At 39.8% G+C, this 115,343-nt stretch carries 101 protein-coding genes, 20 tRNA genes, 1 rRNA gene, 2 riboswitches and 2 other annotated features (1 of these 126 cut by a window edge); of the genes, 89 read left to right on the forward strand and 33 right to left on the reverse strand.

Features of this window, described 5'->3' with window-relative positions:
• The 3 genes in view from nadA to nadB are tightly spaced (each overlapping or abutting the next) and all read right to left on the reverse strand, a layout consistent with a single transcriptional unit that may run on beyond the window.
• On the reverse strand, positions 1 to 910 hold the 5' portion of the coding sequence (gene nadA / locus R6U77_RS11280; protein ID WP_406601039.1) for a quinolinate synthase NadA. Its footprint begins 194 nt before the window's first position; the window shows 910 of its 1,104 coding nt (coding positions 1–910); its start codon is at positions 908 to 910; its stop codon lies beyond the left edge, outside the window.
• Complete coding sequence (gene nadC / locus R6U77_RS11285) at positions 897 to 1,757, reverse strand: carboxylating nicotinate-nucleotide diphosphorylase (protein ID WP_319835717.1); 861 nt, start codon at positions 1,755 to 1,757, stop codon at positions 897 to 899. Before nadC ends, nadA begins: the two co-directional genes overlap by 14 nt.
• Positions 1,711 to 3,282 (reverse strand): L-aspartate oxidase, encoded by a 1,572-nt coding sequence (nadB, locus tag R6U77_RS11290; protein WP_319835718.1) that lies wholly within the window; start codon positions 3,280 to 3,282, stop codon positions 1,711 to 1,713. Before nadB ends, nadC begins: the two co-directional genes overlap by 47 nt.
• A gap of 89 nt (positions 3,283 to 3,371) precedes the next feature.
• Between nadB and R6U77_RS11295 the strand changes: the two genes are divergently transcribed.
• The 23 genes from R6U77_RS11295 to R6U77_RS11405 all read left to right on the forward strand — a co-directional run bounded on the left by R6U77_RS11295 (position 3,372) and on the right by R6U77_RS11405 (position 7,092).
• Positions 3,372 to 4,454, forward strand: coding sequence for a cysteine desulfurase family protein (locus tag R6U77_RS11295; protein WP_319835719.1), 1,083 nt, complete (start codon positions 3,372 to 3,374; stop codon positions 4,452 to 4,454).
• A 68-nt stretch (positions 4,455 to 4,522) separates the two neighbouring features.
• Positions 4,523 to 4,960, forward strand: coding sequence for a hypothetical protein (locus R6U77_RS11300; RefSeq protein ID WP_319835720.1), 438 nt, complete (start codon positions 4,523 to 4,525; stop codon positions 4,958 to 4,960).
• Positions 4,961 to 5,148: 188 nt separating this feature from the next.
• Positions 5,149 to 5,263: ribosomal RNA gene (rrf, locus tag R6U77_RS11305) — 5S ribosomal RNA — on the forward strand.
• Positions 5,264 to 5,272: 9 nt separating this feature from the next.
• Positions 5,273 to 5,348 (forward strand) — tRNA-Val (locus R6U77_RS11310).
• An 8-nt stretch (positions 5,349 to 5,356) separates the two neighbouring features.
• Positions 5,357 to 5,432, forward strand: a tRNA-Thr gene (locus R6U77_RS11315).
• Between the two features lie 4 nt (positions 5,433 to 5,436).
• Positions 5,437 to 5,512, forward strand: a tRNA-Lys gene (locus R6U77_RS11320).
• 18 nt (positions 5,513 to 5,530) lie between these two features.
• A tRNA-Leu gene (locus R6U77_RS11325) sits at positions 5,531 to 5,615 on the forward strand.
• A gap of 42 nt (positions 5,616 to 5,657) precedes the next feature.
• A tRNA-Gly gene (locus tag R6U77_RS11330) sits at positions 5,658 to 5,732 on the forward strand.
• A 6-nt stretch (positions 5,733 to 5,738) separates the two neighbouring features.
• Positions 5,739 to 5,827 (forward strand) — tRNA-Leu (locus tag R6U77_RS11335).
• 9 nt (positions 5,828 to 5,836) lie between these two features.
• Positions 5,837 to 5,913 (forward strand) — tRNA-Arg (locus tag R6U77_RS11340).
• A gap of 9 nt (positions 5,914 to 5,922) precedes the next feature.
• Positions 5,923 to 5,999, forward strand: a tRNA-Pro gene (locus tag R6U77_RS11345).
• 26 nt (positions 6,000 to 6,025) lie between these two features.
• Positions 6,026 to 6,101, forward strand: a tRNA-Ala gene (locus R6U77_RS11350).
• Between the two features lie 18 nt (positions 6,102 to 6,119).
• Positions 6,120 to 6,193: transfer RNA gene (locus R6U77_RS11355), tRNA-Met, on the forward strand.
• 7 nt (positions 6,194 to 6,200) lie between these two features.
• Positions 6,201 to 6,277 (forward strand) — tRNA-Ile (locus R6U77_RS11360).
• A 17-nt stretch (positions 6,278 to 6,294) separates the two neighbouring features.
• A tRNA-Ser gene (locus R6U77_RS11365) sits at positions 6,295 to 6,387 on the forward strand.
• A 39-nt stretch (positions 6,388 to 6,426) separates the two neighbouring features.
• Positions 6,427 to 6,503 (forward strand) — tRNA-Met (locus R6U77_RS11370).
• 3 nt (positions 6,504 to 6,506) lie between these two features.
• Positions 6,507 to 6,582, forward strand: a tRNA-Asp gene (locus tag R6U77_RS11375).
• Between the two features lie 14 nt (positions 6,583 to 6,596).
• A tRNA-Phe gene (locus R6U77_RS11380) sits at positions 6,597 to 6,672 on the forward strand.
• A gap of 7 nt (positions 6,673 to 6,679) precedes the next feature.
• Positions 6,680 to 6,753: transfer RNA gene (locus tag R6U77_RS11385), tRNA-Gly, on the forward strand.
• Positions 6,754 to 6,757: 4 nt separating this feature from the next.
• Positions 6,758 to 6,834, forward strand: a tRNA-Ile gene (locus R6U77_RS11390).
• Positions 6,835 to 6,843: 9 nt separating this feature from the next.
• A tRNA-Asn gene (locus R6U77_RS11395) sits at positions 6,844 to 6,918 on the forward strand.
• Between the two features lie 3 nt (positions 6,919 to 6,921).
• Positions 6,922 to 7,012, forward strand: a tRNA-Ser gene (locus tag R6U77_RS11400).
• Between the two features lie 8 nt (positions 7,013 to 7,020).
• A tRNA-Glu gene (locus tag R6U77_RS11405) sits at positions 7,021 to 7,092 on the forward strand.
• A gap of 137 nt (positions 7,093 to 7,229) precedes the next feature.
• Here R6U77_RS11405 and R6U77_RS11410 read toward each other — a convergent pair.
• Both R6U77_RS11410 and R6U77_RS11415 read right to left on the reverse strand, forming a co-directional pair.
• Positions 7,230 to 8,147, reverse strand: a complete 918-nt coding sequence (locus R6U77_RS11410; protein WP_319835721.1) for a nuclease-related domain-containing protein — start codon at positions 8,145 to 8,147, stop codon at positions 7,230 to 7,232.
• 82 nt (positions 8,148 to 8,229) lie between these two features.
• Positions 8,230 to 8,709, reverse strand: a complete 480-nt coding sequence (locus R6U77_RS11415) for a tetratricopeptide repeat protein (protein ID WP_319835722.1) — start codon at positions 8,707 to 8,709, stop codon at positions 8,230 to 8,232.
• A gap of 90 nt (positions 8,710 to 8,799) precedes the next feature.
• Between R6U77_RS11415 and R6U77_RS11420 the strand changes: the two genes are divergently transcribed.
• The 5 genes from R6U77_RS11420 (at position 8,800) to glpK (ending at position 14,502) form a co-directional block, all read left to right on the forward strand.
• A complete protein-coding gene (locus tag R6U77_RS11420) occupies positions 8,800 to 9,555 on the forward strand; it encodes a MerR family transcriptional regulator (RefSeq protein ID WP_319835723.1) in 756 nt (251 codons plus the stop codon).
• 197 nt (positions 9,556 to 9,752) lie between these two features.
• Positions 9,753 to 11,396 carry a glycerol-3-phosphate dehydrogenase/oxidase gene (locus tag R6U77_RS11425; RefSeq protein ID WP_319835724.1) on the forward strand — a complete coding sequence of 548 codons (1,644 nt, stop codon included), beginning with the start codon at positions 9,753 to 9,755 and terminating at the stop codon, positions 11,394 to 11,396.
• Positions 11,397 to 11,451: 55 nt separating this feature from the next.
• A complete protein-coding gene (locus tag R6U77_RS11430) occupies positions 11,452 to 12,015 on the forward strand; it encodes a glycerol-3-phosphate responsive antiterminator (protein ID WP_319835725.1) in 564 nt (187 codons plus the stop codon).
• Positions 12,016 to 12,174: 159 nt separating this feature from the next.
• A complete protein-coding gene (locus R6U77_RS11435; protein WP_293929737.1) occupies positions 12,175 to 12,972 on the forward strand; it encodes an MIP/aquaporin family protein in 798 nt (265 codons plus the stop codon).
• Between the two features lie 33 nt (positions 12,973 to 13,005).
• A complete protein-coding gene (glpK, locus tag R6U77_RS11440; protein ID WP_319835726.1) occupies positions 13,006 to 14,502 on the forward strand; it encodes a glycerol kinase GlpK in 1,497 nt (498 codons plus the stop codon).
• Between the two features lie 219 nt (positions 14,503 to 14,721).
• Here glpK and R6U77_RS11445 read toward each other — a convergent pair whose 3' ends face one another.
• A complete protein-coding gene (locus R6U77_RS11445; protein WP_293929739.1) occupies positions 14,722 to 15,639 on the reverse strand; it encodes a 1,4-dihydroxy-2-naphthoate polyprenyltransferase in 918 nt (305 codons plus the stop codon).
• Positions 15,640 to 15,806: 167 nt separating this feature from the next.
• Between R6U77_RS11445 and R6U77_RS11450 the strand changes: the two genes are divergently transcribed.
• From R6U77_RS11450 to R6U77_RS11490, 9 genes are all read left to right on the forward strand, one after another.
• Positions 15,807 to 17,177, forward strand: coding sequence for an isochorismate synthase (locus R6U77_RS11450; protein ID WP_319835727.1), 1,371 nt, complete (start codon positions 15,807 to 15,809; stop codon positions 17,175 to 17,177).
• Positions 17,170 to 18,888: a 2-succinyl-5-enolpyruvyl-6-hydroxy-3-cyclohexene-1-carboxylic-acid synthase gene (menD, locus tag R6U77_RS11455; RefSeq protein WP_319835728.1), complete on the forward strand. Its 1,719-nt coding sequence runs from the start codon at positions 17,170 to 17,172 to the stop codon at positions 18,886 to 18,888. The genes R6U77_RS11450 and menD overlap by 8 nt, the downstream gene beginning before the upstream one ends.
• Positions 18,873 to 19,682, forward strand: coding sequence for a 2-succinyl-6-hydroxy-2,4-cyclohexadiene-1-carboxylate synthase (gene menH, locus R6U77_RS11460; RefSeq protein WP_319835729.1), 810 nt, complete (start codon positions 18,873 to 18,875; stop codon positions 19,680 to 19,682). Before menD ends, menH begins: the two co-directional genes overlap by 16 nt.
• 12 nt (positions 19,683 to 19,694) lie before the next feature.
• Positions 19,695 to 20,513, forward strand: a complete 819-nt coding sequence (gene menB, locus R6U77_RS11465) for a 1,4-dihydroxy-2-naphthoyl-CoA synthase (protein ID WP_293929743.1) — start codon at positions 19,695 to 19,697, stop codon at positions 20,511 to 20,513.
• A gap of 461 nt (positions 20,514 to 20,974) precedes the next feature.
• Complete coding sequence (locus tag R6U77_RS11470; RefSeq protein ID WP_319835730.1) at positions 20,975 to 22,657, forward strand: methyl-accepting chemotaxis protein; 1,683 nt, start codon at positions 20,975 to 20,977, stop codon at positions 22,655 to 22,657.
• 119 nt (positions 22,658 to 22,776) lie between these two features.
• A complete protein-coding gene (locus R6U77_RS11475; protein ID WP_319835731.1) occupies positions 22,777 to 23,442 on the forward strand; it encodes a response regulator transcription factor in 666 nt (221 codons plus the stop codon).
• Positions 23,439 to 24,818, forward strand: a complete 1,380-nt coding sequence (locus tag R6U77_RS11480; RefSeq protein WP_319835732.1) for a HAMP domain-containing sensor histidine kinase — start codon at positions 23,439 to 23,441, stop codon at positions 24,816 to 24,818. Before R6U77_RS11475 ends, R6U77_RS11480 begins: the two co-directional genes overlap by 4 nt.
• Positions 24,819 to 24,882: 64 nt before the next feature.
• Entirely contained in the window at positions 24,883 to 25,269 is a 387-nt protein-coding gene (locus tag R6U77_RS11485) for a hypothetical protein (RefSeq protein WP_293927613.1), read from the forward strand.
• Between the two features lie 75 nt (positions 25,270 to 25,344).
• Positions 25,345 to 26,775 (forward strand): o-succinylbenzoate--CoA ligase, encoded by a 1,431-nt coding sequence (locus R6U77_RS11490; protein WP_319835733.1) that lies wholly within the window; start codon positions 25,345 to 25,347, stop codon positions 26,773 to 26,775.
• A 107-nt stretch (positions 26,776 to 26,882) separates the two neighbouring features.
• On the opposite strand, the gene R6U77_RS11495 is transcribed toward R6U77_RS11490, so the two are convergent.
• From R6U77_RS11495 to R6U77_RS11505, 3 genes are all read right to left on the reverse strand, one after another.
• Positions 26,883 to 27,851: a metal ABC transporter solute-binding protein, Zn/Mn family gene (locus tag R6U77_RS11495; protein WP_319835734.1), complete on the reverse strand. Its 969-nt coding sequence runs from the start codon at positions 27,849 to 27,851 to the stop codon at positions 26,883 to 26,885.
• Positions 27,852 to 27,954: 103 nt separating this feature from the next.
• Positions 27,955 to 28,188 carry a membrane protein insertion efficiency factor YidD gene (yidD, locus tag R6U77_RS11500; protein ID WP_293927607.1) on the reverse strand — a complete coding sequence of 78 codons (234 nt, stop codon included), beginning with the start codon at positions 28,186 to 28,188 and terminating at the stop codon, positions 27,955 to 27,957.
• On the reverse strand, positions 28,185 to 28,337 hold the full coding sequence (locus R6U77_RS11505; RefSeq protein WP_293927605.1) for a hypothetical protein: 153 nt from the start codon (positions 28,335 to 28,337) through the stop codon (positions 28,185 to 28,187). Before R6U77_RS11505 ends, yidD begins: the two co-directional genes overlap by 4 nt.
• 98 nt (positions 28,338 to 28,435) lie before the next feature.
• On the opposite strand from R6U77_RS11505, the gene R6U77_RS11510 reads away from it, so the two are divergent.
• Genes R6U77_RS11510 through R6U77_RS11520 form a run of 3 tightly spaced genes read left to right on the forward strand, consistent with a single transcriptional unit; the run spans position 28,436 to position 30,040 of the window.
• Complete coding sequence (locus R6U77_RS11510) at positions 28,436 to 28,750, forward strand: transposase (RefSeq protein WP_293927602.1); 315 nt, start codon at positions 28,436 to 28,438, stop codon at positions 28,748 to 28,750.
• Between the two features lie 53 nt (positions 28,751 to 28,803).
• Positions 28,804 to 29,277, forward strand: coding sequence for an NUDIX domain-containing protein (locus tag R6U77_RS11515; protein ID WP_293927600.1), 474 nt, complete (start codon positions 28,804 to 28,806; stop codon positions 29,275 to 29,277).
• Positions 29,255 to 30,040: an alpha/beta hydrolase family protein gene (locus tag R6U77_RS11520; protein ID WP_319835735.1), complete on the forward strand. Its 786-nt coding sequence runs from the start codon at positions 29,255 to 29,257 to the stop codon at positions 30,038 to 30,040. The genes R6U77_RS11515 and R6U77_RS11520 overlap by 23 nt, the downstream gene beginning before the upstream one ends.
• On the opposite strand, the gene R6U77_RS11525 is transcribed toward R6U77_RS11520, so the two are convergent.
• The 5 genes from R6U77_RS11525 to pckA all read right to left on the reverse strand — a co-directional run bounded on the left by R6U77_RS11525 (position 30,032) and on the right by pckA (position 35,931).
• On the reverse strand, positions 30,032 to 31,123 hold the full coding sequence (locus R6U77_RS11525; RefSeq protein WP_319835736.1) for a GerAB/ArcD/ProY family transporter: 1,092 nt from the start codon (positions 31,121 to 31,123) through the stop codon (positions 30,032 to 30,034). The two genes, R6U77_RS11520 and R6U77_RS11525, sit on opposite strands and share 9 nt — an antisense overlap.
• A gap of 15 nt (positions 31,124 to 31,138) precedes the next feature.
• A complete protein-coding gene (locus tag R6U77_RS11530; RefSeq protein ID WP_319835737.1) occupies positions 31,139 to 31,375 on the reverse strand; it encodes a hypothetical protein in 237 nt (78 codons plus the stop codon).
• The gene (locus R6U77_RS11535; protein ID WP_319835738.1) at positions 31,376 to 32,578 is read right to left on the reverse strand and encodes a Ger(x)C family spore germination protein; all 1,203 of its coding nucleotides are present in this window, start codon (positions 32,576 to 32,578) and stop codon (positions 31,376 to 31,378) included. It lies immediately after the preceding gene.
• 20 nt (positions 32,579 to 32,598) lie between these two features.
• Entirely contained in the window at positions 32,599 to 34,152 is a 1,554-nt protein-coding gene (locus R6U77_RS11540) for a spore germination protein (protein ID WP_319835739.1), read from the reverse strand.
• A 192-nt stretch (positions 34,153 to 34,344) separates the two neighbouring features.
• On the reverse strand, positions 34,345 to 35,931 hold the full coding sequence (gene pckA / locus R6U77_RS11545) for a phosphoenolpyruvate carboxykinase (ATP) (protein WP_319835740.1): 1,587 nt from the start codon (positions 35,929 to 35,931) through the stop codon (positions 34,345 to 34,347).
• A gap of 248 nt (positions 35,932 to 36,179) precedes the next feature.
• Positions 36,180 to 36,297, forward strand: a riboswitch (SAM riboswitch).
• A gap of 183 nt (positions 36,298 to 36,480) precedes the next feature.
• Between pckA and metK the strand changes: the two genes are divergently transcribed.
• A complete protein-coding gene (gene metK / locus R6U77_RS11550) occupies positions 36,481 to 37,686 on the forward strand; it encodes a methionine adenosyltransferase (RefSeq protein WP_293927582.1) in 1,206 nt (401 codons plus the stop codon).
• A 114-nt stretch (positions 37,687 to 37,800) separates the two neighbouring features.
• Here the strand turns inward: metK and R6U77_RS11555 are convergent, their stop codons facing one another.
• Positions 37,801 to 38,319: a gamma carbonic anhydrase gene (locus tag R6U77_RS11555; protein ID WP_319835741.1), complete on the reverse strand. Its 519-nt coding sequence runs from the start codon at positions 38,317 to 38,319 to the stop codon at positions 37,801 to 37,803.
• Between the two features lie 159 nt (positions 38,320 to 38,478).
• On the opposite strand from R6U77_RS11555, the gene R6U77_RS11560 reads away from it, so the two are divergent.
• Together R6U77_RS11560 and R6U77_RS11565 are read left to right on the forward strand one after the other, a co-directional pair.
• A complete protein-coding gene (locus tag R6U77_RS11560; RefSeq protein WP_319835742.1) occupies positions 38,479 to 39,279 on the forward strand; it encodes an alpha/beta hydrolase in 801 nt (266 codons plus the stop codon).
• Between the two features lie 324 nt (positions 39,280 to 39,603).
• A complete protein-coding gene (locus R6U77_RS11565; protein ID WP_319835743.1) occupies positions 39,604 to 41,058 on the forward strand; it encodes an alanine/glycine:cation symporter family protein in 1,455 nt (484 codons plus the stop codon).
• Between the two features lie 66 nt (positions 41,059 to 41,124).
• On the opposite strand, the gene R6U77_RS11570 is transcribed toward R6U77_RS11565, so the two are convergent.
• Positions 41,125 to 41,622, reverse strand: a complete 498-nt coding sequence (locus R6U77_RS11570; RefSeq protein WP_319835744.1) for a helix-turn-helix domain-containing protein — start codon at positions 41,620 to 41,622, stop codon at positions 41,125 to 41,127.
• A 268-nt stretch (positions 41,623 to 41,890) separates the two neighbouring features.
• Between R6U77_RS11570 and R6U77_RS11575 the strand changes: the two genes are divergently transcribed.
• Both R6U77_RS11575 and R6U77_RS11580 read left to right on the forward strand, forming a co-directional pair.
• The gene (locus tag R6U77_RS11575) at positions 41,891 to 43,204 is read left to right on the forward strand and encodes an MFS transporter (protein WP_319835745.1); all 1,314 of its coding nucleotides are present in this window, start codon (positions 41,891 to 41,893) and stop codon (positions 43,202 to 43,204) included.
• Between the two features lie 18 nt (positions 43,205 to 43,222).
• Positions 43,223 to 44,203 carry an ornithine cyclodeaminase family protein gene (locus R6U77_RS11580; protein WP_319835746.1) on the forward strand — a complete coding sequence of 327 codons (981 nt, stop codon included), beginning with the start codon at positions 43,223 to 43,225 and terminating at the stop codon, positions 44,201 to 44,203.
• A 49-nt stretch (positions 44,204 to 44,252) separates the two neighbouring features.
• On the opposite strand, the gene R6U77_RS11585 is transcribed toward R6U77_RS11580, so the two are convergent.
• The 3 genes from R6U77_RS11585 to cydD form a co-directional block, all read right to left on the reverse strand.
• Positions 44,253 to 45,425 carry an MFS transporter gene (locus tag R6U77_RS11585; RefSeq protein WP_319835747.1) on the reverse strand — a complete coding sequence of 391 codons (1,173 nt, stop codon included), beginning with the start codon at positions 45,423 to 45,425 and terminating at the stop codon, positions 44,253 to 44,255.
• A gap of 41 nt (positions 45,426 to 45,466) precedes the next feature.
• Positions 45,467 to 45,566: riboswitch (purine riboswitch) on the reverse strand.
• Positions 45,567 to 45,586: 20 nt separating this feature from the next.
• Positions 45,587 to 47,209, reverse strand: coding sequence for a thiol reductant ABC exporter subunit CydC (gene cydC, locus R6U77_RS11590; protein WP_319838371.1), 1,623 nt, complete (start codon positions 47,207 to 47,209; stop codon positions 45,587 to 45,589).
• Complete coding sequence (cydD, locus tag R6U77_RS11595) at positions 47,206 to 48,843, reverse strand: thiol reductant ABC exporter subunit CydD (RefSeq protein ID WP_319835748.1); 1,638 nt, start codon at positions 48,841 to 48,843, stop codon at positions 47,206 to 47,208. The genes cydC and cydD overlap by 4 nt, the downstream gene beginning before the upstream one ends.
• 241 nt (positions 48,844 to 49,084) lie before the next feature.
• On the opposite strand from cydD, the gene R6U77_RS11600 reads away from it, so the two are divergent.
• Genes R6U77_RS11600 through cydS form a run of 3 tightly spaced genes read left to right on the forward strand, consistent with a single transcriptional unit; the run spans position 49,085 to position 51,563 of the window.
• Positions 49,085 to 50,428, forward strand: coding sequence for a cytochrome ubiquinol oxidase subunit I (locus R6U77_RS11600; RefSeq protein WP_406601040.1), 1,344 nt, complete (start codon positions 49,085 to 49,087; stop codon positions 50,426 to 50,428).
• Complete coding sequence (locus tag R6U77_RS11605; protein WP_293927566.1) at positions 50,419 to 51,447, forward strand: cytochrome d ubiquinol oxidase subunit II; 1,029 nt, start codon at positions 50,419 to 50,421, stop codon at positions 51,445 to 51,447. The genes R6U77_RS11600 and R6U77_RS11605 overlap by 10 nt, the downstream gene beginning before the upstream one ends.
• Before the next feature lie 11 nt (positions 51,448 to 51,458).
• A complete protein-coding gene (gene cydS / locus R6U77_RS19875) occupies positions 51,459 to 51,563 on the forward strand; it encodes a cytochrome bd oxidase small subunit CydS family protein (RefSeq protein ID WP_406601041.1) in 105 nt (34 codons plus the stop codon).
• 28 nt (positions 51,564 to 51,591) lie between these two features.
• Here the strand turns inward: cydS and R6U77_RS11610 are convergent, their stop codons facing one another.
• Together R6U77_RS11610 and R6U77_RS11615 are read right to left on the reverse strand one after the other, a co-directional pair.
• Complete coding sequence (locus R6U77_RS11610) at positions 51,592 to 52,170, reverse strand: tRNA 5-(aminomethyl)-2-thiouridylate-methyltransferase MnmM (RefSeq protein WP_319835750.1); 579 nt, start codon at positions 52,168 to 52,170, stop codon at positions 51,592 to 51,594.
• Positions 52,167 to 53,111, reverse strand: coding sequence for a tRNA modification radical SAM protein MnmL/YtqA (locus R6U77_RS11615; RefSeq protein WP_319835751.1), 945 nt, complete (start codon positions 53,109 to 53,111; stop codon positions 52,167 to 52,169). Before R6U77_RS11615 ends, R6U77_RS11610 begins: the two co-directional genes overlap by 4 nt.
• Positions 53,112 to 53,239: 128 nt before the next feature.
• Between R6U77_RS11615 and R6U77_RS11620 the strand changes: the two genes are divergently transcribed.
• A complete protein-coding gene (locus R6U77_RS11620) occupies positions 53,240 to 54,412 on the forward strand; it encodes an MDR family MFS transporter (protein WP_319835752.1) in 1,173 nt (390 codons plus the stop codon).
• Positions 54,413 to 54,472: 60 nt separating this feature from the next.
• Here the strand turns inward: R6U77_RS11620 and R6U77_RS11625 are convergent, their stop codons facing one another.
• Positions 54,473 to 55,045 (reverse strand): transposase, encoded by a 573-nt coding sequence (locus R6U77_RS11625; RefSeq protein ID WP_319835753.1) that lies wholly within the window; start codon positions 55,043 to 55,045, stop codon positions 54,473 to 54,475.
• Between the two features lie 259 nt (positions 55,046 to 55,304).
• Positions 55,305 to 55,511, forward strand: a binding site (T-box leader).
• A 98-nt stretch (positions 55,512 to 55,609) separates the two neighbouring features.
• On the opposite strand from R6U77_RS11625, the gene leuS reads away from it, so the two are divergent.
• Positions 55,610 to 58,024 carry a leucine--tRNA ligase gene (leuS, locus tag R6U77_RS11630; RefSeq protein ID WP_319835754.1) on the forward strand — a complete coding sequence of 805 codons (2,415 nt, stop codon included), beginning with the start codon at positions 55,610 to 55,612 and terminating at the stop codon, positions 58,022 to 58,024.
• A 56-nt stretch (positions 58,025 to 58,080) separates the two neighbouring features.
• Here the strand turns inward: leuS and R6U77_RS11635 are convergent, their stop codons facing one another.
• Positions 58,081 to 58,428 (reverse strand): hypothetical protein, encoded by a 348-nt coding sequence (locus R6U77_RS11635; RefSeq protein WP_319835755.1) that lies wholly within the window; start codon positions 58,426 to 58,428, stop codon positions 58,081 to 58,083.
• A gap of 187 nt (positions 58,429 to 58,615) precedes the next feature.
• On the opposite strand from R6U77_RS11635, the gene R6U77_RS11640 reads away from it, so the two are divergent.
• Both R6U77_RS11640 and R6U77_RS11645 read left to right on the forward strand, forming a co-directional pair.
• Positions 58,616 to 59,800 (forward strand): class I SAM-dependent rRNA methyltransferase, encoded by a 1,185-nt coding sequence (locus tag R6U77_RS11640; RefSeq protein ID WP_319835756.1) that lies wholly within the window; start codon positions 58,616 to 58,618, stop codon positions 59,798 to 59,800.
• Between the two features lie 13 nt (positions 59,801 to 59,813).
• Positions 59,814 to 60,002, forward strand: a complete 189-nt coding sequence (locus R6U77_RS11645; RefSeq protein ID WP_319835757.1) for a hypothetical protein — start codon at positions 59,814 to 59,816, stop codon at positions 60,000 to 60,002.
• A 423-nt stretch (positions 60,003 to 60,425) separates the two neighbouring features.
• On the opposite strand, the gene R6U77_RS11650 is transcribed toward R6U77_RS11645, so the two are convergent.
• Positions 60,426 to 60,962 carry an NAD(P)H-dependent oxidoreductase gene (locus tag R6U77_RS11650; protein ID WP_319835758.1) on the reverse strand — a complete coding sequence of 179 codons (537 nt, stop codon included), beginning with the start codon at positions 60,960 to 60,962 and terminating at the stop codon, positions 60,426 to 60,428.
• A 252-nt stretch (positions 60,963 to 61,214) separates the two neighbouring features.
• Positions 61,215 to 61,604 carry a winged helix-turn-helix transcriptional regulator gene (locus tag R6U77_RS11655; protein WP_319835759.1) on the reverse strand — a complete coding sequence of 130 codons (390 nt, stop codon included), beginning with the start codon at positions 61,602 to 61,604 and terminating at the stop codon, positions 61,215 to 61,217.
• Positions 61,605 to 61,718: 114 nt separating this feature from the next.
• Between R6U77_RS11655 and R6U77_RS11660 the strand changes: the two genes are divergently transcribed.
• From R6U77_RS11660 to R6U77_RS11710, 11 genes are all read left to right on the forward strand, one after another.
• Positions 61,719 to 62,876: an MFS transporter gene (locus tag R6U77_RS11660; protein WP_319835760.1), complete on the forward strand. Its 1,158-nt coding sequence runs from the start codon at positions 61,719 to 61,721 to the stop codon at positions 62,874 to 62,876.
• A 219-nt stretch (positions 62,877 to 63,095) separates the two neighbouring features.
• Positions 63,096 to 64,237, forward strand: a protein-coding gene (locus R6U77_RS11665) for an IS3 family transposase (RefSeq protein WP_319835761.1) whose coding sequence is annotated in 2 segments (ribosomal slippage) — positions 63,096 to 63,369 and positions 63,369 to 64,237 — 1,143 coding nt in all. Because the reading frame shifts where the segments join, the coding sequence is not laid out codon by codon here.
• 743 nt (positions 64,238 to 64,980) lie between these two features.
• Positions 64,981 to 66,441 carry an aminotransferase class I/II-fold pyridoxal phosphate-dependent enzyme gene (locus tag R6U77_RS11670; protein ID WP_293927541.1) on the forward strand — a complete coding sequence of 487 codons (1,461 nt, stop codon included), beginning with the start codon at positions 64,981 to 64,983 and terminating at the stop codon, positions 66,439 to 66,441.
• A gap of 1 nt (position 66,442) precedes the next feature.
• Positions 66,443 to 67,309 carry a polyamine aminopropyltransferase gene (gene speE, locus R6U77_RS11675; RefSeq protein ID WP_293927539.1) on the forward strand — a complete coding sequence of 289 codons (867 nt, stop codon included), beginning with the start codon at positions 66,443 to 66,445 and terminating at the stop codon, positions 67,307 to 67,309.
• A 1-nt stretch (position 67,310) separates the two neighbouring features.
• Positions 67,311 to 68,510 carry a saccharopine dehydrogenase family protein gene (locus R6U77_RS11680; protein ID WP_293927536.1) on the forward strand — a complete coding sequence of 400 codons (1,200 nt, stop codon included), beginning with the start codon at positions 67,311 to 67,313 and terminating at the stop codon, positions 68,508 to 68,510.
• Entirely contained in the window at positions 68,510 to 69,637 is a 1,128-nt protein-coding gene (nspC, locus tag R6U77_RS11685; protein ID WP_319835762.1) for a carboxynorspermidine decarboxylase, read from the forward strand. Before R6U77_RS11680 ends, nspC begins: the two co-directional genes overlap by 1 nt.
• A 250-nt stretch (positions 69,638 to 69,887) precedes the next feature.
• A complete protein-coding gene (locus R6U77_RS11690; protein WP_319835763.1) occupies positions 69,888 to 72,050 on the forward strand; it encodes a bifunctional diguanylate cyclase/phosphodiesterase in 2,163 nt (720 codons plus the stop codon).
• A gap of 352 nt (positions 72,051 to 72,402) precedes the next feature.
• On the forward strand, positions 72,403 to 74,556 hold the full coding sequence (locus tag R6U77_RS11695) for a bifunctional diguanylate cyclase/phosphodiesterase (protein WP_319835764.1): 2,154 nt from the start codon (positions 72,403 to 72,405) through the stop codon (positions 74,554 to 74,556).
• A 41-nt stretch (positions 74,557 to 74,597) separates the two neighbouring features.
• Complete coding sequence (locus tag R6U77_RS11700; RefSeq protein ID WP_319835765.1) at positions 74,598 to 75,029, forward strand: SRPBCC family protein; 432 nt, start codon at positions 74,598 to 74,600, stop codon at positions 75,027 to 75,029.
• Between the two features lie 110 nt (positions 75,030 to 75,139).
• A complete protein-coding gene (locus R6U77_RS11705) occupies positions 75,140 to 75,688 on the forward strand; it encodes a sigma-70 family RNA polymerase sigma factor (protein ID WP_319835766.1) in 549 nt (182 codons plus the stop codon).
• Positions 75,648 to 76,850 (forward strand): hypothetical protein, encoded by a 1,203-nt coding sequence (locus R6U77_RS11710; RefSeq protein ID WP_319835767.1) that lies wholly within the window; start codon positions 75,648 to 75,650, stop codon positions 76,848 to 76,850. The genes R6U77_RS11705 and R6U77_RS11710 overlap by 41 nt, the downstream gene beginning before the upstream one ends.
• A 67-nt stretch (positions 76,851 to 76,917) precedes the next feature.
• Here the strand turns inward: R6U77_RS11710 and R6U77_RS11715 are convergent, their stop codons facing one another.
• Positions 76,918 to 78,183, reverse strand: a complete 1,266-nt coding sequence (locus R6U77_RS11715; protein ID WP_319835768.1) for a BaiN/RdsA family NAD(P)/FAD-dependent oxidoreductase — start codon at positions 78,181 to 78,183, stop codon at positions 76,918 to 76,920.
• Between the two features lie 132 nt (positions 78,184 to 78,315).
• Here R6U77_RS11715 and R6U77_RS11720 point away from each other — a divergent pair, with 132 nt between their 5' ends.
• From R6U77_RS11720 to R6U77_RS11730, 3 genes are all read left to right on the forward strand, one after another.
• A complete protein-coding gene (locus tag R6U77_RS11720; protein WP_319835769.1) occupies positions 78,316 to 79,929 on the forward strand; it encodes a putative polysaccharide biosynthesis protein in 1,614 nt (537 codons plus the stop codon).
• 12 nt (positions 79,930 to 79,941) lie between these two features.
• Positions 79,942 to 80,655, forward strand: coding sequence for a pseudouridine synthase (locus tag R6U77_RS11725; RefSeq protein ID WP_319835770.1), 714 nt, complete (start codon positions 79,942 to 79,944; stop codon positions 80,653 to 80,655).
• A gap of 504 nt (positions 80,656 to 81,159) precedes the next feature.
• Positions 81,160 to 82,644: a GGDEF domain-containing protein gene (locus R6U77_RS11730; RefSeq protein WP_319835771.1), complete on the forward strand. Its 1,485-nt coding sequence runs from the start codon at positions 81,160 to 81,162 to the stop codon at positions 82,642 to 82,644.
• A gap of 66 nt (positions 82,645 to 82,710) precedes the next feature.
• Here the strand turns inward: R6U77_RS11730 and R6U77_RS11735 are convergent, their stop codons facing one another.
• Positions 82,711 to 82,932: a DeoR family transcriptional regulator gene (locus tag R6U77_RS11735; RefSeq protein ID WP_042474511.1), complete on the reverse strand. Its 222-nt coding sequence runs from the start codon at positions 82,930 to 82,932 to the stop codon at positions 82,711 to 82,713.
• Between the two features lie 355 nt (positions 82,933 to 83,287).
• On the opposite strand from R6U77_RS11735, the gene pepV reads away from it, so the two are divergent.
• The 8 genes from pepV to R6U77_RS11775 all read left to right on the forward strand — a co-directional run bounded on the left by pepV (position 83,288) and on the right by R6U77_RS11775 (position 90,311).
• Positions 83,288 to 84,673 (forward strand): dipeptidase PepV, encoded by a 1,386-nt coding sequence (pepV, locus tag R6U77_RS11740; protein ID WP_319835772.1) that lies wholly within the window; start codon positions 83,288 to 83,290, stop codon positions 84,671 to 84,673.
• Positions 84,674 to 84,694: 21 nt separating this feature from the next.
• Complete coding sequence (dat, locus tag R6U77_RS11745) at positions 84,695 to 85,546, forward strand: D-amino-acid transaminase (RefSeq protein WP_319838372.1); 852 nt, start codon at positions 84,695 to 84,697, stop codon at positions 85,544 to 85,546.
• A 174-nt stretch (positions 85,547 to 85,720) separates the two neighbouring features.
• Positions 85,721 to 86,704 (forward strand): NERD domain-containing protein, encoded by a 984-nt coding sequence (locus R6U77_RS11750; RefSeq protein WP_319835773.1) that lies wholly within the window; start codon positions 85,721 to 85,723, stop codon positions 86,702 to 86,704.
• Positions 86,704 to 87,621 carry a diacylglycerol/lipid kinase family protein gene (locus R6U77_RS11755; RefSeq protein WP_319835774.1) on the forward strand — a complete coding sequence of 306 codons (918 nt, stop codon included), beginning with the start codon at positions 86,704 to 86,706 and terminating at the stop codon, positions 87,619 to 87,621. Before R6U77_RS11750 ends, R6U77_RS11755 begins: the two co-directional genes overlap by 1 nt.
• A 48-nt stretch (positions 87,622 to 87,669) precedes the next feature.
• A complete protein-coding gene (trmB, locus tag R6U77_RS11760; protein ID WP_319835775.1) occupies positions 87,670 to 88,311 on the forward strand; it encodes a tRNA (guanosine(46)-N7)-methyltransferase TrmB in 642 nt (213 codons plus the stop codon).
• 15 nt (positions 88,312 to 88,326) lie between these two features.
• Positions 88,327 to 89,193 (forward strand): YtnP family quorum-quenching lactonase, encoded by an 867-nt coding sequence (locus tag R6U77_RS11765; RefSeq protein WP_319835776.1) that lies wholly within the window; start codon positions 88,327 to 88,329, stop codon positions 89,191 to 89,193.
• Between the two features lie 245 nt (positions 89,194 to 89,438).
• Positions 89,439 to 89,873, forward strand: coding sequence for an NUDIX domain-containing protein (locus tag R6U77_RS11770; RefSeq protein ID WP_319835777.1), 435 nt, complete (start codon positions 89,439 to 89,441; stop codon positions 89,871 to 89,873).
• A gap of 12 nt (positions 89,874 to 89,885) precedes the next feature.
• The gene (locus R6U77_RS11775) at positions 89,886 to 90,311 is read left to right on the forward strand and encodes a hypothetical protein (protein ID WP_319835778.1); all 426 of its coding nucleotides are present in this window, start codon (positions 89,886 to 89,888) and stop codon (positions 90,309 to 90,311) included.
• Between the two features lie 245 nt (positions 90,312 to 90,556).
• Here the strand turns inward: R6U77_RS11775 and R6U77_RS11780 are convergent, their stop codons facing one another.
• Positions 90,557 to 90,871 carry a hypothetical protein gene (locus R6U77_RS11780; protein WP_293929002.1) on the reverse strand — a complete coding sequence of 105 codons (315 nt, stop codon included), beginning with the start codon at positions 90,869 to 90,871 and terminating at the stop codon, positions 90,557 to 90,559.
• A 131-nt stretch (positions 90,872 to 91,002) separates the two neighbouring features.
• Here R6U77_RS11780 and R6U77_RS11785 point away from each other — a divergent pair, with 131 nt between their 5' ends.
• The 9 genes from R6U77_RS11785 to R6U77_RS11825 all read left to right on the forward strand — a co-directional run bounded on the left by R6U77_RS11785 (position 91,003) and on the right by R6U77_RS11825 (position 100,328).
• Positions 91,003 to 92,079 (forward strand): M42 family metallopeptidase, encoded by a 1,077-nt coding sequence (locus R6U77_RS11785; RefSeq protein ID WP_319835779.1) that lies wholly within the window; start codon positions 91,003 to 91,005, stop codon positions 92,077 to 92,079.
• A gap of 181 nt (positions 92,080 to 92,260) precedes the next feature.
• Positions 92,261 to 92,779 carry a DUF84 family protein gene (locus R6U77_RS11790; RefSeq protein WP_319838373.1) on the forward strand — a complete coding sequence of 173 codons (519 nt, stop codon included), beginning with the start codon at positions 92,261 to 92,263 and terminating at the stop codon, positions 92,777 to 92,779.
• Between the two features lie 69 nt (positions 92,780 to 92,848).
• Entirely contained in the window at positions 92,849 to 93,370 is a 522-nt protein-coding gene (locus R6U77_RS11795) for a hypothetical protein (protein WP_319835780.1), read from the forward strand.
• A gap of 72 nt (positions 93,371 to 93,442) precedes the next feature.
• Positions 93,443 to 94,246 (forward strand): DUF1444 domain-containing protein, encoded by an 804-nt coding sequence (locus R6U77_RS11800; RefSeq protein ID WP_319835781.1) that lies wholly within the window; start codon positions 93,443 to 93,445, stop codon positions 94,244 to 94,246.
• 8 nt (positions 94,247 to 94,254) lie between these two features.
• Positions 94,255 to 94,869 carry a YtpR family tRNA-binding protein gene (gene ytpR, locus R6U77_RS11805; protein WP_319835782.1) on the forward strand — a complete coding sequence of 205 codons (615 nt, stop codon included), beginning with the start codon at positions 94,255 to 94,257 and terminating at the stop codon, positions 94,867 to 94,869.
• Between the two features lie 278 nt (positions 94,870 to 95,147).
• Entirely contained in the window at positions 95,148 to 97,670 is a 2,523-nt protein-coding gene (locus R6U77_RS11810) for a DNA translocase FtsK (RefSeq protein ID WP_319835783.1), read from the forward strand.
• Positions 97,671 to 97,999: 329 nt separating this feature from the next.
• Complete coding sequence (gene murC, locus R6U77_RS11815; RefSeq protein ID WP_319835784.1) at positions 98,000 to 99,304, forward strand: UDP-N-acetylmuramate--L-alanine ligase; 1,305 nt, start codon at positions 98,000 to 98,002, stop codon at positions 99,302 to 99,304.
• Between the two features lie 70 nt (positions 99,305 to 99,374).
• On the forward strand, positions 99,375 to 99,848 hold the full coding sequence (locus tag R6U77_RS11820; RefSeq protein WP_319835785.1) for a DUF948 domain-containing protein: 474 nt from the start codon (positions 99,375 to 99,377) through the stop codon (positions 99,846 to 99,848).
• 18 nt (positions 99,849 to 99,866) lie between these two features.
• A complete protein-coding gene (locus R6U77_RS11825; RefSeq protein WP_293929012.1) occupies positions 99,867 to 100,328 on the forward strand; it encodes a YtxH domain-containing protein in 462 nt (153 codons plus the stop codon).
• A gap of 85 nt (positions 100,329 to 100,413) precedes the next feature.
• Here R6U77_RS11825 and R6U77_RS11830 read toward each other — a convergent pair whose 3' ends face one another.
• Positions 100,414 to 102,555: a cell division FtsA domain-containing protein gene (locus tag R6U77_RS11830; protein ID WP_319835786.1), complete on the reverse strand. Its 2,142-nt coding sequence runs from the start codon at positions 102,553 to 102,555 to the stop codon at positions 100,414 to 100,416.
• Between the two features lie 177 nt (positions 102,556 to 102,732).
• Between R6U77_RS11830 and R6U77_RS11835 the strand changes: the two genes are divergently transcribed.
• Together R6U77_RS11835 and ccpA are read left to right on the forward strand one after the other, a co-directional pair.
• Positions 102,733 to 103,818: a bifunctional 3-deoxy-7-phosphoheptulonate synthase/chorismate mutase gene (locus R6U77_RS11835; RefSeq protein ID WP_293929015.1), complete on the forward strand. Its 1,086-nt coding sequence runs from the start codon at positions 102,733 to 102,735 to the stop codon at positions 103,816 to 103,818.
• Positions 103,819 to 104,001: 183 nt separating this feature from the next.
• Entirely contained in the window at positions 104,002 to 105,000 is a 999-nt protein-coding gene (ccpA, locus tag R6U77_RS11840) for a catabolite control protein A (RefSeq protein WP_293929016.1), read from the forward strand.
• 99 nt (positions 105,001 to 105,099) lie between these two features.
• Here the strand turns inward: ccpA and R6U77_RS11845 are convergent, their stop codons facing one another.
• The 3 genes from R6U77_RS11845 to R6U77_RS11855 all read right to left on the reverse strand — a co-directional run bounded on the left by R6U77_RS11845 (position 105,100) and on the right by R6U77_RS11855 (position 107,594).
• Positions 105,100 to 106,248: an acetoin utilization protein AcuC gene (locus tag R6U77_RS11845; RefSeq protein WP_319835787.1), complete on the reverse strand. Its 1,149-nt coding sequence runs from the start codon at positions 106,246 to 106,248 to the stop codon at positions 105,100 to 105,102.
• Positions 106,245 to 106,892 (reverse strand): acetoin utilization AcuB family protein, encoded by a 648-nt coding sequence (locus R6U77_RS11850; RefSeq protein WP_319835788.1) that lies wholly within the window; start codon positions 106,890 to 106,892, stop codon positions 106,245 to 106,247. The genes R6U77_RS11845 and R6U77_RS11850 overlap by 4 nt, the downstream gene beginning before the upstream one ends.
• A gap of 72 nt (positions 106,893 to 106,964) precedes the next feature.
• Entirely contained in the window at positions 106,965 to 107,594 is a 630-nt protein-coding gene (locus R6U77_RS11855; protein ID WP_319835789.1) for a GNAT family N-acetyltransferase, read from the reverse strand.
• A 238-nt stretch (positions 107,595 to 107,832) separates the two neighbouring features.
• Here R6U77_RS11855 and argC point away from each other — a divergent pair, with 238 nt between their 5' ends.
• The 4 genes from argC to R6U77_RS11875 are packed head-to-tail and all read left to right on the forward strand — an operon-like array spanning position 107,833 to position 112,007.
• Complete coding sequence (argC, locus tag R6U77_RS11860; RefSeq protein ID WP_319835790.1) at positions 107,833 to 108,867, forward strand: N-acetyl-gamma-glutamyl-phosphate reductase; 1,035 nt, start codon at positions 107,833 to 107,835, stop codon at positions 108,865 to 108,867.
• A 12-nt stretch (positions 108,868 to 108,879) separates the two neighbouring features.
• On the forward strand, positions 108,880 to 110,103 hold the full coding sequence (gene argJ, locus R6U77_RS11865; RefSeq protein ID WP_319835791.1) for a bifunctional ornithine acetyltransferase/N-acetylglutamate synthase: 1,224 nt from the start codon (positions 108,880 to 108,882) through the stop codon (positions 110,101 to 110,103).
• Positions 110,066 to 110,854 carry an acetylglutamate kinase gene (gene argB, locus R6U77_RS11870; RefSeq protein ID WP_319835792.1) on the forward strand — a complete coding sequence of 263 codons (789 nt, stop codon included), beginning with the start codon at positions 110,066 to 110,068 and terminating at the stop codon, positions 110,852 to 110,854. Before argJ ends, argB begins: the two co-directional genes overlap by 38 nt.
• A gap of 16 nt (positions 110,855 to 110,870) precedes the next feature.
• A complete protein-coding gene (locus R6U77_RS11875) occupies positions 110,871 to 112,007 on the forward strand; it encodes an acetylornithine transaminase (protein ID WP_319835793.1) in 1,137 nt (378 codons plus the stop codon).
• A 59-nt stretch (positions 112,008 to 112,066) separates the two neighbouring features.
• Here the strand turns inward: R6U77_RS11875 and R6U77_RS11880 are convergent, their stop codons facing one another.
• A complete protein-coding gene (locus R6U77_RS11880; protein ID WP_319835794.1) occupies positions 112,067 to 114,904 on the reverse strand; it encodes a transglycosylase domain-containing protein in 2,838 nt (945 codons plus the stop codon).
• Between the two features lie 185 nt (positions 114,905 to 115,089).
• Positions 115,090 to 115,289, forward strand: a binding site (T-box leader).
• Positions 115,290 to 115,343: the final 54 nt, after the last annotated feature.

Here is a 115,343-nt window from a genome sequence, read left to right on the forward strand (position 1 = left end):
GCTGTTGAATAATGCGGCGTACAAGATTCATCTCTGTACCAATCGCCCATGAGGAGCCGCTTGGCGCATTGCTAATTGTATCAATAATATATTTTGTTGAGCCCGCATCATCAGCCGCAGCTACAACTTCACGACTACATTCAGGATGAACGATAATGCGCATCTCAGGATAAGTTTGGCGAATCATTTCTGTATGTTGGACTGTAAAGCCTTCATGTACAGAGCAATGACCTTTCCATAAAATTACTTGAATATTTTCAGGCGACTGTTGTGTTTCAAGCTTTTGTGTATGAGGGTTCCACACTGCCATATTTTCAAGTGGAACACCTAGCTCAAATGCAGTGTTGCGACCTAAATGTTGGTCAGGTAAAAATAAAATACGCTGTTTCTTCGAAAATGCCCATTTTACCATCTCCTTCGCATTGGATGAGGTTACACAAGCCCCACCGTATCTACCAGTAAAGGCTTTAATCGCAGCGGTAGAATTTACATAAGTTAAAGGGATCATTGTATCGCCAAACAGCTGCTGCAAAATTGGCCATGCTTGCTCTGTTTGGTATATGTCTGCCATATCCGCCATCGAGCAGCCTGCACGCATATCAGGTAAATAAACATGCTGTTCACTTGTTGTCAGCATATCAGCTGTTTCCGCCATAAAGTGTACACCACAAAAGACAATATGCTCTGCTTCTTTATTCGCTGCTGAAATTTGAGCAAGCTGTAAAGAATCACCTGTAGCATCGGCAAATTGAATTACCTCATCTTTTTGATAATGATGTCCAAGAATAAAGAGCTTTTTCCCTAAGTCTTTTTTGAGCTTTGTGATACGTGTTTCCATTTCCTCTTGTGATAATGTTCGGTAATGCTCTGGTAGTAATGATGTTTGTTGTAGTAAGCTAGCGATTGACAAATCCATTTTCTCCTTTCAAATGAACGAGTGCACTAATATCGAAAGCTTTTACTGAATGTGTAAGTGCACCGAGAGAGATCCACTGTACACCCGATTGTGCATAAGCTTTCAAATTTTCAAGTGTAATGCCTCCTGATGCTTCCGTCGCAATATGACGAGGAATAGAAGGGAGCCATTGTTGTATTTCAGCAGGTGTACGGTTATCAAACATAATAATATCTGCCCCAGCAGCAACTGCTTCATCCAGCTGTGTTTTTGTTTCAATTTCTACTTCAATTTTGACAGTGTGTCCAATTTTTGTGCGAGCACTTTGAACAGCTTTCGTTATACTTCCAGCAAAAGCAATATGATTATCTTTCAGCATAATGGCATCATAAAGCCCATTACGGTGGTTATAGCCGCCACCAATACGAACGGCGTATTTATCGAGCATGCGTAAACCAGGAATTGTTTTACGTGTGTCAAGTATTTTAGCATCTGTCCCAACGGTCTCATTGACGGCACGTTGTGTAACTGTCGCAATAGCTGACATTCGTTGAATTAAATTTAAAATGACGCGTTCACCCATTAATAGCTTTTGCAGGGAACCTTGAATATGCGCGATTAAATCGCCGTTTTTAACAGCTTCTCCATCTCGTTTATGTAAAGTAATGACGATAGAAGCGTCAAGTAAACGAAAGCCCTGCTCAATAATCGGTCCACCGCAAAAAATGCCATCTTCTTTTGCATAAAAGGAAAATGCTCCTTGTTGCGTAGGTGAAAAAATAAGTTCGCTTGATAAATCGCCATCTCCTATATCCTCATTGAAAAATTGCTTCAGCATTTCCTCTAGCTTGATTATGTTCATATAAAGAATTCCTCACTTCCATTTGACCTTGTGAAAAAACAATCCAGCGCTTTGTCCATTTTGTATCTGTAAAAGGATAATCGGTGCGAATATGCGCCCCTCGTGTTTCTGTGCGAGTTAGCGCCGCTTTCGCCATTAATATAGCTACAATATGCATCATAGAAAGCTCGATTTGTTCACATGGTAAGCTGTCACGATTCGCAGAAAGTAGCGTTTGTAAAGACGGCATTTGTTGTAAAAACTCTTGCAACGAGGAATGGTTTCTCACGATTCCTAGTGCTTTCATCATCTTTTGTTGAAGCTGCTCTTTTGTAAATAAATGCGGCATGACTATATCGCTGTTGCTTTGTTCAATCATAAAGTTTTGTTGATGTAGGCCTTTTTGGATAATTGTTTGTGCCATACGCTGTCCAAAAGTAATTGCCTCTAATAACGAGTTGCTTGCAAGTCGATTTGCACCATGAACCCCTGTACAAGCGACTTCTCCTACCGCATATAAAGAAGGGATAGATGTTTGCCCTGAACTATCTGCGACAATGCCACCCATTAAAAAATGGCTGCCTGGTGCAACAGGGATTAAGCCATCTTGTAAAGATATCCCATTGTCAGCACATAGCTTTGTAATAGACGGGAACTTTTCCTCAAATTTCTCAATCATCGAAATATCTAAAAAAGTTTCTTCTCCAGCAAGCCGCTTTACAAATAATGTGTGTGCTGTGATATGGCGAGGTGCCAAATCAAGTCCTTTCATAGTCGGCTGTCTTGCCGCATCAACAAAAATTGCTCCTGCTCCACGTACAGCCTCGGAAATAAGCCCCTTTGCTTCACCATTGCACCATAATAAAGTAGGGTGAAATTGCATAAATTCCATATCGCTAATAGCTGCGCCTGCCATATAGGCAAGTGCAATGCCATCACCAGTGTTTGTAGAAAAATTAGAGGTACAGTTATAAAGGGCTCCCGCACCACCCGAAGCGATAACGATATGATGAGCAAGGTAGCATTTTGTACCTTGCTTGCCTCGTGTTAATGCACCAATGCAGTCCCCATTTTTATTGAATAATAGTTCATACACCATTTCATAATCATTGATTGTCACAGTAACCGGCAGTCGTTCTAGTAAATAATGAATAAAATACTTACCTGTCTGATCTCCGCCAGCGTGTAAAATACGGTGATGGCTATGTGCACCTTCTAAACCGAGGATAGGCTCACCATTTGCATAGCGGTCAACAGGAAGCCCTTGCTGTAAAAGTGTGTCAATGAGCTGTGCGCCATCTTTTATTAATGTTTCAACATTCGATGTGTGATGATATTCACCAGCGAGCATTGTGTCGTGAATATGATAATTAATATCGTCTATTTGTGTTGTAACAGCCGCAATGCCTCCCTGTGCCCTATAGGAGCTACTTGTTACTACAGAAGACTTTGTGACAAGCTGTACATGAAAATGTTGCCCTAATATGCGAGCAGCTTGAAGTGCAGCAATGCCACTGCCGATTATAAGAACATCTGTTTTGCACATAATAATACCTTCCTTACAGTTGTCTTGACACATATCTTTACATAAAATAAAAGAGAAAACAAGACTGAAAATTAGAAAGGGAGAAAAAGATGATTTATTTAGATTACGCAGCAACAACACCAATGACAGAAAAGGCAATTGCCGCATATTGTGAGGTGGCGAAAAGATATTACGGCAACAGCTCAAGCTTGCATGATGCAGGGGGGCAAGCCCAATATTTCGTTGAACAAGCAAGAAATGTGATTGCACAAGCACTTGATAGAAATAAAGATGGGATTATTTTTACCGGCAGCGGAACGGAAGGCAATATATTGGCTATTTTGTCATTAGCCCTTGCCTCAAAGAAGGGCAAGCATATTATTTCATCACAAGCCGAGCATACATCTGTTCATGCGGCATTAAATACATTAGAAAAAATGGGCTATCAAATTACAAAGCTAGCTTTACAGCAAGATGGTTGTATTGATATCAAACAGTTACGTGCTGCTATTTGTGAGGAAACTGCTGTTATCACAATTCAGCATGTCAACTCGGAAATAGGTGCGATTCAGCCAATTGAAGAAATCGCACGCATTGCAGAAGAAAATAACGTATTCATCCATGTGGATTGTGTCCAATCATTTTGCAAATTGCCGTTACAAGCCCAAGTAGATGCGATTACTGTATCGGCACATAAAATTGGGGGACCTAAAGGCTGTGGAGCTGTTTATATTAACCCGAAGTTACAAGTACCATCATTAGTGCCAGGTGTTACGCATGAAAAAGGATTGCGTGGAGGCACATTAGATACACCTGCAATTGTGGCTTTTGCTACAGCAGTAGAGGAATATCATTACAAAAGAAGTCATTATGAAACCTTGCGTCAATACTTAAAAGAGACTTTACCAAAAAGCTGTAAATTAATTGAAACAAAAAATCAATTGCCCAATATTTGTGGTGTCATAATGGACAAGGTTGAAGGGCAATATGTGTTATTGAAGCTTAATGAAGCGGGGATTGGCATATCCACAGGGAGCGCCTGCGATATTCATAGTGATTCAGGCACGAAAGCTATTTTATCTATGGGTTACTCGGTGGCAGCTGCGCGTCAATTTTTTAGAATTTCTTTTGGAGAAGACACATCTATTGAAGATTTACAAAAGTTGAGTCAAACGCTTTTGGCAATTGAGTGAATCTTTAATTTTTGCATTTTGTGCCGAATAATAAAATAGGAGCTTTCTACAGAAAGGAGGAGAAATCGGTGCACATCAAAGGGTCGCAAACTGTAAACTTTGCTATGGATAATGCTGTAATAACAAAAGAAGAGGAGCTGTTAAAGAAAAAGCAGGAATTGGAGCGCGAATTAAAAAAGCAACAAAAGATGACAGAGCAACTTAAAAGGGAAGCTGAGGCTGCCAAAAAGCGAATGGAAGCAGAGCAAGAAGCATTAAAAATTCAATTAACTTGCTTAAAGATTGCAGGGCGTATTATGGTTGGAGATAAAGTACCTGGAAAAGACCATCAATATTTGGTGAAGCATGACCCGTCGCTTTATGGGAAAGCTTTATTGATGAAAATTACAAAAGAGAATCCCAAGGAACATAAGCAATTATCAGGGGAGGAAGAGAATAATGCGCGGTCATCTCATCATGCAAGTTCTGAGCTTCAAAATGAAACGGCAGTGGATATTAAAATATAAGTGTTAGTAAGATAAAAATAAGCTATTTTCTTTTAGAAAAGCACTTGCTATAATGAGCAACAGAGCATTGTATTTTAGCAATTTTAAAAAATAATATTTTTTTTTAAAAAAGTATTGCATAATGTGAAATAACGTTATATACTAATTCTTGTCTTGAAGAACGGGTAACGTTTTGAGAGAGAAAAGAGTCTAGTAATGATGGCAAAGAGTCACACCCGTTCCCATACCGAACACGGAAGTTAAGCTCTTTAGCGCCGATGGTAGTTGGGGGTTTCCCCCTGTGAGAGTAGGACGTTGCTAGGCTTTACATACGGAGGATTAGCTCAGCTGGGAGAGCACCTGCCTTACAAGCAGGGGGTCGGCGGTTCGAACCCGTCATCCTCCACCAATCAAAATGCCGGTGTAGCTCAGTTGGTAGAGCAACTGACTTGTAATCAGTAGGTCGTGGGTTCGACTCCTATCGCCGGCACCATTTTGAGCCATTAGCTCAGTCGGTAGAGCATCTGACTTTTAATCAGAGGGTCGAAGGTTCGAGTCCTTCATGGCTCACCATTTAAGACCTAAATAAAAGCGGGTGTGGCGGAATTGGCAGACGCACTAGACTTAGGATCTAGCGCCGTAAGGCGTGGGGGTTCGACTCCCTTCACCCGCACCAAATAATTTCATAAACTGTCAGAATAAAAATTCTTTAGCACATGCGGAAGTAGTTCAGTGGTAGAACACCACCTTGCCAAGGTGGGGGTCGCGAGTTCGAACCTCGTCTTCCGCTCCAACATGTGCCGGGGTGGCGGAACTGGCAGACGCACAGGACTTAAAATCCTGCGGTAGGTGACTACCGTGCCGGTTCGATTCCGGCCCTCGGCACCATTTTAAAAAGCGCCCGTAGCTCAATTGGATAGAGCGTCTGACTACGGATCAGAAGGTTATGGGTTCGACTCCTGTCGGGCGCGCCATTAGTTATACGGGAAGTAGCTCAGCTTGGTAGAGCACTTGGTTTGGGACCAAGGGGTCGCAGGTTCGAATCCTGTCTTCCCGACCATGTAACACCAACTGAAAGAAACTTATGGGGCCTTAGCTCAGCTGGGAGAGCGCCTGCCTTGCACGCAGGAGGTCAGCGGTTCGATCCCGCTAGGCTCCACCAACCATAAGTAAAGATCCTGGCGGCGTAGCTCAGCTGGCTAGAGCGTACGGTTCATACCCGTAAGGTCGGGGGTTCGATCCCCTCCGCCGCCATCTTAAAGGACCTTTAGCTCAGTTGGTTAGAGCAGACGGCTCATAACCGTCCGGTCACAGGTTCGAGTCCTGTAAGGTCCACCATTTTTCACTTTTATAACGGAGGAATACCCAAGTCCGGCTGAAGGGATCGGTCTTGAAAACCGACAGGCGGGTTACACCGCGCGGGGGTTCGAATCCCTCTTCCTCCGCCATCTTTTCCAAGAAAAAATGGTGAACAACATAATAATTATCGCGGGGTGGAGCAGTTCGGTAGCTCGTCGGGCTCATAACCCGAAGGTCACAGGTTCAAATCCTGTCCCCGCAACCAAAAGGTCCCGTGGTGTAGCGGTTAACATGCCTGCCTGTCACGCAGGAGATCGCCGGTTCGATCCCGGTCGGGACCGCCATTTTAAAAAAACATGGGTCAGTAGCTCAGTTGGTAGAGCATTAGATTGAAGCTCTAAGTGTCGGCGGTTCGATTCCGTCCTGACCCACCATGTATGTGCGGGTGTAGTTTAATGGTAAAACCTCAGCCTTCCAAGCTGATGTCGTCGGTTCGATTCCGATCACCCGCTCCAATAAGGGCCTATAGCTCAGCTGGTTAGAGCGCACGCCTGATAAGCGTGAGGTCGATGGTTCGAGTCCATTTAGGCCCACCAAAAGATTATTCCGAAGTAGCTCAGTGGTAGAGCAACCGGCTGTTAACCGGTTGGTCGCAGGTTCGAGCCCTGCCTTCGGAGCCATATGGGGAAGTACTCAAGAGGCCGAAGAGGCGCCCCTGCTAAGGGCGTAGGTCGGGTGACCGGCGCGAGGGTTCAAATCCCTCCTTCTCCGCCAGCAAAGCTGGCCCGTTGGTCAAGTGGTTAAGACACCGCCCTTTCACGGCGGTAACACGGGTTCGAATCCCGTACGGGTCATTCAAAAAGCAGTGCATGTCTTCGAGACGTGTACTGCTTTTTTATTGTGTAGAAAGAAGAGAAATGACCAAAACAAAAATGGGCGAATGTAGACTGTTTGCGGGCGAATTGACTGTGGAATCGGGCGAATTTTCTAGCTAATTGGGCGAATGAGGGGCGATTGTAACAATTTGCTCAGGAATCTCGTAATAAGTAGTTCTGCCTTGCTTGATTATAGGTAAATATTTTAACAAACGCTTTGCTGCATATCTCGAGGAAATCTCACAAAGTGTACGAAACTTCTGATTTGTAATTTTCGAATCTACTAATAAGCGAAAATCAGCTAATGCTTGAAAATGAGCAAATTTATCTTGATGGTGACAGTTTGAGCAAATGAATCGATCTTGCACAAAATGCATTTTAGAACTACATTTTTCACAAAATACACCTTTTTTTAAATCTGCTAATGTGAACGAAAATGATTTTATTACAGGGGCTTGCCTTGCTAGAAGTTGTTCATAAAAAGTGTTGATTTGGAGGACGGGCTTAGTATATTGCTTTAGGCTACTCTCAATAAAGCTATGAAGGTAATCTGCATGAAAGATGGGGATATGTGTATTTCGTCGGCTACCGATAATTGCGCGGCGGTTTGCAATGACTACTGCACCAACAATAGGAATATGGGGAAAAAGAGAAGACAGAAAACGGATATGACGTGTTAGTTGGGCAACAGGGTTTGGAAAGCGTTCGATAACGCCATCAGCACGAGTTCGTAGCAATTGTGATGCCTCAACATCAAAATTTAATTGCCCTGCTATGTTTTTCACCTCCAAACAAAGAATGAAAGATGAAAAAATAATGAGAAAATCCATTTCATGTTTATGTGCTGCAAAATCAATTAAACAAAAATTACGCAAAATCTGATGAGGCATAGCCAGCTCTTGCAAAAAATAAAAAACCTCATTCTCACCTGCAATACCAGCAGCAGCTAAGGCATGCTGTTCTATAAAATAATGATAGTCAGGACATTGACTAGCAACCCTCCTCATAATAGCTTCAAGTTGCTTGTACTTCAAACTATTTTCACCTCCTTTATTTTATAATAATAGGAAAGTCTGTAAATCGGAATATTTTTATAGAGAAAGGTTAAAAGTACTATTACCATGTTTCATCTAATTTCTCTGCATAAAATTGAATAGCTCTTTTGTATTTTTGAATGTTAATATCCATAGAGCTGTTAGCAATACAGTTTAACAATAGCTCCATTGCGTTTGAATGCTCATTCAAGTTGTATAATGTCATCGCATAAAACACTTGAAGTGCTTGATTTTCTGGGAATAATGCAATTGCTTTACTTAGCGTTTCTTGTGATTGTTGATATTTGCCAAGCGTTCTAAATGTGCTGCCAAGTCCTAAATAGGCATTTGCCATGTCTTCGGCATTTAATTCGCCTTGAATAGCCTTTTCATAGTATGGAACAGCCTGTGTCTCCTCACCAAGAACGTCAAAGCTCCAAGCGCATTGATATTGTAAATAAGCATCATCAGGGTGCTGTGCCGCTAGCTGCACGAACAATTTATTTGATTCGGTAAGCTTGTTGTCTTTGCGAAGTTGTAGAGCGATTTGTAGTTGATTCATTATTTTCTCCTCCTGTTAAAAATAATTATACAAAACTGTTGACCTTGACGCTACGTCAACATTTATAGTAAGCATAGAGGTGATGAACAGATGAAAATTAATGAACTGGCAAAGCTATCGGGTGTAAGCACACGTACGTTGCGCTATTACGATGAAATTGGGCTGCTGTCTCCTGCGATGAAAAATGATGCCGGCTATCGAATTTATTCGCAGAAGGAGATTGACTTATTGCAGCAAATTTTGTTTTATCGGGCACTAGATATGAAGTTGGAGCAAATTAAAGACATCATTCATGCACCGAATTTTAATGTGATGGATGCATTAGAATGTCATCGTCAGCAATTGCTAGAGAAAAACGCAATGATTCAGCAATTGCTACAAACGGTGGATCAAACAATTGAAGCATTACAGGAGGGAAAAAATATGTCAAACGAAGAAAAATTCAAAGGCTTTAAAGAAAAAATGCTACAGCAAAATGAAGAGAAATTTGGCGAGGAAATTCGTCAACGCTACGGCAACGAAACGGTTGAGGCTTCCAATAAGAAGTGGTTGAATATGACGGAGCAGCAATTTGAAGAAATGGGGCAGCTAGAGCAAAGCCTATTTGAGCGCTTACGTGAGGCAATGGCAGATGGAAACCCAGCATCTGAATTAGGTCAGGAGGTTGCTGAATTGCACAAGCGTTGGTTAATGTTTTCTTGGAAGGATTACTCGAAGGAAGCACACGCAGGGTTAGCAGCAATGTATGTGGCAGATGAGCGTTTTACGGCATACTATGATGAGCGCGTGACAGCTGGCGCTTCACAGTATTTACATGATTGTATCGTAGCCTATGCGACGAAATAATGCTGTTGAATTGTGTGGAAATTGTGTGTGTGCCTGGCACCTAAAATGTTTTAACTTGCCTTTTTTAAAAAGGCAAGTTAAAATAATGATAAGTTAATAATTGGTATGAGCGATTGAGAGACCGTTAAGAACATATATGCATTAAGTATATATGCTTTTAATAGTCTCTTTTTTCGTATATGAAGGAGGAAAACGCAATGAGTTCAGCTTCAGCATTACAACGTCAACAAATTATTGAAGAATTGCAAGGTCAGGAATATGATGTATTAGTTATTGGTGGTGGGATTACAGGCTGTGGTGTTGCTTTAGATGCAAGTGCACGTGGCTTGTCTGTTGCTTTAGTAGAAATGCAGGATTTTGCGGCAGGGACTTCAAGTCGTTCAACAAAATTGGTGCATGGAGGGTTGCGTTATTTAAAGCAGTTTGAAGTGAAAGAGGTTGCCGAATTAGGGAAGGAGCGCGCAATTGTTTATGAAAATGGCCCACATGTAACAACGCCTGTTTGGATGCTATTGCCGTTTCATAAAGGCGGGACATTTGGTAAATTTTCAACGAATGTTGGCTTACGCGTCTATGATTTTTTAGCTGGTGTGAAGCGTTCTGAACGCCGTTCTATGTTAAATGCGATTCAAACTAGAAGCAAGGAACCATTAGTAAAAACGCAAGGGCTGCTTGGTGGCGGCGTTTATGTAGAATATCGGACAGATGATGCTCGCCTAACGATTGAAGTTGCAAAAGCAGCAATTGCTAAAGGCGCAACTTTATTAAATTATACAAAGGCACAGCAATTTATTTATGATGACAATCAAAAAATAAATGGCATTGTTGCACAGGATGTAATTGGTGATGAAAGCTTTACGATCCGTGCTAAAACGGTTATTAATGCAGCAGGCCCTTGGGTTGATGAAGTGCGAAAAATAGAGGGGGCACAGCAAGGCAAGCATTTAATTTTGTCTAAAGGTGTGCATATTGTTTTTGACGAATCAAAATTCCCGCTGCGTCAGGCGGTGTATTTTGACACGCCAGATGGTCGTATGGTATTTGCAATTCCACGAGATGGCAAAACATATGTAGGTACGACGGACACATTTTATAAAGGTGATCCACGTAGCATGGATATTGAGCAAAGTGACCGCGATTATTTAATGGAGGCTATTCATTATATGTTTCCGAAAGTGCAAGTGACAGATGCTGATATTGAATCAAGCTGGGCTGGTGTGCGTCCACTAATTCACGAGGATGGTAAAAACCCATCGGAAATTTCGCGCAAAGATGAAGTGTGGACATCGGCATCAGGGCTTGTAACAATAGCTGGGGGGAAGTTAACAGGCTATCGCAAAATGGCAGAAACGGTGCTTGATATGGTTGTCAAAGAGCTAGCGCCAAAATTAAATAAATCAATAGCACCATGCAGCACAAAAAACATTGCCATTTCAGGTGGAGAAATTGGTGGCTCGCGCAATTTGAAGGCATTTTTATATAAGCAAACAAAAAAAGGTATTGAGCTTGGTTTAACAGAGCAGCAATCTGCATATATGGCACAGCACTATGGCAGCAATGTAGATACAGTATTTGCTTATATGCAAGACAATGATACGGCATTACCAGCTTGGCTGTATGCACAGCTTCGCTATAGTATCGAGCATGAGCTAGTGACACACCCAAATGACTTTATGATTCGCCGTACAGGCTATATGTTCTTTAATATTGCGCTTGTACAACAATATAAAACAGAAATTTTAAACGAAATGGCAAAAATGCTTAGCTGGACAGCAGAACAGCGTCAACAGTATGAAGAACAGCTAGAGCAAGAAATAACAAGAGCAACAACAGCTAAGTAATGTAGCGTAGGTTGCCTGAATCGTTCAGGCAACCTATTTTATAAGGGGGAATGGCATGTATTTTAATGGACAAAAAATTATTCCTGCAGCGCGCACTGTCAAGCAATTTGATGAAATAATGAATAGCTCCTTTGAGTATGTCGTATTGCTAGAGGTACATATAAGCTTGTTATTATCTTTGAAACGCGAGGCAGAGCGCTTTGGGAAGAAGTTAATTATTCATGCAGATTTAATTCATGGCTTGAAAACGGACAATTTTGCTGCAGATTTTCTATGTAATGATATTCGGCCAGCAGGCATTATTTCAACGCGCTCCAATGTGTTGATTAAGGCAAAATCGCGAGGCATTATTGCTATTCAACGAGTCTTTTTAATTGATACGATTGCGTTAGAGAAAAGCTATACGATGATTGAGACAGCGAAGCCTGATTATATTGAGCTATTACCAGGCATTATTCCATCCATGATTGCGGAAATTTATGAGCGCACGCAAACACCTGTCATTACTGGTGGTTTAATACGCTCTACAGAGCATATTGAGCAAGCAATTTCAGCAGGGGCAATTGCCATTACAACGTCTGATAAAAAATTATGGGAAAATTTCAAAAAAATGAGTTGACTATCATTTATTTATCTATTAGAATGAATACAAGTTCATAAAAGCGTGGTTAGGAAAAGGGACCCACATTTATTCATCTGCAAAATTTTTGCAGGCTGTTTAAATGTGGGTCTTTTTTGCGTCCTCGCTTAATACACATTTACTAAAGGGGGATAAAAAATGTCTACATTTACGGCAGAGCTGATTGGCACGATGATTCTTATTTTGTTTGGTGGAGGCGTTGTGGCAGGGGCATTATTGTACAAATCGAAAGGAAATGGCGGCGGCTGGGTTGTTATCACATTTGCATGGGGCTTAGCGGTTGCAATGGCTGCTTATGCAGTAGGAGGAATTAGCGGAGCGCACTTAAATCCAGCATTAACGATTGCATTAGCAACAATTGGAGATTTCCCATGGGCAGATGTGCCTCTTTACATCGTGGCACAAATGCTAGGCGCTATGTTAGGGGCAACATTAGTGTACTTCATGTATTTACCGCATTGGAAAGGTACAGAGGATGCGGATGCTAAACTGGCTGTATTCTCGACAATGCCAGCAATTAAACATCCGTTATCAAATTTGATTTCAGAAATCATCGGTACATTTATTCTTGTTTTAGGTATTTTAGCATTAGGTACAAATACGATTACAGATGGTTTAAATCCATTTTTAGTCGGTATGTTAATCGTTGTTATTGGTATGGCACTTGGTGGTCCAACTGGATATGCAATTAATCCAGCACGTGATTTAGGCCCGCGTATTGCACACTTTTTCTTACCAATTCCAGGTAAGCGTGATTCAGGTTGGTCATATGCATGGGTTCCAGTAGTTGGTCCAATTATTGGAGGCGCTTTCGGTGCATTATTTTTCCAGCAACTATTCGAAGGTAAAAACAGCGTAGCATTTTGGGTTTTAGCGGTTGTCATTGTGGCAATTTTCGCAGGTGCACAAGCGACAGTAAAAAATGTACGTGATTAATGTATAATAAACATAAAATTGGAGGTAATTTTTATGACAGAGAAAAAATATATTTTAGCGTTAGATCAGGGGACAACAAGCTCACGCGCGATGCTGTTTGATGAAAACGGTAACATTGTACACACAGCACAGCAAGAGTTTCATCAATACTTCCCACAAGCAGGCTGGGTAGAGCACAATGCAGAGGAAATTTGGTCATCCATTTTATCTTGTATTGCTACAGTATTAACTGAAAAAGGTATTGAATCGAAGCACATTGCCGGAATCGGTATTACGAACCAGCGCGAAACGACAGTTGTTTGGAATAAGCATACAGGTAAGCCGGTTTACAATGCGATTGTATGGCAATCACGCCAAACAAATGCGATTTGTGAGGAATTGAAAGAAAACGGTTACAATGATTTGTTCCGTGATAAAACAGGTTTATTAATTGATGCGTACTTCTCTGGTACGAAGGTAAAATGGATTCTAGATAATGTAGAAGGTGCTCGTACGCAAGCGGAGGCAGGCGATTTATTATTCGGTACAATTGATACGTGGTTGATTTGGAAGCTATCTGGTGGCAAAGTGCACGTAACAGATTACTCCAACGCTTCTCGTACATTAATGTACAATATTTATGATTTAAAATGGGATGAGGAATTGCTAGAAATTTTAAATGTGCCAGCTGCGATGCTGCCAGAGGTACGCCCATCTTCTGAAGTGTATGGCTATACAGAGGAATCATTATTCTTCGGCGCTGCCGTACCAATCGCAGGTGCAGCCGGTGACCAGCAAGCAGCGTTATTCGGTCAGGCATGCTTCGAGGAAGGTATGGTGAAAAACACATATGGCACAGGCTGCTTTATGCTAATGAATACAGGTGAAAAAGCGGTGAAATCGAGCAATGGCTTGTTAACGACACTTGCATGGGGCTTAGATGGCAAAGTGACATATGCGTTAGAAGGTAGTATTTTCGTAGCGGGCTCTGCGATTCAATGGTTGCGTGATGGCTTGCGCATGTTCCGCTCGGCTGCTGAGTCAGAACAATATGCAGAGCGCGTAGAGTCAACAGAGGGTGTCTATGTTGTTCCTGCATTCGTCGGGCTAGGCACGCCTTATTGGGATTCAGATGTACGTGGTGCAGTGTTCGGCTTAACACGTGGTACATCAAAGGAGCATTTCGTACGTGCAACGCTTGAATCATTAGCCTATCAAACGAAGGATGTATTAAGTGCGATGGAGGCGGATGCCAATATTCCATTAGCAAAGCTACGTGTTGATGGTGGTGCAGTAGCAAATAACTTCTTAATGCAATTCCAAGCAGATTTATTAAATGTGCCTGTTGACCGACCTGTTATTAATGAGACAACAGCTTTAGGTGCAGCATACTTAGCAGGGCTTGCAGTAGGCTACTGGCAATCGACAGAGGACATCGGCAAGTATTGGAATTTAGACCGTCAATTCACACCAGATATGGATGAGGCACACCGTGCAACAATTTATGGTGGCTGGAAAAAGGCTGTGGCGGCAGCACAGGCTTTTAAATAATAATGAGAGTGCTAGGAACATCGCCGTTCCTAGCACTTTTTTGAGGCTTCGCAGATATGTTGGATGAAAACGCAGATATGTTGTGGAATTTCGCAGATATATCATGAAAAATCGCAGATATATGCCTAATATTCGCAGATAAACTAAAGTGCAAATGTCTTGAACGGAAGTCATCAAAAAAGACGTTATGACATGCAATCAAGCCATAACGTCCTTACACTATAAAAAATAACCTACGAGCAATCCAACACCTAGTAAAAAGACAAAAAACGTGTTCGTTTGTGCTGTGAATTTCATTGCAGGCATAACATCTTTCGGTGCTTTGTGCGCTCTAAATACAGCAATTGCTTTTAATGGCATCGGTAGGCTTAATACAACAAGCAGCGACCATGCCGAAATATCATCAATAACAACAAGTCCGATTATCCATAAATAAGAAACGATGAAAAATAGCGATAAAATCGTTACAGCATGGTCACGCCCAACTAAAATGGCCATTGTTTTGCGTCCGCCCTCTGTATCGCCAACGATGTCACGAATATTGTTGGATAGCATAATGCCACCAACTAAAATCATGCTTGGCACAGATAGCAGTACCGCCTCTAATGTCACAGTGCCTGTTTGAATGAAGAAAGCAATCAGGACAATGCCCATGCCCATCACTGCGCCTGATACAAGCTCTCCAAAAGGTGTATAGGCAATTGGAATTGGACCACCTGTGTACAAATAGCCAATCAGCATGCAAGCAAGCCCTACAATAGCAAGCCACCAAGAGGAGACAGCGCAAATATAAATACCGAGTAATAGCGCAATGCCGTAAAAGCTAAGAGCAATCATCATAATCGTTTTTGGTGCGACACCGTGCCGCACAATTGTGCCGCCTATGCCGACAGAATTTTCGTTGTCTAGCCCAAGTTTATAATCATAATATTCATTAAACATATTTGTTGCCGCTTGAATTAACATGCTGGCAATTAGCATGGCGAAAAATAACAAAAAGTTAATGTCATGCTGTGAAATAGTGGCAGCAATCGCCGTTCCTAAAAATACTGGAGCGAATGAAGCTGTTAATGTATGTGGACGCGTTAAATGCCACCATACTTGAAAGCCCCGATCTGCCTCAATTACCTTCGTCAATTTCCTTCTCTCCCTCAAATAGTATCGAATCTATTTTAAACGAATATGAGGAAAATGGATAGTGTATATGCTTAACCATATTGCAATAGGCAAAAAAGTGATATGATAGTATAGATGTACGACGAGGTAATCGAGTAATTTCGATTGCAACAACGGAGGGAATTTTCATGCAACAAAAGTGGTACAATGCCACTGAGGTGGAAGCGAGCTCTTTAATCTTCTATATGGAAACAATTGAGGTAAGCCGTCTGTCGGCACTTGCCTTTTTTGCGGCTGGGGAAGAGTCTTACAAAGGGCAGCGTTATTTTTGGCAAAATCGAGAGAAAACATTAACATTAGTCGGCTTAGGGCATGCGTATAAAATTGAAAACCAGTTAGCCAATACGCGCTTTGATGAAGTCGAGAAACAATGGAAGCAATTAACGAAAAATATTGTGACGGAAGAGGAATTGCAGCCGATTTTATTCGGTGGCTTTACATTTGACCCAGAAAATACAACCGTGGGTGAATGGGACGACTTTCCAGAAAGTTATTTTACCGTTGCAACATATCAGCTCATGATTCGCAATGATAAAGCGTATGTCAGCATTCATTTAATAACGGATGGCGAAAATGCAGCACCGCAGTTTGAGGAGTTACGTAAAGAACGCGACCATTTAATTCATGCGGCACAGGTGAAGGAAGTAAAAACATATGTGAAGCCACAAATTACTTCATATAGCGAGCCGCATAAAGAAGCTTATTTGCAGTCGATAGATGCTGTGACAGCGAAAATTAAAGCACAAGAGGCAGATAAAGTCGTGATTGCACGCTCACTCGCATTGCAATTCGAAGAGGCTGTATCATCACCGCAAATTTTGTCTCATGTTGTCAACGAGCAACCAGAAAGCTATTTATTTGGTATAGAACGCAATGATATGCTATTTTTCGGTGCCTCACCAGAGCGTTTAGTAAAGGTGGAAAATGGGCGTGCCTATTCATCCTGTATAGCAGGCTCCATTAAACGTGGCGCAACATCAGAGGAAGACCAGGCACTAGGTACAAGTCTTTTACAGGATAATAAAAACCGTGGTGAGCATCATTATGTTGTGGAAATGATTACAGAAACCTTTGAAAAGAATTGTACAACTGTCAAAGTACCACAGCAGCCAAAGCTGTTAAAAATTCGCGATATTCAGCATTTATATACACCAGTTGAAGGACAATTGGCTGAAGGTGCAACGATTTTACAATTAGTGAAAGACTTACATCCAACGCCAGCGCTTGGTGGTGTACCACGACAAAATTCGATGAGTATTATTCGTGAATCAGAGCCAATGAATCGCGGATTATATGCCGCACCAATTGGCTGGTTAGATGCGGATGGCAACGGGGAATTTGCCGTAGCGATTCGCTCTGCTGCATTAGTAGGGAATCAAGCCTATTTATATGCAGGGGGTGGCATTGTGGCAGATTCTGAGGCGCAGTCTGAGTATGAGGAAACATTGGTGAAATTCAGACCGATGCTGCGCGCATTAGGAGGGGCAGTTCATGAATGAACGTGAAATATTAACGAATTACGTGTATCGCATCGTCGCCTCTTTATTGCAGCAAGGTGTGGAGGAGGTTGTCATTAGCCCAGGCTCACGCTCAACACCTCTTGCTTATGCATTTGCATCGACAGAGAAATTTAAGATGCATCGTCAAATCGATGAGCGAGCAGCAGCCTTTTATGCGTTAGGTATCGCAAAGGCAAAAGGACAACCAGTTGTTTTATTATGTACTTCAGGTACTGCCGCAGCTAATTATTTCCCTGCCATCATTGAGGCGAAATATGCACGTGTACCATTGATTGTATTAACGGCTGATCGCCCACATGAATTGCGTGAAGTAGGAGCACCACAAACAATCGACCAAATTCGTTTATATGGGGAGCATGTGAAATATTCGATGGAGTTTCCGATTCCAGATGATGCCTCACAAACATTGTCGTTTATTGAGCATCATATCGCACGGGCAACAGCAATTGCTACGGCTGCACCTTTTGGACCTGTGCATATTAATATTCCGTTCCGAGAGCCTTTATTAATTGATTTTAGCGACTTGCCTGAATTAACATTCCAGGCGAGCTTTATGCATGAAAATGTGCCTTCAGCAGAAGCACGTAATTTCTTAACGCAAGCAATCCATGCAACAGAAAAAGGTTTAATTGTGCTTGGTGAGATGCCTTTAGGAACAGATGTGTCACCGCTTTGGTCGTTTATCCGCAACTGTCAGCTTCCTGTTTTAATCGAAAGCTTAGCAAATATGCGTAGTAATGTGCCTGAAGACTGTTTGCCATATGTCATATCCACATACGATGCGCTATTGAAAAATGAGCATTTTAAAGAAATAGCTGCACCACGTATGGTTATCCGCTTTGGTGCACAGCCTGTGTCGAAGTTTTTAATGCAGTTTTTAACGGCATCTAAGCCAACACATTATATCGTAATAGATGAAGATGCATTGTTCCGCGATTCTACGAATAGCTCAACGCATTTTATTCAAGGAAAGCCTGGCGAGTGGCTGGCACAGCTCCCAGTGCAAGCGAAGGCGGAAGACTATGTAGCTTTATGGCAGCAGGCGGAGGAAATTGCGAAAAAGCATGTTTTCCAATATTCGGCACATGCACAGGATGAAGGGGCATTCGTACAAAAAATGCTAGAAATCATCCCGAATGGTAGCGATATTTTCGTTAGCAGTAGTATGCCAATCCGTGATATCGATACGTTTTTCCTAGCAACACAAAAGGATATCCGCATTTTCGCAAATCGTGGGACGAACGGTATTGATGGCGTGACTTCTACAGCACTTGGCTTCAGTACGGTTCATAAGCGTCCAACCTATTTACTTATTGGGGATTTAGCCTTTTTACATGATGCGAATGCGTTTGTTGCTTCACGTTATCAAGTAAGTGATTTAACAGTTGTCGTTATGAATAATGATGGCGGCGGCATTTTCTCTTATTTACCACAAGCGAGTGTAGAGGCGCATTATGAAAATTTATTTGGTACGCCAACAGCTTTAACGTTTAGGGAGCTAGCAGCAATGTATGATGTACAATATGAACGTTTAGAAAAGTTGTCAGCGTTTGAAGCAGCGTTACAAGCAAATAAACACAAGCCACTGCGTTTGTTAGAGGTAATGACAGATCGCACTGTTAATGTCGCATCACATCGTGCGTTATGGCAGCGTATTGGTGAGGAGCTAAGCGCATGGTTACAGAAATAAATGGTGTAAAGGTGTATGTGCGTAGTTGGAATGACCATCTATCGCCAACTCTCGTTTGTTTACATGGCTTTACTGGTAGTGCGAGTACTTGGCAGCAGCTGGCAGCTGAAGTACAGGCCCGTGTAGTAGCGGTTGATTTAATAGGACATGGCTTAACAGATGCCCCAGATGATGTAGTACATTATACGATGGATGCACAGGTAGAGCTGTTAGAAAAGCTATTTGACCAGTTAAATTTGCATTCGATTGTTTTGCTTGGTTATTCGCTTGGTGGTCGTGTAGCGCTTTCTTATGCTGTGCGATATCCAACTCGAATTCAACAATTAATTTTAGAGAGTGCGTCGCCAGGGTTAGTACAAGAAAGTGAGCGAAATGCTCGTCAAGAAGCAGATAATCAGCTAGCACAAGGCATTGAGCAAAATGGGCTAATAACCTTTGTGAATCACTGGGAGAACATTCCGCTATTTGCCTCGCAAAAGCAATTACCTAAAGCGGTGCAGCAGGCTGTACGTGAGGAACGCTTGCAGCAGCGTGAAAAGGGCTTAGCCAATAGCTTGCGTGGCATGGGCACAGGAGCTATGCCACAGCTATGGGATAAGTTAAATGAGCTAAAGATGCCTGTTACACTTATAACTGGACAGCTCGATACAAAGTTTGTTGCAATTGCGGAGCGGATGCAGGAGCGTATCCCACAAGCAAAGCATCGAACAATTGCAGATGCTGGACATGCAATACATGTGGAAAATCTCGCAGAGTTTGCTACAATAGTAAAGGAAGCATTCCAAGAAATTTAGGAGGTAACTTTTATGACACGTGAGTGGACTTCATTACATACGTATGAAGATATTAAGTATGAATTTTATAACGGGATTGCAAAAATTACAATCAACCGTCCAGAAGTGCGCAATGCATTCCGACCAAAAACGGTAGTGGAATTAATTGATGCATTTACACGTGCGCGCGATGATAAAAATATCGGCGTTATTATTTTAACAGGTGAAGGTGAGCATGCATTCTGCTCAGGCGGAGACCAAAAAGTACGTGGACATGGTGGCTACGTAGGCGACGATGAAATTCCACGCTTAAATGTACTTGATTTACAACGTTTAATTCGCGTTATTCCAAAGCCAGTTGTAGCGATGGTAGCAGGCTATGCAATCGGTGGTGGTCACGTATTACATGTCGTTTGTGACTTAACAATTGCAGCTGATAATGCACGCTTCGGTCAAACAGGACCAAAAGTAGGCTCATTTGATGCAGGCTACGGTTCAGGCTATTTAGCTCGAATCATCGGTCATAAAAAAGCGCGTGAAATTTGGTATTTATGCCGTCAATATGATGCGCAGCAAGCATTAGATATGGGCTTAGTCAATACGGTTGTCCCATATGCAGAGCTTGAAGATGAAACGGTAAAATGGTGTGAGGAAATGCTGGAAATGTCACCGACAGCTCTGCGCTTCTTAAAAGCAGCAATGAACGCTGATACAGATGGCTTAGCAGGTCTTCAACAAATGGCAGGCGACGCGACATTGCTTTATTACACAACGGACGAGGCGAAAGAAGGGCGCGATGCATTTAAAGAGAAGCGTAAGCCTGATTTCGGTCAATTCCCAAGATTCCCTTGATTTTTAAATGAATAATTGAAAATCCGAACTATTCACGAGGTGCTTTAAAATGAGCCTTTCGTAGAAGAGTTCGGATTTTTTTAACTAAAATACAATATTTTTATGCTTTAAGACCTAATAAATTTTCAAATTTCTACTTTTTATTATAAAAAATACGAAAAAGCTCCTTTGAATTATTATATTATTGATAATATAATGAAACTACTAAATTTAGTAAATAAAATTTATAATTAGTTAAAATTACTTACTATACCTATATATATTATAAATTCCATTTTGTTAAGAAATTGTTTATTTGTAAATAATAAAATATAGTATATGACTAAAAATAGGAGTATGTAGGGTTATTAATAAGAGGGATTTTATAAAAAAATGATAGAAGATGGATAATATAGAGCAAGCTTAATAACTGTGTGACTAATAATACATAAAAATAGTTTTGATATGAGGGAGGGCATATTATGAAATTTAAAACATTGCGTGCAAAAATTTTATTTGGTTTTAGCATCGTTTTATTAATTGTGGCAATCCAAAGCATATATGTCGTATATGAAGGGATTAAAATGAACGATGAAATTGGTGAGATGATACAAACAGAGCTAGAGCTATCAATTTATGATCAACATTTAGCAAATTCTGTATCTGCACGTATTGCGGCGGCTAGAGGCTATGTGTTGTCTGGTGATCAAACATTTAAAGATCGTTTTCATGAGTATACAGAGCTATCATTAGCAAATGAGCAAGCTGCTCATCAAATTATGGCTTCTGAAAAATTAGAAGAATTTTCAGCAAGAGCGAAGGCGTGGCGTGAGCATGTGGAGAAAAATGTGTTTGCCATTTACGATAGCGGTGATAAGGAAAGGGCTATTGCCAATTTAATGAGCTCTGCTACAGAGGCACGAGAAATTCAATTAGGCTTTGAGGAATTGGCAGCTGGACGTGAAGAAACTGTACGCCAAACAGGAGCAGGACTTGAACAAGATAATGCTAGAATTAATACAATAACTACTATCGCAGCAATCGTTGTCATTGCTTTAGCTTTAGTCATTGCATTTTATACAGCAACGGTTATTTCTTCACCAGTAAAGCGCGTTTCGGAGCGTGTACAGCGCATTGCAGATGGCGATTTAACAGACAATGCTTTAAAGGTGTTATCACAGGATGAAGTTGGGCAGTTAACCGTAGCGACAAATGCCTTGAGTGAAAAATTACATAGTATGCTGCGTCAAATTCAAAGCGTTTCGAATGAAGTTGCTTCACATAGTGAGGAATTGCTACAATCGGCTGTGGAAGTGAAAGAGGGAACAACACAAGTTGCTCTGACAATGAATGAAATTGCAGAGGGTACAGAGGCACAGGCGAGCAATGCGAGCGATTTAGCAAGCCATATGGACGATTTTGTAGCGAGTGCGCGTGCAGCTGATAACAATGGTGATGATGCCAAGGGACATTCAGATAGTGTGCTAGCATTAGCTACGACAGGCCGTACATTAATGGAAGCTTCCACACAGCAAATGTCAAAAATTGATCATATTGTCCATGATGCAGTTGTAAAAGTGGAAGGGTTAAATAATAAAACACAGGCGATTTCACAGCTTGTACTAGTGATTAACGATATTGCTAATCAAACAAATCTATTAGCATTGAATGCGGCAATTGAAGCGGCACGTGCTGGTGAATTAGGAAAAGGTTTTGCGGTCGTGGCAGATGAAGTGCGCAAATTAGCTGAGCAAGTTTCTGTTTCAGTTGTTGATATTTCGCAAATTGTGGAAGAAATCGTAGAAGAAACAGGCGATGTAACAGATTCATTGAAATCTAGCTATGGTGAGGTACAAAGTGGTACAACAAAAATTGCAGAAACAAACGAAACGTTCAATCATATTGAACAAGCGATTTTTGCGATGTCTGCTAATATAGCAACAGTTTCACAAAATCTAGAGCAAATCGTTGAAAACTCAACAAGTATTAATAAAGCCGTTGATGAAATCGCAGCGGTAGCAGAGCAATCGGCCGCAGGGGTGGAGCAAACATCTGCAACGATGCAGCAAACGACTTCAACAATGGAAGAAGTAGCAAACAGTTCTAACGAATTAGCAAAAATGGCTGAGGAGCTCAATAAACACATTCAACAATTTAAGCTTTAAAACTAAATTACAGCTCTGAAAAGTCAGGCTATTAAGGAACACATCATGTGGTTTCTTAAATAGTTTGGCTTTTCATTTTACATGGCACATGGCATAATGCAGAAAAGGGTGATAAGTAAATGAGAAAAATTTTAGTTGTGGATGATGATCCAAATATTTTACAGCTAGTGAAGCTACATTTACAGTCTTGGCATTATGATATCATTTGTGCTTTAAATGGAATTGAAGCATTACAGCAAATGACAGAGGCTGTTGATTTAGCAGTTGTTGATGTAATGATGCCGCAGATGGATGGCTTACAATTAACGAAAAAGTTAAAGGAAGAATGGGAAATTCCAATTTTGCTGTTGACGGCTAAAGGGCAAATAGAGGATAAAAGAGAAGGTTTTAGTGTTGGGGCAGATGATTATGTCGTCAAGCCTTTTGAGCCAGATGAATTGTTATTCCGCATTCAAGCGATTTTACGGCGCTACGATAAGCCAACAGAAACAGCCATTGAAATAGGAGATTTACTCATTGACAGGCGCACATTACAAGTAATCAAAGGGCAAATGAAACTTGTTTTACCCCTTAAAGAGTTTGAGCTACTTGCTATTCTTGCAAGCAGGGCACAAATTTTTCAAAGAGATTATTTAATGGAGCAAATATGGGGATTAGATTATGAGAGTGATGATACGTTAAATACACATATTAAACGCCTAAGAGAAAAGCTTGTACGGCTTGAAAGCACTGTACAAATTACGACGATACGCGGCGTAGGCTACAAGCTTGAGGTTATGCAATGAAAATTTACTCTACTTTATATTTCAAATATATTGTCGTGACATTGGCTATTATGTTTTTTAGTGGTGTACTCGCATTGCTTGCAACAAATGCCTATTATCATCGTGTTATTAAAGAGCAAAACGATGCGAAAAATGTGGCGATTGTGCAAAAGATGACACAATATATTATGGAAAATGAGCAGCTAAATTTAGATGCCTATTTGCAAACATTGGCAAATGTTGGTTATCAGTTATATGTAGTTGATGGACAAGGACAGGATACCTTTTATGGTAGTGCTTTTCGCTTAACAGAGCTTGATGATAGCGTGAAGCATGCTGTTTTGGAGGGGCAGATTTATCATGGAATGCGCGATTATCCACGCCAGCTGTTTATTACAGGTTTTTTTGCCAATGATTTAACAAATTCTGTAGGTGTACCTTTTCATTATAATGGAGAAAAATATGCATTGTTTGTTCGTCCAGATATTCGTATGCTGTTCAGTGAAATGCATGTTGTACTTGGGAATATGATGCTGATTTCTTTAGTCGCAACGTTAATGGCTATTTTGCTTGCTGCTTGGTATTTAGTAAAGCCAATACGTGCTTTAACAAAAGCAACAAAGCAAATAGCGAAGGAAGATTATGATGTGACAATTGAGATTGCACGTACAGATGAGCTTGGGCTATTGGCGAAAAGCTTTAATAAAATGGCGCAGGATTTAAAGCAGCAGGATGAGACGCGCAAAAGCTTTATTCGCAATATTTCTCATGATTTGCAAACACCGTTACAAAATATAAATGGCTATGCGAACTTATTAAAAAGTAAAGAGCTAACAGACGAAAATCGCTTGCATTATGCGGACATTATCGAAGCAGAAACAGGTCGTCTCTCAAGCTTAACAACGCAGCTCTTACTGCTGAATTCACTAGACGAGCTTGCCTATAAAAGGCAACAAACAGCTATTAATATATCTGAGCAAATTGAACGAATTGTCATGAAAAATCAATGGCTAATTGAGCAAAAAGAGCTTGCCATATGGCTGCAATTGGACGAGGCGATATTTGATGGTGATGAAACATTGCTTGAAAACCTTTGGGAAAATCTTATTGCCAATGCGATTAAATATAATCGTCAAGGTGGCGAAATTAATATTACAGTACAAAGCGATTCGGCTGTAATTACGATCAAGATTGCCGATACAGGTATCGGCATTGAACAGGAGCATCTCCCGCATATTTTCAAGCGCTTTTATCGCGTGGATGAAGCGAGACAAACGAAGGGAACAGGCTTAGGACTGGCGATTGTTCAAGAGATTGTTCATTTTTACAATGGCCAAATTACGATGAATAGCAAAGAAAATGCAGGAACAACAATAATCATTAAATTGCCTAAGTAGTTCAGCTTGAGTTCAGATAGCGATATTACAATACTTCCATACACAATAGTATGGAGGTTTTTTTATGGAAAAAGTATGGAGTATACGTTTAATTCGTTTAGCAGCAATTTTTGGTTTAATAGGAGCAGTATTAGGCTCTGATATGGCAGGTTCGGGCAACTACCAATTTAGAGCAATTCATGCACATATGCTTGTTGTAGGCTGGCTATCCGTTTTTGCATGGGGATTATTTTATAAGATTTATCGTGTTCGTGTGAAAAAGTTGGTATCTTTACATGGTTGGATGACCGTGATAGGTTCAGTCGGTTTAACAATCGGCATGCTATTTTACAATGTCAATCCACTGCACATGAATGAAGTGTTCACATTAATTACGTTTATTGCAGGAGGCACTGCCCTATTAGTAAGCTTTTCGTTGTTTATTGCAATTACATTTTTGCTGGAGGAGTGAATTGTGTGAGAATTGTGTGTGTGCCTGGCACACACACAATATGCTACAATAATTCAATGAAGGAGGCGTTTAAAATTGCAGCCAAATTGGATTAAACAGCGTGCCTATTTAACACCAAATCGCATTGGACTCCGCTTTGGAGGAGAGAGCTGGACTTTTCAGCAATTGCATGAGGAAGCATTATATAAAGCAAGACAATTAGCCAAATTTGTTGGGCGAGGTGAGCGAGTAGCGATTTTTGCACCTTCTACCCCAGAGCTGATTAAAGTGATTTATGGGTGTATGCACCTACAGCTAGAAATGGTGCTTTTAAATGGGCGCTTGTCTACGGAGGAGCTTGCCTATCAAATTGAGGATGCACAGGTAGCGATGGTATTAGCTGCAGCTAGTGACGTACATAAGTTACCACAAAATATCGAAGTTATGACATTTGAGCAGCTAATAGAGACGGAAGCAATTGAAATCAATATTGCGACAGAGTGGCAGGACAATCAAACGATTTCTATTATGTATACTTCTGGTACAACAGGATTTCCGAAAGGTGTACGCCAAACTGTGCAAAATCATAGTATGAGCGCGATTAGCTCTGCATTGAATTTAGGCATTACAGAGCAGGATGTATGGCTTTGTACTGTACCAATTTTCCATATTAGTGGATTTTCCATTTTAATGCGGTCATTGTTGTACGGAGCAACAGTTTGCTTATATGAGAAGTTCGATGAGCAGGCTTGTGTGCAGGAAATTGTAGCAGGACGTGTAACAACTATATCGCTTGTATCAGTTATGCTCGAGCGTGTTTTAAGTGAAATGGAGCGCTTACAGGTGCAGGCGCATCCTAATTTTAAAACAGTGCTTGCGGGCGGTGGCTCGATTCCAGTTGACTATTTACAGCGTGCAGCGAAAGTACAGCTACCTGTTGTGCAAACATATGGAATGACAGAAACGTCGTCGCAAACAGCAACGCTTGCTAGCATTGATGCATTGCGTAAAATTGGCTCAGCTGGAAAGCCGCTATTTTTTAATGAGGTACGCATTCAAGGTACTGATGAGCCATTTGTTGAAGGAGAAATTTGCATTCGTGGCCCGCATGTCACACCAGGCTATATTGGTCGCTTTGCTGAGCGTGCAAGCACAGAAAATGGCTGGCTACTAACAGGGGATATTGGCTATTTAGATGATGAGGGCTATTTGTATGTCGTGGATCGTCGTGCAGATTTAATTATTTCTGGTGGTGAAAACGTTTATCCAGCAGAAATTGAAAATGCCTTACTTGCACATCCAAGCGTATTAGAAGCCGGTGTCTGTGGTTTAATGGATGACAAATGGGGACAAGTACCGATTGCCTTTGTCGTTTTAAAGCAAGCGGTCACAGAGGCTGAGCTACAGGCATTTTGTCATCAAAGGCTTGCGCGCTACAAGCTACCGAAGCAATTTTATTTCGTTGATAGCCTGCCACGCAATGGGGCAAATAAGCTGTTAAGAAGAAAATTAATCGAATTATTATAAGATAAAGCGCATGAAACCATAGATTTCATGCGCTTTACGTGTGAATATAAGCTGTTGTGTGCGAAATTCGCTTGCTTACGTGCGAATCATGCCATTCTACCTGTGATTTATTGCAAAGCCTTTGCCAATTGCTCAATATTATGCTGCATTAATGTGAAATACGTTTCATTATTTTTAATATCATCCTTCGTTAATACGCTTAAATTATGCAATGTTAATGCTTCTGCTCCAACTTCCTTTTGAATGACAGATGTTAAATTAGAAGAAACATTTTGTTCAAAGAAAATATATTGAATGTTTTCTGCCTTTGCTAAATCCACAATTTTAGCTAGCTGTTTTTGTGACGGCTCGCTTTGTGAGTTTAAGCCTGCAACAGGTACTTGGTTAAAGCCGTAATGTCCTGCAATATAGCCGAATGCTGCGTGCGATACGAAAAATGTTTTCTTTGCTGTGCTGGCAGCCATTTCTTCAAAATCAGCGTTCAATTGATCAAGCTCTTTTGTTAAAGCCTCATAATTTTTTGTGAAGAAAGCCTCTTGTTCAGGCAATGTAGCGACTAACTCATCTTTAATGGCGAGCGCAAGCTCCTTTGAAAGAACAGGAGATAACCAAACATGTGTGTCATGCTCATGATGACCGTGTTCCTCATGCTCACCTTCATGGTCGTGATCATGCTCTTCCTCATCCTCTGCATGCACGTGCCCTGTAGAAATATGGAATTGAGCCTCTGAAATATTGTTTGCAGTTGCAACTAATTTGACATGCTCATTTGCCAATGTTTTTTTAGCATTTTCTACAAAGCCCTCTAACCCTTGCCCAATATAAAAGAACATGTCAGCATCTGCTAGTGCCATCATATCCTTTTGTGTTGGCTCGAATGAGTGCTCATTTGCGCCAGCAGGGTAAATCGACTGAACATTCACGAATTCACCGCCAATACGCTCTGTAAAATATTGCAGTGGATAAACAGTTGTATAAACAGAAATTGTATCCTCAGATGAATTTTGCTCCTCACTACCACATGCTGCTAGCAATGCGACGATAGCGAATAAAAAGAAATAAAAAGTTTTTTTCATTGTTCAACTCTCCTAAATAGTAATTATTACGATTTGAATAAATCAACAATTTTTATCATATCGTAATCATTACGAAAAAACAACAAAAAAAGCCTTCGAAAATTTATTTTTTTTTCGAAGGCCATTTTTCTGGCACTGGATCAAAGCCACCTGGATGCAGTGGATGGCATTTTAGTATGCGCGTTGTTGTTAAAATGAATCCTTTTATTGCCCCATGCTTTTGAAAGGCTTCCAATCCATAGCTTGAGCAAGTAGGGTGGAAGCGGCAGGTTGGCGGTGTCATAGGTGAAATATATTTGCGGTAAAATTGGATGATCCAAATAAAGGGATATTTCATTTTCTATGGTGCTCGTCCTGTGATTTTGTAGGCATTGGATCAATCGTTTGTTTCGTTGAAAAATTATTTTGACGTGCAATCAATATAATAGCGATAGCGAATGTTGCCATTATAGCAATCACGATAATAAAAACTAATGGAAGACTCATCTAATTCACCTCCTCATCATTATAGCAAATTCCATATATTTCGCTATATAATCGTTTGACAAAATGGGTATCATAAGAAAAATGAAAGGAGCATGGAAATGAAAAAATGTCCGATGTATGTTTCGATAACGGATTTGACATGTAGCCATATCCCAAATTTATCGTCAAATGAATTTAAAGTAGAGCTAGAGCCTGCAATCGCCCGTATTTTTACAAAGCTATTTCATCAAATCAATGGTCTTGAAGGGCATAATTTATGGCGTGCCCATTTGCCTTATATACCGTACCATTATGATGCCTTAAATCATGATATTGATCGACGTCTACAAAAAATTTATGTCCTGCTGCATGAATTTGGTGATGAGCGTACGAAAAAGTTTGTTGAGCAATTGCCTTATTTTAAAGCTATATAATTGAACGCTGCCAGCTCCTTCGGTACACTAATAGCAAGAAGGAGTTGGCTACTATGTTTACGTTTATAGATGAAAATGGCTATAAAGTTGTTTTGCGTTTTGATCAAGGCCCTTTTGAAATTGAGCCTCGCCACGTTTTAGCACTTGTTCAACATCAAGGGAAATGGCTGTGTGCAGTACATAGAGTGCGTGGAGTAGAATTTCCAGGGGGCAAGCAGGAAGAAGGCGAAACGCTGTTACAGGCAGCAGCACGTGAAGTTTATGAGGAAACGCAGGTACATATAAAAGATGTGGAATGGTTTGCTTATTATGTAGTACATACAGAAACGCCGTTTTGCAAGGCAGTATTTACAGCAAAAGTGGAGGATATTGAAGCATTTGTAGGTGAATATGAAACGGCAGGGCGGCTATGGCTAACAACAGATGAGCTATTGCATCATCCGAATTTAAGCTTTTATATGCGCGATGCAGGCATGAAAAAGATGTTACAGGAAGTGAACCGTGATGAAGAAAGATGGAATGATTGAGGAAATTAGGCGTTATCCATCACCAAACGAGCAGGTGCGCATAGATGAAATTATTTATTGGTCCAATGGTTTGCGCATCAAAGGCTTATTGGCAAGACCGAAGAAGCAAGGGCAGTATGAGGCACTGCTCTATTTACGAGGCGGCTTGCAATTTATCGGCATGGTGCGTCCTGCACGAATAGCACAATTTGCTGCACAGGGATTTGTCGTATTTGCCCCTTATTATCGTGGGAACAGAGGGGGAGAAGGAAAGGATGAATTTGCAGGTGATGATCGCTATGATGCTGTTTATGCTGTAGATGTGCTTAAGCAATTTGCCGAAGTCAATCGAGTGCATCTATTTGGCTTTTCACGAGGTGGTATAATGGCACTTTGGACAGCGATTTTACGAGATGATATTAGCTCAATTGTGACATGGGCAGGTGCAGCAGATGTAACAGCGACTTATTGGGAGCGCATCGATATGCGTCGAGGGTTAAAGCGCATTATCGGTGGGACACCAAATAAAGTGCCAGAGCGCTATAAGGAACGTACGCCACTGCATCAAATAGCGAGCATTCAAGCACCTGTATTAATTATTCATGGTACAGAGGATGCGCATGTGCGTATCGAGCATGCCTATAAGCTACAGCATGCTTTGCAGAAGGCAAATAAAGCAGTGGAAACATGGTATGCACACGGCATGCAGCACCATTATCCACCACAGCTAAATCGTCAAACTGTTCATCAGCTTTGCATGTGGATGCTAAAGCAATCACTTTAAGCGTCTTATTTTAGCAATAAGTAGTAGCAAAAGAGGCAAAACAATCGCAAATGTTGCAGAATAAGGTAGCCAAACGCCTTGATTGTAAACATTGGCATAAGTAATATTCGGATGAATGATTTGAGAAAGCCCGATAAGTAACAACATTAATGGGAAAAGAAGTGGCTTTGCATCTCGAATATGAAAAATTTGCTTTAGCCCAATAAAAGCTGCATAAAAATACATAAAAGTACGAATATAAATCGTGATAATCCACATAAAGGTCATAATGACTTCAATTCTTTGAAAAAATTTGCCGAGAGAAATGCGCTGTGCAAGAATATAGCTCGGATAATTTTGAGAAGCGCTATTTACTACACCAAGCACCACTATACATAAAGTAATGAGTAAAATTAACACGACTCCACTTAGCAATGTGCCGATATAAAAGCCTTTGTTTGCGGAGTTGTTTTTATTAACAGTGTAAGGAAAAATCATTAATAATATAATTGCTGGAAAAGAGAAAATGCTCATAAAATAAAGTATGCTTGCCACCATTGATCTCGGTGCAGTGTCCAATACAGGCTGTAAATTTTCAAATTGAATATTTGGTGTAATAAAAATCACTAAACATATAAATAAAAAAATAAATACTGGGAAAAAAATTTCAGCTGAGCGCGCAAAGGTTTCTAAACCTAAATAGCTCGCCATCATCACAATTACTATAAATAATAGGACAAAGGCAAGATTTGGAGTTTCGGGCATAATTTCGATTTGCATAAAGCTACCGATAAAATAAAGCAATTCGGCTGCATTCATAAATGCAAAAAGTACAAATAAAAGAGCAATACCTCTTCCAAGCCATTTACCAAATACTTTTTCAATAATTTCTACAAAAGAATGCTGTGGCGCAATACGAGATACTTTAATAAATAGCATCACTAGTAAAAGGCTAAAAACGACGCCAATAATAGCAGCAATCCATGCATCCTGCTTAGACATTTCTGCTAAATAGGATGGGATAATTAAAATGGATGTGCCGATAAAAAATAGAAATGTAACAATCGTAAATTGCCGTGTACTAATCATTTGCTTATCGTTCATAATATGCATCGCTCCTTAAATGTGAAGGAATGCTTCAATAACATTGCTTAAAGGTTGATAAATAAATGTCACTAATTGTACAGGACTAGGTATGCGAAGGTGGAAGCTTAATGCAATTGCTACTGCTGTTCCTAATAGCAATATGATAAAAAATAACCATGTCGTTGCAGGCTCTTGATTGTTACGCAACGCAGTCCAATGTAAACAAATTATAATGACTACAATAATGATAATTACGATAGAAAATATCATTTACTTTGACTCCTTTATTGGATAGAACGTGGAGTTTTGTATAGTGCCTGGTGTAATTGTATCTACCTTTACATTGACAGTTACTTTGGCATTTTGAAAAAGCATTGGCCATTGCTCTTTTATCTTGCGCCATTTTTTAGGCTCTTGCCGATGGAGCACTTGACCGAAATGTACTACATCAGCATCATAGGTTTGCTGTAATGTGTGTAGTGTGTCTTCAATTTTTTTCGCAAGAGTAACAGATGTCTCATGATTAATATAATCCATCGTCTGCTTGGCTTGTAAATCAATCCTACATTTTACCTCACCTACATTTTGCTCCACATTGACTTTTATATCGAATGAAGGTACGTCATTCTCAAAGGTTCCTTTAATAGTTGTCTTAGAAGCGGTAATTTCAGTTGCTAAATTACCCTCCTCTGGACAAGCAACGATTTCAACAGTGCTTTTAATATTATTCATTAAAAAATTATAGCTTTTGCTTTGTTCTTCTGTCAGTATGCCAATCATTTTTCCGTTTTTAATAACAGCTAACCCACTATATTGTAAAATGGCGGATATTGTAATCTGATCAACATTTGCTTGCGTCTTACCAATTTGCTTATTACCAAGCAATGTAATAGTAGATAACACAAGATTGTTATTGCCATCATGTAAAAAAGTGATTAAATCATTCATTGTCATTGTGACAGTTGAGCCCCATGCCTTTTCAGAAGTTTTCAAAGAGCTTGTTATTTTATTTGCCGGTATTTTTTCAATAGGTGTTAAGACACTGACAATATCTTTAGCAGTATCCTCATGTGCCACAATAATATTAAAATCATTGCGAAATTCATGATCACGTGATAAAAAATCTAAAACTGGACGAATATCCTTTGTGACAAGCTCCTTTCCTAATATAACCATTTGTAAATGTGCAAAATACGATTTACGTGGTGATTCCAATGTTACTTTTCGAATAGCTTCATATAATGTTGAGCCTGTTGCCGAATAGGACGTTACGGGAGAGCGTCCACTCGTTGGCTGTTTAGAGGAAATTTCACCAGGATTAACAACTTGGACGGTTATTTCATATTCATCATCCACCTGATCAATACCTAATGCGACAACGATGGCAATCTCGTTTAGTTCTTTTTTGCTCCAGCAAGCACTGAGCAGAAGGCAGAGTATAGTGCATAGCAAAAGAGCCGCTATTTTCTTCATATCACTACTGCCTCCTTAATTTATCGTTTAAATGTTCTTTCGTACTTTGTTGCTCTTGTTGGATTGCTTTGGCTAACTAAACGTGGACGCTTAGTTAAAAATTTGCGTGGAAATAGTAAAACAGCGTCTTTTTGATCTTCAAGAATCAGCGGTGCAAATGGACTTAAATAAGGAACGCCAAATGAACGTAAGCTACATAAATGTAAAACGAGTGCCAATGTAGCAATCATAACGCCAAATAAACCGAAGCCACCTGCGAGTAAAATAAATGGGAATCGTAAAATCCGAATAGAATTAGATAATCCGTATGATGGAAATAAAAAACTACAGATGGCAGTTAAAGCAACAATAATAACTGTTACTGCAGATACAACTCCTGCTTCAACAGCTGCTTGCCCAATAACCAATGTACCAACAATGGACACAGCTGGTCCGATTGTGCGGGGCATACGTAGCCCAGCTTCTCGCAAAATTTCAAAGGCAATTTCCATGATTAACGCTTCAATAACAGCAGGGAAGGGCACACCTTCACGCTGAGAAGCAATACTAATGAGCATAGGTGTTGGCAACATTTCATGATGAAATGTTGTAATAGCAACATAAAAGGACGGCGCAATTAATGAAATTCCGATAGCTGCAATCCTTAATATGCGTATAAACGAACTAACAAACACATTGGAATAATAATCTTCAGATGATTGTAGGAAGGAGGTAATTAAAGCAGGTACAATAAGAACAAAAGGTGTACCATCAACTAAAATTGCTACTTTTCCTTCAAGCAGCTCGGCAGCAATAACATCTGGCCGTTCGGTATTATACATTGTTGGAAACAACGTAAATTGAGCATCTTGAATTAATGATTCAATATAGCCACCTTCTAAAATACCATCAATTTCAATTTTATCTAGGCGTGCTAGCACCTCTTTCACTACTTTGTCATTGACAATGCCATTAATATATACGATGGCTACATCTGTTTGAGTGACAGAGCCAATCACTTTCGTTTGAATCCAGAGGTTAGGGTTTTTAATCTTTCGACGAATTAATGCTGTATTTGTACGCAATGTTTCCGTAAATGCCTCGCGTGGCCCACGTATGACAGACTCAGCGGCAGGCTCCATGACGGGTCGATCTTTTGCATCCTTCATACTTGCGGCAAGTGCAACTGCTACTCCATCTAGTAAAATAATCGTACTGCCATTGAAAAGAGAGCGATAAAGTGCAGCGAAATCTTTAATTTCCTGTATGTCACCAATTGTTAAACAATACTGTTTCAAATAGTCAGTCGTATTCTCCATATTGAGCTCAATTTCATCGGTAAATTGCCCTGTAAGGCGCTCTAGCAACGTATTCGTCAGCTCTTCTTTATTTACTAAACCATCAATATAAATAAGGGCGATGGACTGTTTGGCAGATTTGCCAACCAATAATTGCCGTACCATCACATCATTGCTATGACCAGTAGCTTGTTTAAGCGCATCAATCGTTTTGGATAATGAAGTGAATAGCGGCTGTGGCTGTGCATTTGGTGATAATTCAGAATCAGCACGGTGTGGTGTATTCGAACCCTTCATTTTTATCTCCTCCAAACGACTTTCGTTGAATAAATTGAGGATGGGCAAAAAAAGGTGAATTTAAACAGCGAATGTGGAATTAATATTGAATTGTGTGCAAATTGTGTGTGTGCCTGGCACCGAAACAAAAACAAGAATAAGCTGTCAGGAAAGTAGTTTGCTACTTTCCTGACAGCTTATTTTTTAAAATTATTAAGCTAATGGGCCACCTTTTTTCGAAATTTCTTCCGAAACGTTAGCGAATTTTTTAAAGTTATCATTGAAAAGGCTTGCTAAATGTTTCGCCTTTTCATTATATGCATCCTTATCAGCCCAAGCATCACGAGGGTTTAATACTTCGGATGGCACACCTTCGATTGCTGTTGGGATGTGTAGGCCGAATACATCGTCTTGCGTTGTTTCAACATCGTTTAGCTTGCCGTCAATTGCAGCGCGAACCATTGCACGTGTGTAAGAAAGCTTCATACGGCTACCTACACCATATTCGCCACCAGTCCAGCCTGTGTTAACTAAAAATACTTGAGAGCCATGCTCATCAATTTTCTTGCCTAGCATTTCTGCATAAACTGTTGCAGGAAGCGGTAAGAATGGAGAACCGAAGCATGTTGAGAATACTGGTTCTGGCTCTGTTACACCACGCTCTGTACCTGCTAGCTTTGATGTGAAACCGCTTAAAAAATGATACATCGCTTGCTCTTTTGTTAATTTAGAGATTGGAGGCAATACCCCAAATGCATCTGCAGTTAAGAACACAATTGTTTGTGGGTGTCCTGCTACAGAAGGTTTTGCAATGTTTTCGATATAATCAATCGGGTAAGCAACACGTGTATTTTCTGTTAATGAACCATCATCATAGTTGCAAATACGTGTGTTTTCATCAACTACAACGTTTTCTAAAACAGCGCCAAAGCGGATTGCGTTATAAATTTCAGGTTCTTTTTCTGCTGAAAGGTTAATTGTTTTTGCGTAGCAGCCACCTTCAATATTAAATACGCCGTTGTCTGACCAGCCATGCTCATCATCACCGATTAACTTGCGATCGCTATCTGCTGATAAAGTTGTTTTACCTGTGCCAGATAGACCGAAGAATAGTGCAACATCGCCTGCCTCACCAACATTTGCTGAACAGTGCATTGATAAAATACCTTGCTCAGGTAATAAGTAGTTCATAATACCGAAAATAGATTTTTTCATTTCACCAGCGTATTCTGTACCACCGATTAAAATAACTTTCTTTTCTAATGACACGATAATGAAAGTTTCAGAGTCTGTGCCATCCACAGCTGGATCTGCTTTGAAATTAGGAGCAGAAACAATTGTGAAGTCTGTTGTATGTGCAGTTAGCTCTTCAGCAGTTGGACGGATAAATAATTGGTGGCAGAATAAATTGTGCCATGCATATTCATTAATTACTTTAATGCCGATTTGCGAATCTTTATCTGCTCCAGCAAAGCCATTAAAGACAAAAAGCTCATCGCGCTCTTTTAAATAATTAACTACTTTTACATATAGTTTTTCAAACACTTCAGAAGAAATTGGACGGTTCACTTTGCCCCAATCAATTTTATCTTTTGTGCTTTCTTCCTCAACCGTATATTTATCTTTAGGAGAACGACCAGTATATTTGCCTGTCTCAGCACGCAATGCACCATCAACAGTTAAAATTGCTTCTCCACGAGATGTTGCTTTTTCTACTAACTGTGGAACAGAAAGTTGAACATGAACATTTGTACCATTTAATAAATCTTTCAGTTCGTTCGCAATTTCTACTGAATTCATCGTTTAAAACCATCCTTTTGTTTATAATATTCCCATTAATAAAGGGTATTTCTTTCTTTCGAATACAAAAAGTATAACACATTAAACGAAATAGTCTATACTAATTCGTTATAAATTTATGAAATTTTATGGCGAATTCGTGTAACTGTATAAAACGGATGTCATAGGATGTAGTCCAACGAAAAATAAACGTATATAGCATTTGACAGTAGAAAAAGAATTATGTATTATATGAAATTGAACGGATACTCTTATCCCGAGCTGGTGGAGGGTCAGGCCCTATGAAGCCCGGCAACCTGCATGACTTTTCACATCATGCGTTGGTGCCAACCTGATGCAAGGAGATTTCTCCTTGAACGATAAGAGTGAAAGGGAACGAACATACAATCCTTTCTCTCATACTAAATGAGTGGAAGGTTTTTTTATTGCAAATTTGAACCATTACACCTTTCAAAATCCTCGTGTTAAGAAGCGATAGCGGCTTGAAATAAGCTTGACATGGGTAACGAGTACCGTATCATATTCGCAGGAATTATAGGAGGAAATAACATGACAAACCGTAGATTATTTACATCAGAAAGTGTAACAGAAGGGCATCCAGATAAAATTTGTGACCAAATTTCAGATGCAATTTTAGATGCAATTTTAGCAGCAGATCCAAATGCGCGTGTAGCATGTGAAACAACTGTAACGACAGGTTTAGTATTAGTTGCAGGAGAGATTTCAACTTCAACTTATGTAGATATTAAAGGCATTGTACGTGATACTGTTGCAGAAATTGGCTATACACGTGGTAAATATGGCTTTGATGCAGAAAACTTAGCTGTGCTTGTAGCGATTGGCGAGCAATCGCCTGACATCGCACAAGGTGTAGACCAAGCGCTTGAAGCGCGTGAAGGCTCAATGACTGATGAAGCAATCGAGGCGATTGGCGCAGGTGACCAAGGTTTAATGTTTGGTTATGCATGTAACGAAACACCTGAGCTTATGCCGTTACCAATTAGCCTTGCACATAAGCTAGCACGTCGTTTAACTGAGGTTCGTAAATCGGGTGAATTACAGTATTTACGTCCAGATGGTAAAACACAAGTAACGGTAGAATACGATGAAAATAATGTACCAGTGCGTGTGGATACAATCGTTATTTCGACACAGCATGATGAGGAAGTAACATTAGAACAAATTCAAGCAGACTTGAAGCGTGTTGTCATTGCACCAGTAGTGCCAGCAGAATTATTAGATGATGCAACAAAATACTTCATTAACCCAACAGGTCGCTTCGTTATCGGTGGACCAAAAGGGGATGCTGGCTTAACGGGTCGTAAAATTATCGTAGACACATATGGCGGCTATGCACGTCATGGTGGTGGTGCATTCTCAGGGAAGGATGCAACGAAGGTTGACCGTTCAGCAGCTTATGCAGCGCGTTATGTAGCGAAAAATATTGTTGCAGCAGGCTTAGCAGAGCGTGCGGAAGTGCAGCTTGCTTATGCAATTGGTGTAGCACAGCCTGTATCGATTGCTGTTGATACGTTCGGCACAGGAACAGTGTCATCATCACAAATTGTAGAATGGGTACGTGAGCTATTTGATTTACGTCCAGCAGGCATTATTAAAATGTTAGATTTACGCCGTCCAATTTACAAACAAACGGCAGCTTACGGACATTTTGGCCGCACGGACTTAAATGTTCCTTGGGAGCAAACAGATAAAGCGGAAGTATTAAAAGAAAAAGCAGCATTATTAGTGAAATAATAAAATGATAAAAGGCTGTCATGAAATGTAGGTCAATACCTTACTTTCTTGACAGCTATTTATTATTTATCTAGTGTAAGACTCCCACTTCAAAATAGTTAAGTGGGGTGTGGTTCACACATCTTCTTTTAATGATTTATAATATTGGCCTTTTTCTACATATTCACGGATGATGCGATCCATATCTTTGCGGTCCTCTGCGTTTATTTCGCGCACTACCTTTGCAGGACGTCCCATTGCGAGCATATTGGCAGGAATTTTTTTGCCTGGAGGAACGAGGCTTCCCGCACCGATAAAGGCACCTTCCCCAATTTCAGCACCATCAAGAATGATAGAGCCCATCCCAACTAATGCACGTTTGCGAATTGTACAGCCATGCAATGTTACTTGATGACCGATTGTTACTTCATCTTCAATCACCACGGGATTGTTTGGGCTTTGATGGATACAGCTTAAATCTTGTATGCTGACACGTTTACCGATAATAGTTGGTGCTACATCGCCGCGAATAACTGTATTAAACCATATTGTAGATTCCTCTCCAATTGTGACATCCCCTGTTATTGTAGCGAAATCTGCGATAAATGCAGTCGAATCAATTTTTGGCATTATCCCTTTATATGGGTAAATCATGTTAAAAACGCTTCCTTTCTTTATGCAAACTATGCAACCATCGTATCAAAAGTAGGGAAAAATAGAAAATAAAATTTAAACAATCGTATAAATACCGATTATAATAAAGGCATCTATTTCATGATAAAAAGAACAGGTTAAAATATAGGAGGGATTGCAATGTGGAAATGGGAGGCTGAAGGACAGCCAAAAGCAGTTGTTGCAATTGTCCATGGAGCATATGAGCATCATCGTTGGTATGCTTGGCTAATTGAAAAGCTGCGAAGCGCAGGATTTCACGTTGTAATGGGGGATTTACCAGGACACGGAGCACAGGCAAAAAATATCAATTATCACGATGAAGATTTTTTTAAATATGAGGACTATGTAAAGCAATTAATAGAAATAGGCTTATCGGAAAATTTGCCTGTATTTGTTATAGGTAATGGTTTAGGTGCAACAGTATTAATGAATGTTTTACAAAAAAAGCAGCTGGAATGTGCAGGTGTAATCTTTATTTCACCATGGATGCACTTAAAGCTACTGCCTGGGAAAATGTCCAATGCCTTAACAAGTATTAGTGCATTAACATCTAGTGTAAGGCTCAATCATGAAATTACGATGCAGCTGATGTCTCGAAATGCAGAGGTATATGAAGAGTTAAGAGATGACATACCGCATAATACAACTGTTACAGTGAAATGGTATAAAGATTTGCAACAGCTTTTAAAGCGCTTGAAAAATCCAGAAGTAAAATTTCACAATATGCCTGTCTTGATGATGACGGGTGAAAGAGACCAAATTACGGATATACAGGCATCAAAAAGCTGGTTAATGCAGCAGCCATTATCGCATTTTCAATATAAAGAATGGGCTGATTGTCGCCATAGTTTATATTTTGAAATGGAAAGAGAAGAAGTATATTTATACACAAAAGATTTTATGAATAATGTGTTACGCTCATTAGGCTATATTATTTAAACATATATACATTATGTTTGTTTAATAATAAATTTTAAAGTTTTGTCATAGTAAACCACTTTACACAAATTGGCTTTTTTTGTTTGACAAATAAACAGTATAAGTCATGAGAATGCTTTAACCAATTAGTGAAGTAATAACAAGCGAGGTATGTTAGAAATATTTCTAACATACCTTTCTTAGTTTGAAAGCTGAAAAAATCTATCTTTTTTAAAATTTCACAATACGAAATATTTAGAATTTTTTAAAAATGTATTGCATAAAAAATGCATATGTAATATAGTAAACTTCAAAATAATACATTATTTTCAAAGGGGGATTTTAATGGATTCGGTAGTAAGTTTTTTAAATGGTATTTTATGGGGACCATTTATGATTTACGGTATTTTAATTGTAGGTTTATTTTTCTCGATTTTAACGAAGTTTGCACAAGTACGATTAATTAAAGACATGTTTAAGCTAATGTTTACAGGGGAGAAATCAGAGGCTGGGGTATCCTCTTTCCAAGCGATGTCGATTGCTTTATCTGGTCGTGTTGGAACAGGTAATATTGTAGGGACAGCATCGGCAATTGCATTTGGAGGCCCTGGAGCTGTGTTCTGGATGTGGATTACAGCATTTATTGGTGCATCAACAGCTTATGTAGAGTCTACGTTGGCTCAAATTTATAAAGAGAAGAAAAATGGCGTATATCGAGGAGGTCCCGCCTTCTATATTGAAAAGGCGACAGGTATGCGTTGGTTTGGTATGTTATTTGCAGTTTCGGCTATTTTAGCGGTTGCATTTTTAATGCCAGGTGTACAATCTAATGCGATTTCTGGTGCTGTAAATAATGCTTTTGGCATTTCACCATGGGTTACAGGTATTATTATTGTTGGATTATTAGGCTTTATCATTATTGGTGGTGTAAAACGTATTGCAAATGCCGCACAAATTTTAGTACCATTTATGGCAATTGTATACTTATTAATGGCAGCAATTATTATTATTATGAATATTGGCGCAGTACCAGGTGTTTTAAAATTAATTTTTGAAAGTGCCTTTACGCTTGATGCAACATTTGGTGGGATGATTGGTTCAGCAATTGCTTGGGGGGTTAAACGTGCCATTTACTCAAATGAGGCTGGTCAAGGTACGGGTGCACACCCAGCGGCAGCAGCGGAAGTATCGCATCCTACAAAGCAAGGTTTAGTACAAGCTGCATCGATTTATATTGATACATTGCTTGTATGCTCAGCAACAGCATTAATGATTTTATTTATGGGGACGTACAATGTAAATGAAGGCAGCTCCGAAGGGGAGTTAATCGTTGAGCATGCGCCAGGTATCACATATTCAGAATTTACACAAGCAGCGGTAAACAGCGCATTCCCATCGTTAAATAACTTTGGTGCTGGGTTTGTTGCAATAGCATTATTCTTCTTCGCCTTTACAACATTAATGGCTTACTATTATATTGCAGAAACCAATGTCTCCTATATGTTCTCAGGCAAAGCTGAGCAAATAGGTATTTGGATAGCGAAATTTGTATTATTAGGCTCTTCATTATATGGTGCAGTGAGAACATCTGACTTAGCATGGGCATTTGGTGATTTAGGCTTAGGCTTGATGGTATGGATTAATGTCATAGCGATATTAATTATTATGAAGCCTGCAATGCTCGCATTAAAAGATTACGAGCAGCAGAAAAAAGAAGGAAAAGACCCGCAATTTGACCCGATTAAACTTGGCATTAAAAATGCTGATTTCTGGGTTGAGCGTAATAAAGAAAAAAAATAATATGAAGCTGCAACAGGTGTTTGGAAAGTAGGCGAATGCGTGCTTTTTGGACACCTGTTTGCCATTTTATAGAGACGAGATAAGCAGAAATTTTGTTGGTATTTCCCCCTCGTTCCACCAAATATGACTTTCCGTAGAGGAGAACATGACGTGCTGTCCAACTTGTAAAACTCTTTTTTGCTCTTGGTAGGAAAAGGCTAGCTCACCTTCTAATACATAAATAAACTCATACCCTAAATGTGTAAGCTCTTGTGAGCCATTTTCATTAGGTAACAGTGTTACAAGCATCGGCTGAAATGGTGCCGCTACTATAGTAGGCGCTAGGTTTTCATAGTGAAAAGGCAATGTCGTCTTTATATCTTGTGGTGCTTGTTCAAAAAAAATTGTTGGTGAAACTTGTAATGCATCGCAAATTTTACGTAATGATTGCAGTGTTGCACTGCATTTTCCAAGCTCTAGCTGTGATAAAAAGCTAATGGAGACACCTGTTTCTTGTGCTAATTGTTTTAATGTAATTTTTTTCTCCTTACGTATTTTCCGAATCTCCTCACCGATAAATTGCATTCGAATCCCCTCAATTCAAATATCTTTTTCTTTCTATAGTAGTGTTCTAATTTAGAAAAGTAAAACTATCAACACAAAATATTTATTTTACTGAATATTTTGTTTATTCAAAAAGATGATTGACAATGAATCTCAATAGTGAAATAATAGGTTCATAAAATTGAAGTATTACTTCAACTTTAAAGTAACAACATTTAGAAAGCGATTTCAAATGATGGAGTATAAGGTTGAGAGAGTATCTTCGATTCAAGAAAAAGGGGGATTTTGAATGACAGAACCACAGTTAAGTAAAGCACAGCAAAGGAGAGTTTGGATTGCGAGCTTAGTTGGTAGCTCGATTGAGTGGTTTGACTACTTCCTATATGGAACAGTAGCGGCACTTGTTTTTAACCAAGTATTTTTCGTGGCAGAAGATCCAACAGTTGGCTTAATGCTAGCATATGCATCACTAGCATTAGCGTTCTTTATTCGTCCATTTGGTGGTATTATTTTTAGTCATATCGGGGATAGAGTTGGACGTAAAAAAACGTTAGTAATGACATTGTCATTAATGGGGGTTGCAACATTTTTAATGGGGGTACTTCCTACATATCAAGCAATTGGCGTTGCAGCACCAATTTTATTAATTGTACTACGTTTAGTACAAGGACTAGGTATTGGTGGAGAATGGGGCGGTGCATTGCTATTATCCGTTGAATATGCACCGAAAGATAAGCGTGGATTATTTGGTGCAATCCCACAAATGGGTGTAACAATTGGTATGTTTTTAGGTACTGGTGCATTAACATTTATCACTTCTACTGTTTCACAGGAAGCATTCGTTTCTTGGGGCTGGCGTGTTCCGTTCTTATTAAGTGCATTATTAGTTGTATTTGGCTTATGGATTCGTAAAGGAATTGATGAAACGCCATCATTTAAGAAGGTTCAAGAGTCTGGCGAAATTCCAAAGCTTCCAATTATCAATACATTAAAGTATCACTGGAAAGAAGTGTTGATTGCCATTGGTGGTAAAGTTGTTGAAACAGCACCATTCTATATTTTCGGTACATTTATCGTTTCATATGGTACAAATCAGCTTGGCTTTACAAGCACGCAAGTTTTAGTATCTGTTATGATTGCGACAATTGTTACAACGATTTTAATTCCAATTATGGGGAATTTATCAGACCGCATTGGTCGTAAGAAAATGTATATATTCGGAACGCTCGGCATTATTATTTATGCATTCCCATACTTCTGGTTATTACATCAAAAAACATTTATTACATTAGTGATTGCAACCGTGATTGGTCTAGGGGTAATTTGGGCACCAATTACAGCAGTTTTAGGAACAATGTTCTCTGAAATCTTTGATGCAAAAGTGCGTTATACAGGTGTATCGTTAGGCTACCAAATCGGTGCCGCAGTAGCTGGTGGTACAGCGCCACTAGTAGCAACAGCATTATTAGCGAACTTTGATAATTCATTTGTACCTGTAGCTATTTATATGATTTTCACTGCGGTTATTTCATTGCTAGCAGTTTGGGCAGTACGTGAGCGTAGCAACGAAGATTTAGATGCTGTGTCAATGGATAAAAAATAATTAGTTGGAGTGAGTAGTTTGATTATTTTAAATGAGCAAGAGATTACATCATTCTATCATATGGAAGATGCCATACGAGATGTAAAAGCGATACTACAAGCGAAGGCGCAAGGGCATATTTTAGCGCCACATCGTACAGTGTTGGACTTCCCGGAACAGACAGCATCAGCCCTTTATATGCCTAGCGCGGATTTAGTAAATCAAATGGCAGCTGTAAAGGTTGTGACGATTTTTCCGAACAACCCAGCTGCTGGGAAGAAAACGACACAAGGTATTATTGTCTTAACGAGCACAGAGGATGGTAGCCATTTAGCAAGCATTAATGCTTCTTACTTAACGCGTCTGCGCACGGGAGCGATGTCAGGCATCGCAACAGATTATTTAGCGCAACAAAATGCAACAGTACTAGCTGTTATTGGTACAGGAGCGATGGCATTTGAGCAATGCTTAGGTGTGTTAGCAGTTCGCGCGATTGAAACGATTGTTTTATACAATCGAACAGCTGCAAAGGCACAAGAGTTTGCGGAAAAGCTACAAGAGGCGGGCTATCAAGGTGAATTTCTTTTCGAGCAAGATGCCAATACAGCAGTAGCACAGGCAGATATCATTTGCTGTGCAACGAAGACGACAACGCCATTATTCAATGGTGAGTCGTTAAAAAAAGGCGCACATATTAACGGGGTTGGCTCTTATCTTCCGCATATGCATGAACTGGATCATTATACGATTACAAATAGTAAAGTAGTTGTAGATGATTTACCTGGTGTGAAAGATGAGGCAGGCGAGCTAATTGATGCAGCTGACAAAGGTGTTTGGAGCTTCGACGATATTTATGCGGAGCTAGAACAGCTTGTTGCAGGTGAAAAAGTAGGACGTCAGCAACAAGAGGAAATCACATTCTTTAAATCGGTTGGAGCCTCTTATTATGATTTAGCTGTAGCACAAGGTGTTTATAAAAAAGCGTTAACACTGCAAATTGGGAAAACAGTAGAGCTTTAAAGGGGTGTTCCGAAGCGACTTAAGCTTCGGAAGCACCCCTTTTGCTCTGCTAATTACTATGTTGCTCTGCTACTTGTGCAGAAGAAGAGCCTTTTAATGAAATGGCCGCACAGCCTAATGCTGCTAGCGCAAAAATAGCGCCAAAGATGGATAAATAAATAGCCGATGATGTAAAGGCGAATACAACACCACCAACTGCCGAGCCAATGGAAATACCGATTTGTAGTGCAGCTGTATTTAAGCTTTGCTGAACGTCGGATGTTTTTGGGGCAATTTGAATTAAATATGCCTGTAATGGTGGTGTTAAAGCCCAGCTTAGTGCACCCCAAAATACAGTGATAATTAAAAATAACGGCAATGATACGATTGTAAATGGAATTAACAATAATACAATTGCAAATGCTGACACAACAAATAAAATGGTTTTTTTCGTGCCAAGTTTCCCATTTAACCAGCTACCAAGCGCATTCCCGCTTACAGAGGAGACACCGAACAATAAATAACAGGCGCTAATCCATGATGCGCTCATATCAAAGGCTTCAACTAAAAACGCTGTTAAATACGCATATAGCATATAGTGTCCTGCTAGCATAAATAATGTCGTAAATTGTGCGCTTAAAATTTTTACATCTGCTAATGATTTAATCTGTGCTTTTAATGGAATGATTTCAGCAACAGGCATTCTTTCTAGGAAAATAATATTTAAAATAATCGATAAAGCCGATAGTACTGCAATGCCTAAAAAGACGGAGCGCCAGCCGAATGATTCTGTAATAAAAATGCCAAGTGGCACACCGATAACAAGGGCCGAGCTTACACCGATAAAGACATAGCTCAATGCTTTTGCTCGGTAGCGTGGCTCAACGATTTTCGCCGCAATTGTTAACGATAAAACAATAACAAGCGCTGTACTCATTGCAGAAACAATACGGGCAATCATGACGATTGTAAATGTCGGGCTGACATACATCATTAAATTACTTAAAGCAAAAATAACTAATGCAATAATAAATAGCTGCTTTCGTTCAATTTTGGCTGTTAATGATAAAAGTATTGGCGCAGATAGGGCATAAATAAAGGCGAAAACAGTAATCAACTGTCCTGCTGTCGCAATGGATACGTTTAAATCCTCTGCAATGCTAGGCAAAATCCCTCCAACGATTAATTCAACTAAACCAACTGCAAATGCAGTGATGGACAGAATATATACTCTCCAATTCATTTTTATCAATCCTTCCTTTCAAAATAAAAAAAACTTCTGATTACAAAAATAAAAATTTTTGTAATCAGAAGTTTACGGTTTCTGGTAGAGACCCTCAATCCATATTATTGAGGTTATACATTTGTTATCCTAGCATAAAGTGAGTCGTCTGACAACCCATTTTATTTTAGCTGCTGCATATGATAAAAAATGCCCTGTTTTTTAATCAACTCATCGTAATGGTCTGCTTCTACAAGCTGATGCTCGTAGATGACAAAAATGCGGTCAAAGAGGGCGAGGGCATCAAGCTTATGTGTAATACAAATAACCGTTTGTGGCAATGTGAGTAACAACTCAGTACAGTGTGTTGTTAATGAGCTGTCTAAATGTGCGAATGGTTCATCCAATAAATAAATGGGTGCATCGCGCAGTAAGACGCGGGCAAGTGCTAGACGCTGCTGCTCCCCACCTGATAAATTGCGCGCATTTTCCAATACCTCTTGCTCAAGTGAAAAGGGGAGCTGCAATTGCTCTAACAGTTGCTCCATTTGTCCGGCCTCTTTCTCACTTAATAAATTTTCCTTAATTGTGCCGCTAAAGAAATGATTATGCTGTAGCATAATGCCCATTTGACCCCATAGCTGTTCATGCTGAATTTGTGCAGTATTGTCCCCATTCCATAAAATTTCTCCATTGCTTGGCTGCAAATTTTGAATTAACAGTTGGAATAAGGTCGATTTTCCAGCACCGCTTGGCCCAACAATGGCAATTTTTTCACCAGCATTAATCGTAAATGAAATATCCTGCAATGCTTGAAAATCACTATTTGGGTAGCGATAGCTGACATTATTAGCTTGCACTGTTTGCAATTGTCCTTGCGGCAAAGCTTGTGTTGATATTGCCGCAGCATCGAATGCTGTTAAACGAACAAAGGCATCCTTTGCTTTTGCTTTATGCAAAGGGACTGTGCCAAGCGGGATTGCTACCTCAAAAACAGTTAATGCAATTAATAGTAGCATCGCTAAATAAAGCCCGTCTAAAGCCCCAGTTGTTACAAAATAAGCACCGAGAATGACGACCGCAAAGGCGGTTGATAAGGCGGTTGCTTGATTGACGAGCTGTGCCTTTAACGCCTGTTTTTCTTCGTTTTGTATATTTTGCTCAAAATCAAGGCTGAGCTGCTGTAGTGCTTGCTCTGCAGCAGGGCGTTTCCCTGCAACTGTTAAATCGGTTAAGCCGTAAAAATATTCCGTCAAGCTTTCTGTGTAGTGCTGCTGGCTTGTTATTTCTTTTGGCTTTTGCCAAAGCAACGGCAAAATTATGCTGCAGAGAATAACGCTAACAAGCAACAGCAATGTAATCCAAATTGAAAACCAAATAGTAAATAGCATTGTGCCGAAAAAAACGAGCAATGCAACGAGCGGTGGATAGGCAACGCGTAAAAAATATTGCTGTAATGTATCAACATCCTTCGTCATACGCGTTAATAAATCGCCCCCTCGGTAGCTCGAAAGTAAAGAGTGTGCATATGGCTGCAAGCTTTGGAAAAAGCGGAGGCGAATTTTTTCTAGCAACGAAAAGGTGACACGATGTGAAATATAGCGCTCCGCATATTTGCTTGCTGATTTCGCCACACCAAATAATTTTAAAAAGGCAGTTAAAATTAAAATGATATAAAACGGTGGCAATAATGCTGCCTTGGAAATTAAAAAGCCGCTTTGTGCAAAGAGTGCTACCGCGGTTAAGCCACTGATTGTTCCAGCTAAAAGAGCTAGTAAAAAATCTTTTTTTTCACTTAAAATCATTTGCCACACGGTGTTTCACCTCTTTTCAGTTGACCGTTCTGCACTTCATAGATTGCATCTGCATGTGCAATGCTTTCATGGCGATGTGCAACAATAATGACAGTGCTACGATGATGGAACTGCTTAATAAGCTGATGAACGGCTTCGGCTGTTTGCACATCAAGTGCAGCAGTTGGTTCATCTAGCAATAAAATAGATGGCTGCTTTAACCATGCTCTTGCTAAAGCGATCCGCTGTTGCTCCCCACCTGATAAGCCAAGCCCACCTTCGCCAATTTTTGTGTCAAAGCCATTGGCAAGCTGCTTAAACCATGTCATTAACTGCACTTGTTGCAATGCTTCAAGCAACTGCTTCTCTGAATAATTGCCACCCATTTGTAAATTTTCTCGCAATGTCGTCGCAAATAAATACGGTTTTTGCGAAACGAGCATCATTTCTTGCCGCCATTGTTGCTCATCAGCTGTTGATTGGGGCTTGCCGTTGATAAGTAGCTGTCCAGTATCAGGCTTCATTAATGCTGCGAGCATATGCAAAATCGTCGTTTTGCCGTGTCCAGATGGTCCAACAATGGCGATTGTTTGTTTCGCTGGAATCATCAAAGTGATGGGACCAATTGCTTGCTGCTCGTATTGAATCAAAGCATCCTTTAATGCGAGGGAAGGTGCTTCAGAAAAAGCTTCTGTTCCCCATGTAGGTGCACGCTTCGGCTCATGAAGTGTCTCTTGTAAAATTTCTGCCGCTGCTAGGCTACCACGTCCTGTGTGAAAGGCTGCGCCAAGCTCCTTCAATGCTTGGTAATATTCAGGTGCTAATGTTAAAACGAAAAAGGCAGGCGCAAAGGCAAGCGTTTGGAAGACAATCATGCGAAAGCCGATTTCCAGTGCAACAAGACCGATACCAAGCGTTGTAATCAGCTCAATAAACAATGTAGAGGCAAAGGCAATTTTTAAAACGGTCAGCGTTGCGGCTGAAAATTGCTTGTTATGCTCATTCAGCTTGAGCTCCTGCTCGCGCGCTTTGCCAAATAATTTTAATGTTTGTAAACCATAAAGCATTTCTAAAAATGTGCTGGAAAAGCGATTCATTTTCGTTAGCTGTTGTTCCGCTTTTGCCTTTGTTTGAATGCCAACTAAAATATACGTTAAAGGAATAAACGGTGCTGTAATTAACATAATAACAGCACTTGTTGGATGCACGAAAAACAATGTGATAACAATGATTGCAGGTAGCATCAACGTTTTAATAAATTGTGGGATATATTGCGCATAATAAGCATGCAGCTCCTGTACCGTATGCTGTAAAATAGCAATTTTTTCGCCAGCAGGCTTGGCAGATGGCGTAGACCAATGTGCCAATAATTGTTGACGCACCTTCGTTTTGACGCTTCCTGCATAGCGATTCGCAGCAAGCTGCATGAAAGCCTGTGTTGCAAGCCTCACGCAAATTGCGACAGCTAAAAGTGCCGCATAAGGCCATATCACTTCAAAGGATGCTTTGTTGATAAAGACGCTATCCACAATTTTGACGATACTATACGCTTGCCCAATAATCGCACTAGCGAGCAGCAAGCTAAACAACATAAAAAGTGTAATATATTTTTTTTCTGAAAATGCGAGCTGCCTGAGCCAAGCCATGTTGTATCCTCCTTAATTGTGTGGGTGCCAGGCACACACACAATTCTGACAATTAACTACTATTAAGGTATACTAAGTTTGTGCTTTTTGAAAAGGAATACACTTGCAAGAATCAGCGTTTTTTGCGCTTTGTGACAAATTTCTGTATGTCGAATATGTGAATATGTATGGAAGCAAAGTAACGACAATAGATTACGCTTATATTTAATGCTACGATGAAGGAAAAATAGGCAATAAAGGAGTGAGGGAAGTGGATTCTGTTTTTTGGAGTAGGGCTTTAACGGAGCTGACGCTATCGTTCCATATTATTTTTGCAACAATTGGTGTCGGTGTGCCGTTAATGATTTTAATTGCACAATATGTAGGCTATAAGAAAAATGATATGCATTATACGATGATGGCGAGACGTTGGGCACGTGGCTTTACAATTACCGTAGCGGTTGGGGTTGTAACAGGTACGATTATTGGCTTGCAGCTATCGTTATTATGGCCACAGTTTATGGAAATGGCAGGGCAAGTGATTGCATTACCATTATTCATGGAAACATTTGCGTTCTTCTTTGAGGCGATTTTCCTTGGCATTTATTTATATACGTGGGACCGCTTTAAAAATCCGAAATATCATATGTTGCTGCTAATTCCAGTAAGTATTGGCGCTTCGATGTCCGCTCTTTTTATTACGATTGTTAACGCTTTTATGAATGCACCGCAAGGCTTTACGGTAAAGGGTGATGCATTAATCGATATTCAGCCGTTTATGGCGATGTTTACACCTGCGATGCCCACAAAGGTTGGGCATGTTTTAACGACAGGCTATATGACGGTTGCCTTTATTCTTGCCGCGATTGCTGCCTATAAATTATTGCGCGGTGAAAACCACGTCTATCATAAAAAAGCACTTGTTTTAACGATGAAGCTAGGCTTAATTTTTGCACTCGCTTCAGCAGTTGTTGGCGATTTTTCTGCAAAGTATTTAGCGGAGTACCAGCCTGAAAAATTAGCTGCGGCAGAATGGCATTTTGAAACAGAAGAGGGTGCCGACTTAATTTTATTCGGTGTGCTAGATGACGGTGAAGTGAAATATGAAATTCGCTTACCGAAGCTGCTTAGCTTCTTATCGCATACCGATTTTAACGCAGAGGTAATTGGGCTCGACCAATATCCAAAGGATGAGCATCCACCCCTTATTATCCATTACTTCTTTGATACGATGGTAGGGATAGGTGTCTTTATGATTTTACTGTCTGCTGCCTTTGTGCTTGGCAAATGGAGAAGCTGGTCATGGGTTGAAGCAAGGTGGTTTAGATGGCTTATCGTGTTAGGGGGACCGCTATCCGTTATCGCCATTGAAGCGGGCTGGTGGCTTGCTGAAATGGGGCGTCAGCCATGGATTTTATACGGCATTATGCGCACATCAGAAGGGGCAACAACCGCCACAGGTGTTGAATATTTATTTATCGCCTTTGCCGTTGTCTACTTTATTTTAGGTGTCGGCAGTATCGTTATTTTACAGCGCATGTTCAAAAATAATCCGATTGAGAAGGAATTAAATTCAAGACAGGACGGTGAAGGCTCATGGCATTAGAAATATTAGGTATATCTGTGTTGTGGCTGTTCTTGTTCGGCTATGTGATTGTAGCGTCCATTGATTTTGGCGCAGGCTTCTTCAATGCGTATAGTTTAATTAGAGGAAATCACCAAACATTAACGAAAATTATTAAACGCTATTTATCACCAGTTTGGGAAATTACCAACGTCTTTTTAGTATTTTTCTTTGTTGGAGTTGTCGGTTTTTTCCCGCAAACTGCTTACTATTATGGAAACGTCTTAATTGTACCTGCCTCAATCGCTTTAATTTTATTGGCAATTCGAGGAAGCTATTACGCATTTGAAGCGTATAGCGGTGTTAGTGGGCATAAAGGCTACGCGCTTGCTTACGGTATTGCTGGGCTATTTATTCCCGCAGCTTTTTCGGTCGTTTTAACCATTTCAGAAGGTGGCTTTGTTAGTATGGACAGCGGGCATCCGAAGCTAGATTATGGTGCCTTATTCGCCAGCCCTTTATCTTGGTCGATTGTGGTGCTGTCAGTTGTTGCGGTGCTGTATATCTCCGCAGTCTTTTTAACATGGTATGCGCACAAGGCTGGAGAGCGTGAGGCAACCGAAGTAATGCGAAAATATGCCTTAATTTGGGCGGGACCATTAATTGTCAGCGCATTCGGTATTATTATCGAAATGCGTCAATTAAACAATTGGCATTATGAAAATATGTTCGATGTGTGGTGGCTCTTTGCACTATCTGGCTTATTATTTGCGGGTACAGTTTATTTCATTTATAAGCGCATTCGCTATAATTGGGCGCTCGTTTTACTTATCGTCCAATTTGCGCTTGCCTTTTTCGCATATGGCGTTTCGCATTATCCATATTTGCTCTATCCGTATTTAACGATTCACGATAGCTTTACGAGTGAGGCAATGGCGATTGCCTTAGTCGTTGTGTTTATTGCAGGGCTTGCATTACTATTGCCTTCGCTTTACTTAGTGTTCCGCTTATTCGTATTTAATAAAGAGTATGTATCAGGCAAATCTGATCACCATGTATAGGAGGGCAAAACATGAGTAATTTTTTAATATTTGTCGCACCATTTCTCGTTGTGATTGCATCGATTGTAGCTGCTTTTTTCGTAGCGACACGTATGAGCTGGGTGGATGAGGAATAAAAATAGGGGTGTTGGCTAGCCAACACCCCTATTTGTTGCCCATTTCCTTGACCTTTTCAAGCGCCACCACAAACGGTGGGCTGTTTTGCTGATTTAAAAATTCATAGCGCAAAACATGCACATGCTTTTGTGGAAGGCTGCTAACAAAGCGTAGCACCTCATCGCGTTCCTCAGCGCCACCATCATGCCCATGATAAATGACTAAGACGATAATGCCACCAACTTTTAATAATTGCAGCAAGGTTTCTAGTGCGGTAATCGTTGTGTTTGGCTTTGTAATAATGGAATGGTCACTGCCTGGTAAATAGCCGAGATTAAAAATTGCTCCTGCTACAGGCTTTGTCACATATTTGGCGATGTTTTCATGCCCATCCTTTAAAACGAGAGCTCGGTGTTCAAGGGCATTGTCCAACAGACGATGCAAAGTTGCGTCAACCGCCTCTTTTTGCACATCGAAGGCATATACATAGCCATCGTCACCAACTAAATTGGCTAAAAATAATGTGTCATGTCCGTTACCAGCTGTTGCATCAACGGCGATATCGCCTTCTTGAATCGCGTCTGTTAAAAGGCTTTGAGCATATTGTAAAACGCGTTGTAATTTCATCTTTTCACCTCATAAAGTCTACTTTGCCATGTGTTGCGGCGTTCTAGCTCTGCATCAATACCGTTTAACACGCTCCATTTATTGACACTCCACATCGGCCCGACCATTAAATCAATGGGTCCATCACCTGTAATACGCTGCACGACCATGTGCGGTGGTAACACTTCAAGCTGGTCAACAACGAGCTGAATATAATCTTCCTGTGTCATAAATTGCAGCAAGCCTTTTTCGTATTGCTTGACTAAAGGTGTACCTTTTAATAAATGCAGCAAATGAATTTTAATGCCTTGTACATCGAGCTTTGCTACTTCACGTGCTGTTTCGAGCATCATATCGTATGTTTCTAAGGGCAAACCATTAATAATATGTGTGACGATGCGAATATTGTGACGACGCAGTTTTTCTACACCTTCTACATATGTTGCGTAGTCATGTGCACGATTAATTAAATTTGCCGTTTTTTCATGCACCGTCTGTAAGCCAAGCTCCACCCATAAATAGGTACGCTCATTTAATTCAGCTAAATATTCCACGACATCGTCAGGCAGACAGTCAGGGCGCGTTGCAATACTAATTCCCATGACACCTTCACAGGCGAGTGCTGCTTCAAATTTTTCCTTTAATATGGCGAGGGGCGCGTGTGTATTTGTATAGGCTTGGAAATAAGCCATCGTTAAGCCATCTTTCCATTTATGCTGCATTTTTGCTTTGATTTTTTCGAATTGAACAGGAATCGGATCCACTTTGTTACCAGCAAAATCACCGCTACCAGCAGCCGAGCAAAATGTGCAGCCTCCAAAAGCGACCGTGCCATCGCGATTTGGGCAATCAAAGCCCGCATCTAAAGCTACTTTATAAACCTTTTGTCCAAATTCATTGCGTAAATAGCGATTCCATGTATAGTAACGCTTTTCGTCAGAAGGAAAAGGGAAATTTGTCATCGTTGTCACTCCTCTAAAAAATGATTGTAACACGCATTGACGTAGTGAAAAACTTTTTCTTGTATATTTTGCAAAAGAGGCATAGACTGATATTTTGAATATCGAAGGAATTTGGAAGGAGAGAGGATATGCCAAGACAGGTATGGTATTTAGTCATCGGGATGTTTTTAAACACAGTAGGTAGCTCCTTTTTATGGCCTTTAAATGCTATATACATACACCATCATCTAGGAAAAACGTTAACGATTGCGGGTTTTGTGTTAATGCTCAATTCATTAGCGGCGGTCGTTGGTAATTTATTAGGTGGCTATTTGTTTGATAAAATTGGTGGCTTTAAAACAATTGTGATTGGTGTCACATTAAATATAGGCGCATTAAGCTTATTGATGTTTTGGCATGATTGGTGGCCTTACGTTATTTTGTTAACGGTTATCGGCTTTAGTGGAGGGGTAGTTTTTCCTGCAATGTATGCGTTGATAGGCGCTGCGTGGCCAGAAGGTGGGCGTAAAGCGTTCAATACGTTATTTTTATCGAATAATGTTGGGGTAGCGATTGGTCCTGCACTAGCAGGCTTTATCGCAGATATGAATTTTGAATATGTTTTTAAAGCGAATTTCTTTACTTATTTAATTTTCTTCCTGCTCGTTGTCACAACATATAAACGCTTTGATACGAAAAGTATGGCACCGAAAAATGTTCTTACAGAAAGAGGGGGCAAGGAATCTAAGGCAGGACTTTATGCGTTATTTACTTTGTGTCTCGCTTTAGTATTATGCTGGATGTCGTATTCACAATGGAGTGCGACGATTTCTTCTTACACACAAGGCTTAGGTATGTCGCTCTCACAATATAGTGTGATTTGGACGATTAACGGCTTGCTCGTTGTCGGTTTCCAGCCAGTCATTCGTCCGCTCGTTCGACGTTGGGAGAAGAAGCTCAAGCATCAGCTCGCATTGGGACTTGTCTTAATGTCATTCTCCTTCTGTATCGTGGCGGTTGCAGAGGAATTCACAATGTTCGCGGTAGCGATGGTCATTTTAACATTAGGGGAAGTATTTTTCACACCTATTATTCCGACAATTGCTAATCAACTCGCCCCGAAAGGTCGACAAGGCTTTTACCAAGGCATTGTCAATAGTGCCACGACAATTGGACGAATGATTGGTCCACTATTTGGCGGGATGATGGTCGATATATTTGATATGCAGACATTGATGTGGAGTGTCGTTGTGCTGCTGCTCGTAGCAATTATCCCTGCATGTGCCTGGCACACAAACAATAAAGAAAATTCAGAAAACTAAATACAATTCAATCGAAAAGCTAGTGTCACAACGAGTGAGGACACTAGCTTTTGTTATAGCTCAAGTCAATTGCAAATCATAATCATCCTCACAATGCATTAAATAGAGCTCTAGGGTAGCGTATCTGGAATGAGGTAAATAGGAGAGAAGTGAGTTTTTATGCAAAAAATTAAATGATACTGGAATGTTATGGTAGTAATAATAGAAAGAGCTATAAGGGTAAAGAGCTAGGGCTTCTACCAAGGGGGTAGTGGTATTGATTGGATTACGGTGAATATAGCGACTAACAGCGATAATATCGAGGGCTGAAGGAACAATATCTGAAAAAAACCTTTTTTCATAGAGGTGACCAGTGTAGTCATATTTCTTCTTGAAATAATCACTATAACGACGATTAATCATCGCCATGATTTTGCTGTGGGAAGCATGAGAAGAGCGCAGTAATAAATGATAATGATTTGGCATAATGCAAAAAGCAATAATGGAAAATTGATATTTTTGATACGTGTACTCTAAAATTCGCAAGAAAGCTTGATAGTCAGCATGATGTAAAAAGATTGTTTGTCGATTATTTCCACGCATAACGATATGAAAATAGTGATGCGGTGACCAAAGACGATGTTTTCTAGGCATAGCAGCCCTCCTTTTAGTATGAATTGAATATAGTGTAAAAACAATGATAAATCTTGTCAAATGGCTCAAGAAAGCACTTATTGTGCAAAGTGTTTGAAATTAGAAATTTGACTGTGAAAAACGAATGAAATTTGTCATTTGAATAGTAAAGTGCATAAAAAATTTTTTTTCGTGAATTGTGTGGAAATTGTGTGTGTGCCTGGCACGCAAAAAAAACTTGTACTTTCAAGCTAATTCCTTTAGAATGAAGGCATTATATACAACGACTATGACAAGGAGTAGTAAATTTCGACACTTTTTAGAGAGTTAGCGGTTGGTGTAAGCTAACAGGTGAACAAATTGAACTCGCCTTTGAGTTTGCTTTTAGATACTAAAAGCCGTGTTTTCGCGTTAAGAAGCTGGAGCTGAGTGCAGTGTCACTAATTTGGGTGGTACCGCGGGAGTCAAATATACTCTCGTCCCTTTCTACGGAAGGGGGCGAGTTTTTTATTTTTCTAAAAATTCAGTCACTTCGGTTTGGGCGATAGAAAACAAGTCGATACTATGATTTTGAGGAGGAGTAATATGAGTTTCAATCATCAAGAAATTGATAAGAAATGGCAGAAGTATTGGGCAGATAATAAAACATTTAAAACGGTGAATGACAACAGCAAGCCAAAATTTTTCGCGCTAGATATGTTTCCATATCCATCAGGTGCAGGCTTACACGTAGGGCACCCACTAGGCTATATTGCGACAGATATTTTAAGCTCATTTAAACGTATGCAAGGTTATAATGTCCTACATCCAATGGGCTGGGATGCGTTCGGCTTACCAGCGGAGCAATATGCGTTAGATACAGGCAATGACCCAGCGGAATTTACAGCGAAAAATATCGCAACATTTAAGCGTCAAATGAACGATTTAGGCTTTTCGTATGATTGGGATCGTGAAATTAATACGACAGACCCGAAATATTATAAATGGACGCAATGGATTTTCATCCAATTATTCAATCGTGGCTTAGCATATGTTGATGAAGTGCCTGTCAACTGGTGTCCCGCATTAGGTACAGTGCTTGCTAACGAGGAAGTAATCGATGGCTTATCAGAGCGTGGCGGACATCCTGTAGAGCGTCGCCCAATGCGTCAATGGATTTTACGCATTACGGAATACGCGGATCGTCTATTAGAAGATTTAGATGAGCTTGATTGGCCAGAAAGCTTAAAAGAAATGCAGCGCAATTGGATTGGGCGCTCTGAAGGTGCAGAAGTAACATTTAAAATCGATGGTACAGAGCATACATTTGATGTCTTCACAACGCGTCCAGATACGCTATTTGGTGCAACGTATGCAGTATTAGCACCAGAGCATAAGCTAGTTGCTGAAATTACAACAGCAGAGCATCGTGCACAAGTAGATGCATATCTTGATAAAGTAAAAACAAAATCAGACCTTGAGCGTACAGATTTAGCGAAGGAAAAAACGGGTGTCTTCACAGGCGCATATGCAGTGAATCCAATTAACGGTGCCAAAATCCCTGTATGGATTGCGGACTATGTGTTAGCAACTTACGGTACAGGCGCGATTATGGCGGTTCCTGCTCACGATGAGCGCGACTACGAATTTGCTAAGCAATTTGGCTTAGAAATTAAAGCGGTGCTTGCTGGTGGTGATATTGAAAATGAAGCATTCACTGGTGATGGCGAGCATATTAATTCTGATTTCTTAAACGGTTTAAATAAAGAGGATGGCATTGCTAAGGCGATTGCATGGCTAGAGGAAAACGGTGTCGGTGAGAAGAAAATTTCATACCGTCTACGTGATTGGCTATTCTCACGTCAACGATATTGGGGTGAGCCAATTCCTGTTATTCATTGGGAAGATGGCACAATGACGACTGTTCCAGAGGAAGAGCTACCATTAATGCTGCCAAAAACAAACGATATTCGCCCAAGCGGTACAGGTGAATCACCACTTGCTAATATTGAAGAGTGGGTAAATGTAGTAGACCCTGTGACAGGGAAAAAAGGTCGCCGTGAAACAAATACGATGCCGCAATGGGCTGGTAGCTGCTGGTACTACCTACGCTATATCGACCCGAATAATGATGAAATGATTATCGATCCAGAGCTAGCAAAACGCTGGTTGCCTGTTGATATTTATGTTGGTGGCGCAGAGCATGCGGTGCTGCATTTACTATACGCTCGCTTCTGGCACAAAGTGCTATATGATATCGGTGTTGTGCATTCAAAAGAGCCATTCCAAAAGCTATTTAACCAAGGAATGATTTTAGGTGAAAACAACGAAAAAATGTCAAAATCAAAAGGCAATGTGATCAATCCAGATGATATCGTTGCATCACACGGTGCAGACACGCTACGCCTTTATGAAATGTTTATGGGACCGCTTGAAGCCTCAAAAGCATGGTCAACAAATGGCTTAGATGGCTCACGTCGCTTCCTAGAGCGCATTTGGCGTCTATTTATTGATGATAATGGCACAGTAAGCAGCAAAATCGTTGACACAAATGACGGCAAGCTAGAGCTTGTTTATCATCAAACAGTGAAAAAGGTAACAGAAGACTTTGAAGCAATGCGCTACAATACAGCCATTTCACAAATGATGGTATTCATTAATGAATGCTATAAGGTTGATGCTGTACCAAGAGAGTATGCAGAAGGCTTTGTCCAAATGATTTCACCAATCGCTCGTCATATTGCAGAGGAGCTTTGGCAAAAGCTTGGTCATGCTGAAACAATTACGTATTCTACATGGCCAACATTCGACCCATCGAAGCTTGTAGAAGATGAAGTGGAAGTTGTTGTACAAGTACTAGGCAAAGTGCGTGCAAAAGTAAAAGTTGCAAAAGATATTTCGAAGGAAGGCCTAGAAGCTGCTGCATTAGCAGATGACAAAGTACAAGAATTTATCGCAGGTAAAGACGTTGTCAAAGTGATTGTTATTCCAGGTAAATTAGTTAATATCGTAGTGAAGTAATGAAAAATCAGCCACCTCTCCATTGTCGAGGTTGGCTGATTTTTAATATGGCGAAATTAAGGTTCATTTAACCTTCGGGCAACTTTGAATTTTTCATCGATTTTAACCACCATCATTCCACCAAAGCTATGTGTAATTTCGATATCTTTTATTTTGTATAACTCAGTTCCAATAGGGAGTGCAAACCCTTCTCCATGATTAGAGGGCAATTCTGTCACTTTAGTAGTAGTTTCACCTACTTTTTCCTCCACGTCAAATTCAGGTAAAGGCTCATTTGTCACAACGTAATTGGCTCCCTCCCAATTAAATACAGGATTAGATAGTCTTGCTTTTTTATTACAGCCAGCTAGCAAGGTAAGAATAAAGAGTAATGATATTACTAAAAATATCATTTTGTTCCTCATAAATTTCACCCCTTTTCAAAATTAAATCTATATTTTGGTTATAGTGTAACATATATCTATTTAAAAAATTAGCCACCTCCTTGGAGGTAGGCTGGTTTTTTGTAGAAAAGCGCCAATAAGACGGTGAGAAGCTCTATTTAAAAAATAAGTGTATAATAAAGAAATACCAAAGACAAAGGATGACGATATGACAACATTATTGATAAAAGACAACTACGTAAAAGAATTAAAAAATGGCTATCCGTTAATTTTAAAAGATGCGGCAGAAAATGAGGACGCTGCAATTGAAGAGGGGACGCTTATCCAGCTAGTGGACGGGCAAGGGCAATACATTGCGACAGGCTATTATGGCATGCAAAATAAAGGCATCGGCTGGGTACTAACACGCAAAGAAAATGAACAGATTGACGCGGCATTTTTTGCGAAGAAAATTCGTGAGGCTGTCACGCGCCGAGAAAGCTTTTTTGATGCGGAGGATACGACGGCTTTCCGCGTTTTTAATGGCGAAGGCGATGGCATCGGTGGCTTAACGATTGACTTCTTCAATGGCTTTTATATGGTGAGCTGGTATAGTGAAGGCATTTATGCGTTGCGTGAAGCAATCTATGCGGCACTTGCGGAAGTGGTCAATGCACGTGGTGTTTATGAGAAGAAGCGTTTTCATACGAATGGTCAGTATGTAGAGCAGGATGACTATGTGTCAGGCGAAAAGGGCGAGTTTCCAATTATTGTGCAAGAAAATGGCATGAATTATGCGGTTGACTTGAATGATGGGGCGATGACGGGGATTTTCCTTGACCAACGCAATGTGCGTAAAGCATTGCGTGACTCTTATTCGGTAGGGAAAACGGTGCTCAATACTTTTTCTTATACAGGGGCATTTTCGGTTGCCGCAGTACTTGGAGGCGCAGTGAAAACGACGAGCGTCGATTTAGCAAAGCGTAGTCTAGCAAAAACGATTGAGCAATTTAGCGTCAACGCTATTGATTATGAAGCACAGGATATCAAGGTGATGAATGTTTTCGATTACTTTAGCTATGCGGCACGCCATCAATTAACGTTTGATGTTGTTGTACTTGACCCACCAAGCTTTGCGCGCACGAAAAAAATGACATTTAGCACAGCAAAGGATTACCCAAAACTACTAAAAGATGCATTGGCAATTACCGCGGAAAACGGCGTTATCATTGCCTCAACAAATAATGCGAGCTTCAATATGAAAAAATTTAAAACCTTCATTGATAAGGCATTTAAAGATGCGAAAAAGCGCTATAAAATTTTGGAGCAGCACCAACTGCCAGAAGATTTTCAAGTGCCACACAATTACCCAGAATTCAATTATTTAAAAGTCGTCTTTATTCAAGTACTATAAGGAGGGAAAAGCCATGAAATACAATAAAAATACGATGCTAAAATTAATTAATGAGCATCGTGAATTGCATGATGAATTAAAGAACATTAAAAAGGATATGGGGCTTGATAAATCAGCCGCTGTTAAAGCGCTTTACCATTCTGCTGTGGCAGATGGGGGACGCTTTATGCAGGATTATCAGGATTTAGAAAGAATAAGATAAATGAGCAAGCTGGCTGTTGAAGCCAGCTATTTTTTGTAGAGAGGGGATAACGGTGTATCCAATAAAAATCGAAGAAATACCGTATGAAATTTCCAAGATAAGGTCATGTTTCTAATGTAGCTATTCTTCAAATTAGCCAAGGGCTCTTATCGAATTTTTGCAAGGAGAAACGATTAGAAGAGCTTTAGCTAACGAGCGAAGCCAAGAAAACGACAACAAATAATCTTTAATTTTGGGCAAATATTACAGCGCATTCATTCAACATCTTGCCCTATTGAATTGAAACGATGTTATCGGGTAATTCAAAGGTTTCTCCGATGACAGCTATACAAAATACGAGTGCAATCGTTGCCTAGTTGAGACAATCGTTGCACTCGTATTTGTGTTTATTGTGAAAAGCAGCTAGCTCGGAGGACTAGTAGCTTAGGAAGCGGCAGGAAATGCTGAGCTTATATAGTTGATGTATTCTTTAGTGTTTTGCTCCAATTGCGTGTCAGAGATATTGCTAATATCATTAAGTACAAAAGGTGGCAAGTAGGCAGCGCTAATGTAATGTGTTAAAGCTTCAACAGGTCTTAGCAGCTCGTGAATCGTAAAACGGTTAAATCCATCAGGCTGATAGGAGCTTGCTGCACCGTAAGTGGAAATAGCAATGCCGATTTCTTTTCCGTTCATTTTATCTCCGTCTGGTCCGTAAGCCCAGCCGGGTTGGAGAACGGAATCAAACCATTTTTTCAACAATGGCGGCGAACTGTACCAATAGAGCGGATATTGAAAAATAATGCGCTCATGGGCTTCAAGCAATGTCTGCTCATATTGAATATCAATATTTTCGTCCGCATAAAAATCGTACAGTTGATGGACTGTAATATTCGGTTGATGTTGCAAGGCATTGACCCATGCTGCATTAATTCTCGATGATAATAGGTCGGGGTGAGCCACAATAACTAACGTTTTCATTCTATACACTCCTCATTTCTCATCCAGCTTCAAACTAGAAGCCAGTCAGTTATTAACTAGATAAGCGCTTATCTATTTCGGATTATACATAAGCAACTAACGAAAAGTAAGTACGCACTTATTCGTTCGATTCTTACCGAATGGGAAGTGTGAGCATGCTTAATTGCGATAGTTATTGTGAAAAATCGGCAGTTCAAGATACGAGAATCATGTCTTGAACTGCCGATTTTTTATGTGCTTCCGTATTGTTAATTATGGGCTTTTTGCCTGAATAAGATGTGAATCGGCAGCCTGATGATCGTCTGTCACTTTAAATTGAGCTCCCCAAGTTTGCAAATACTGAATTGCTGGTTTTAATGTTTCACCGAATGGTGTCAATTCATATTCAACCTTTGGGGGTACTTCCGGATAGACCGTTCTCTTTATAATGCCTACTTCTTCAAGCTCTCTTAGTTGTTCAGCGAGCATTTTATGATTAACACCAGAAATTAGTTTTTTAAGTTCTCCATATCTTTTTGTGCCATCCATCAGTTTGCAGATGATTGTTGTTTTCCATTTACCAGCTAGCAGAGCTATTGACAGCTCAATTGGACATTGATAACGTTTGCCGTTAAATTCGTAAATTCCTGTTGCTTCTTTCATCTCTATACTTCCCCCTTAGTAAGTATTGAACGAAAAAGTGCCTACTTACGTTTGGTTAGTATACTATGTACAATTTTCTGTGTAAACAAATTGATTCAGTTGAAGGAGTATGTCATGTATAAGAAAATATTAGTCTATTTAGTTTCTATTGCCGCTTTTTTTGGTCCATTTACGCAAACGATCTATGCCCCAATGCTGCCAAGCATTGCTGAACATTTTCAAGCTTCATTAGATGCTGTCAATTTAACTGTATCGATCTATCCGATTTTCTTTGCATTTATGCAGTTAATTTATGGGCCACTCATTGATAAATACGGACGGCGTCCAATTCTCTTGCTTGGATTTATGGTGTATTTGTTGGCAACGTTAGGAGCGGCGCTTTCTTACACGATAGCATCCTTAATTATTTTTCGCGCACTGCAAGCGATTGGAGTTGCTGTAGGCTCAGTTGCAGCAATCACGATAATTGGTGATCTGTATGAAGGCACTATGCGAGGTCGTTCGATGGGAACCTATCAAATGCTGGTAGCGCTCGGCCCTGGTCTAGGCCCTATCTTTGGTGGATTTATTGGACAGCACTACAATATTAATGGGCTGTTCTGGATTTTGCTCGGCATTAGCCTCGTTTTTTGGCTTATTTTATGGCTAAGCTTGCCAGAAACCCGAACACCAGAGGCTGTAAACGAACGTTTTCAGTTGAAGCAGCTGACAATCGTATTAACTCATCGCGTAGGCTTGGCTATCATTGTATTAGGGTCTGTACAATATGCTATTTTTTACATGCTGCTTGTATTGCTGCCTAATATTGTCGATGACGTTTATCGTCTGAATTCAAGTGAAACCGGCTTGATCTTCCTGCCTATATCGATATTTATCATTATTGGCAGCATTATTGGTGGGCGGATACAAGAGCGATTTGAAGTAAAATCTTTGTTAATGATTGTTGCAAGCCTGCATATGATAGCTGTCTTTCTGTTTGCCTTGCTCGCTTCAGTGTCTCTAACCATGTTAATAACGCTGCTTTCTTTATTTGGATTATTTCTGGGAATTTCGCTACCTTTGCAAACGACACTGCTAGCCAATGAATTGCCTCGCAACCGAGCTACTTCAACAGGCGTGTACAACTTTTTTCGTTATGTGTGGATGACAATTGGGCCGGTGATAGGTACGTATTTGTTCTGGATCGGGTATCGCCTCGAATTTTTGGCTTGTGGCGTAATTTTTGCTGGTTTGCTGCTATTTGTTGCTCGTAATTTTTTCATTAATAAATAAAACAGTAGTTATATTAATTACTAATTACCGAATTTTCGTTGCAAGTAGGCATTTTTTGACAGGCGAACTGGCGGTGTGCCTGTCAAAAAGCGATGAAAGAACCCTCTGAATGCAGTACGAGGCCTTTGGCACTGACCTAAAAAAATGAGACAAATAAAAACACCTTTCGTTGAAAAACGGGTATTGTACCTTATCAAATCAATGTGGAGGTGTTTTTCTATGGGGACAAGAGTGAGTTACCCAGTAGAAGTGAAAATGAAAGCAATTGAAATGAGATTAGCAGGCATTCCTGTAAAACAAGTACTAGAGGAGCTAAATATTCGTAACCATTCTCAGTTAAAAACATGGATGAAATGGTACAAGAACGGCGAATTACATCGTCTTGAACAGCCAGTAGGAAAACAATATACATTTGGCAAAGGGCCTGAATATGAAAGTGAAACCGCTAAGTTACAAGCAGAGAATCGTTATTTAAAGCAACAAATTGAAGTGTTAAAAAAGTACGCAGAGTTGGAGAGGAAGTGGTCCCAAAAGTTGTAGTAGAGCTAGTAGAGGAGTTAAAAGAAAGGATGCCGATTGGTGAAATCTGCCGTCATTTAGGTGTAGCTCGTTCGTCGTATTATCGCTGGAAGGTCAATGGAAATAAATTCACTCAAAAGGATCTTCGAGACCAACAAATTGGCGACTTGTGCAAGTTACACAAATTCAGATACGGCTATCGAAAAATCACAGAATTACTTACTGACATTAGTGAGAAAACGGTGCAACGTGTGATGCAAAAATACGGTTGGCAATGTCGTGTAAAGGTAAAGAAACGTAAACGTACGGGACAACCAGCTCACATTGTTCCTAACTTATTAGCACGTGATTTTACGGCATTAAAACCGCTAGAAAGGCTCGTAACAGATATTACTTACTTGCCTTTTGGACAATCTATGATGTACCTTTCAAGTATCTTAGACCTATTTAATGGCGAGGTTATTGCGTTTACAATTGGTTTTACACAAGATACCGACTTTGTCTTAGATACGCTAAATCAATTACCCGATCTACCAGAAGGCTGTATCCTGCATAGCGATCAGGGTTCTGTTTACACATCTTATGCATATCAGAAGGCAGTCAAAGAAAAAGGAATGACCATGAGCATGTCTCGTAAAGGCACGCCCGCTGATAATTCCCCAATTGAAACGTTTCACTCCTCGCTAAAGTCTGAAACGTTCTACCTCGATGATATTTATCGCACAACAAATGCGTGTGTCATAAATATTGTCGAAGAATACATTTACTATTATAACAATATTCGGATTAAAACGAAATTAAACAACCAGTCGCCGGTTCAATACCGTCAACTGGCTGTATAATAAGGTGTTTTCATACTGTCTCAAAAATAGTATTCAGTGCCTTTATTGCTGCTTGCCTATATTCCAGCTTTTTATATTAGCTGTTTGAATACCAAATTGTTGAAGAAAGTTGTAATTTTTGTTCATGATTTGTCTCCCCATGGTCTCCGCAATCAAATTGTAACAATTGTCCGAAAGGTTGATATTATCAGTATTGTATTGCATTTTTCTCACATTTTTCAAAAAAATCTGCCTCATGTAATTGACAAATAAAACGTCCATTGTTAAACTGAACGAGTTGTTAAATTGGAAAGCCAATATTCATGAAGGAGTCTTTCCAGCAAATACTTTTTGACCACTTTCGGTAAGCTTCATTTGCTGAGGAAAGTTAAGGCCATACGGACAGCCGGGTCAACTGCCGACTGGCAACGTCAAGTTGCTTTATTGATTGAGTTAGAAGCTCAAATTTTATAAGTTGGTTACTTTACAACCAGTGTAGAAATGCACATCAACTTGTGAAACGGTCAATAAGAGTGGTAAAAGTAATGATTTGCTATATAGACTCTAAAAAAACCTATTCGGTTATGTATGAATATTGAAAAAGAACTCCTCCTAGCAGCGCTACGGGTCTATTTATGCCCGCTATAAATGGAATTTTTTTCATAATGATACATACAAAAGCAAGTGATGGTGCGTATACCATTCACTTGCTTTTTTTGCGTGAATGGGGATAAGCACTAAGTTTCAGTAAAGAGGTGAGAGAGATGAGTACGCGATTGTCACAACATAATGCGCCAATCTATGAAGCGTTACAGCAATTTAAAAGTCAGCGCATTGTGCCATTTGATGTACCAGGACATAAACGAGGACGCGGCAATCCTGAGTTGACAGCATTTTTAGGCGAGCAATGTGTGGGCATTGATGTCAATTCGATGAAGCCGCTCGATAATCTATGTCACCCTGTGTCAGTCATTAAAGATGCGGAGGAGCTAGCTGCAGAAGCATTTGGTGCAGCCAATGCCTTTTTTATGGTGAACGGTACAACCTCAGCGGTACAATCAATGGTGTTAACTGCATGTAAGCGTGGAGAAAAAATTATTTTACCACGCAATGTGCATCGCAGTGTCATTAATGCACTCGTTGTTTGTGGAGCAGAGCCTGTTTATGTAAATCCAGATATGGATTATCAGCTTGGTATTTCACTTGGCATGAAAATTTCACAGGTGGAAAAAGCAATTAAGGAAAATCCTGATGCGAAGGCGATTTTAGTGAATAATCCAACGTATTATGGCATTTGCTCGGATTTACAAGGCATCGTTAACTTAGCACATGAGCATGGTATGCTTGTACTTGTCGATGAAGCGCACGGCACACATTTTTATTTTGGTGAAAATATGCCGATTACAGCGATGGCGGCAGGTGCGGATATGGCGGCTGTTAGCATGCACAAATCAGGTGGAAGCTTGACGCAAAGCTCATTTTTATTAATGGGGCCTGCGATTAACGCTGGCTATGCTCGCCAAATTGTTAACTTAACGCAAACGACAAGCGGTTCGTATTTATTATTATCTAGTTTAGATTTATCCCGTCGTAATTTAGCGTTAAATGGCAAAGGCATTTTCGAGCATGTCGTGCAGCTATCGCAATATGCGCGCGATGAAATTAATAAAATTGGTGACTACTATGCCTACTCTAGTGAGCTGATTAATGGTGATAGCATTTATGATTTTGATGCAACAAAGCTGTCGGTGCACACATTGGATATTGGCTTAGCTGGGATTGAAGTGTATGACATTTTGCGTGATGAATACGATATTCAAATCGAGTTTGGGGATATTGGCAATATTTTAGCCTACGTTTCTGTCGGTGATCGTAAGCGTGATGTTGAGCGTTTAGTGAGCGCATTAGCAGAAATCCGCCGCCGTTATAAAACGGATAAAGCGGGGTTAATTACACAAGAATATATCGACCCACAAGTGATGACAACACCACAATATGCATTTTATGCAGAGAAGGAATTGCTGCCACTACGTGAAACGATTGGTCGCGTTTGTAGCGAGTTTGTTATGTGTTACCCGCCAGGCATTCCGATTTTGGCACCAGGTGAAAAAATTACCCAGGAAATTGTCGAATATATTGAATATGCAAAAGAAAAGGACTGCACAATTATCGGTCCTGAAGATGTGGAAATTGCACGACTCAACGTATTAACGGAGGTGCTGTGAAATGGATTTATGGTTTAGCGAAAATCATACACCGAATGTGCGGCTGTCGATTAACGTAGATAAACAGCTATATAGCGCACAAAGCGAATTCCAGCGAATCGATGTTTTTGAATCAAAGGAATTTGGACGCTTTCTCACATTAGATGGCTTTATGATGCTAACAGAGAAGGACGAATTTATTTACCATGAAATGATTACACATGTGCCAATGGCGGTGCACCCGAATCCGAAAAAGGTATTAATTATCGGTGCAGGCGATGGTGGTGTTGTACGTGAACTTGTGCAATATCAATCGGTTGAGCATATCGATTTAGTAGAAATTGATGAAATGGTTATTGAGGCAGCGAAAACTTATTTGCCACAAACAGCAAGCAAGCTAGATGATCCGCGTGTCCATATTCATATTGAGGATGGCTTAAAATATGTACGTTTTTGTGAAAATGAATACGATATTATTATCGTTGATTCAACAGACCCATTTGGACCAGGCGAAGGGTTATTCACAAGAGAATTTTATGGCAGCTGCTATAAAGCTTTAAAGGAAGACGGCATTATGGTTAATCAGCATGAGAGCCCATTTTACGATGAGGATGTTGCTGCAATGCAGCGTGCACATCAGCGCATTATCGAGTGCTTCCCAATTAGCCGTGTTTATCAAGCGCATATCCCAACATATCCGTCAGGGCATTGGCTATTTGGCTTTGCCTCTAAAAAATATCATCCTGTGAAGGATATGAGTGCAAGCGTTTGGAAATCGAATAATATTCCAACAAAATATTATAATTCGAATTTGCATAAAGGTGCATTCTATTTACCGAATTACGTACAAAAACTACTAACAGAAGTTGAACATAAAGGAGACATGTAAAATGGCAAAAGCATTAATTATCGGAGCAGGCGGCGTAGCGTCTGTAGCAGTTCATAAATGTGTACAAAACAGCGAGGTATTTGAAGAAATTTGCATCGCAAGCCGTACAAAATCAAAATGTGATGACTTAAAAGCAAAATTAGATGGTCAAGGTACAAAAATTACAACAGCACAGGTTGATGCAGATAACGTAGAGGAGCTAATTGCGTTAATTAACGAAGTGAAGCCTGATATCGTGATGAACCTTGCATTACCATATCAAGACTTAACAATTATGGACGCATGCTTAGCAACAAAAACGCACTACATGGATACGGCAAACTATGAGCCAGAAGATACAGCAAAATTCGAATACAAATGGCAGTGGGAATACCATGAGCGCTTTAAAGAAGCAGGCATTACAGCACTTTTAGGCTCAGGCTTCGACCCAGGTGTAACAGGTGTATTCACTGCACATGCATTAAAGCATCATTTCGATGAAATCGAATATATCGACATTTTAGACTGCAACGGTGGCGACCATGGTTACCCATTCGCAACAAACTTCAACCCAGAAATCAACATTCGCGAAGTATCAGCGAACGGTCGTTACTGGAAAGAGGGCGAATGGATTGAAACAAAGCCAATGGAAATTAAACGCGTCTACAACTTTGAAGAAGTTGGCGAAAAAGATATGTACTTGCTATACCATGAGGAGCTTGAGTCATTAGCGAAAAATGTGCCAGGCTTAAAGCAAATTCGCTTCTTCATGACATTCGGTCAAAGCTATTTAACGCATTTACAATGCTTAGAAAATGTAGGGATGACATCAATCGAGCCAATTATGTTTGAAGGTAAGGAAATTATTCCCCTACAATTTTTAAAAGCGGTATTACCAGACCCAGCATCATTAGGACCACGCACTAAAGGGAAAACAAATATCGGCTGTATTTTCCGTGGTAAAAAAGATGGCGAAGACAAAACATATTATGTTTACAATATTTGTGACCACGAAGCTTGCTATGCAGAGGTTGGTTCACAAGCGGTTTCTTACACAACAGGCGTACCTGCAATGATTGGTGCGATGCTAGTTGTCAATGGTGAGTGGAACAAGCCAGGCGTTTACAATGTAGAGGAATTCAACCCAGACCCATACATGGACGCATTAAACAAATGGGGCTTACCTTGGAAAGAGAGCTTCAATCCGGAGTTGGTTGACTAATGAAATTCGAACAAGTACCAACACCGAGCTACGTTGTAGATGAAGTGTTGATTGAAAATAATTTAAAGATTTTACATGGTGTGATGGAACGCACAGGCTGTAAAATTATTTTGGCACAAAAAGCTTTCTCTATGTTTTCGTTGTATCCACTTATCGGCAAATATTTGAGCGGAACAGCGGCAAGTGGCTTGTATGAGGCGAAGCTTGGACACGAGGAAATGGGTAAGGAAAATCACGTCTTTTCACCAGCATATCGTGAGGACGAAATCGATGAAATTATCGAGCTTTGCGACCATGTCGTCTTCAATTCCTTTGCACAGGTAGAGAAGTATGCTGACAAGGTACGAGCGGCAGGTAAAAGTGTTGGTTTGCGTATTAACCCTGAATGCTCGACACAGGAAGGGCAAGAAATTTATGACCCTTGTGCGCGTGGCTGTCGCTTTGGTGTGACATTAAAGCATTTTAAGCCAAAGCTTTTAGACAAAATCGATGGCATTCACTTCCACACTTTATGTGAGCAGGATTCAGACGCATTAGCAATTACGCTGGAAGCAGTGGAAGAGAAATTCGGTCAATGGTTGCCACAAATGAAATGGATTAATTTCGGTGGTGGGCATCATATTACACGCGATGGCTACAATATCGAGCTGCTGGAATCTTGCATTACACGCATGCAAGAGAAGTATGGGCTTGAAGTGTATTTAGAGCCAGGTGAAGCGATTGCTTACAGAGCAGGCTTCTTAGTGACGACTGTTTTAGAAACGCTAGAAAACGGCATGGAGTTAGCAATTTTAGATACATCAGCCTCTTGCCATATGCCTGATGTACTAGAAATGCCATACCGTCCACCGCTTCAAAATTCAGGTGTTGTTGGCGAAAAGCCTTATGCTTATCGCTTAGGTGGACCTACTTGCTTAGCGGGTGATGTCATCGGCGATTACTCATTCGATCAGCCATTAGCAGTAGGTGACCGTTTAGTATTTGAAGATATGGCGATTTACTCCATGGTTAAAAACAATACATTTAATGGCATGGCATTGCCTGCAATTGTTTTGCAAGATGCAAATGGTGACTGCCGCATTCAAAAACAATTTAGCTATGAGGACTTTAAAGGTCGACTTTCTTAATGTAAAGAACCCTGAAAATTTTTAATGCAAAATTTTCAGGGTTTTATCGTTTTAATAAGTATTTGTGCTTATTAAAATAGGTGAATTTACTTAACAATATCAGTTTGTACCTATTAACATATATAGTCATCTAGTAAACTTTTATCATGTTTGATTGCTACAAATTTATTATAAACAGTAACGAATAGATGGTAGATATGATAAGATAACTGCAAGAGCGGAAACATGTTATTAAAGAGGAGAGCAATTTATGAGAAAAATAGATGAGAGATTTCCTTATATTAAACATCCAACTAGGCTTTTTATCATAATTATTGCAGTATTAGTCATAACACTATTGTTACAAGATCATTTATATGCTCTCTTCGGTGAACATAATTATATAATGGTTCATCTTATCGTTGAAATGTTTATTGTGGCAGCAACCGTTTCCATTGTTATGCAAGTGCTAACAAGTGCACATTATAAACTAACAAATAGGGCGGTGTATTTAATTGCGTTATTCGGTTCCATTACGCTTTTAGAAATTTTACATACATTATCATATGAAGGAATGCCCTTCCTTCTTTATGAAAGTGAGGCATATCGAGCAACTTGGCTCTATATGGTTATTAGAATACTGTTGCCGATAGGTCTGATTTTTATTTTTTTAGTACCGTTAAAAATTGTTCAAAAAAGCTTTGCATTATTAGTTGGAGCTGGGGTTGCTATTGCTGTATTCGGAATTGCTTATACTGTGTATGCGCCAGTGAAAATATTGCCGCTACTTGCTAATGAACAAGGTCCAACTGCATTAAAAAATAGCTTACAAGCAACTGCTGCAGCTTTACAATTTGTATTAATTATCATTATTTTAGGTGGTAAAAAAAGAGATACCAACTTGTATTATGTATTTGCCTCTATTTGTTTAATTTTTAGCGATATCTTATTTATCTTTTTTGCAGATGTTCATAATATTAGTAATTTTTTAGGGCATATTTTTCATTTATTTGCTTTTTATTTATTTGTACAAGCGATTTACTATTCAGCTATTGAAAGACCTTATCGAGAAATTTCCAAGGCGAAAAAATCGCTTGAGCAATCGGAGCAAGCAATGTATAAAATGGCTTACTACGATGAGCTTACACAGCTTCCAAATGAGCGTTTCTTTATGGAGCAGCTCCATAAATTCACTAAAAATGAAGATACGAAAACGGTGTTGATTTTAGAACTAGGGCGACTGTCCATGATTCAATCAACGTTAGGCTCTCATTATGCAGATCGTTTAAAATGTAGCGTAGCAGACCGCATACGTGAAATGCTGCCAAATAAGTATAGTATTTATTTTCTTGGGGAAGATCGCTTTGCTATTTTGATGCTAGATGATTTAGGCGATGAGGCAATTTTAAATGTTGTTGATAGCTTGCAAAGCATTATGCAGAAGCCATTTCCAATTCAGCATTTTTCATTGATGAGTCACTTTAATGTAGGAATCGCACAATATCCAAAGGATGCTATTGATAGTCAAACTTTATTTAAATATGCGGAGTTTGCCATGTATGAGGCAAGACAGCACAAAAAAAATGTATTATTTTATGAGCCTGTAATGTCGGAAAAGCGCTCAGCAAAATTAGTGCTTGAAAACGATTTACGTCAAGCAATTGCTAGAAATGAACTAATTGTAGAATATCAGCCACAGCTCCATTTAGCATCAAGAGAAATTGAATCTGTTGAGGCATTAGTAAGATGGCAGCACGGTCAACTTGGTTTGATTTCACCAGCGAACTTTATTCCAATTGCTGAAGAAACGGGGCTTATTATACCGATAGGGCAGTGGGTATTGAAAGAAGCTTGTATGCAGGCGAAAAAATGGCAAGCACAAGGAATGTTTATCAAGGTTGCTGTAAATATATCATTAGGGCAATTGCTGCAAGATAATTTAACGCAATATGTGCAGGATATTTTGGCTGAAACAGAGCTAGACGCACGTTATTTGCAGTTGGAAATAACGGAAAGTATGACGATGAATATTGAATCTATTACAACAGTTATTCAAACATTGCAGGAATATGGTGTGACAATTGCAGTGGATGACTTTGGGACAGGCTATTCATCACTATCTTATTTAAAAGATTTTCCACTCGACTGTTTAAAAATAGATCGCAGCTTCATCTGGAATATGGACCAAAATACAGAAGGAGATGCGCTCGTTTTGATGATATTATCAATGGCGAAGCATTTAAAGTTAAAGGTCGTAGCAGAGGGGATTGAAACAGAGAAACAGCTAGTATACTTAACAAAGGCTTCTTGTGATACAATTCAAGGCTTTTTAATTAGCAAACCATTACCTGCTCAAGTATTAGAGGAAACGTTCAATGAAATTGAAAGTAAAGCGCAGCGATTATTAGAAAAAATATATGAGGAAGCAAGATAGGCATTTAATAATTTAAAGAGGTTGTTTGAGAATGCATCGTTTTCAGACAACCGTTTGCTATTTTATCCTGATTCAGTAGAAAGCACCCACCGCTGCAGGTGCAAGCTATAATTTTGGTTAATTTCTAAAATCTTAAATCCATTACGCCAAGACATAATTAATTTAAGGAAATAGTTGTAGAATTTGAATTTTTTTATCTATTAAAAATAAATTTCCTTTTTTGTTTTTATTATTTCATACCTCTGTTATAATTGACGATTATTTTTTATGAAAAGGAAACAAAGTAATCAATTTATGTTAAAATAACCTGTAGATAGCCATTTAAAGGAAATGACTGCAAAGGGATGAGACAATGGGAACTAATGAAAGATTTATATATATTGAACACCCCATCCGTTTATTAATCATAATCATTTTGACCGTCATTATTTCTTTAGTCATGAATAATTATTTATATAGTATTTTTGGGATGAATAATTATGTAATTATCCACCTTATTTTAGAGTTGTTCATTATTGCAATGGCGGTCTCCATTGTTATCCAAGTATTTATCTCTATGCGTTATAGCATAAGCAATCGTCTCACTTTTTTAGCAATGATTTTTTCGGCTGTGACAGTAGTAGAAATTTTACATACAATCTCTTATCCAGGGATGCCGTTTTTCTTTTATGAAAGTGATATGTCTCGAGCAACTTGGTTTTATTTATTTATGAGAATCATTGTGGCAGTGGGTTTAAGTTCATTTTTAATGGTCCCATTCAAATATGTAGGCGTTCGATATGTCGTCGTTTTCGCTGCGGTTGTAACAAGTATCTTAAGCATTTTTACATTCCTTGTTTATTCAGGACAATTGCCACCGTTAATGGATGCACAAGGAGCTACTCCTTTAAAACATCTTTTACATGGAATCGTTATATGCCTACAAATTATGTTTCTTGTTGTGACAGTGAAAAAAGGAACAAAACGAAAAAATTTATATTATATTTTTGCCTCTATTTGTTTTATTGTGAGCGATATTTTATTCATTGTCTTTCCAGATGTACTAAATATTAGTAATTTCGTCGGTCATTTTTTTCAGCTTGTCGCTTATTTTTTAATTGTGCAAACGATTTATTATTCAGGAATGGAGAAGCCATATCGGGAAATTTTAGAGGCAAAGGACTCCTTGGAGCAATCTGAACGAGTTGCACATAAGCTAGCTTACTATGATGAGCTAACAGGACTTCCAAATGAGCGTTATTTTAAAGAGCAAATAAATCAATCTTTAACGGCTGATCAGCGTGTGAAGACGGTGGTTGTCTTAGAAATAGATCGACTATTAATGATCCGTTCAACGTTAGGTTCAAGCTATGCTGATATTTTTAAGCAAAGCGTCGCACAAAAAATTGTGCAAATACTACCGGCGCAATATTCGGTTTATTTATTGAGAGAAGAGCTTTTTGCTATATTTATTGAAGACTTAGATGATTGGCATGTATGCCGACTTGTTCAAGATTTACAAAATATAATGAAAGAGCCATTTCAAATTCAACATTTTTCATTAAACAGTCATTTTAATGTTGGCATTGCACAATATCCAAAAGATGCAGAAGAGGCAGATGGACTATTAAAATATGCACAATTTGCTATGTATGAGGCACGTGAGGATAGCGGTAGTGTACTATTTTATGAAGAGAAGATGTCAGAGTCGCGTGCCAATCGCATTTTATTAGAGCATGATTTGCGTCAAGCGATTGAAAGAAATGAACTATATATCGAGTATCAACCACAATTAAATTTGCAAACAGGTAAAATTTATTCTGTAGAAGCCTTAGTAAGGTGGCAGCATGGTAAACGAGGCTTTATCTCTCCTGGAGAGTTCATTCCACTTGCAGAGGAATCAGGGTTAATTATTCCAATTGGACAGTGGGTATTAGAGCAAGCATGTAAGCAAGCAAAAGCATGGCAAGCGCAAAATCGCTATTTAAAAGTTGCTGTTAATTTATCATTGGGACAACTATTACAAGATAACTTTGTTGAGCATGTTCAAGATATTTTAGACGAAACCGATCTTGATGCGAGCTATTTGCAGTTAGAAATTACCGAAAGTATGACGATTAATACGGATTCTGTTATGGCTGTTATTCAAAGCTTACATGAGCAAGGAATTACAATAGCTGTGGACGATTTTGGAACAGGCTATTCCTCGCTATCCTATTTAAAGGATTTTCCTGTCAATTGCTTGAAAATCGATCGAAGCTTCGTATGGAATATTGATAACAGTACAGAAGAGGATGCGATTGTGCTATTGATTTTATCGATGGCAAAGCATTTGAAGCTGAGCGTTGTTGCAGAAGGTATTGAAACAGAGCAGCAGCTGGCTTATTTAGAGCAGGCACAATGTGATTCCATTCAAGGTTTTTTAATTAGCAAGCCTTTACGAGGAACTGTGTTAGAGGAGCAATTTGAAGAAATTGAAAATAGGGCACAACAATTACTAGTAAAAATTAAGCCCCAGCCTATATAATGGTAGAGGTAATAACGATATAGAAGGAAAGTAGTGAAAAAATGGCAACAGCATCACATTCAGTAACAATTCCTGTACCTGTTGAAACGGTATGGAAGTATGTAAGTAAAATTGAGCATTGGGCAACATTGGTTCCTGCGTATAAGGAACATGAGCAAATTGATGAACAAAAATCAGTTTGGACATTTGAAGGTAATTTTAAAGGCTTGAAAAAGACAGTGAAAATGGAATTAAGCATTATTGAATTTAATGAGCCATCAAACATTAAATTCGAGCTAAAGGGCTTAACGGATAACTTTACAGGAAGCGGTAAATTTACGGCTGAAGAAAATGCTGGAAAAACAACGATGACAGGTATTCTCGAAGTAAATGCTGGCGGCTTGTCAGGTGCTGTTTTAACACCGGTTATTAAAATGGTGCTACCAAAAGTAACATCACGTTTGACAGAGAAAATCGCACGACAAATTAAATAATGTATGAGGGACTGTCTAAAAAATGGGCAGTCTTCTTTTTTTACGAAAAATATGAAACTTTTTTATAAGAGTGGCAGTCTAACTACAAATTGCTTTTAGGAGGTGAGTGTGTGAAGGGGCATGACGAGCAATTGCGGCAAGCAATGGAGGCATACGGAGATTATTTAGTTCAGCTTATTTATACATATGTACGCAATTGGCAAACGGCAGAGGATTTAACACAGGAAACATTTATCCGTTATTACCGTTCTCTGCCCAAATTTCGTCACGATGCGGCTGTCAAAACCTATTTATACCGTATTGCCATTAATGTGACCCATGATTATTTAATGAGCTGGAAGCATAAAAAAGTGGTCGTGTCAGAGCTTTTTCAAAAATGGTTGAAAACAACGCAAACACCAGAGGTAGAATTGCTGCATAAAGATGAGCAACAACAGCTTGTTTGGGAGATTGAAAACTTGCCAACGAAATATAAGGATGTCATTGTGCTCTTTCATTTCGCTGAATTTTCATTAGAGGAAAGTGGCGATATTTTAGGCGTGCCAATTAATACAGTGAAAACAAGGCTTAGAAGGGCGAGGCAAATGTTAGGTCAAGCATTAGAGGAGGGAGAGCTAAATGAAAGACCCCATTCAAAAGGCAATGAAGGACGCTTATAAAACAGGAGCTTTTTCACAAGCAAAAAAAGATGAAACACTCGTAAAGGTGCAACGTAAACGCAAACACAAACCATTTTTACAGCTGTCACTTACGCTAGTTGTTACTTGCAGTGTGATGCTACTATTATTTTTCCTTGTGAAATCCCCACAAACAGAAATAGCGAGTCATGCTGATAGAGCAGCGCTGGAGCAAGCTTATATGGAGCGCTGGGAGGCCTTTTCAGCTGTTGTGGCAAACAGCTTTGAGGAGCAGGAGCGGATTCAATATTTAGCAACGAGTGATTGGTCATTGCAGCAGGCACTACTTGAGCAGAAAGATGGGCGTGTGCTTGCACAATTGCTTCAGCATATGGTCTTTATTGTAGGAGATGCACATACGAAAGTGGAGTTTCCTAAAGTGACGACATTTGACCAGCTAATAGCACAAGCGCCTACCTTAGTAGAGAAGCTTGAAAAAGTGTATGGGGAGAGGGATATTTTCAAGCTAGGAGAAAAACGCTTGCTGGATATGGAAATATTGTATATGGATTTTTGGGAAATTGTCGGCAATGTCATTTTATATAGTGCGATTATTTATTTCCTTTATAAGCTTTGGCGAAAAAAGAGAAATCCAGCGTTTGCTGTTTTTCAAGTGATTGTAGTGCTTGTGATGCTATATAACTTTGTCAGGCCACCATTGATGGAAATAGCGACAAGCGAAGAGGAGCTATTGGCACAATCTCTTGCTTCATATAAAGAATTTATGGGGGAATGGACAGATGTATCAGCAGCGGAAATTGTGGATATTGAACAGTTTGGTGACAACCTTATGCTACTAATTGACGTTGGTGATGATATTTATGTTTTTTCGAGTTTTACGTATATGAAGGATAGAAAAGGTTATTTATGGGTAAGGACAGGGTGGGGCAGAGAAGAAAATTGGGTAGAGCTATTACCAGCAATATACGAGATGGATGCGATAGGATATACTTTCGTATTACATCCTAAGCATGAGATTGGACGAATTGAGATTGAACATGCTGTGACAAAGGAAACGACATCTTTAAACATTCCAACAAATGAAGCGAGTATATATTATCTAGCTACACCTAGATTTAGGGGAAATGAAAATGAAAATTTTGTTTTTCACTACTACGACCAACAAGGGAATTTGTTAGAGTAGTTCAAAGGTGGTGATTCGCACATTAAACATTAAAATTCGCCCGTAAGATAGCAAAAAACTGCGGGATTCAATGCCCCGCAGTTTTGCCGCCTGCGCTCATCCCCGCAATGCGTCCTGTGACAAGTGCTGACGTAATGTTATAGCCACCTGTGTAGCCATGGATATCTAAAATTTCGCCGCAGAAATATAGTCCGTGCTTTTTCTTTGATGCCATCGTTTTTGGCTCAATTTCTTTCACTGAAACACCGCCACCTGTGACGAATGCTTTTTCGAGTGGCTGTGTACCATGTACGTCCATTGTGAAGGCAATGAGCTCATGAGCAAGTGCACGAATTTTTTCTTGTGAAAGATCTGCACCTGTTAGAGTGCTGTCAATGCCTGCTCGCTCTAATAAAAATAGTAGCCAACGTTCTGGCACAAGCGATTTCCATAAATTTTTGACTGCTTTTTTTGGCTCTGCTGTTATCGTTTGCATGAGCATTTGGAAGCAGCCTTCCTCGTTATAGGCAGGCAGCGATTGAATGCGAACCTGTACTGGTGCCCCGCCATTTTTTTTACGTTCTTTGACGATAAATTGGCTACAGCGTAAAATCGCTGGACCGCTTAAGCCGAAATGGGTGAAGAGCATATCCATCTGATGTGTCACAAGCGGCTTACCTTTTGCATTTAATACAGACACAGCAACGTTGCGTAATGCGAGTCCCTGTAGCTCACGTGAGGCGATGAATGGCTCCTTCGATAAAACAGGCACCTCTGTTGGATATAGCTCTGTGACAGTATGACCTGCACGCTCTGCCCATGGGTAGCCATCACCCGTGGAACCCGTTTGTGGAACAGCTTTGCCACCAACCGCAACGATAACGGCATTTGCGCGAATTTCAGTACCATCTTGCAAGCGTACACCAAAAACGCGTTCCTCATCGATTAGCAATTTTTGTACTGCGGTATGAAGACGGACTTCAACAGCTAATTTTTTGAGCTGTTTTTCAAGTGCGTCAACAACGTCCTGTGCACGGTCAGATACGGGAAACATGCGCCCGTGATCTTCTTCCTTTAATGCTACACCTAAGCCTTCGAAAAAGGCGATAATGTCCTCGTTGTTGTAAACGGTAAAGGGGCTATATAAAAAGCGACCATTGCCAGGGATATGACGAATAATTTCCTCTGCGGGTAGGCGATTTGTGACATTGCAACGACCACCACCAGAAATGGCTAGCTTTTTGCCGAGCTTGCCGCCTTTTTCGATTAATAATACTGTTTTATTTTGCTCTGCCGCTGCGATGGCGGCCATTAAGCCAGACGGACCACCGCCGATGACGATAATATCATACATAGTTATATGCTCACTTTCTAGTACAATTGATTTTTCTTTACCATTATACACAATTTGTTTGAGTTAATGGTCACATAGATGTAAACTTACAGGTAGGCTAATTTTAGATTGAGAAAAGATAGGAAGAATAACATGTCATCATTAATGAAGGGAACTGCGATTTTAACAATCGGGTTATTTTTATCAAAGCTTTTAGGTCTTGTGTACTTATTCCCATTTTATGCGATTGTTGGTGAAGAGAATATGGCTCTTTATCAGTATGCATACATACCTTATACGATTATGCTGTCGATTGCCATTTCTGGGCTGCCACTTGCGGTTTCAAAGTTTGTTGCCAAATATAATGCACTCGGCGATTATAAGACGGGCGTACGTTTAATGAAATCAGGCACAATTGTCATGCTATTGACAGGCTTGGCATCATTTATTTTATTAAATTTACTGGCAACACCGCTTGCTAATATGGTCATTAAAGATGATGAGCAGCTGTACAGTGTGGAGCAAATCGCTTCAGTCATCCGTTGGGTGAGCTATGCGTTACTTGTTGTCCCTTTGATGAGCTTAATTCGCGGCTATTTCCAAGGCTACGGTCATTATATGCCAACGTCTGTTTCGCAGTTGATTGAGCAAATTGCGCGTATCGTTGTGTTGCTCGGCGGCTCGTTCGTTGTCGTTGTGCTGTTTGGTGGCTTGCCAGAAACAGCAATTAAATTTGCCGTATTTGCCGCATTTATTGGAGCGCTCGGTGGTTTATTTGTGTTATATCATTATTGGAAAAAGCTTAAACCTGAATTTCGGGTGCTACAAGCTAATTCCATTGCGAGCCAACAAGTATCCTATAGCGAAATTTATAAGGAAATTTTCACCTATTCGATTCCTATTATTTTCGTGGGCATTGCCAATCCACTGTTCCAACTAGTGGATATGCTAACGTTTAATGGTGCAATGATTGCAAAAGGTGTGGATGCGAAGCTAACAGATATTTACTTTTTAATGCTCAATTTATTGACGCATAAAATCGTTATTATCCCTGTCATGCTAGCGACTGGTTTATCAATGGCTTTAATTCCAACGATTACGAAATATTTTACACTTGGTCAGCTACATACATTGCGTAGTACGATGGATAAAATGTATCAAGTGTTATTGTTTGTGACGATTCCAGCTGTTGTCGGCATTATGATTTTAGCGCCATCGTTGTACCATGTTTTATATGAACAAAGCGAAAATGGTGCAACGGTCTTAATGCATTACGCACCAGCAGCAATTTTATTTGCCATCTTTTCTGTGACAGCCTCCTTGCTGCAAGGTATCAACTATCAAAAATGGATTATTTTCAGCTTGCTGACAGGAATTTTTGTGAAGCTTGCTTTGAATATTCCGCTCATTAAATGGTTGGAAGTAGATGGAGCAATTTTAGCGACGATGATTGGCTATGCGGTGACTTGTGTGATTAATATTACTGTTATTCATCGTACGTTGCAATATAATGCCAAAGTGGCGATGCGTCGCATATTATTAATTTGCATTTTAACGATTGTGATGACGCTTGTCGTATCAATTATTTATGTTGTTTTACAATGGATTGCGCCAGCTGATAGCAAAATGTTAGCACTTGTTTATTTATTAATTTGTGCAGCAGCAGGTGCAGGCGTATATGGCTATTTATCGCTACGCCTTGGATTAGCGCAAAAGCTATTAGGTGCTAGAGTTAAAAAAATCGCCGATAAATTAGGCATGAGTTAAGGTGAAGGAATTATGCGTTTAGATAAATTATTAGCAAATATGGGCTACGGTTCCCGTAAAGAAGTAAAACAATTATTGAAGCAAAAAGCTGTGACGATTGATGGTGCTGTGGCGAAGGATGCTGCAATGCAGGTTAATCCAGATGAGCAGCATGTGACAGTTTTCGGTGAGCGCGTGCATTATGTAGAATTTATTTACTTAATGATGAATAAACCACAGGGGGTCATTTCCTCTACGGAGGATAATTATGATAAAACAGTTATTGACTTATTAGACCCACTTGCTCAGCATTTTAAGCCTTTTCCAGTAGGACGTTTAGATAAAGATACGGAAGGTTTACTGTTAATTACCAATGACGGGCAACTTGCACATAATTTATTGTCACCGAAAAAGCATGTACCGAAAACATATTATGCAAAAGTAGACGGACAAGTAACAGAGGAAGATATCAAGGCATTTGCTGCAGGTGTTACATTGGATGATGGTTATGAAACAAAGCCAGGACATTTGGTCATTTTGAAATCTGATGCACTATCAGAAATTGAATTGACAATCCAAGAAGGTAAATTCCATCAAGTGAAGCGTATGTTTGAAGCTGTTGGGAAAAAGGTAACATATTTAAAACGCTTATCAATGGGCTCACTTTTATTAGATGAAAATTTAGCGTTAGGACAATATCGTGAAGTGACAGCAGAGGAATTAGAACTATTAATGAATAATAAATAAATATTTTTTAACGAAAAATAGAATGAATACGAGTAACAATGGGAAAAAATTATTCCTTATTGTTACTTTTTTTATCTTCTTAGATATATAGAACTAATATAATTTGATATTCATTCTAAAATAGTTAAGACTACTAGATGTATACATACTTTGTAACTGTATTATTAACTCATTTTTCCTTTTGATAATATTTTACTCATGTTTTATAATAATTCAAAAAATATAAATTATTTTATAACCAATTTGTTAATTTTATGTAAAATATTTCATTTAATTTTAATGAATAGTTTATTTTTTACTGTAATCTTATTTTGATAAGGGAAGTAAGGTGCTTGATATAAACGGAAAAATTTATACATAAAATACAATTTCAATTTAGTAGGAGTTTTTCTCAAGTTTTAAAGTGGGTCGTTGCGCTCCTACAATTATTCATCGCATGTCCGTTAAATGCGAGATAAATAATTCATTTCGGTAATTCAATTTCAATGAGGGAACGTGTTTAACATGAAAAATTTACATATTAAGCTTCTTTTATCTCTTATCATTTTTGCAGTGATTTTAGTAACTGTTGTAACGTTCACTAATCGTAAGCTTGTACAAAATGATATTCAAGAACGGACAAAAGTCAATTGGTCATTAATTGAAAATCAAATTTTAGATAATTTAGAGGCGACTGATACTGTGCAATATCATTTAGAGCAAGACCTTTCGAAAACTGTAGAAACAGAGCTTCGTAAAATGGCGATGCTGTATAAGGAAAATTCGGATATATTGTCATGGGATTTGGAGGAAATGAAACAGCAACATGGTATGGAAATATTTATTATGGACAATACCAATACAATCGTTCATACAACATACCCACCGGATTTAGGTATGAATTTTAAAGAGTGCTGTGCAGAATTTGATCGTGTCCTTACACAAAGAAGATTGAGTGGGGAATTTTTCACAGAGGGGATAGATATTTCAACACAGCTGAATGAAATGTGGAAATATAGCTATTTAGCAACCCCTGATCATGAATATTTAATGGAGCTAGGCATACGAGCAAAGGATGTTGCTTTGTTCAGTGATTTCAATTTTTTTGATATTGCGACTAAATTACCAAAAGAATATGATGATTTATTAGAAGTGAAAATCATTAACCGTGCAGGCAATTATTTAAGCAATTCAGAGGGGGAACATGAATCTGTCAAAAGCAATGATACAGAGTTTCAGGCAGCTTTCCGACGCGCACTTGAAACATCAAATATTATACAGTATGAGAGGCATATAGGGGATGGAATTATCGAAACCTACCGCTTTTTACCTTATGATAATGTGCAAAATAGAAGCTACTCTACGAAGCGAGTAGTTTTTCTAAAATATAGCAACGCATCAGAGCTAGCATGGCTGAAAAGAAATACACAGCAGTTTTATTTCATTTTAGCGGTCGCTATTTTTACATCGATTATCGCGCTCATTGTATTAAATTTAATTTTAATGAAAACAATTCGACAGGCAGAACGTGATCCATTAACAGGTGTATACAATCGCGCAACTTATTTAGAGCAAGTGGAAAAGTTATTAAAACGACAACAGCGCAAAAAAATGGGCGTATTGTTATTTGATGTAGATAATTTTAAACAAGTAAATGACCAATATGGCCATATAAAGGGGGATATTGTTTTAGTAGAGCTTGCTAAAATGCTTGAGCAACTTGCTCGAAAGGAAGGCTTTGTCGTTCGATTTGGCGGAGATGAATTTGCTATCGTTATTAAAGATGCAACCATTGAAAAGTTAGAGCAAATCGCCAATAAAGCGATTGAGGAAATTACTCTAAAAAGGCAAGGAAGCGACTTAGCGTGGGCAGTGCTGTCATTAAGTATTGGTGGTACGTTGCAAGCCGATTTGCAAGAAACAGAACGAGACCTATATTCAAGAGCAGATGAGGCATTGTATATGTCAAAGCATGGTGGTAAAAATCGCTATTCGTTAAAAGTATTATAATGCAGAAAAAGAATGCCCCCGACGAAAAGGGCATTCTTTTTGTTACGTTCACCTAACAAGGTGAAACTAGGATGTCAGTTTTACTTTTTTCTTCGTCGTTGTCCATTTACCTCGACTTGGGCTCATAACCAAGTCGTTGAAGGCTAACACATTCAAATCTCTTTGAATGGTGCGAGGAGTGATGTTGAACTCTTCGACTAAATCCTGTGTAGACACTTCTCCTTTTGTAAGAATAAACATGTACACGTCTTTAATACGATTAAGCATTCTATCAGTAGTTGGTTTCATCATTAGTGAACCACTCCTTCGATCTTAATTCTCATGGCAAAGACTAGCGGACGACAATATGTGCGGAGTGCACGTAGGCTTTTCGTTGATGCCCCAGACAACCCCTTTTCAAAAGTAATCTATCAGAACAAATATTCTGATAATATGATTATAACGCATATTTGTAACAATTTCTATTAGTTTTAAATGATTTCATAAAAAATTTACTTCTTATTTACATTTTTTATGCGCAATACCAATTCATTATGTCTTCGATATGAAGGGGTAGCATTTGCTTAAAAAAGTATAATATTTTCCGTTGTTTTTTCACGAAGAAGGCGTAAAATAGACGGTATTAGAAAATGAGGTGGAATACATGAATTGGTTACAAATTGCGCAAAATCGTCAGGATGAATTGCTGACAGAATTACAGCAGCTTATTCAAATTGAAAGCGTGCTAGATGAAAACAATGCAACGGCAGACAAGCCGTTCGGGCAAGGTCCACTTGATGCCCTCCGCTTTATGCTAACTAAAGGTGAGCATGCAGGAATGCAAGTGAAAAATATTGATAATATGGCTGGCCATATCGAGATGGGGGAAGGTCAGGAGTTACTCGGACTTTTATGTCATGTAGATGTAGTACCTGTTGGTGATGGTTGGACATATCCACCGTTTGAAGGACGCATTGTGGATGGCAAATTGTTTGGTCGTGGTGCGATTGACGATAAAGGACCGACAATGGCTGCATGGCTTGCGATGAAAATGGTGAAGGATAGCGGCATTCAGCTTAATAAACGAGTTCGTATGATTATCGGAACGGATGAGGAAAGTGGCTTCCGCTGTGTGACACGCTATTTTGAAAAAGAGGAAATGCCAACAATTGGCTTTGCACCAGATGCAGATTTCCCTCTAATTAATGCGGAAAAAGGTATCGCACATCTTATTTTTTCACAAAAAAATAAGGCAACTGAAAAAGATACACTCATCTCATTTAACGCAGGAAAACGAACGAATATGGTACCGGATTTTGCTGAGGCGAAATTAGTGACTATTTCCGCAGATGGAGCTACAAAATTCCAAGCATTTTTACAGGAAAATGGGGCGGAAGGTGCTTTAACAAAAGAACAAGACCACTATATAATAGCTGTTAAAGGAAAATCAGCACATGCAATGGAGCCTGAAAAAGGTATCAATGCAGCGGTATTACTAGCGCAATTTTTAACGACAGAGCTAGCAAGTAGCGGCTTAGAATTTGTACAGTTTATTGCAGATGTCTTTGGAGCGGATCATTTTGGTACAGCATTGGCGCTGAACTATCGTGATGAGATGTCTGGAGAAACAACATTGAATCCAGGCATCCTTCGATTTGATGACAATGGTGGCACAATTGAAGTGAGCATGCGCTATGCTGTTACCTATTCATTCGAAGAGAAAATAACGGCTGCGCAGCAAGTGTTAGCGCAAACAGATTTCATATTAGATATCGCAAGTAATTCAGCGCCGCATTATGTACCTGAAGAGGATGAGCTTGTTCAAACATTAGTAGGTGTTTACCAAAAGTATACAAATGATTTTTCGAAAGTGCTATCAACAGGCGGTGGCACATATGCTCGCGTATTAAATAAAGGGGTAGCATTTGGTATGTTATTCCCAGGTGAAGCAGATGTGGCACATCAAAAAGATGAGTTTGTTGACGTGGAAAATTTAATTAAGGCAGCAGCTATTTATGCAGAGGCAATTGCTAAGCTAGCAAGTAAATAAAGATGAGAAGAGGAATGTATGATGGGGTATAGTTTATTAAATGATCGCATTATTGGAGATGAGCAAGTTGTTGTTAATAAAGAGGATCGTGGTTATCAGTTTGGTGACGGCGTTTATGAAGTAATCAAAGTGTATAATGGACAATTTTTTATGGCTGAGGAGCATATCGATCGCTTCTATTTAAGCGCAGAAAAAATTCGTTTAACAATTCCATATACGAAGCATAAATTACATCAATTATTGCATGAGCTTGTAGAGGCAAATGAAATTCATACAGGACATGTATATTGCCAAATTACGCGTGGTGCAACAGCGCGCAATCATATTTTCCCAAGTGCAGATGTAACGCCTGTTTTAACAGGAACAGCAGTAGAAGCAGCAAGGCCTGTTGCCAATTTAGAAAATGGGGTAAAGGCAACGTTTGTTGAAGATATTCGTTGGCTGCGCTGTGACATCAAATCATTAAACTTATTAGGCGCGATATTAGCAAAGCAAGAAGCATTTGAAAAAGGCTACTATGAAGCAATTTTACATCGTGGTGAAACAATTACAGAAGGCTCATCAACGAATGTTTTCGGTGTGAAGGATGGCGTTTTATATACACATCCAGCAAATAACCTCATTTTAAAAGGTATTACACGTGAAGCAATTTTAACATGTGCGGCGGAAATCGGTCTGCCAGTAAAGGAGCAGCCAATAACGAAAGAACAATTGCTTGCAATGGACGAAGTCATTGTTGCATCAACGACATCAGAAGTTACACCAGTAATTGAAATTGATGGCAAGCAAATTAACGGCGCTCAAGTAGGTGAATGGACACGCAAATTGCAAGCACAATTTGAAACGAAAATTCCAGCAGCGATTACAATTTAATTGTAATAAAGCACAGGCAGCTCAGTTTAGGGTGCCTGTGCTTTTCATTTTGTATCGAAAGTAAGGTGGCGTGTCATATATTTTGGCGGTATGTAACTTTCAATTGTATATTTTTTTACACATAATTCATGTACAATAGAAAGTATGAAGCTAGTAGATGGAGAGTGTTAGATCATGGCACAATTAATAAAAATACAGGACTATATATCTCGCTATGAGATTGACTTCACACGCTATCCTACACAATTTGTCCGATTGAAGAAGGTGCAGTGGGAGCGCATTAAGCATCAATGGGAAACGGGCGGTGAACTGAACCAGCAATGGGAGCATGTTGATACAACGGATGATATCGTTGAAGTAGCAAAGCCGAGGTTTTCCTTCTTGAAAAAAATATTTCCATCAAAAAAGCAAGAAGTAGAAGTGCTTGTGGAAGATGAGGCAGAGGAAGATGAAGAAATTCTCGATGAGGAAACGACGCTATTTTTCGAGCCCAATATCGTGTATAATCCGCAAAGCTTAGAGGAGCTCAAGCGCATGTTTATGGATCAATTTTTCCATTTTCAAATGAAATGGGCGAGCTCTACACTGCGTGAAAAATCATATGTCGATCCAAAATATATGCGTGACACATTGCTACGTACACTATTGCAGGACTTACCTGATAATTACTTGCTGCTTTATTACCCGATTTTGCGAGTGAAAAAGGCACCAATTGAATTAGAGGTCATTATCATTACACCTGTTGAATGTATTTGCATTACAGTGGTGGAGGAAGAAAGTCAAGCTGTTTATGTTGGGAGCAGTGAACGTTTTTGGTTAAAAAAAGTAGGGAAACAAGATAAAAAGACGCTGAATCCATTTATTCGTTTGAACCGAATGGAAACATTAGTGAAGCAGCTATTTGAACAGGCAGAGGTTGAAATGCCGGTTCGCAAAGTACTGCTATCGCGCAATGGCTATTTTGATTATCCAGGCTCTGTTTATGGCGTGCAATTTGTTGATAAGCGCAACTACGCAGAATGGCTTCAACAAATGAAACGCACTGTTTCGCCAATGAAGCATATGCAAATTCGAGCAGCTCAATCCATTTTAGCAATTGGTCAAACGACATCGTTCCATCGAGATATATGGAGCGAGCAGAAAAAGGATGACGAATGATGCAGCTGCATATTATTTTGAATGAACATGCAGGCAGCGGCAGGGGGATGAAACGCTGGAAAAGCTGGCAGTCCCTATTAGAAATTCCTTATATACTACACATAACAGAGTATAGAGGTCATGGGTTTCAAATTGCTAAGCAGATTGCGCAGGAGGCAGAGGAACAGAGTCGACCAGCATGTATCGTGATCATTGGAGGAGATGGAACGATACATGAAGTAATAAACGGTGTGCTTGCGAACGAATGGGTAACAATCGGTGTGATGGCTGGCGGCTCAGGCAATGATTATGCACGTACATATGATACATTTCATTCGGTAGAAGAGCTGCTTCAATTTATACAGCAACCTACGAGAAAGCAGCAAGACTGTGGTATGGTCACATTGCAAGGACAGCATGCTTTTATGAATAACTGTGGCATCGGCTTTGATGCAGCTGTCGCCAAGGCTGCCAATGATTCTGCATTGAAAAGAGTTTTAGGTAAATTAGGACTTGGCAAACTAAGCTACATTTACTATTTAATTAAACAATTGTTTGTTTTTAAACCATTTGAGTTAACGGTGATGAAGAATGGAGAGCAGCATGTTTTTCATGATGTTTGGTTTGCAACAGTGTGCAACCAGCCATATTTCGGCGGTGGTATGAAGCTCTCACCATCCTCTAAAACGGATGATCAAATGCTTGAAGTGATTGTTGTACATAATCTATCGGCAATAAAATTACTATTTTTGTTTATGACGATATTTCCTGGTATGCATGTTCATTTAAAAGAAGTAACACAGCTAACAGGACAAAAATTTCAATTGACACATAATGCAGAGCTGCTTTGCCATGCAGATGGAGAAATATTGGCAAAGTCAAAGGAAGGGCTAACATTTTATGTGAATCCTTTAAGCTGGTATGCGACAAAAAAATAGTGAATCAGTTATACTAAAAAGATGTAAAAAAGAAATGAGGAAAAGTAAGTGAGATTAAGAAATAAACCATGGGCAGAGGAATTTATTAATGAGCATCCAGATGTGATTCTGCCAAACCCTGAGCAATGTAAAGGAAATTGGGCAACTGTATTTGGGAATGATCATCCTATCCATATTGAGGTTGGCACAGGAAAAGGTCAGTTCGTTTTAGGAATGGCATTACAAAATCCTGATATTAATTATATTGGTATTGAGCTATATGATAGCGTAATTGTCAGTGCGCTAGAGCGTATTGTAGAAGCTAATAAGCCAGCTAATTTGCGCCTTTTAAAAGTAAATGGAGCAAAATTACAAGAATATTTCGCAAAGGGCGATGTCAGTCGCGTTTATTTGAACTTCTCTGATCCATGGCCAAAAGCGCGCCATGCGAAGCGCCGTTTAACACATGAAGGGTTTTTATCTATCTATGAAAGCGTGTTAATGGATCAAGGCGAAATTCATTTTAAAACGGATAATCGAGGTTTATTTGAATACTCTTTAGTGAGCATGAACGCCTATGGAATGGCATTAAACTATGTATCTCTTGACTTACATGCTAATATGCCAAAGGATAATGTGATGACAGAGTATGAGGAGAAATTTTCAGCAAAAGGGCAGCCGATTTATCGCTTAGAGTGCCAATTTAAGTAATAGGGGGAGAAATGGATGGATAACTATGTATTTCATGAAATGACGCTTTTTTGGTTAAATGGTGGGGTAACTGCGCTAGATGGGGGAGCGATGTTCGGTGTTGTACCGAAGGCGCTATGGTCACGCAAATACCCTGTCAATGACTTAAACCAAATTGAATTGGCATGTGAGCCAATTTTAATTCAATATGCTGGAAAAAATTATTTAATTGATACAGGTGTGGGCGCAGGAAAGCTCACAGAAAAGCAGCTGCGCAATTTCGGTGTATCAGAGGAGTCGAACATTGAAGCAAGCTTAGCTGAGCTTGGCCTGAAGCCTGAAAATATCGATGCGATTTTAATGACGCATTTGCATTTCGACCATGCAGGTGGCTTAACGCGCTGGGAAGGTGACAAGCTCGTACCCGTCTTTCCAAATGCAACGATTTACACGACGCAAATCGAATGGAATGAAATGCGCAACCCAAATATCCGTTCACGCAACACATACTGGAAGGAAAATTGGGAGCCTGTACAGCATCTAGTGAAAACGTTTGAGGGTGAGCTAGAAATCGTACCTGGCTTGAAGATGGTACATACAGGTGGTCATAGCGACGGGCATGCGGTCATTCGCTTAGAGCAAAATGGTGAGGTCTTGTTACATATGGCAGATATTATGCCAACACATGCCCATCAAAATCCGCTATGGGTGTTAGCTTACGATGATTATCCAATGACAAGCGTTTTTGCCAAGGAAAAGCTGATGAAGGAAGCATTGGAAAATGGTTATAAATTTATTTTCTATCATGATGCCTATTACCGCATGATTCAATGGGATGTGACAGGCAAGGAAGTTGTTGATAGCTTAAAGCGCAGCAACGAGGCAGTTATTCAGTTTAAGTAATAGTGAGGGAGCGTCCGAAAAGTCATTTTGGGACGCTCCCTTTGCGACGAGGATGGTGACAATTTGCTCCTGCGATTACTCGTCGCAGTTAAAACCATTTGCTCCTGCGATTACTCGTCGCAGTTAAAACCATTTGCTCCTGCGATTACTCGTCGCAGAAAAGCTCTATTGTGACCACCGCAGGAGCACAATTTTAATCAAAAATTCACTTTCTGAACAGCTATTGTTATTAAAGGGGGGAGTTAATGACTGTACCTGTATTTGGACAAAAGAAAAACACATATGTAAAAAGAGATGCTGCATACGCCATTATATTCGATGAATCAAAAGAAAAAATAGCGTTGATTTTAATAAATGGAGCGGATTATTTCCTACCTGGTGGTGGCATAGAAGAGGGCGAAAATCATGTCATGTGTTTAAAGCGAGAAGCATTAGAAGAAATGGGCATGGCAATTGAGCCGATTCACTATTTAGGCTATGCACAGCAATATTTTTATTCATGTAACAATGCAGTGTATTATCTGAATGAAGGACATTTTTATATATGCGAGAAAAAGCAGTTGGTAGGGGAGCCTTTAGAAAAAGGGCATGTCCTTGTATGGCTGGAGCCTTCTGTTGCTAGTACAAAGGTAATTCATGCATATCAAGCATGGGCGATACAAAAAGCACTGGAATGGTAGGGAGAGGACGCAATGAAAAAAATCATATTGCTGATGCTATGTGCCATTCATATTTTCCTTTCGATAGGATTATTTTTTATTGGTAAACAGTATGCTTTCATTCCTGCCTCAACAAATGGATGGCTACCTAGCTTGTTGATTAGTATTGTTTTATTCATTCGATTGCTTTGGAAGCCTGTAAAATCCCCAACACTTATAATGATCATCTATCTGTTCTGTATTTTGACAGCTAGTGTGATTGTTTATAGTGATTTGCCTGCTTATACATATGAGAAAGCCACGCAAAAAATTGAGCAAGAAACAGGTCAAGCGGCTCGTTTAGAGACTAGTAATGCACCAAAGGGACATCACAAAGCATACTTTATTTATACAGAGCAAGGACAATATATATTTGATATACATACAGGAGAATATATGGAGAGAGCTAGCTGGAAATGATAACAAGCTAGCTCTTTTTTAGGTCTATCGGTAAGTTTTGTGATTCTATCAGCAACTTTCGGCATTCTATCGGAAAATTATCATTCACTAACTTGACTAAATCATCACAAAAACTCTATTATATATGCTCGTTATAAATTGTATATTGCAATATTTACACCTCTTAAATAAAAACTGCTTCGCCAAAAGCAAAGCAGTTTCTTGTGATTTTTGAAAATCGCTGGTATCTTTCTAAAAAATTCTATTTACAGCTTCGTCAGCTCCAACACTGCACCTGAGCGAGCGTCTGCTGCGAATTCGAATGATTCCATTTCGCCATTCATCATACGTGAAATGCCGCCACGATAAACAGGAGTTGTTGTAAAGCCATTGCTAAATTCTTCTACTTTCATAAACACCCATGAGCCATCAATCGGCGCTTCTTTTTTGAACTCTGCCTTAATTTGTTGTAATACTGTGTCTGCTGATAAGTAAGGATCAACGCGTTCGCTAACCTCTTTAATAATAATAGCTGCTGCTAAGCCCGTTGCTACCCCTAAAACAAAATCTCTCAATTTCATTTTTCTTCCCTCCTTATGTCTAACTTTACCATACATAATGTGGCATGTAAAAAATAGAAAATTCGAAGGGCGAAATACTTTTTAACTATGTTATAATAGGAATGTAATTGAACAAGGGGAGTGTTATAAAAGTGAATCAAGAAACAATGGAGCTTTTTAAAACATTAACAGAGCTACCGGGAGCGCCGGGTAATGAACGTGCGGTGCGCAGTTTTATGCGCAGCGAGTTAGAGAAGTATGCGGATGAGGTTATTCAGGATAATTTAGGAGGAATTTTCGGTGTACGTAAATCAGCACAAGCAGATGCGCCGAAAATTTTAGTAGCAGGCCATATGGATGAAGTCGCCTTTATGGTGACATCGATTACAGACAATGGCATGATTCGCTTCCAAACATTGGGTGGCTGGTGGAATCAAGTAATGCTTGCACAGCGTGTGACGTTGTATGCGAAGGAGCGCGAAATTCCAGGTGTTATCGCTTCAATACCGCCACATTTATTAACCGATGCAGAGCGTGCAAAGCCAATGGATATAAAAAATATGCTAATTGATATTGGAGCAGACTCAAAGGCAGATGCGGAGGCAATGGGCGTTCGTCCAGGGCAATCCATCATACCTGTATGTCCGTTTACACCGATGGCAAATCCGAAAAAAATTATGGCGAAAGCTTGGGATAATCGCTATGGCTGTGGTTTAGCGATTGAGCTATTAAAAGAATTAAAAGACGAGCAGCTAACAAACCACTTATATTCAGGTGCGAATGTCATGGAAGAGGTTGGCTTACGTGGTGCTGGTGTTTCAGCAAATATGATTAAGCCGGATTTATTTTTCGCATTAGATGCATCACCAGCAAATGATACATCTGGTGATAAATCACAATTCGGTCAATTAGGGCAAGGAGCATTGTTGCGTATTTTGGATGGCACGATGGTAACACATCGCGGTATGCGTGAATTTGTTCTAGATACAGCTGAATCTAACAGCATCCCGTATCAATATTTTGTTTCACCAGGTGGTACAGATGCTGGGAAAGTGCATACACAATTAAATGGTGTACCTTCAGCGGTAATCGGTATTTGCTCACGTTATATTCATACATCATCCTCAATTATTCACGTTGATGATTATGCAGCAGCGAAGGAGTTATTAGTGAAGCTTGTGAAATCAGCTGATCGCACAACGCTTGAAACGATTAAAGCAAACGTATAAAAAATGGGGGGTATCGGGTAACCGACACTCCTTTTTTTATGAAGCGCAAAGAAATTCGCAGATAAATCATGAAAAAACGCAGATATCTTCAAGGAATTCGCAGATAAATTATAAAAAAACGCAGATAAGCATCCTTTAAGTAAAAAAACGTCCACTTTTAGGACGGTAGGAGATGAAAAATATGTTAGTAGCAATTGGTACACAAAATAAAGCAAAAACAAGCGCAGTGGAAAAAGTAGTGCGTACATATTTTCCAGAAGCGAATTTTATTCATATCAATGTGGAGTCAGGTGTAGCAGCACAGCCGATGTCGACAGAGGAAACGAGACAAGGAGCAATCAACCGTGCAAAAAATACATTACAACAGACAGAAGCAGATTGGGGCTTTGGCTTAGAGGGTGGCGTTCATCAGCTTGAGGATACATTATATTGCTGTAATTGGGGTGCAATTGCGTTAAGAGATGGCACGGTAATTAGCAGTGCAGGCGCGCAATTTATGTTACCTAATGAAGTAGCAAACGAAGTACATGCAGGGCAAGAGCTAGGTCCTGTAATGGACGCTTTTGCACAGAAAGAAAACACACGCCACAATGAAGGGGCAATTGGTATTTTTACAAATGGTCTCATTAATCGTCAGCAAATGTTTGAGCATATCGTGACATTACTCGTTGGACAAGTTTTATATTTGAATAACAAATAAGCAATGTAGTTGCACAAGTACCTCTAATATTTTAAAATGTATGCTGTAGTAGAAAGTGGGGGAATTTTTATGAAACGCAAATGGCTTCATGGCCTTGCAATTACGGCGCTTGCCTTTTCACTAGCAGGCTGCGGTAAGTCAGTGCAGGAGCAAATTGAAGTTGGGGTAGCAAGCGCTGAAACCATTTTCCAAGAAGGCGCTGAAGTACCTAACACAACAATAGGTTCAATTGAAGTATTTGTACCGAAGTCTTATACAGTAGAGCAAGGTGCAAACGAAATGAACTATATTTTAACGAAAGATAAAGATTCTTATATATTATTTGTCAATACGAATGAACAAGAGGATAGCAAGCTGCATTATGATAATTTAATGGCTGATCAAACAAAAAATGTAGTGAAGTCTCAGGAAATGGAGTCAGATGAGGAATTTGGCTTTTCAGCGGTTGTTCAACATGAGGATGACAAGCATTATGAATTAATTGTCAGCATCGGTGGTATTAAAATGACAACGATTTCTGAAGATCGCAAAATTGAAGATAAGCTCAACACAATGATGCAAATTGTTCGTTCTGTTAATATTGTCAAATAATATTTGTAAAGCGTCCACTATTACAGAAGGGCGCTCTTTTTTGTTATAATCAATATAAAGGGAGTGACAAATGTGAAATCTCCAGAACTTGTAGAAGCACTCAAACAAAAACTTGGCGAGGAGCTTTTTAACTGGTCTTATGATCAAGAAACCGATAAAGTGCGCTTAGAGCATAAAACATTACAGCGCGGTATGGATATTTCAATAGCTGAAATTGCGGCGAAATATACGACGAAAAAGCAAGCGGCGATTGATGAGGTCGTTTATACGATTGAGCATACATTTGCAGCGATGCTACAGGAGCAAGAGGTGGGCTTTAGGCAATTGTCTGCTGTTTACCCAATTATTCGTTCCGGCTCGTTTCCGAAGGTATCAAAGGAGGGGCATGCCTTTGTAACGACAGAGCATACGGCAGAAACGCGTATTTTCTATGCCTTGGATTTAGGTACAACATATCGTTTAATTGATGAGACAATGCTTGAAAAGCTTGGTGTGACAGCAGAGCAGATACGGGAAGTTGCTCGTTTCTCAGTCAAAAAATTGCCAACAGCAACGAAAAAGGATGAGGTATCAGGCAATTTATTTTATTTCCTCAATCATAATGACGGCTATGATGCGAGCCGTATTTTAAATGAGCAATTTTTGCAGGAAATGGCAGCGCAAATCGAAGGCGACATGACGGTTTCTGTACCGCATCAAGATGTGCTAATAATAGGTGATATTCGCAACGAAGTAGGGTATGATGTACTAGCGCAGATGACGATGCATTTCTTCTCAATTGGCGCAGTGCCAATCACATCTTTATCATTTATTTATGATGAAGGCAATTTAGAGCCGATTTTTATTCTGGCAAAAAACAAAGTGAAAAAGGAGTAAGAGAAACAATGAACGTAGCATACAATAAAGAGCATGTTGGTGATGTGCTTTTAGTACAATTAGCAACGGAAAATATCGTAAAAACAGTAGTGGACAAGCAAGGCGATGTTGCTTTATTAAAAGAAGAAGCAACTGGCGAGGTAAAGGCATTCAACTTATTCAATGCAAGCAAATATATCGAGCTAACAGCACAGGGTATCGTTGAGCTAACACCAGAGCTTATTGAAAAAATCGAATCGGCATTAATAGCGAACAATGTGACACTATCATTAGATGTTGATTTTTCACCGAAATTTGTCATTGGCTACGTAGAGGCGAAGGAAAAGCATCCAAATGCCGATAAGCTGAGCATTTGTAAGGTGAATGTTGGTGAGGAAACATTGCAAATCGTTTGCGGTGCACCAAATGTAGATGCAGGTCAAAAAGTAGTTGTCGCAAAAATCGGTGCAGTGATGCCTTCAGGTTTATTAATTAAAGAAGGGAATTTGCGCGGCGTTGATTCATTCGGTATGCTATGCTCAGCACGCGAGCTAGAAATTCCAAATGCGCCATCAGAAAAAGGAATTTTAGTATTAGCGGAGGATGCTGAGGTCGGCTCAGCGTTTGAAATTCCGACGCGCTAAAATAATAAGGTGTAGAGAAATGATGAGATGACTTTAGCAAATAGCTAACGTCATCTTTTTTCTTAAATTTCCCCATTTCCACTGTGTAATCACTGCCTCAAAGCCGTAAAATATGGTATGCTTTTATTATTCTTAGTGCATTTGCAAAATATTAGATACAAGAAATTTTATCAGAATTCAATAGAAAATGCCCATCTCTACAGGTGGAGCGATGCAATTACGCCAAGGCGTAATTGATGTTCTAAAAATAATGAGGTTTTAAAGAAGAGAGTGAGCATATGAACTGGTTTAAAAAACAAATGAATAAAATTTTATATACAGATGAAGAGTATGATGCGTATGAGCAAGAAAATGGGCAATACGAGCAATATGAGCAGCCACAGCAAGCGAAAAAAGCAGCCTTTCGATTTCCGCTTATTGCAGATGAAGAGGTAATAGAAAAAAAGTCAACGCCACAGCCGCAGCAGCAAACGAATCGTGTGGAAACCAATAACTCAACATTTGAGCTGCCAAAGTATTTACAAGGAGAGCCTGAGGTTTACGATGTAGAAGTGTCAGGTATTCGAGAGCTACTAGCACGTAGAAAAAAGAGCAAAGGGCAAACGAATATTTATAAAAGCCAGCCACAGGAACATCGCAATCATTCAACAAGGGAAGAAAAAGATTTTTTAATGCCAACGAAAGCGCATGCTAAAAATGAGCCAAAGCAAACAACAGTCAACCCTTTGCAAAATCGCAGACGCTTCATTCCAACAGATGTGCCATCGCCAGTATATGGATTTGGAAAACCGAAGCCGATTGAGCAATTGCTACCGAAAAAAGAGCAGGTGAGAGTGGAAGAAATCGAGCAATTTATTGCTCAGGAAGAAATGCCTGTGCTAGAGCAACAACAGGAGGTAGCTGCAACAATTGAGCAGCCTTCTTTAGCAACAATTGAATTATTCGAGGATGGTCAAGCACCACAACCAGTGGAGGTGAATACATCTGAGTATAAGGATATAGAGCAACCGCCCATTATGGAAGAGCAAGAAGAGTTTGATTTGTTAAACGAATTAAAGGTGGAGAACTTAACGATTGAAAACTCCACAATTCATATCGGTCAATTGCATGTAGAGCAAGCACCACAAAAGGAAGTAACGTCAGGAAGCCGCTTGCCATTTAATGTGCTAATGTTAAAATCCGATAAGCAAAAACAGCTTGCAAAGGAATTTGTCAAACAGCATTTACAGCAGCAAGACGTAAAAACTATAAAAGAACAGCCTGCACAACAAGAGGAATTACAGGAGCAGCTACAAATAATCGAGCAACCTGTTGAATTGGAACGAGAAAATATAGCGCCGCAAGAAGTGCCAAAAACCCTACAAGCAGAGCCTGTCACTGGAATAGCGTCAAAGCCGCATTATGAAAAGCCTTCAACAACATTTTTAGCACCGCCTGAGCAAAAAACGGAAGACTATGATTGGATGGAGCAGCAGGCAGAAGCATTAGTAGAGGCACTTTCTTATCATCAAGTAGCTGCACAGGTGGAATCGATTATGCAAGGACCTGCGGTTACACAATTTGAAATTACAATCGGTCAAGGGACAAAAGTGAGCAAAATTCGCAATTTAGCAGACGATTTAAAGCTTGCATTGGCCGCAAAGGATATTCGAATTCAAGCGCCGATTCCTGGTAAGCGCACAATTGGTATTGAAATACCTAATTTAATTTCTCGCGCTGTCCGCTTGTCAGAAGTTACAAATAGCCCTGTTTTTAAAGATTCCGACTCACCTATGGAGGCAGCGCTTGGCTTAGATTTAACAGGGAAGCCTGTAACATTAGATTTGCGAAAAATGCCGCATGGTTTAATTGCTGGTGCAACAGGGTCAGGAAAATCTGTTTGTATTAACTCCATTTTGGTTAGTCTATTATATAAGGCTGATCCAAATGAATTAAAGCTGATGTTAATTGACCCAAAAATGGTAGAGCTTGCACCATTTAATCATATCCCGCATTTAGTGAGCCCTGTTATTACAGATGTAAAAGCAGCAGCAGCAGCCTTGAAATGGGCGGTAGAGGAAATGGAGCGTCGTTATCAGCTATTTATGCATGCTGAAGTGCGTGATATTACACGTTTTAATGCGATAGCAGAGGCAAATGGACAATATGCGCAGAAGCTTCCATATTTATTAATTGTCATTGATGAGTTAGCCGATTTGATGATGATGGCACCTACCGATGTAGAGGATGCAATTTGCCGAATTGCGCAAAAGGCACGTGCTTGTGGTATTCACTTAATTGTCGCAACACAGCGTCCTTCAGTTGATGTCATTACAGGCTTAATTAAAGCGAATATCCCAACGCGTATTGCCTTTGCGGTATCATCACAAATCGACTCACGTACGATTCTTGATATTCAAGGCGCAGAGCGCTTGCTTGGGCGAGGGGATATGCTGTATTTAGGAAATGGCATGTCAGCGCCACAGCGTATTCAAGGAACATTCGTAACGGATGACGAAATTGAAGAAGTCATTCGCTACGTGCGCAGCCAAGGACAACCAGATTATATTTTCGAGCAAGAAGAATTATTGAAAAAAGTTGAAACAATAGAAGCACAAGATGAGCTTTTCGAGGAAGTATGTCGATTTGTTTATGAGCAAGGAACAGTTTCTACATCGTCGATTCAGCGCAAGTATCATATCGGCTACAATCGTGCAGCAAGGCTAGTAGAGATGCTAGAAGGGCACGGATTTGTGTCTGAGCAACGAGGGAGTAAGCCGCGTGAGTCATTAATTACAGAATCAGATTTAGAAAATTTATAATGATACTGGACACACAAATAAGTATAAAAATATAAATTAGCTGTCTAAACTGCAGTTTAGACAGCTTCCAACAGTAGAGAAGTTAGAATAGTCGTTCATTTATTGTTCTACATATTTAGTGCTATAATAAATTAGTATTTTTTATCTCAATTCACTAACACTGTAGGGTGGAGCTGAAGGTTCATTATTGTGCACTACAGTAGAATTACTGAATACGCCGATAAAGGTGAAGATTTACAGCACCTTTGCGAAAAACAGCAGCTCGTGCTGAATGACGATGAATTTTCTTTAATTTTAAACAGGATCTATGTATCCTAGGAGGTTTCAACATGACACGTTATCATTTTACAGGTATTAAGGGCTCTGGTATGAGTCCATTAGCGCAAATTCTTTTTGATTCAGGTGAGCAAGTTCAAGGTTCAGATGTAGAAAATTATTATTTTACTGAAAAACCATTACGTGATAGAGGAATTACTATCTTACCATTTAATGCAGACAATATTGAACAAGGGATGACCGTTATTGCAGGAAATGCCTTTCCAGATGATCACCCAGAACTAATTCGTGCGCGTGAGATGGGTGTAGAAGTAATTCGTTATCATAAGTTTTTAGGTGATTATAGCAATCGTTATACGTCTATTGCTATCACCGGCTCACACGGAAAAACTTCTACGACAGGCTTAATGAGCCATGTTGTTGGTGGCTATATGCCAACATCTTTCTTAATTGGAGACGGTACGGGAGCAGGAACGGAAAATGCGCAATATTTCGTTATGGAGGCGTGTGAGTATCGTCGGCATTTTTTAGCATACAATCCAGACTATGCTGTAATGACAAATATCGATTTTGACCATCCAGATTATTTTACAAGCGTTGAAGATGTATTTGATGCTTTCCAATCGTTGGCGATGCAAGTGAAAAAGGCGATTATTGCTTGTGGTGATGATGAGCAATTACAGCGTATTCAAGCGCAAGTTCCTGTTGTTTATTATGGCTTTGATGCAGAGAATGATTTTGCAGCACGCAATGTAGTGAAAACAACGAAAGGCACAGAGTTTGATGTCTATGTGCGCAATGAATTTTACTCAAAATTCTTTATTCCGCAGTACGGTGATCATGCGGTATTAAATGCTTTAGCAGTCATTTCACTGTGCCATTACGAAGGGATACCGACGGAGGTTATTCAAGGGCGCTTAGACACGTATGCAGGTGTAAAAAGACGTTTTACAGAAACGATTATCGGGAATACTGTACTAGTGGATGATTATGCGCATCATCCAACAGAAATCGCAGCAACATTGCAAGCAGCGCGCCAAAAGTATCCTGAAAAGGAAATCGTTGCGGTATTCCAACCACATACATTTACGCGTACACAAACATTTTTACAGCAATTTGCAGATAGCTTGAAAGACGCAGATGCCGTTTATTTATGCGATATTTTTGGCTCTGCACGTGAGCAGCTAGGCGCATTAACAATTGATGCATTAGCGCAGCTAGTTGAAGGTAGCAAAGTGCTGCAATTAGATACGGTGGAGCAATTAAAACAGCATGAAGGGGCCGTATTATTGTTTATGGGTGCTGGTGATGTGAATAAATATCAAGCAGCATTTGAGCAATTATTGCAAAATGTCTAGCTCGATAAGCAGGATTTTTTGAAATGTTTGTCGAAACAGAACTATAACTAGCTATAGGAGGTCAATTTTCATGGTAGTCGTACTTTATATCGCTGCATTAGTCGCAGCAATCGGTTTTTTATTTTTATGTGTAAGTATCGGTATGACATTATTCTCAGTAAAAACAACATTAAACAATATTGCAGGAACAGTTGCAGGTATTGAAGGACAAATGGAAGGCATTACGCGTGAAACGACATCGCTTTTGACAAAAACGAATACGTTAGCGGATGATATTACGGAAAAAGCAGAGAAGCTAAATACAGTTGTCAATGCTGTCAAAGGGGTTGGCGATTCAGTAAATGGCTTAAATGAATCTGTTCAGCGTATTACAAGCTCCATTTCTTCAGAGGTAACAAAAAATGAAGAACAGATTGCTCAAGTTGTTCAATGGAGCGGCGTTATGATGGGGATTGCTGATAAATGGCGCAAGCGTAAAACGATAAACCCAGATGATCCAACAGTTTATACAGTTGATGGTGTAAATGCTAAACGCAAAAAATAATGAAAGGATGGATAGACAATGACAGAACAAAAAACAACGAACTTACCACAAGTATACACAACAAGAAATGAAGATATTTATGGTGAGGAAACTATAAATATGAAAGATTTTATTATTGGTGCATTAGTCGGAGGGATAGTTGGCGCAGCAGCGGGCTTACTATTGGCACCAAAATCTGGACGCGATTTACGCGGAGCAGTTGCAACACAAGCTGTATCATTGCGTGATCGCAGTGTAGAGCTTTCTTCAACAGCGAAGGAAAAAACGGTACAGTTGTCAAGCCAATTAAAAGAGCAATCAACTAATTTAGTTGATAAAGTAAAAGCAAAAACAGCAAAAGCACCAACAGTTTTTGACGATGGTACAGTTTCTTCAGAGGGTGAGGAGCCACTTGATGAGATGATTGAAGCAATTGTGGAGCCAGCGGTACAAGAGCCTGCTGAAAATATGTCTGAAATCGCACGTCCATCTTCTATTTAATGCATTTTTCGTAGTGCGTCTTATGGGCACCTCTCAATATAAAGAGGCTTTTTGGAAAGTTGCTACTTTCTAAAAAGCCTCTTTTTTACGTAAACTTAATTTCCAACATATCGCCACCGAAAATTTCTGCATCGAAAGAGGATGGCACACCATTTCTTAAGATGGTAAAACCGCCTTTTGCTTCAGCTGGTAGCTGCCAGCTTGAAAAGCGGAATACATCTTGGAAAATCCAAGGGCTGTGGTCGACTGCATTCACTTTAATTGTAGCGCCATTCGGCACGGTAGCCTGTGGAGATAGGGTAGCGCCGTTGATTACCATTTCACGTACTACTTTCACAAGCTCAATACGTTCACCTTGGAATGTCACAAGGATGCGATCTTCCAATAATAAATCTAAATGATTAGCTAATGTTTGGACAGTCGGTAAAGAATTTTGTGTAAAGGCTAATCGGTCACCGTCCTGTACAGGGTAATGAATTTTGCTTAGCTTGCCATTTATCAATAATTCAGAAGAGAATGTTGGTAAATAGAGCGGCTGCCCATCTATATGTACAACATAGGAGCGCAATTGCTCAAGCAATGCTACATTATTCGTATACTTTAAAATATCCTCCACCGTTTCTACAATTTGAAAATCGACAATATCCCGATCCTGTAAAGCTTGATCTAACGTTGCTAGTTTCGTATTTACATAAACTTTGGGCTCCACCGTATAAGGTGTACCGTTGATTGTCACCTTTTTTGAAAGCGCATCATCCACAATGTCTCGCACAATCGCTGTTGCATCACGTCCATTTTGACCTTCAATAAGCGTAATCGTATCGCCATTTTTAATGGATGATTTCGTGGAAGCTGGTTCTCCATTTAATAAAATTTGTGCAGGCTGTCCATGCTCACCAGCGATAAAAATCGCTTGATTGTTTACTGTAATGGATAGCGCATGTCCTGGTTTACCATAAAGCTGCTTCGCTCGAATGTTGGCTGCTAAAAAGGCATCAGCAATCGTCATTTCCTTTAACTCAAACAAGCGCACAACTTGTTCGTTTACTGTTATGGCCATATATTGAATCGGCGCTTTTTTCGCTGCAATGGCAATACCAATCGGTGTAACAAGCTCTGGCGTGACAGGAATAGAAGGCTCTTTCGTTAAATTTTGAATCGCATCAATGCCGCGCACAGCGACGCGATTTTCAGGTAATTGTAACACTTTACCAAGCTCCGCTGTTAAATTAGGCGTTAAGCTACCGCCACCAACGAGCATTACCGCTTTCGGTGCAAGCTGATTGTTTAAGCGTAAAATTTCTGACCCGATTGCATTTGCTAATGCAGTAATGGATGGGTAAATTGCTTGTAATACCTCCTCATGTGGTAAGTATTGATCAAAGCCTAAAATATCTTGGATTCGTATATCACCATCAGCCTTGTGCAGCTGTCTTTTTGCAGTTTCCGCAACAGGGAAGTCTAATAAATAATAATCGCTTAATGCCTCTGTAATCTCATCTCCCGCTGTTGGCACCATACCATATGCAATAATCGTACCTTTATCCGTAATAGCAATATCTGATGTACCTGCCCCAATATCAACGAGCGCAACATTTAAGCGACGCATTGTAGAAGGAATTAAGACATTAATCGCCGCAATCGGCTCTAGCGTTAATGCTTCCATTTCTAAATCAGCACGTTTTAATGCTGCAAGTAGCGACTCTACAACAACACGAGGTAAAAACGTTGCGATGACTTCGATTGTTGCCTCATCGCCTTGCTGGTCCAACAAGCTGCCAATTTCTTCATCGTCCAATTTATAATACAGTACAGAATAACCAACACAGTAGTAGTGGCTAGCCTTTGCATCCTCTTTTTGTTGCAACAATTGCTGCTGTGCCTGTTGAACAGCCTGTAATTCTAATCGGCTAATATCTTCCTCTGTAAAAATAGGTCGATTTTTAATATTAATTGTAATGCTTGCTTGCTCGGTTTTTAAAGCACGCCCTGCCGCAGCAACACTTACTTTTGTTAAAGGGCCATGCTTTTCCTCTAAAGCCTGTTTAATTTCGTTGATGAGCTCTGCTACGTACAGCACGTTATGTATTTGACCGTCAACCATTGCTCGTTCTTTATGCTCTCGTATGACCATATCAGCGACATGAAAATGCTGATCATGCTCTTCTAAAATAATGCCAACGACAGAGCGTGTGCCGATATCTAAAGCAAATAACTTTGAAGTCATTTGTAATCGCTTCCTTCCTTGATATAACTACAATTAACTTTAGCGAGTTGAAGCGCTAAATTAAAAATGCGTGACATTTATAGATAAGTTGTCTATAATGGTATTATTAATTAAAAATGTATCATATATTTCAGCGTTCTGAAAGAGTATGTACACTCAGGAAGGAGAAAATAAGTAATGAGTCAACACGATTTAGAAAGTTTACGTGGTCAAATTGACGGCTTAAACTTAGAGATTTTACGCTTAATTAATGAGCGAGCAGAGATTGTTAATGAGATAGGGAAGATTAAAGAAAAGCAAGGTGTGAATCGTTACGATCCTTTACGTGAGCGCCATATGCTAGATTTGATTAAAGAGCATAATAACGGTCCATTAAATCAAATGACAGTTGATTATATTTTTAAACAAATTTTCAAAACAGCATTAAAGCAATTAGAAGAAGTGAAGAAAAAAGAATTACTTGTATCTCGTAAAGAAAAGTCAGAAGATACAGTTATTAATATTAATAATGAATTAGTAGGAGCAGGTGCCCCATCATTCGTATTCGGTCCATGTGCGGTTGAATCATACGAGCAGGTGGCACAAGTTGCGGCATCAATTCGCGACAAAGGCTTAAAACTAATTCGTGGTGGTGCATACAAGCCACGTACATCTCCATACGATTTCCAAGGGCTTGGCTTAGAGGGCTTAAAAATCTTAAAGCAAGTATCGGATGAATATGGTTTAGCGGTTATTACAGAAATCGTAACACCTGCTGATTTAGAAGTGGCAGTTGATTATGTTGATGTCATTCAAATTGGCGCCCGCAATATGCAAAACTTTGAATTGTTAAAGGCAGCAGGGGCAATCAATAAGCCTGTTCTATTAAAGCGTGGACTAGCTGCAACAATCGACGAGTTCATTCACGCAGCTGAGTACATTATGTCAAAGGGGAACGAAAATATCATTTTATGTGAGCGCGGTATTCGCACATACGAAAAAGCGACACGTAATACATTAGATATTTCAGCTGTGCCGATTTTAAAACAAGAAACGCACTTACCTGTAATGGTTGACGTAACGCACTCAACAGGTCGTCGCGATTTATTATTACCATGTGCGAAAGCAGCGATTGCCATCGGTGCAGATGGCGTAATGGCTGAGGTTCACCCAGACCCATCGATCGCATTATCAGACCAACAACAACAAATGGACATCCCAACATTTGATGCATTCTACGATGAAGTGTTGAAGTTCATGAAGCAATATGAAGTGAAGGCTTAATTTTAGGAGGCTATCGAAAATTTTTCGGTAGCCTTCAACTGTGCTGAAGAGGTCTTTGAAAGCTGATTTTCCAAGCTTTAAGGCTTTTTTTTGTCGATTTACGTTTTTTATTGAAAAAGGAAATGAAAGTATATATGATGAAGTATAAGAAAAGTTGAGATAAGAGGATTGGAGGCGATTATAGTGACAGTAACAATTTATGATGTAGCGCGTGAGGCCAATGTTTCAATGGCCACTGTATCACGTGTTGTCAATGGCAACCAGAATGTCAAGCCTGCCACTAGAAAGAAGGTATTAGAAGTAATTGAGCGATTAGAGTATCGACCAAATGCGGTGGCGCGAGGATTAGCTAGTAAAAAAACAACAACGGTAGGCGTAATTATTCCTGATATTTCAAATACGATCTATGCAGAATTAGCGCGCGGTATTGAAGATATTGCAACGATGTATAGCTATAATATTATTTTATCGAACTCTGACCAAAAAGAGGATAAGGAGCTAGAGTTGCTTGATACGATGCTCGGTAAGCAGGTGGATGGTGTTGTTATGATGAGCGATAATGTCACAAGCAGCATTCAGCAGGCGATTAAATCTTCACCTGTGCCAATCGTCTTAGCAGGCTCTGTTGATGAGAAAAAAGAAGCAGCCTCTGTTAATATTGATTACTATCAAGCAGCATATGAGGCAGTGCGTATTTTAGTGGGAAATGGTCATAAGCGTATTGCGTTTGTATCAGGCCCATTAGATTATACAATTAATGGAATCTATAAATTAGCAGCGTACAAGCAGGTGCTAGAGGATGCTAACATTGAACTTGATGAGCAGCTTATCGTAGCAGGTGATAGCACATATGATGATGGCATTTCAGCATATGAGGAGCTAGCAGTAATTTCAGCACCACCGACAGCATATTTTGCTGGGAGTGACGAATTAGCTCTAGGACTTATTCACGCTGCACAGGATGCAGGTAAACATGTACCAAACGATATTGAGGTTATCAGCTTTGAAAACTCGAAGCTTGCGCGTATGGTGCGTCCACAATTATCGAGCGTTGCTTTGCCGCTTTATGATATCGGTGCAGTAGCGATGCGATTGCTAACGAAAATTATGAATAAAGAAGAAGTGGCGGAGCAAACAGTTGTGTTACCACATCATTTGGAAATCCGCCAATCAACGAAATAGTAAACATGGGAAGGGGGCTGCTTAAAAAGCGGTCCCAGTTTTTTTATTATTACTACTTAAAATTAGCTGTAGGAAACACTCATATTTCCTACAGCCATTCTATTTATTCAAAATATGTAATGCTTTTTGCAGCATTTGTGCATTTTTTTCCTCTATTTCTGTTTTGCGAGGAATTGGCTCGTATAAAGGCTTTGGGTCTTCCCATGTTGGTATTAACTCAACGGGGGCCTCTTGCTGCCAATGAGCAAGCCACTTCTCTGGCAATGGACCTGTTGGGCAAGGTAAATCATTCATTTCTGTCCAAAGCATTGCCCAGGCGCGTGGTACGACACGCCAAATATCATAGCCACCACCGCCGACACCAATCCATCTACCGTCGCAATATTCATGTGCTAATTGATGTGCGAGCCTTGGAATTTCCTTGTAAATTTCCATCGTGCCATATAAATGGGTCAGCGGATCAAAATAATGGGCATCTGCACCATTTTGCGTAATCACAACATCTGGTTTAAAATGCTCAAACACAGCACGCATCGCTTGTTCATAAATCGTTAAGAAGCTTTCATCCTCTGTAAAGGCATCCATTGGGAAATTAAACGATGTGCCGTAGCCTTGTCCGCTGCCACGCTCTGTTACATTGCCTGTGCCAGGGAATAAATAACGTCCTGTTTCATGAATTGACAATGTGCATACATTCGGGTCATCGTAAAAAGACCATTGCACGCCATCTCCATGATGTGCATCCGTATCAACGTATAAAACACGCAAGCCGTATTTTTTTTGGATGTAGCGAATCGCTATACTGCTATCATTATAAATACAGAAGCCTGAAGCTCGTCCATAAAAGCCATGGTGTAGCCCGCCACCTAAATTAAGTGCATGACGTGCCTTTCCTTGCAATACGGCATCGACGGCTTGTAGTGTACCACCAACTAACAGCGCGCTCGCCTCGTGCATATTTGGGAAAATGGGAGTATCCTCTGTACCGATGCCATAGCGTTCACCTTGTTTAGCTGAAAGCTCACCATGTCCAGCCTTTTTCACAATATCGATATATTTTTCATCATGTGCCAGTGCAATTTCCTCGTCTGTAGCGAGCCGTGCTGGAATAATATCCTCATCTTTTAAAGCGCCAATTTCCTTTAGCAAATCCATTGTTAAAATTAACCGTTTATGATTAAACGGATGTGTGTCCGAAAACTTATAGCCGAGCTGATCAGGCGAATAAACAAAAAGTGCGTTTTTCATATTTGTATCCCTGGGACATTTGGCCATAAAACATCAAAGCCTGCTTTGCGTAAATCTTGAATAATTGCTAATGGATTAATAATTTGTAGTCGGACGCTTACAATTCGGTTTTCCTCGTTTCCAGTATCAGGGTAGATGAGCACGCTTAATACATTGACTTTATGGTGCATAAATATTTTTGAAATATCATGCAGTACCCCAGCTTTATCAGAAACGCGAATATCGATTTTAGAGCTCGGTTTGTGGGCTCCAGTCAATTCGATATACGTATATAAAAGGTCTGTTGTTGTAATAAGACCAACTAATTGATTACGAGAAACGATTGGTAGACAGCTAATTTTTGCTTCATAAAGGGTTAATGCTGCCTCCTCTACTAAATCTAATGGGTGGCCGACAATCGGATTTTTAACCATAATATTGTTTAAAGGTGTATTTTTAATTGTAGCTTTTTCTTGCTCTTCAACATCATCAGGGAACGCATACTTCACATCATGCTCTGTTATAATTCCAATTACTTCATTGTCAACATTGACAATCGGTATATGACGTATATCGTGCTCACGCATTAAATGTGCAGCTTCTCCTACTGTATTTGTAGGCAGCAATGTATGCACATTTCTTTGCATCATTTCTTCAACAATCATTTTTTAAACCCCTTTGTTTAAAGTTTAACTTGAATCGGTAGAAATCCTGCAATTACGTTAAAGTGTAATTGACTAAATAAAGCGCCTTTTAAAACGTAAGCGGTCAAAGCGCTCCATTGTTTCTGCATCGACACGTTTACCAACGCGTCCCATTAGACAGTTTGCTGGGTGAGAGGTGATTTCTGGGTCATCTGTCGTAAAAGGTTCAAAGCCTACAGAACTCATCATACGTTCCATCATTTTGCGATATTCCCATACATTTAGCCCCGTGCCCTTCAAATCCCAATGCCAATAATATTCCGTTGTAATGACAAGGTAGTCTTCCATTGCATCGTCCGCAAACGATATTTCAAGCAGCTTTTTTCCTACCCCTGTGCTGCGATAAGCTGGAATAACCTCTATTGCACCTAGCTCTATCATATTGTCAATTTTGTCCTCTGCCCAGCGCTCAAGTGGATCAGGGTATAAATATGTCACATAGCCGACGATGAGCTCTTCGTTTCGGACGATAATGATGCGTCCCTCCTCTAATGAGGCGATTTTAATTAAAGCCTGTTGTTGCTGCGCAGCAATTCGGAATGAAACTAGCTCATCATGAAAGGCATAACGAGCTAATTGTTCAGGATGTACAGGACCTTCAACATATACTGTGCCATGCCGCGTCTCCATTGCAGTGCTGAAAAAGGTTTTTTTATGCTCCATTTATACACCACCTAATTATTCTAATTTCCATTATACAAAACATTTTAAGAAAAAGGGAGTAGAGGCAAAAAGTTAGCAATCAAGACTTAACAGGACGTAAGACAGCTGCCTAAAAATTGAGGAAATCTGTTTAATGCAACTCATCGATATAATTTTCAGTAAAATAAATAAAAATTCAGTTGACTAAATAATTATACATATTTATACTAATGCTATCTTATATTTTGGAGGGACGGCCATGAAAGTTGGAATTATCGGTGCGACAGGATACGGAGGACTTGAATTAATCCGCTTTTTACACAATCATCAAGAAGTCGAGAAAATTGAATTATTCACTTCATCAGAGGAAGGTGCTGTTTTTTCAGCGAAATTTTCTCACTTAGTGGGGATTGAGGATCGGCCACTTCAAAAAATTGACGATGAAGCATTACAGCATTTAGATGTCGTTTTTGCAAGCACTCCATCAGGGGTAACGAGCAGGCTATTGCCATCGTTGCTACAAAAAGGACCTAAATTAATTGATTTATCAGGCGATTTTCGTTTGAAAAATCTAGCAAGCTATGAGCAATGGTATAAAAAAACACCTGCACCACAAGAGGCGGTGGAGCAAAGTGTCTACGGTTTATCAGAATGGAATGAGCACAACATTGCAGAGGCGCATTTAATTGCCAATCCAGGCTGTTATCCGACAGCAGTTTTACTATCCATCTTGCCATTAATAAAAGATAACTTAATTGACCCAAGCTTTTTAGTCATTGATGCAAAAAGTGGTATATCAGGTGCAGGGAATAAGCCATCACAGGCTAGTCATTTTAGTGAAGCAAATGAAAACTTCTCCATTTATAAAATAAATAAGCATCAGCATATTCCAGAAATCGAGCAAGCGATTGCAATGTTTGCCAATGTGGAAACAAAAATTTCATTCAATACACATTTAGTGCCGATGACGCGCGGTATTTTAGCTACATCCTATGCTGCTGTGCAGCCTAATGTGACACAGCAACAATTGATTGACTGCCTGCAAGCAACATATGCCAAGCATCCATTCGTACGTGTAGTTGAAGAGGCATCTTCCATCGGTACAAATCGTGTGAAAGGCTCTAATTACTGCGATATTTATGTGCAATTAGATGCGCGCACAAATCGAGCAACGATTGTCGGCGTTATTGATAATTTAGTAAAAGGTGCGGCAGGGCAAGCGATTCAAAATATGAATATACAAATGAATTTACCACAAACAATGGGCTTACAAATGGTGCCATTATTCATTTAAGGAGGAAAATACATGTCAGCTATTATTGAATTAAAAAAATTATCAGGTAAAAATATCGTATCGCCAAAAGGCTTTACAGCAGCAGGTGTACACTGTGGCTTAAAGCATAAGAAGAAGGATTTAGCCTTGCTAGTTAGCGAGGTGCCAGCAAGCGTTGCAGCAGTGTTTACGACGAACGCTGTGCAGGCAGCTCCATTAAAAGTAACAAAGGAAGTTGTTTATGAAACGAAAAAAATGCAGGCGATGTTTGTCAATTCAGGTAATGCCAATGCATGCACAGGCAAGCAAGGGCTAGCAGATGCCTATGAAATGCAGAAGCTAGCAGCGGAAAAATTAAATATTGATGCCAGTTTAGTAGGAGTTGCTTCTACAGGCGTCATCGGTGAAATCATGAAAATGGAGCCTGTGAAAAAAGGCATTGAGATGTTAATACCGAATGATGATTTAGAGAGCAGCATTGATTTTGCTCAGGCGATTTTGACAACGGATACTGTCATGAAAAATACAACCTATGTTACAACGATTGATGGCAAGGAAGTTGTTATTTCAGGCACTGCGAAAGGCTCTGGTATGATTGAGCCAAATATGGCGACGATGCTCGGCTTTATTACGACAGATGCCAATATTGAATCAAGCGAGCTACAAAAAGCATTATCCCAAATTACGGATTGTACATTTAACTCGATTACAGTAGATGGCGATACATCAACAAACGATTTAGTTGTTGTCATGGCAAACGGCCTTGCGGGGAATGAAACGTTAACGCCCGTACATCCTGAATGGGCAAATTTCTACACAGCATTACAAGCTGTAGCAGAGGACTTAGCAAAATCGATTGCGCGTGATGGGGAAGGGGCTACAAAATTAATTGAGGTGGAAGTAGCAGGCGCATGGAATGATGCGGAAGCACGTAAAATTGCCAAATCGGTCGTAGGCTCGCCACTTGTCAAAACGGCGGTATTTGGCTGTGATGCTAACTGGGGACGCATTATTGCAGCAGTTGGTTACAGCGGGGCAACTGTTGATCCAGATAAAATTACGATTCAAATTGGCGGTGCCACAATGGTGGAAAATGGTGAACCAATCGCTTTCTCAGAGGAGCAGTTGATTGCGATTTTAAAGCAGCATGAAGTCAAAATTTATGTTTCTTTAGGTCAAGGAGATGGGCATGGCTTTGCATGGGGGTGTGACTTAACGTATGACTACGTCCAAATCAACGCATCATATCGCTCGTAAAATTGTCATAAAATTAGGGGGAAGCACATTAGAGGGGCTGAACCCTGCTTTCTTTCAAAAAATACTAGCACTGCAGCAGGAGGGCTACAAAGTCATCATCACACACGGTGGTGGCCCAGCCATTAATCGCACATTAGCAACGAACAATGTAGCATCACATGTCATTAATGGCATACGTGTCACAACAGCTGAGGCAATCGACTTGGTGAAAACAACATTAATCGGGCAAGTCAATCCATTTCTTGTGCAGCAATTAAATGCGGCAGGGATACAGGCGGTTGGATTAAATGGCTTTGACGGTCATTTACTAGCAAGCACCTTTTTAGATGAGGCAACATACGGCTATGTAGGACACATTAAAAAGGTCAATACAGAGCTGTTAGATGCCCTCTTAACAGCCAATATCGTCCCTGTTATTGCATGTATCGGTGCAGCGAGAAATGGGCAAGCATTAAATATTAACGGAGATACAGTGGCAAGCGAGGTTGCTTTAGCGACAAAAGCGGAAAGCTTACTACTTGTTACAGACGTTTCAGGTATTCGTATTGAAGGTGAGTACCAATCAGAAGTAACAGAAGTAGCAATTAATGAATGGATTGCAGAAGGCCATATTTACGGTGGAATGATTCCAAAAGTGCAAGGAGCGCTCGCTTGTTTAGCGGCGGGCATTCCTGCTGTTCAAATTGTAGATGATACGCTTGACGGCACAAAAATAAGTGCCAGGCACACACACAATTCTCACACAATTTAAAGGAGACGATAACAAGATGAGCGCATTATTTCAAAATTATGCAAGACGACCTGTCCATATTGTGGAAGGCAAAGGAACGATTGTTCACGACAATCAGGGGAAACGCTATATTGATTTTACAAGCGGTATTGCAGTTTGCACACTCGGTCATGCCCATCCAGCCATCGTGCAAGCATTACAGCAGCAAAGCGAGAAGCTATGGCATGTGAGCAATTTGTTTGAAAGCCCAGAGCAGGAAAAGCTAGCGGCATCATTAGTGCAGGATTTGCCGTTATCCTATGCTTTTTTCTGTAATAGTGGGGCAGAGGCGAATGAGGCAGCGATTAAATTGGCGCGTAAACATACAGGCAAGCATCATATTATCGTTTTCGAACAATCCTTTCATGGGCGTACATTTGGCGCAATGTCTGCGACAGGGCAAGATAAGGTGAGAAATGGCTTTGGTCCATTAGTTGAGCAATTTACAACATTGCCATTTAATAATGAAGCAGCACTTGAAGCGGCAATTGATGATACGGTAGCGGCAATTATGCTAGAGCCGATTCAAGGGGAGGGTGGCGTCAATGTTATTACACCGCAATTTGCGGAGACTATCCAAAAAATTTGTGACGAGCACGATATTTTATTAATTGTAGATGAAGTACAAACAGGAATTGGGCGCACAGGTACGCGCTTTGCCTTTGAGCAAACGGCATTAAAGCCTGATATTGTTTCGATGGCAAAGGGGTTAGGTGGAGGTTTCCCAATTGGTGGGATACTAGGCGCAGCAAAATTATTTGATACCTTTAGTGCGGGAACACATGGTACAACATTTGGTGGTAATCCATTAGCGGTCGCTGTTGCACAAACGATTGTTGAGCATGTTTTTAATGAAGCATTTTTACAGCGAGTACAAGAGAAATCAGCCTATTTGCAGCAAAAGCTACAGCAAGCATTTACGGATGAAAAATTTGCGATTCAAGGAAAAGGCTTAATGCTTGGGCTATACTGTGGTGGAGATGATGTCGCAAGCTATGTGACACAATTAGAGCAGGCAGGCTTGCTCGTTGTACAGGCGGGGCCAAACGTTATTCGCTTATTGCCACCATTGACGGTAAGTGAGGCAGAAATCGATAAGGCTGTAGCCATTTTACAACAAGTATTAGTTAGTTAAAAAAAGGAAAAGCGAGTCAATTCGCTTTTCCTTTTTTGTATTGTTAAAAGTAGAAATTGTTATTCGGCTGGATCTTCTATCTCTTCAACAGGTGGTTGCTCCTCTGCTGGTGGTGTTTCTGTATTTTCATCAGGTACTGGCTCCTCTTCAACAGGTGGTGGAGCAGCAGTTTCAATCGTATTAGAAGGCGCAGATTGACGACCCGTAATATCGACAGCGACTACGTAGTAGTTTGCACCAATAGAGATCGTAGCACGACGACCTTGCTCAAAGCGATTTGTCGCAATCAACTGCCCATCTGTTGAATAAACTCGATAGCCGATCACATCATTTGAAGCAGATTTCGTCCAAACTAATGTATTTCCTTCAAGTGTAGCAACAACAGCTGCTGGTGCAGCCTCATCCGCATCAAACGCAGCGCCTGTTACGGCAGATGAACTTAAGGAGGAATTGTTAGGTAAAAGCTTCGCTGGATCTCCGCCTAAAGAACCGAGCATGCGTTTAACGAATTCTTGATTTAAGCCAACACCGCCCATCGTAATAAATTCGGAAGGGGTAGAAGGCAGCGCACTATAAGATTTGCCGTCAATCGTAACAGATGATGAAGAAATTAAGCTATCATCTGGACGAGATGGTAAAAAGACATTGCGGTTAAATAAATCTGAACGTACAAGACCTGCGCTGGAGCAAGCATTAGAAGGCGCTAAGCCTGAAATTCCACAAAATGATGCAGTTACCACATTTGCAGGCTTTTCAAATCTTTCTTTCGTTCCAACAAATTCAGGGTCAATATCGTAAATTGTATTCATTAAAGTTGCCCAAAGTAAATTAACACGGGTACTTGGCTGATTATATGTGTTATTAAATGTGTTAAGTGAACGAGGCTGATCATAGCCCATCCATACCCCTAATGAAATGTTCGGGTTATAGCCAACTAGCCAAACATCGTTATAATCATTCGTTGTTCCTGTTTTGGCTGCAAAATCAGATGAAAATTTCAACGTGCTTTTTGCTCGTGTACCTGTACCATAGTCAAGCACATCACGCAGCATATCTGTCACAATATAGGATGTTTCAGGTGAGAATACTTCAGTAGGCTCAATTTCATGCTGGTAAATGATATTGCCATCTAAATCGACAATTTTATCAATCATATAAGCATCGATAAATTGGCCACCATTTGCTAATGTTGCAAAGGCATTTGTATTTTCCTCAACCGTTGTCCCATTTGTAAGACCACCAATTGCCGTTGCTAAATTGACATAATCGACTTCAGTTAAACGAGAAAAGCCCATTTTAGCCAGATATTCGGCAGGTCGATTTGATAATATATCATCATATAAGCGCAATGCCGTTAAGTTTTGAGAGTGAGCCAATGCCTCACGTGCAGGCATAATCCCTCTTTCTTCATTTTCAAAGTAGTTTTTAGGGCTATAGCCATCAAAGCTACGCTTAAATTTCACATCGACAACAGGGCTACCAGCACCGATTTTGCCATATTCAATGGCTGGGCCGTATGCTAAAAGGGGCTTCATTGTTGAACCATTTGGACGATATGCTTGTGTTGCATGGTTTAGTTCTATGATATTAAAATCACGTCCACCAACAAAGCTCAAAATACGTCCTGTTTTATTTTCTATAACAATGCTACCTACTTGTACAGGCATTTCAACTGTAATTTCTTCACCTGTTTCTTTATCGACGGCTGTCGTTGTATACGTATGACCGTAATATTGGAAGTTTTCAGCTGCTGTTTTCATCGCATCATACATTTGTTGGTTGATTGTTGAATAAATGCGATAGCCCTTTGAACGTATGTCACGGTCAGCTAAAATCGTATACTTTTCAAGCAATTGGTTCTCTTCCTGTAAACGCTTCGGATCAATTCCATCCTGTTCAGCTAAAATTTCTGCAATTATTTTTCTTGCGCGATTCTCAAGCTCATATGTTAGCCATGGGTAACGGTCCTCAGGGCGCGCTTCAGGCTCTCTAAAATCTTGTGTAATATCATAAGCAATCGCCTCTTGATAATCGCTTTCTGAAATATAGCCTGCTTCTTTCATTCGGTACAGCACTGTTTTCATACGGTCAATTCCTGGCTGCAAAGCTTGTGCCGTTTTTAATTGCCCTTGTTGTGTAAACGGTGTGTGGGCAAATGGCGCCTGCGGAATTCCCGCAATATAAGCTGCTTGTGGTAAGTTAAGCTGTGAAGCTTTAATGCCGAATATGCCATCTGCTGCTGTTTCAATTCCTGCAATATTGCGGCCAGATGAATTACGACCATACGGGATAATATTTAAATATGCTTCTAAAATCTCTTGCTTTGTCATAAATTTTTCAAGACGCAATGCTAGTAAAATTTCCTTCGCTTTACGCTCATATGACACTTCATTTGTTAATATTTGGTTTTTGATAAGCTGCTGTGTTAATGTGGAACCACCTGTTTGTGTAGATGAGTTTGTAAAGTCTTGTAGCAGCCCACGTAAAACCGCTTTTGGTACGATGCCATTATGCTCACGGAAATACTCATCCTCGGTTGCAAGAACCGCATCAATTACAGTGGGTGAAACATCCTTTAAAGATGTTTCACGACGCTCTAAATCTGTGCGCAGCTTCCCGATATAAATATTATCAGCAAAATAAATTTCGCTTGTTTCCTCGTAATTGAAAATGAGCTCTCGCATATTTTCTTTTGAGCGTAGTGGCTCATCTTTTACAAGTGATGCAAAATAGCCTGCCCCTACCGCTCCAGCAAATACTGTGAACGTTACTAACATAATGAGCAATAATAATGATAGATTCCAAATAACGCCACCTGTAATACGGAATGCACGCATCCATTTCATATTTGTAAGTGACTCTATTTTTTTATTTATTTGCATTAACCATTCTTTCAATGTAACGCCTCCTTGAATTCATTTATCATCAGTAAAAAAATGATGATAAAGCCTCCGACAAATATAGGGAATAAAAGTTCAAATTAAAATTAGCCAAGGCGTATTTGATTATAGCACATTTTCTCGATAGCTAAAATATAGTTATTGACAATAGGCATAGTTTAGGTAAAATAGTCTGTATAGTTTTTCAAGCATTGAAGAGATTGCAGTAATGTTTTCATTCCCTGTCAAGAGAGCTAGCGGTAGGTGGAAGCTAGTCATAATGGTAAACATGAATTACGTTCTTGGAGCTTGGACGTTTGCGTCGCGTTAAGACGATTGAGAGGAAGATACATAATCTTCAAGCTGGGTGGTACCGCGTTATTTGATAAATAGCGTCCCTGCATGCATAAACTTGCGTGTAGGGGCTTTTTTGTTTCTATGCGTAAAAATAGGAGGA

The organism is Lysinibacillus louembei (assembly GCF_033880585.1).
GTDB classification, from domain to species: domain Bacteria; phylum Bacillota; class Bacilli; order Bacillales_A; family Planococcaceae; genus Metasolibacillus; species Metasolibacillus louembei.

Excerpts from the sequence above, each read along its gene's own strand:
- nadC (WP_319835717.1), bottom strand. The coding sequence starts at position 1,757 with ATGAACATAATCAAGCTAGAGGAAATGCTGAAGCAATTTTTCAATGAG.
- nadB (WP_319835718.1), bottom strand. The coding sequence starts at position 3,282 with ATGTGCAAAACAGATGTTCTTATAATCGGCAGTGGCATTGCTGCACTT.
- R6U77_RS11295 (WP_319835719.1), top strand. The coding sequence starts at position 3,372 with ATGATTTATTTAGATTACGCAGCAACAACACCAATGACAGAAAAGGCA.
- R6U77_RS11415 (WP_319835722.1), bottom strand. The coding sequence starts at position 8,709 with ATGAATCAACTACAAATCGCTCTACAACTTCGCAAAGACAACAAGCTT.
- R6U77_RS11420 (WP_319835723.1), top strand. The coding sequence starts at position 8,800 with ATGAAAATTAATGAACTGGCAAAGCTATCGGGTGTAAGCACACGTACG.
- R6U77_RS11425 (WP_319835724.1), top strand. The coding sequence starts at position 9,753 with ATGAGTTCAGCTTCAGCATTACAACGTCAACAAATTATTGAAGAATTG.
- R6U77_RS11430 (WP_319835725.1), top strand. The coding sequence starts at position 11,452 with ATGTATTTTAATGGACAAAAAATTATTCCTGCAGCGCGCACTGTCAAG.
- R6U77_RS11435 (WP_293929737.1), top strand. The coding sequence starts at position 12,175 with ATGTCTACATTTACGGCAGAGCTGATTGGCACGATGATTCTTATTTTG.
- glpK (WP_319835726.1), top strand. The coding sequence starts at position 13,006 with ATGACAGAGAAAAAATATATTTTAGCGTTAGATCAGGGGACAACAAGC.
- R6U77_RS11450 (WP_319835727.1), top strand. The coding sequence starts at position 15,807 with ATGCAACAAAAGTGGTACAATGCCACTGAGGTGGAAGCGAGCTCTTTA.
- menD (WP_319835728.1), top strand. The coding sequence starts at position 17,170 with ATGAATGAACGTGAAATATTAACGAATTACGTGTATCGCATCGTCGCC.
- menH (WP_319835729.1), top strand. The coding sequence starts at position 18,873 with ATGGTTACAGAAATAAATGGTGTAAAGGTGTATGTGCGTAGTTGGAAT.
- menB (WP_293929743.1), top strand. The coding sequence starts at position 19,695 with ATGACACGTGAGTGGACTTCATTACATACGTATGAAGATATTAAGTAT.
- R6U77_RS11470 (WP_319835730.1), top strand. The coding sequence starts at position 20,975 with ATGAAATTTAAAACATTGCGTGCAAAAATTTTATTTGGTTTTAGCATC.
- R6U77_RS11475 (WP_319835731.1), top strand. The coding sequence starts at position 22,777 with ATGAGAAAAATTTTAGTTGTGGATGATGATCCAAATATTTTACAGCTA.
- R6U77_RS11480 (WP_319835732.1), top strand. The coding sequence starts at position 23,439 with ATGAAAATTTACTCTACTTTATATTTCAAATATATTGTCGTGACATTG.
- R6U77_RS11485 (WP_293927613.1), top strand. The coding sequence starts at position 24,883 with ATGGAAAAAGTATGGAGTATACGTTTAATTCGTTTAGCAGCAATTTTT.
- R6U77_RS11495 (WP_319835734.1), bottom strand. The coding sequence starts at position 27,851 with ATGAAAAAAACTTTTTATTTCTTTTTATTCGCTATCGTCGCATTGCTA.
- yidD (WP_293927607.1), bottom strand. The coding sequence starts at position 28,188 with ATGAAATATCCCTTTATTTGGATCATCCAATTTTACCGCAAATATATT.
- R6U77_RS11505 (WP_293927605.1), bottom strand. The coding sequence starts at position 28,337 with ATGAGTCTTCCATTAGTTTTTATTATCGTGATTGCTATAATGGCAACA.
- R6U77_RS11510 (WP_293927602.1), top strand. The coding sequence starts at position 28,436 with ATGAAAAAATGTCCGATGTATGTTTCGATAACGGATTTGACATGTAGC.
- R6U77_RS11515 (WP_293927600.1), top strand. The coding sequence starts at position 28,804 with ATGTTTACGTTTATAGATGAAAATGGCTATAAAGTTGTTTTGCGTTTT.
- R6U77_RS11520 (WP_319835735.1), top strand. The coding sequence starts at position 29,255 with ATGAAGAAAGATGGAATGATTGAGGAAATTAGGCGTTATCCATCACCA.
- R6U77_RS11525 (WP_319835736.1), bottom strand. The coding sequence starts at position 31,123 with ATGAACGATAAGCAAATGATTAGTACACGGCAATTTACGATTGTTACA.
- R6U77_RS11530 (WP_319835737.1), bottom strand. The coding sequence starts at position 31,375 with ATGATATTTTCTATCGTAATTATCATTATTGTAGTCATTATAATTTGT.
- R6U77_RS11535 (WP_319835738.1), bottom strand. The coding sequence starts at position 32,578 with ATGAAGAAAATAGCGGCTCTTTTGCTATGCACTATACTCTGCCTTCTG.
- R6U77_RS11540 (WP_319835739.1), bottom strand. The coding sequence starts at position 34,152 with ATGAAGGGTTCGAATACACCACACCGTGCTGATTCTGAATTATCACCA.
- pckA (WP_319835740.1), bottom strand. The coding sequence starts at position 35,931 with ATGAATTCAGTAGAAATTGCGAACGAACTGAAAGATTTATTAAATGGT.
- metK (WP_293927582.1), top strand. The coding sequence starts at position 36,481 with ATGACAAACCGTAGATTATTTACATCAGAAAGTGTAACAGAAGGGCAT.
- R6U77_RS11555 (WP_319835741.1), bottom strand. The coding sequence starts at position 38,319 with ATGATTTACCCATATAAAGGGATAATGCCAAAAATTGATTCGACTGCA.
- R6U77_RS11560 (WP_319835742.1), top strand. The coding sequence starts at position 38,479 with ATGTGGAAATGGGAGGCTGAAGGACAGCCAAAAGCAGTTGTTGCAATT.
- R6U77_RS11565 (WP_319835743.1), top strand. The coding sequence starts at position 39,604 with ATGGATTCGGTAGTAAGTTTTTTAAATGGTATTTTATGGGGACCATTT.
- R6U77_RS11570 (WP_319835744.1), bottom strand. The coding sequence starts at position 41,622 with ATGCAATTTATCGGTGAGGAGATTCGGAAAATACGTAAGGAGAAAAAA.
- R6U77_RS11575 (WP_319835745.1), top strand. The coding sequence starts at position 41,891 with ATGACAGAACCACAGTTAAGTAAAGCACAGCAAAGGAGAGTTTGGATT.
- R6U77_RS11585 (WP_319835747.1), bottom strand. The coding sequence starts at position 45,425 with ATGAATTGGAGAGTATATATTCTGTCCATCACTGCATTTGCAGTTGGT.
- cydC (WP_319838371.1), bottom strand. The coding sequence starts at position 47,209 with ATGATTTTAAGTGAAAAAAAAGATTTTTTACTAGCTCTTTTAGCTGGA.
- cydD (WP_319835748.1), bottom strand. The coding sequence starts at position 48,843 with ATGGCTTGGCTCAGGCAGCTCGCATTTTCAGAAAAAAAATATATTACA.
- R6U77_RS11605 (WP_293927566.1), top strand. The coding sequence starts at position 50,419 with ATGGCATTAGAAATATTAGGTATATCTGTGTTGTGGCTGTTCTTGTTC.
- cydS (WP_406601041.1), top strand. The coding sequence starts at position 51,459 with ATGAGTAATTTTTTAATATTTGTCGCACCATTTCTCGTTGTGATTGCA.
- R6U77_RS11610 (WP_319835750.1), bottom strand. The coding sequence starts at position 52,170 with ATGAAATTACAACGCGTTTTACAATATGCTCAAAGCCTTTTAACAGAC.
- R6U77_RS11615 (WP_319835751.1), bottom strand. The coding sequence starts at position 53,111 with ATGACAAATTTCCCTTTTCCTTCTGACGAAAAGCGTTACTATACATGG.
- R6U77_RS11620 (WP_319835752.1), top strand. The coding sequence starts at position 53,240 with ATGCCAAGACAGGTATGGTATTTAGTCATCGGGATGTTTTTAAACACA.
- R6U77_RS11625 (WP_319835753.1), bottom strand. The coding sequence starts at position 55,045 with ATGCCTAGAAAACATCGTCTTTGGTCACCGCATCACTATTTTCATATC.
- leuS (WP_319835754.1), top strand. The coding sequence starts at position 55,610 with ATGAGTTTCAATCATCAAGAAATTGATAAGAAATGGCAGAAGTATTGG.
- R6U77_RS11635 (WP_319835755.1), bottom strand. The coding sequence starts at position 58,428 with ATGAGGAACAAAATGATATTTTTAGTAATATCATTACTCTTTATTCTT.
- R6U77_RS11640 (WP_319835756.1), top strand. The coding sequence starts at position 58,616 with ATGACAACATTATTGATAAAAGACAACTACGTAAAAGAATTAAAAAAT.
- R6U77_RS11645 (WP_319835757.1), top strand. The coding sequence starts at position 59,814 with ATGAAATACAATAAAAATACGATGCTAAAATTAATTAATGAGCATCGT.
- R6U77_RS11650 (WP_319835758.1), bottom strand. The coding sequence starts at position 60,962 with ATGAAAACGTTAGTTATTGTGGCTCACCCCGACCTATTATCATCGAGA.
- R6U77_RS11655 (WP_319835759.1), bottom strand. The coding sequence starts at position 61,604 with ATGAAAGAAGCAACAGGAATTTACGAATTTAACGGCAAACGTTATCAA.
- R6U77_RS11660 (WP_319835760.1), top strand. The coding sequence starts at position 61,719 with ATGTATAAGAAAATATTAGTCTATTTAGTTTCTATTGCCGCTTTTTTT.
- R6U77_RS11670 (WP_293927541.1), top strand. The coding sequence starts at position 64,981 with ATGAGTACGCGATTGTCACAACATAATGCGCCAATCTATGAAGCGTTA.
- speE (WP_293927539.1), top strand. The coding sequence starts at position 66,443 with ATGGATTTATGGTTTAGCGAAAATCATACACCGAATGTGCGGCTGTCG.
- R6U77_RS11680 (WP_293927536.1), top strand. The coding sequence starts at position 67,311 with ATGGCAAAAGCATTAATTATCGGAGCAGGCGGCGTAGCGTCTGTAGCA.
- nspC (WP_319835762.1), top strand. The coding sequence starts at position 68,510 with ATGAAATTCGAACAAGTACCAACACCGAGCTACGTTGTAGATGAAGTG.
- R6U77_RS11690 (WP_319835763.1), top strand. The coding sequence starts at position 69,888 with ATGAGAAAAATAGATGAGAGATTTCCTTATATTAAACATCCAACTAGG.
- R6U77_RS11695 (WP_319835764.1), top strand. The coding sequence starts at position 72,403 with ATGGGAACTAATGAAAGATTTATATATATTGAACACCCCATCCGTTTA.
- R6U77_RS11700 (WP_319835765.1), top strand. The coding sequence starts at position 74,598 with ATGGCAACAGCATCACATTCAGTAACAATTCCTGTACCTGTTGAAACG.
- R6U77_RS11710 (WP_319835767.1), top strand. The coding sequence starts at position 75,648 with ATGAAAGACCCCATTCAAAAGGCAATGAAGGACGCTTATAAAACAGGA.
- R6U77_RS11715 (WP_319835768.1), bottom strand. The coding sequence starts at position 78,183 with ATGTATGATATTATCGTCATCGGCGGTGGTCCGTCTGGCTTAATGGCC.
- R6U77_RS11720 (WP_319835769.1), top strand. The coding sequence starts at position 78,316 with ATGTCATCATTAATGAAGGGAACTGCGATTTTAACAATCGGGTTATTT.
- R6U77_RS11725 (WP_319835770.1), top strand. The coding sequence starts at position 79,942 with ATGCGTTTAGATAAATTATTAGCAAATATGGGCTACGGTTCCCGTAAA.
- R6U77_RS11730 (WP_319835771.1), top strand. The coding sequence starts at position 81,160 with ATGAAAAATTTACATATTAAGCTTCTTTTATCTCTTATCATTTTTGCA.
- R6U77_RS11735 (WP_042474511.1), bottom strand. The coding sequence starts at position 82,932 with ATGAAACCAACTACTGATAGAATGCTTAATCGTATTAAAGACGTGTAC.
- pepV (WP_319835772.1), top strand. The coding sequence starts at position 83,288 with ATGAATTGGTTACAAATTGCGCAAAATCGTCAGGATGAATTGCTGACA.
- dat (WP_319838372.1), top strand. The coding sequence starts at position 84,695 with ATGGGGTATAGTTTATTAAATGATCGCATTATTGGAGATGAGCAAGTT.
- R6U77_RS11750 (WP_319835773.1), top strand. The coding sequence starts at position 85,721 with ATGGCACAATTAATAAAAATACAGGACTATATATCTCGCTATGAGATT.
- R6U77_RS11755 (WP_319835774.1), top strand. The coding sequence starts at position 86,704 with ATGCAGCTGCATATTATTTTGAATGAACATGCAGGCAGCGGCAGGGGG.
- R6U77_RS11765 (WP_319835776.1), top strand. The coding sequence starts at position 88,327 with ATGGATAACTATGTATTTCATGAAATGACGCTTTTTTGGTTAAATGGT.
- R6U77_RS11770 (WP_319835777.1), top strand. The coding sequence starts at position 89,439 with ATGACTGTACCTGTATTTGGACAAAAGAAAAACACATATGTAAAAAGA.
- R6U77_RS11775 (WP_319835778.1), top strand. The coding sequence starts at position 89,886 with ATGAAAAAAATCATATTGCTGATGCTATGTGCCATTCATATTTTCCTT.
- R6U77_RS11780 (WP_293929002.1), bottom strand. The coding sequence starts at position 90,871 with ATGAAATTGAGAGATTTTGTTTTAGGGGTAGCAACGGGCTTAGCAGCA.
- R6U77_RS11790 (WP_319838373.1), top strand. The coding sequence starts at position 92,261 with ATGTTAGTAGCAATTGGTACACAAAATAAAGCAAAAACAAGCGCAGTG.
- R6U77_RS11795 (WP_319835780.1), top strand. The coding sequence starts at position 92,849 with ATGAAACGCAAATGGCTTCATGGCCTTGCAATTACGGCGCTTGCCTTT.
- ytpR (WP_319835782.1), top strand. The coding sequence starts at position 94,255 with ATGAACGTAGCATACAATAAAGAGCATGTTGGTGATGTGCTTTTAGTA.
- R6U77_RS11810 (WP_319835783.1), top strand. The coding sequence starts at position 95,148 with ATGAACTGGTTTAAAAAACAAATGAATAAAATTTTATATACAGATGAA.
- murC (WP_319835784.1), top strand. The coding sequence starts at position 98,000 with ATGACACGTTATCATTTTACAGGTATTAAGGGCTCTGGTATGAGTCCA.
- R6U77_RS11820 (WP_319835785.1), top strand. The coding sequence starts at position 99,375 with ATGGTAGTCGTACTTTATATCGCTGCATTAGTCGCAGCAATCGGTTTT.
- R6U77_RS11825 (WP_293929012.1), top strand. The coding sequence starts at position 99,867 with ATGACAGAACAAAAAACAACGAACTTACCACAAGTATACACAACAAGA.
- R6U77_RS11830 (WP_319835786.1), bottom strand. The coding sequence starts at position 102,555 with ATGACTTCAAAGTTATTTGCTTTAGATATCGGCACACGCTCTGTCGTT.
- R6U77_RS11835 (WP_293929015.1), top strand. The coding sequence starts at position 102,733 with ATGAGTCAACACGATTTAGAAAGTTTACGTGGTCAAATTGACGGCTTA.
- R6U77_RS11845 (WP_319835787.1), bottom strand. The coding sequence starts at position 106,248 with ATGAAAAACGCACTTTTTGTTTATTCGCCTGATCAGCTCGGCTATAAG.
- R6U77_RS11850 (WP_319835788.1), bottom strand. The coding sequence starts at position 106,892 with ATGATTGTTGAAGAAATGATGCAAAGAAATGTGCATACATTGCTGCCT.
- R6U77_RS11855 (WP_319835789.1), bottom strand. The coding sequence starts at position 107,594 with ATGGAGCATAAAAAAACCTTTTTCAGCACTGCAATGGAGACGCGGCAT.
- argC (WP_319835790.1), top strand. The coding sequence starts at position 107,833 with ATGAAAGTTGGAATTATCGGTGCGACAGGATACGGAGGACTTGAATTA.
- argJ (WP_319835791.1), top strand. The coding sequence starts at position 108,880 with ATGTCAGCTATTATTGAATTAAAAAAATTATCAGGTAAAAATATCGTA.
- argB (WP_319835792.1), top strand. The coding sequence starts at position 110,066 with ATGACTACGTCCAAATCAACGCATCATATCGCTCGTAAAATTGTCATA.
- R6U77_RS11875 (WP_319835793.1), top strand. The coding sequence starts at position 110,871 with ATGAGCGCATTATTTCAAAATTATGCAAGACGACCTGTCCATATTGTG.